The sequence below is a fragment of the Enterobacter quasimori genome (genome assembly GCF_018597345.1).
Lineage (GTDB): Bacteria > Pseudomonadota > Gammaproteobacteria > Enterobacterales > Enterobacteriaceae > Enterobacter > Enterobacter mori.
Genome location: NZ_JAHEVU010000004.1, coordinates 342816 through 458158, shown reverse-complemented (window position 1 = coordinate 458158; position 115343 = coordinate 342816). Strand labels below are relative to the sequence as shown.

At 57.0% G+C, this 115343-nt stretch carries 108 protein-coding genes and 1 pseudogene (2 of these 109 cut by a window edge); 65 read left to right on the top strand and 44 right to left on the bottom strand.

Annotated elements, in window-relative coordinates; genetic code table 11:
* The 17 genes from hflC to rlmB form a co-directional block, all read left to right on the top strand.
* Positions 1-193, top strand: partial view of a protease modulator HflC gene (gene hflC, locus KK102_RS17800; RefSeq protein WP_010427498.1) — the 3' end only. It extends 812 nt beyond the left edge of the window; the window shows 193 of its 1005 coding nt (coding positions 813-1005); the start codon falls outside the window, past its left edge; the stop codon is at positions 191-193.
* A 71-nt stretch (positions 194-264) separates the two neighbouring features.
* Positions 265-462: a DUF2065 domain-containing protein gene (locus tag KK102_RS17795; RefSeq protein WP_003855996.1), complete on the top strand. Its 198-nt coding sequence runs from the start codon at positions 265-267 to the stop codon at positions 460-462.
* 104 nt (positions 463-566) lie between these two features.
* Positions 567-1865: an adenylosuccinate synthase gene (locus tag KK102_RS17790; RefSeq protein WP_006178975.1), complete on the top strand. Its 1299-nt coding sequence runs from the start codon at positions 567-569 to the stop codon at positions 1863-1865.
* A gap of 193 nt (positions 1866-2058) precedes the next feature.
* Positions 2059-2484 (top strand): nitric oxide-sensing transcriptional repressor NsrR, encoded by a 426-nt coding sequence (gene nsrR / locus KK102_RS17785; protein WP_112012003.1) that lies wholly within the window; start codon positions 2059-2061, stop codon positions 2482-2484.
* Between the two features lie 38 nt (positions 2485-2522).
* The gene (rnr, locus tag KK102_RS17780; protein ID WP_216358138.1) at positions 2523-4967 is read left to right on the top strand and encodes a ribonuclease R; all 2445 of its coding nucleotides are present in this window, start codon (positions 2523-2525) and stop codon (positions 4965-4967) included.
* 212 nt (positions 4968-5179) lie between these two features.
* Entirely contained in the window at positions 5180-6184 is a 1005-nt protein-coding gene (gene cuyA, locus KK102_RS17775; RefSeq protein WP_216358137.1) for a D-cysteate sulfo-lyase, read from the top strand.
* Positions 6177-6896 (top strand): cysteate racemase, encoded by a 720-nt coding sequence (gene cuyB / locus KK102_RS17770; protein ID WP_010427486.1) that lies wholly within the window; start codon positions 6177-6179, stop codon positions 6894-6896. The genes cuyA and cuyB overlap by 8 nt, the downstream gene beginning before the upstream one ends.
* A gap of 57 nt (positions 6897-6953) precedes the next feature.
* On the top strand, positions 6954-7961 hold the full coding sequence (locus KK102_RS17765; RefSeq protein WP_010427483.1) for a taurine ABC transporter substrate-binding protein: 1008 nt from the start codon (positions 6954-6956) through the stop codon (positions 7959-7961).
* Complete coding sequence (locus tag KK102_RS17760) at positions 7958-8728, top strand: ABC transporter permease (RefSeq protein WP_063144093.1); 771 nt, start codon at positions 7958-7960, stop codon at positions 8726-8728. The genes KK102_RS17765 and KK102_RS17760 overlap by 4 nt, the downstream gene beginning before the upstream one ends.
* The gene (locus tag KK102_RS17755) at positions 8728-9504 is read left to right on the top strand and encodes an ABC transporter ATP-binding protein (protein ID WP_126545649.1); all 777 of its coding nucleotides are present in this window, start codon (positions 8728-8730) and stop codon (positions 9502-9504) included. The genes KK102_RS17760 and KK102_RS17755 overlap by 1 nt, the downstream gene beginning before the upstream one ends.
* Positions 9505-9557: 53 nt before the next feature.
* The gene (locus KK102_RS17750; RefSeq protein ID WP_126545648.1) at positions 9558-10775 is read left to right on the top strand and encodes a M20 family metallopeptidase; all 1218 of its coding nucleotides are present in this window, start codon (positions 9558-9560) and stop codon (positions 10773-10775) included.
* A gap of 22 nt (positions 10776-10797) precedes the next feature.
* Positions 10798-12360, top strand: a complete 1563-nt coding sequence (locus KK102_RS17745) for an ABC transporter substrate-binding protein (protein ID WP_126545647.1) — start codon at positions 10798-10800, stop codon at positions 12358-12360.
* A 12-nt stretch (positions 12361-12372) separates the two neighbouring features.
* The gene (locus KK102_RS17740; RefSeq protein ID WP_126545646.1) at positions 12373-13329 is read left to right on the top strand and encodes an ABC transporter permease; all 957 of its coding nucleotides are present in this window, start codon (positions 12373-12375) and stop codon (positions 13327-13329) included.
* The gene (locus KK102_RS17735) at positions 13326-14186 is read left to right on the top strand and encodes an ABC transporter permease (protein WP_216358136.1); all 861 of its coding nucleotides are present in this window, start codon (positions 13326-13328) and stop codon (positions 14184-14186) included. The genes KK102_RS17740 and KK102_RS17735 overlap by 4 nt, the downstream gene beginning before the upstream one ends.
* Positions 14179-15168 (top strand): ABC transporter ATP-binding protein, encoded by a 990-nt coding sequence (locus KK102_RS17730; protein WP_235843727.1) that lies wholly within the window; start codon positions 14179-14181, stop codon positions 15166-15168. The genes KK102_RS17735 and KK102_RS17730 overlap by 8 nt, the downstream gene beginning before the upstream one ends.
* Positions 15165-15965: an ABC transporter ATP-binding protein gene (locus KK102_RS17725; protein WP_126545644.1), complete on the top strand. Its 801-nt coding sequence runs from the start codon at positions 15165-15167 to the stop codon at positions 15963-15965. Before KK102_RS17730 ends, KK102_RS17725 begins: the two co-directional genes overlap by 4 nt.
* A gap of 106 nt (positions 15966-16071) precedes the next feature.
* A complete protein-coding gene (gene rlmB, locus KK102_RS17720) occupies positions 16072-16803 on the top strand; it encodes a 23S rRNA (guanosine(2251)-2'-O)-methyltransferase RlmB (RefSeq protein WP_023334255.1) in 732 nt (243 codons plus the stop codon).
* A 91-nt stretch (positions 16804-16894) separates the two neighbouring features.
* On the opposite strand, the gene KK102_RS17715 is transcribed toward rlmB, so the two are convergent.
* Positions 16895-18169 carry an MFS transporter gene (locus KK102_RS17715; RefSeq protein ID WP_126545643.1) on the bottom strand — a complete coding sequence of 425 codons (1275 nt, stop codon included), beginning with the start codon at positions 18167-18169 and terminating at the stop codon, positions 16895-16897.
* A 193-nt stretch (positions 18170-18362) separates the two neighbouring features.
* On the opposite strand from KK102_RS17715, the gene KK102_RS17710 reads away from it, so the two are divergent.
* Complete coding sequence (locus KK102_RS17710; RefSeq protein ID WP_216358135.1) at positions 18363-19985, top strand: isovaleryl-CoA dehydrogenase; 1623 nt, start codon at positions 18363-18365, stop codon at positions 19983-19985.
* Here the strand turns inward: KK102_RS17710 and KK102_RS17705 are convergent.
* From KK102_RS17705 to bsmA, 3 genes are all read right to left on the bottom strand, one after another.
* Positions 19982-21913: a methyl-accepting chemotaxis protein gene (locus KK102_RS17705; RefSeq protein ID WP_216358134.1), complete on the bottom strand. Its 1932-nt coding sequence runs from the start codon at positions 21911-21913 to the stop codon at positions 19982-19984. The genes KK102_RS17710 and KK102_RS17705 overlap by 4 nt on opposite strands.
* A gap of 170 nt (positions 21914-22083) precedes the next feature.
* Positions 22084-22359, bottom strand: coding sequence for a DUF1471 family protease activator YjfN (gene yjfN, locus KK102_RS17700; protein ID WP_139157912.1), 276 nt, complete (start codon positions 22357-22359; stop codon positions 22084-22086).
* A gap of 148 nt (positions 22360-22507) precedes the next feature.
* On the bottom strand, positions 22508-22837 hold the full coding sequence (gene bsmA / locus KK102_RS17695; RefSeq protein WP_126545640.1) for a biofilm peroxide resistance protein BsmA: 330 nt from the start codon (positions 22835-22837) through the stop codon (positions 22508-22510).
* A 138-nt stretch (positions 22838-22975) separates the two neighbouring features.
* On the opposite strand from bsmA, the gene yjfP reads away from it, so the two are divergent.
* Complete coding sequence (yjfP, locus tag KK102_RS17690; protein ID WP_216358133.1) at positions 22976-23698, top strand: esterase; 723 nt, start codon at positions 22976-22978, stop codon at positions 23696-23698.
* Here yjfP and ulaR read toward each other — a convergent pair.
* Positions 23695-24450 carry an HTH-type transcriptional regulator UlaR gene (gene ulaR, locus KK102_RS17685; protein WP_216358132.1) on the bottom strand — a complete coding sequence of 252 codons (756 nt, stop codon included), beginning with the start codon at positions 24448-24450 and terminating at the stop codon, positions 23695-23697. The two genes, yjfP and ulaR, sit on opposite strands and share 4 nt — an antisense overlap.
* Positions 24451-24560: 110 nt before the next feature.
* A complete protein-coding gene (gene ulaG, locus KK102_RS17680; RefSeq protein ID WP_010427455.1) occupies positions 24561-25625 on the bottom strand; it encodes an L-ascorbate 6-phosphate lactonase in 1065 nt (354 codons plus the stop codon).
* Positions 25626-25983: 358 nt separating this feature from the next.
* Between ulaG and ulaA the strand changes: the two genes are divergently transcribed.
* From ulaA to KK102_RS17650, 6 genes are read left to right on the top strand one after another with little or no spacing between them, the layout of a single operon-like run.
* Positions 25984-27384, top strand: coding sequence for a PTS ascorbate transporter subunit IIC (gene ulaA / locus KK102_RS17675; RefSeq protein WP_216358131.1), 1401 nt, complete (start codon positions 25984-25986; stop codon positions 27382-27384).
* Between the two features lie 12 nt (positions 27385-27396).
* Entirely contained in the window at positions 27397-27702 is a 306-nt protein-coding gene (ulaB, locus tag KK102_RS17670) for a PTS ascorbate transporter subunit IIB (RefSeq protein ID WP_003856022.1), read from the top strand.
* A 9-nt stretch (positions 27703-27711) separates the two neighbouring features.
* Entirely contained in the window at positions 27712-28179 is a 468-nt protein-coding gene (gene ulaC, locus KK102_RS17665) for a PTS ascorbate transporter subunit IIA (protein WP_013095304.1), read from the top strand.
* Positions 28180-28191: 12 nt separating this feature from the next.
* Positions 28192-28842 carry a 3-keto-L-gulonate-6-phosphate decarboxylase UlaD gene (gene ulaD, locus KK102_RS17660; RefSeq protein WP_008502901.1) on the top strand — a complete coding sequence of 217 codons (651 nt, stop codon included), beginning with the start codon at positions 28192-28194 and terminating at the stop codon, positions 28840-28842.
* A gap of 9 nt (positions 28843-28851) precedes the next feature.
* On the top strand, positions 28852-29712 hold the full coding sequence (locus KK102_RS17655; protein WP_216358130.1) for an L-ribulose-5-phosphate 3-epimerase: 861 nt from the start codon (positions 28852-28854) through the stop codon (positions 29710-29712).
* Positions 29705-30391: an L-ribulose-5-phosphate 4-epimerase gene (locus KK102_RS17650; RefSeq protein WP_216358129.1), complete on the top strand. Its 687-nt coding sequence runs from the start codon at positions 29705-29707 to the stop codon at positions 30389-30391. Before KK102_RS17655 ends, KK102_RS17650 begins: the two co-directional genes overlap by 8 nt.
* A 140-nt stretch (positions 30392-30531) precedes the next feature.
* Here the strand turns inward: KK102_RS17650 and yjfY are convergent, their stop codons facing one another.
* A complete protein-coding gene (gene yjfY / locus KK102_RS17645) occupies positions 30532-30807 on the bottom strand; it encodes a DUF1471 family protein YjfY (RefSeq protein ID WP_126545633.1) in 276 nt (91 codons plus the stop codon).
* Between the two features lie 342 nt (positions 30808-31149).
* Here yjfY and rpsF point away from each other — a divergent pair, with 342 nt between their 5' ends.
* From rpsF to KK102_RS17620, 5 genes are all read left to right on the top strand, one after another.
* On the top strand, positions 31150-31545 hold the full coding sequence (rpsF, locus tag KK102_RS17640; protein ID WP_014068637.1) for a 30S ribosomal protein S6: 396 nt from the start codon (positions 31150-31152) through the stop codon (positions 31543-31545).
* Between the two features lie 6 nt (positions 31546-31551).
* On the top strand, positions 31552-31866 hold the full coding sequence (gene priB, locus KK102_RS17635; RefSeq protein ID WP_008502895.1) for a primosomal replication protein N: 315 nt from the start codon (positions 31552-31554) through the stop codon (positions 31864-31866).
* A 4-nt stretch (positions 31867-31870) separates the two neighbouring features.
* Positions 31871-32098: a 30S ribosomal protein S18 gene (rpsR, locus tag KK102_RS17630; protein ID WP_000135199.1), complete on the top strand. Its 228-nt coding sequence runs from the start codon at positions 31871-31873 to the stop codon at positions 32096-32098.
* A gap of 41 nt (positions 32099-32139) precedes the next feature.
* Positions 32140-32589, top strand: a complete 450-nt coding sequence (rplI, locus tag KK102_RS17625) for a 50S ribosomal protein L9 (RefSeq protein ID WP_003856039.1) — start codon at positions 32140-32142, stop codon at positions 32587-32589.
* A gap of 152 nt (positions 32590-32741) precedes the next feature.
* Positions 32742-33671, top strand: coding sequence for a DMT family transporter (locus tag KK102_RS17620; RefSeq protein WP_216358128.1), 930 nt, complete (start codon positions 32742-32744; stop codon positions 33669-33671).
* Between the two features lie 45 nt (positions 33672-33716).
* On the opposite strand, the gene KK102_RS17615 is transcribed toward KK102_RS17620, so the two are convergent.
* Positions 33717-34352 carry a LysM-like peptidoglycan-binding domain-containing protein gene (locus tag KK102_RS17615; RefSeq protein WP_216358127.1) on the bottom strand — a complete coding sequence of 212 codons (636 nt, stop codon included), beginning with the start codon at positions 34350-34352 and terminating at the stop codon, positions 33717-33719.
* Positions 34353-34584: 232 nt separating this feature from the next.
* Between KK102_RS17615 and fklB the strand changes: the two genes are divergently transcribed.
* A complete protein-coding gene (fklB, locus tag KK102_RS17610) occupies positions 34585-35205 on the top strand; it encodes a BamJ family beta-barrel-assembly machinery protein (protein ID WP_172411118.1) in 621 nt (206 codons plus the stop codon).
* A 311-nt stretch (positions 35206-35516) separates the two neighbouring features.
* Positions 35517-36926 carry a D-serine/D-alanine/glycine transporter gene (gene cycA / locus KK102_RS17605; protein WP_126545630.1) on the top strand — a complete coding sequence of 470 codons (1410 nt, stop codon included), beginning with the start codon at positions 35517-35519 and terminating at the stop codon, positions 36924-36926.
* 96 nt (positions 36927-37022) lie between these two features.
* On the opposite strand, the gene ytfE is transcribed toward cycA, so the two are convergent.
* Positions 37023-37685: an iron-sulfur cluster repair protein YtfE gene (gene ytfE / locus KK102_RS17600; protein ID WP_216358126.1), complete on the bottom strand. Its 663-nt coding sequence runs from the start codon at positions 37683-37685 to the stop codon at positions 37023-37025.
* A gap of 246 nt (positions 37686-37931) precedes the next feature.
* Here ytfE and KK102_RS17595 point away from each other — a divergent pair, with 246 nt between their 5' ends.
* Positions 37932-39581 (top strand): methyl-accepting chemotaxis protein, encoded by a 1650-nt coding sequence (locus KK102_RS17595; protein ID WP_216358125.1) that lies wholly within the window; start codon positions 37932-37934, stop codon positions 39579-39581.
* Positions 39582-39668: 87 nt separating this feature from the next.
* Here the strand turns inward: KK102_RS17595 and KK102_RS17590 are convergent, their stop codons facing one another.
* The 3 genes from KK102_RS17590 to KK102_RS17580 all read right to left on the bottom strand — a co-directional run bounded on the left by KK102_RS17590 (position 39669) and on the right by KK102_RS17580 (position 42464).
* Positions 39669-40634: a DMT family transporter gene (locus tag KK102_RS17590; protein WP_216358157.1), complete on the bottom strand. Its 966-nt coding sequence runs from the start codon at positions 40632-40634 to the stop codon at positions 39669-39671.
* Positions 40635-40709: 75 nt separating this feature from the next.
* Positions 40710-41534: an AraC family transcriptional regulator gene (locus KK102_RS17585; RefSeq protein WP_126545627.1), complete on the bottom strand. Its 825-nt coding sequence runs from the start codon at positions 41532-41534 to the stop codon at positions 40710-40712.
* An 81-nt stretch (positions 41535-41615) separates the two neighbouring features.
* Complete coding sequence (locus KK102_RS17580; RefSeq protein ID WP_216358124.1) at positions 41616-42464, bottom strand: SDR family oxidoreductase; 849 nt, start codon at positions 42462-42464, stop codon at positions 41616-41618.
* 84 nt (positions 42465-42548) lie between these two features.
* Between KK102_RS17580 and KK102_RS17575 the strand changes: the two genes are divergently transcribed.
* A complete protein-coding gene (locus tag KK102_RS17575; RefSeq protein ID WP_010427428.1) occupies positions 42549-42935 on the top strand; it encodes a winged helix-turn-helix transcriptional regulator in 387 nt (128 codons plus the stop codon).
* Between the two features lie 91 nt (positions 42936-43026).
* On the opposite strand, the gene KK102_RS17570 is transcribed toward KK102_RS17575, so the two are convergent.
* Positions 43027-44970 carry a bifunctional 2',3'-cyclic-nucleotide 2'-phosphodiesterase/3'-nucleotidase gene (locus KK102_RS17570; RefSeq protein WP_216358123.1) on the bottom strand — a complete coding sequence of 648 codons (1944 nt, stop codon included), beginning with the start codon at positions 44968-44970 and terminating at the stop codon, positions 43027-43029.
* Between the two features lie 190 nt (positions 44971-45160).
* On the opposite strand from KK102_RS17570, the gene cysQ reads away from it, so the two are divergent.
* Positions 45161-45901: a 3'(2'),5'-bisphosphate nucleotidase CysQ gene (cysQ, locus tag KK102_RS17565; RefSeq protein ID WP_010427426.1), complete on the top strand. Its 741-nt coding sequence runs from the start codon at positions 45161-45163 to the stop codon at positions 45899-45901.
* On the opposite strand, the gene KK102_RS17560 is transcribed toward cysQ, so the two are convergent.
* Entirely contained in the window at positions 45895-46452 is a 558-nt protein-coding gene (locus KK102_RS17560; protein WP_042714214.1) for a YtfJ family protein, read from the bottom strand. The two genes, cysQ and KK102_RS17560, sit on opposite strands and share 7 nt — an antisense overlap.
* A gap of 325 nt (positions 46453-46777) precedes the next feature.
* Here KK102_RS17560 and KK102_RS17555 point away from each other — a divergent pair, with 325 nt between their 5' ends.
* A complete protein-coding gene (locus tag KK102_RS17555; protein ID WP_003856054.1) occupies positions 46778-46984 on the top strand; it encodes a DUF1107 domain-containing protein in 207 nt (68 codons plus the stop codon).
* Positions 46985-47055: 71 nt separating this feature from the next.
* Here the strand turns inward: KK102_RS17555 and paeA are convergent, their stop codons facing one another.
* From paeA to KK102_RS17525, 6 genes are all read right to left on the bottom strand, one after another.
* A complete protein-coding gene (gene paeA / locus KK102_RS17550) occupies positions 47056-48393 on the bottom strand; it encodes a polyamine export protein PaeA (RefSeq protein ID WP_216358122.1) in 1338 nt (445 codons plus the stop codon).
* Between the two features lie 196 nt (positions 48394-48589).
* Positions 48590-50137, bottom strand: coding sequence for an MFS transporter (locus KK102_RS17545; protein ID WP_216358121.1), 1548 nt, complete (start codon positions 50135-50137; stop codon positions 48590-48592).
* Positions 50138-50216: 79 nt separating this feature from the next.
* Positions 50217-51239: a Gfo/Idh/MocA family protein gene (locus KK102_RS17540; RefSeq protein WP_216358120.1), complete on the bottom strand. Its 1023-nt coding sequence runs from the start codon at positions 51237-51239 to the stop codon at positions 50217-50219.
* 11 nt (positions 51240-51250) lie between these two features.
* Positions 51251-52318: a Gfo/Idh/MocA family protein gene (locus tag KK102_RS17535; RefSeq protein WP_216358119.1), complete on the bottom strand. Its 1068-nt coding sequence runs from the start codon at positions 52316-52318 to the stop codon at positions 51251-51253.
* 11 nt (positions 52319-52329) lie between these two features.
* On the bottom strand, positions 52330-53499 hold the full coding sequence (locus KK102_RS17530) for a Gfo/Idh/MocA family protein (RefSeq protein WP_216358118.1): 1170 nt from the start codon (positions 53497-53499) through the stop codon (positions 52330-52332).
* Between the two features lie 16 nt (positions 53500-53515).
* Positions 53516-54667, bottom strand: a complete 1152-nt coding sequence (locus tag KK102_RS17525; protein ID WP_216358117.1) for a Gfo/Idh/MocA family protein — start codon at positions 54665-54667, stop codon at positions 53516-53518.
* Positions 54668-54859: 192 nt separating this feature from the next.
* On the opposite strand from KK102_RS17525, the gene KK102_RS17520 reads away from it, so the two are divergent.
* Positions 54860-55918: a LacI family DNA-binding transcriptional regulator gene (locus KK102_RS17520; protein ID WP_126545617.1), complete on the top strand. Its 1059-nt coding sequence runs from the start codon at positions 54860-54862 to the stop codon at positions 55916-55918.
* Here the strand turns inward: KK102_RS17520 and msrA are convergent, their stop codons facing one another.
* Positions 55919-56560 carry a peptide-methionine (S)-S-oxide reductase MsrA gene (msrA, locus tag KK102_RS17515; RefSeq protein ID WP_010427407.1) on the bottom strand — a complete coding sequence of 214 codons (642 nt, stop codon included), beginning with the start codon at positions 56558-56560 and terminating at the stop codon, positions 55919-55921. It lies immediately after the preceding gene.
* 225 nt (positions 56561-56785) lie between these two features.
* On the opposite strand from msrA, the gene tamA reads away from it, so the two are divergent.
* From tamA to KK102_RS17500, 3 genes are read left to right on the top strand one after another with little or no spacing between them, the layout of a single operon-like run.
* A complete protein-coding gene (gene tamA / locus KK102_RS17510) occupies positions 56786-58519 on the top strand; it encodes an autotransporter assembly complex protein TamA (RefSeq protein ID WP_126545616.1) in 1734 nt (577 codons plus the stop codon).
* Positions 58516-62292, top strand: a complete 3777-nt coding sequence (tamB, locus tag KK102_RS17505) for an autotransporter assembly complex protein TamB (protein ID WP_216358116.1) — start codon at positions 58516-58518, stop codon at positions 62290-62292. Before tamA ends, tamB begins: the two co-directional genes overlap by 4 nt.
* 2 nt (positions 62293-62294) lie before the next feature.
* On the top strand, positions 62295-62639 hold the full coding sequence (locus tag KK102_RS17500) for a gamma-glutamylcyclotransferase family protein (RefSeq protein ID WP_010427401.1): 345 nt from the start codon (positions 62295-62297) through the stop codon (positions 62637-62639).
* A 134-nt stretch (positions 62640-62773) separates the two neighbouring features.
* On the opposite strand, the gene ppa is transcribed toward KK102_RS17500, so the two are convergent.
* On the bottom strand, positions 62774-63304 hold the full coding sequence (ppa, locus tag KK102_RS17495; protein WP_010427397.1) for an inorganic diphosphatase: 531 nt from the start codon (positions 63302-63304) through the stop codon (positions 62774-62776).
* A 309-nt stretch (positions 63305-63613) separates the two neighbouring features.
* Here ppa and ytfQ point away from each other — a divergent pair, with 309 nt between their 5' ends.
* The 5 genes from ytfQ (at position 63614) to KK102_RS17470 (ending at position 69894) form a co-directional block, all read left to right on the top strand.
* A complete protein-coding gene (gene ytfQ / locus KK102_RS17490; RefSeq protein ID WP_014882271.1) occupies positions 63614-64570 on the top strand; it encodes a galactofuranose ABC transporter substrate-binding protein YtfQ in 957 nt (318 codons plus the stop codon).
* A 132-nt stretch (positions 64571-64702) separates the two neighbouring features.
* Positions 64703-66205, top strand: a complete 1503-nt coding sequence (ytfR, locus tag KK102_RS17485; protein ID WP_216358115.1) for a galactofuranose ABC transporter, ATP-binding protein YtfR — start codon at positions 64703-64705, stop codon at positions 66203-66205.
* 10 nt (positions 66206-66215) lie between these two features.
* Positions 66216-67241: a galactofuranose ABC transporter, ATP-binding protein YtfT gene (gene ytfT / locus KK102_RS17480; RefSeq protein WP_172411126.1), complete on the top strand. Its 1026-nt coding sequence runs from the start codon at positions 66216-66218 to the stop codon at positions 67239-67241.
* Positions 67228-68229, top strand: coding sequence for a galactofuranose ABC transporter, permease protein YjfF (gene yjfF / locus KK102_RS17475; protein WP_126545613.1), 1002 nt, complete (start codon positions 67228-67230; stop codon positions 68227-68229). Before ytfT ends, yjfF begins: the two co-directional genes overlap by 14 nt.
* Before the next feature lie 93 nt (positions 68230-68322).
* On the top strand, positions 68323-69894 hold the full coding sequence (locus KK102_RS17470) for a methyl-accepting chemotaxis protein (RefSeq protein WP_216358114.1): 1572 nt from the start codon (positions 68323-68325) through the stop codon (positions 69892-69894).
* Here the strand turns inward: KK102_RS17470 and KK102_RS17465 are convergent.
* Together KK102_RS17465 and fbp are read right to left on the bottom strand one after the other, a co-directional pair.
* Positions 69866-70222, bottom strand: a complete 357-nt coding sequence (locus KK102_RS17465) for a helix-turn-helix domain-containing protein (protein WP_126545611.1) — start codon at positions 70220-70222, stop codon at positions 69866-69868. The genes KK102_RS17470 and KK102_RS17465 overlap by 29 nt on opposite strands.
* Before the next feature lie 148 nt (positions 70223-70370).
* Entirely contained in the window at positions 70371-71369 is a 999-nt protein-coding gene (fbp, locus tag KK102_RS17460) for a class 1 fructose-bisphosphatase (RefSeq protein WP_014882277.1), read from the bottom strand.
* 197 nt (positions 71370-71566) lie between these two features.
* Here fbp and mpl point away from each other — a divergent pair, with 197 nt between their 5' ends.
* Complete coding sequence (gene mpl, locus KK102_RS17455) at positions 71567-72946, top strand: UDP-N-acetylmuramate:L-alanyl-gamma-D-glutamyl-meso-diaminopimelate ligase (RefSeq protein ID WP_126545610.1); 1380 nt, start codon at positions 71567-71569, stop codon at positions 72944-72946.
* A gap of 88 nt (positions 72947-73034) precedes the next feature.
* Here the strand turns inward: mpl and yjgA are convergent, their stop codons facing one another.
* The gene (gene yjgA / locus KK102_RS17450) at positions 73035-73586 is read right to left on the bottom strand and encodes a ribosome biogenesis factor YjgA (RefSeq protein WP_126545609.1); all 552 of its coding nucleotides are present in this window, start codon (positions 73584-73586) and stop codon (positions 73035-73037) included.
* A 95-nt stretch (positions 73587-73681) separates the two neighbouring features.
* On the opposite strand from yjgA, the gene pmbA reads away from it, so the two are divergent.
* Together pmbA and cybC are read left to right on the top strand one after the other, a co-directional pair.
* Positions 73682-75034, top strand: a complete 1353-nt coding sequence (gene pmbA / locus KK102_RS17445) for a metalloprotease PmbA (RefSeq protein WP_042713465.1) — start codon at positions 73682-73684, stop codon at positions 75032-75034.
* Positions 75035-75072: 38 nt separating this feature from the next.
* On the top strand, positions 75073-75459 hold the full coding sequence (gene cybC, locus KK102_RS17440) for a cytochrome b562 (RefSeq protein WP_014830441.1): 387 nt from the start codon (positions 75073-75075) through the stop codon (positions 75457-75459).
* Positions 75460-75529: 70 nt separating this feature from the next.
* On the opposite strand, the gene KK102_RS17435 is transcribed toward cybC, so the two are convergent.
* The gene (locus KK102_RS17435; protein WP_126545608.1) at positions 75530-75685 is read right to left on the bottom strand and encodes a Hok/Gef family protein; all 156 of its coding nucleotides are present in this window, start codon (positions 75683-75685) and stop codon (positions 75530-75532) included.
* A 416-nt stretch (positions 75686-76101) separates the two neighbouring features.
* Between KK102_RS17435 and KK102_RS17430 the strand changes: the two genes are divergently transcribed.
* The 10 genes from KK102_RS17430 to KK102_RS17385 all read left to right on the top strand — a co-directional run bounded on the left by KK102_RS17430 (position 76102) and on the right by KK102_RS17385 (position 84774).
* Positions 76102-76440: a PRD domain-containing protein gene (locus KK102_RS17430; protein WP_126545607.1), complete on the top strand. Its 339-nt coding sequence runs from the start codon at positions 76102-76104 to the stop codon at positions 76438-76440.
* A 10-nt stretch (positions 76441-76450) separates the two neighbouring features.
* Complete coding sequence (locus tag KK102_RS17425) at positions 76451-76813, top strand: SFCGS family glycine-rich protein (RefSeq protein WP_023293430.1); 363 nt, start codon at positions 76451-76453, stop codon at positions 76811-76813.
* A 2-nt stretch (positions 76814-76815) separates the two neighbouring features.
* Complete coding sequence (locus tag KK102_RS17420; RefSeq protein ID WP_006810338.1) at positions 76816-77115, top strand: DUF4312 family protein; 300 nt, start codon at positions 76816-76818, stop codon at positions 77113-77115.
* Positions 77116-77137: 22 nt separating this feature from the next.
* A complete protein-coding gene (locus tag KK102_RS17415) occupies positions 77138-77914 on the top strand; it encodes a DUF4311 domain-containing protein (RefSeq protein ID WP_063144056.1) in 777 nt (258 codons plus the stop codon).
* Positions 77915-77927: 13 nt separating this feature from the next.
* Entirely contained in the window at positions 77928-78569 is a 642-nt protein-coding gene (locus KK102_RS17410) for a DUF4310 family protein (RefSeq protein WP_024907276.1), read from the top strand.
* Between the two features lie 42 nt (positions 78570-78611).
* Entirely contained in the window at positions 78612-79745 is a 1134-nt protein-coding gene (locus tag KK102_RS17405; RefSeq protein WP_216358113.1) for an amidohydrolase/deacetylase family metallohydrolase, read from the top strand.
* The gene (locus KK102_RS17400; protein ID WP_216358112.1) at positions 79729-80847 is read left to right on the top strand and encodes a DgaE family pyridoxal phosphate-dependent ammonia lyase; all 1119 of its coding nucleotides are present in this window, start codon (positions 79729-79731) and stop codon (positions 80845-80847) included. The genes KK102_RS17405 and KK102_RS17400 overlap by 17 nt, the downstream gene beginning before the upstream one ends.
* Positions 80844-81584: a 2-dehydro-3-deoxy-phosphogluconate aldolase gene (dagF, locus tag KK102_RS17395; RefSeq protein ID WP_024907273.1), complete on the top strand. Its 741-nt coding sequence runs from the start codon at positions 80844-80846 to the stop codon at positions 81582-81584. Before KK102_RS17400 ends, dagF begins: the two co-directional genes overlap by 4 nt.
* Positions 81585-81707: 123 nt before the next feature.
* A complete protein-coding gene (locus KK102_RS17390) occupies positions 81708-82844 on the top strand; it encodes a lactonase family protein (protein ID WP_216358111.1) in 1137 nt (378 codons plus the stop codon).
* A gap of 19 nt (positions 82845-82863) precedes the next feature.
* Positions 82864-84774: a BglG family transcription antiterminator gene (locus KK102_RS17385; protein ID WP_216358110.1), complete on the top strand. Its 1911-nt coding sequence runs from the start codon at positions 82864-82866 to the stop codon at positions 84772-84774.
* Positions 84775-84806: 32 nt separating this feature from the next.
* Here the strand turns inward: KK102_RS17385 and nrdG are convergent, their stop codons facing one another.
* From nrdG to KK102_RS17360, 5 genes are all read right to left on the bottom strand, one after another.
* On the bottom strand, positions 84807-85271 hold the full coding sequence (gene nrdG / locus KK102_RS17380) for an anaerobic ribonucleoside-triphosphate reductase-activating protein (protein ID WP_216358109.1): 465 nt from the start codon (positions 85269-85271) through the stop codon (positions 84807-84809).
* A 141-nt stretch (positions 85272-85412) separates the two neighbouring features.
* The gene (gene nrdD, locus KK102_RS17375) at positions 85413-87551 is read right to left on the bottom strand and encodes an anaerobic ribonucleoside-triphosphate reductase (protein ID WP_023334309.1); all 2139 of its coding nucleotides are present in this window, start codon (positions 87549-87551) and stop codon (positions 85413-85415) included.
* 368 nt (positions 87552-87919) lie between these two features.
* A complete protein-coding gene (locus KK102_RS17370) occupies positions 87920-88492 on the bottom strand; it encodes a fructose PTS transporter subunit IIA (protein WP_216358108.1) in 573 nt (190 codons plus the stop codon).
* Between the two features lies 1 nt (position 88493).
* Positions 88494-91091, bottom strand: a complete 2598-nt coding sequence (locus KK102_RS17365) for a glycoside hydrolase family 38 N-terminal domain-containing protein (protein WP_216358107.1) — start codon at positions 91089-91091, stop codon at positions 88494-88496.
* A 10-nt stretch (positions 91092-91101) separates the two neighbouring features.
* Positions 91102-92505 (bottom strand): PTS fructose transporter subunit IIC, encoded by a 1404-nt coding sequence (locus tag KK102_RS17360; RefSeq protein ID WP_126545593.1) that lies wholly within the window; start codon positions 92503-92505, stop codon positions 91102-91104.
* A gap of 179 nt (positions 92506-92684) precedes the next feature.
* On the opposite strand from KK102_RS17360, the gene KK102_RS17355 reads away from it, so the two are divergent.
* Positions 92685-93344: a MurR/RpiR family transcriptional regulator gene (locus KK102_RS17355; protein ID WP_126545592.1), complete on the top strand. Its 660-nt coding sequence runs from the start codon at positions 92685-92687 to the stop codon at positions 93342-93344.
* Between the two features lie 8 nt (positions 93345-93352).
* Here KK102_RS17355 and KK102_RS17350 read toward each other — a convergent pair whose 3' ends face one another.
* From KK102_RS17350 to treR, 4 genes are all read right to left on the bottom strand, one after another.
* Positions 93353-94099 (bottom strand): oligogalacturonate-specific porin KdgM family protein, encoded by a 747-nt coding sequence (locus KK102_RS17350; RefSeq protein ID WP_126545591.1) that lies wholly within the window; start codon positions 94097-94099, stop codon positions 93353-93355.
* A 135-nt stretch (positions 94100-94234) separates the two neighbouring features.
* Entirely contained in the window at positions 94235-95884 is a 1650-nt protein-coding gene (treC, locus tag KK102_RS17345) for an alpha,alpha-phosphotrehalase (protein WP_216358106.1), read from the bottom strand.
* Positions 95885-95935: 51 nt separating this feature from the next.
* The gene (treB, locus tag KK102_RS17340; RefSeq protein ID WP_216358156.1) at positions 95936-97354 is read right to left on the bottom strand and encodes a PTS trehalose transporter subunit IIBC; all 1419 of its coding nucleotides are present in this window, start codon (positions 97352-97354) and stop codon (positions 95936-95938) included.
* A gap of 127 nt (positions 97355-97481) precedes the next feature.
* Positions 97482-98429 (bottom strand): trehalose operon repressor TreR, encoded by a 948-nt coding sequence (gene treR / locus KK102_RS17335; RefSeq protein ID WP_032651468.1) that lies wholly within the window; start codon positions 98427-98429, stop codon positions 97482-97484.
* A gap of 391 nt (positions 98430-98820) precedes the next feature.
* Between treR and mgtA the strand changes: the two genes are divergently transcribed.
* Together mgtA and KK102_RS17325 are read left to right on the top strand one after the other, a co-directional pair.
* Complete coding sequence (gene mgtA, locus KK102_RS17330; RefSeq protein ID WP_216358105.1) at positions 98821-101529, top strand: magnesium-translocating P-type ATPase; 2709 nt, start codon at positions 98821-98823, stop codon at positions 101527-101529.
* Between the two features lie 222 nt (positions 101530-101751).
* Positions 101752-104136, top strand: coding sequence for a beta-N-acetylhexosaminidase (locus tag KK102_RS17325; protein WP_216358104.1), 2385 nt, complete (start codon positions 101752-101754; stop codon positions 104134-104136).
* Positions 104137-104186: 50 nt separating this feature from the next.
* Here the strand turns inward: KK102_RS17325 and ridA are convergent, their stop codons facing one another.
* The 4 genes from ridA to KK102_RS17305 all read right to left on the bottom strand — a co-directional run bounded on the left by ridA (position 104187) and on the right by KK102_RS17305 (position 106193).
* Positions 104187-104573 (bottom strand): 2-iminobutanoate/2-iminopropanoate deaminase, encoded by a 387-nt coding sequence (gene ridA / locus KK102_RS17320; RefSeq protein ID WP_014882305.1) that lies wholly within the window; start codon positions 104571-104573, stop codon positions 104187-104189.
* A gap of 74 nt (positions 104574-104647) precedes the next feature.
* The gene (gene pyrI, locus KK102_RS17315) at positions 104648-105109 is read right to left on the bottom strand and encodes an aspartate carbamoyltransferase regulatory subunit (RefSeq protein WP_023310197.1); all 462 of its coding nucleotides are present in this window, start codon (positions 105107-105109) and stop codon (positions 104648-104650) included.
* A 12-nt stretch (positions 105110-105121) separates the two neighbouring features.
* A complete protein-coding gene (gene pyrB, locus KK102_RS17310; RefSeq protein ID WP_024907262.1) occupies positions 105122-106054 on the bottom strand; it encodes an aspartate carbamoyltransferase in 933 nt (310 codons plus the stop codon).
* A 34-nt stretch (positions 106055-106088) separates the two neighbouring features.
* Complete coding sequence (locus KK102_RS17305; RefSeq protein WP_185805611.1) at positions 106089-106193, bottom strand: pyrBI operon leader peptide; 105 nt, start codon at positions 106191-106193, stop codon at positions 106089-106091.
* On the opposite strand from KK102_RS17305, the pseudogene KK102_RS17300 reads away from it, so the two are divergent.
* Positions 106173-106290, top strand: a pseudogene (locus KK102_RS17300) (hypothetical protein). The gene KK102_RS17305 and the pseudogene KK102_RS17300 sit on opposite strands and share 21 nt — an antisense overlap.
* A gap of 3 nt (positions 106291-106293) precedes the next feature.
* Here the strand turns inward: KK102_RS17300 and KK102_RS17295 are convergent.
* From KK102_RS17295 to arcA, 5 genes are all read right to left on the bottom strand, one after another.
* Complete coding sequence (locus KK102_RS17295) at positions 106294-106773, bottom strand: arginine repressor (RefSeq protein WP_028015317.1); 480 nt, start codon at positions 106771-106773, stop codon at positions 106294-106296.
* A gap of 80 nt (positions 106774-106853) precedes the next feature.
* On the bottom strand, positions 106854-108257 hold the full coding sequence (locus KK102_RS17290; protein ID WP_126545582.1) for a YfcC family protein: 1404 nt from the start codon (positions 108255-108257) through the stop codon (positions 106854-106856).
* A 46-nt stretch (positions 108258-108303) separates the two neighbouring features.
* Positions 108304-109308: an ornithine carbamoyltransferase gene (gene argF / locus KK102_RS17285; protein WP_032651476.1), complete on the bottom strand. Its 1005-nt coding sequence runs from the start codon at positions 109306-109308 to the stop codon at positions 108304-108306.
* Between the two features lie 134 nt (positions 109309-109442).
* Positions 109443-110354, bottom strand: a complete 912-nt coding sequence (gene arcC, locus KK102_RS17280) for a carbamate kinase (protein ID WP_216358103.1) — start codon at positions 110352-110354, stop codon at positions 109443-109445.
* 10 nt (positions 110355-110364) lie between these two features.
* Positions 110365-111585 carry an arginine deiminase gene (arcA, locus tag KK102_RS17275; RefSeq protein WP_216358102.1) on the bottom strand — a complete coding sequence of 407 codons (1221 nt, stop codon included), beginning with the start codon at positions 111583-111585 and terminating at the stop codon, positions 110365-110367.
* Between the two features lie 675 nt (positions 111586-112260).
* Here arcA and KK102_RS17270 point away from each other — a divergent pair.
* The 3 genes from KK102_RS17270 to yagF form a co-directional block, all read left to right on the top strand.
* The gene (locus tag KK102_RS17270) at positions 112261-112713 is read left to right on the top strand and encodes a YhcH/YjgK/YiaL family protein (RefSeq protein ID WP_216358101.1); all 453 of its coding nucleotides are present in this window, start codon (positions 112261-112263) and stop codon (positions 112711-112713) included.
* Positions 112714-112955: 242 nt separating this feature from the next.
* Positions 112956-113864: a 2-keto-3-deoxygluconate aldolase gene (gene yagE / locus KK102_RS17265; protein ID WP_032651481.1), complete on the top strand. Its 909-nt coding sequence runs from the start codon at positions 112956-112958 to the stop codon at positions 113862-113864.
* A 14-nt stretch (positions 113865-113878) separates the two neighbouring features.
* A protein-coding gene (yagF, locus tag KK102_RS17260; protein WP_216358100.1) for a xylonate dehydratase YagF crosses the window boundary here: on the top strand, positions 113879-115343 show its 5' portion. The gene runs 503 nt beyond the window's last position; 1465 of the gene's 1968 nt are visible here — the first part of the coding sequence; the start codon lies at positions 113879-113881; its stop codon lies off the right edge, out of view.

The following is a 115343-nucleotide window of genomic DNA, read 5'->3' as shown; positions in this document are numbered from 1 at the left end:
GCGCGGTGAAGGCGATGCCGAAGCGGCGAAGCTGTTTGCTGATGCCTTCAGTCAGGATCCAGACTTCTACGCCTTTATCCGTAGCCTGCGTGCTTACGAGAATAGCTTCCAGAGCAACCAGGATGTGATGGTGCTCAGCCCGGACAGCGATTTCTTCCGTTATATGAAGACGCCGACTAACGCAACGCGATAAACTCAGGCACGTTTGAGTATTCAAACCACCGCTCTCAACGGAGCGGTGGTTTTCTTTTATAAGGACTAAAAATGAATTCAACGATCTGGCTCGCGCTGGCCCTGGTTTTGGTGCTTGAAGGTCTTGGACCGATGCTCTATCCGCGCGCCTGGCGTCGAATGATCGCGACGATGAGCCAACTGCCGGATAATATTTTGCGTCGTTTTGGTGGCGGTCTTGTGGTTGCGGGCATCGTAATCTACTACATGTTGAGGAAAACGATTGGCTGATCAAAAAGTAGGCGCAATCGGCGTATTTTGAGGTCAAAAAGTGCTGTATATCTGAAAAAGCGATGGTAGAATCCATTTTTAAGCAAACGGTGATTTTGAAAAAAATGGGTAACAACGTCGTCGTACTGGGCACCCAATGGGGTGACGAAGGTAAAGGGAAGATTGTTGATCTTCTGACTGAACGGGCTAAATATGTTGTACGCTACCAGGGCGGTCACAACGCAGGCCATACTCTCGTAATCAACGGTGAAAAAACCGTCCTCCATCTTATTCCATCAGGCATTCTTCGCGAAAACGTCACCAGTATCATCGGTAACGGCGTTGTGCTGTCTCCGGCTGCGCTGATGAAAGAGATGAAAGGTCTGGAAGACCGTGGTATCCCGGTTCGCGAGCGTCTGCTGCTCTCCGAAGCCTGCCCGCTGATCCTGGACTATCACGTGGCGCTGGACGTTGCGCGTGAAAAAGCGCGCGGCGCGAAAGCGATCGGCACCACCGGTCGTGGTATCGGCCCGGCTTACGAAGATAAAGTTGCACGTCGCGGTCTGCGCGTGGGCGATCTCTTCGACAAAGCAACCTTCGCTGAAAAACTGAAAGAAGTGATGGAATATCACAACTTCCAGCTGGTGAACTTCTATAAAGCTGACGCTGTTGACTACCAGAAAGTGCTGGATGACGTCATGGCGATTGCAGACATTCTGACCGGTATGGTTGTTGATGTGTCCGATCTGCTGGACCAGGCGCGCAAGCGTGGCGATTTCGTCATGTTCGAAGGTGCACAGGGGACGCTGCTGGACATCGACCACGGTACCTATCCGTACGTCACTTCTTCTAACACCACCGCGGGTGGCGTGGCGACAGGCTCTGGCCTGGGTCCACGTTATGTGGATTACGTTCTGGGCATCATTAAAGCGTACTCCACTCGCGTGGGTGCGGGTCCATTCCCGACCGAACTGTTTGATGAAACCGGCGAGTTCCTGTGCAAGCAGGGTAACGAGTTTGGCGCGACCACCGGTCGTCGTCGTCGTACCGGCTGGCTGGACGCGGTTGCCGTGCGTCGTGCAGTGCAGATCAACTCCCTGTCTGGCTTCTGCCTGACCAAGCTGGACGTACTGGACGGCCTGAAAGAAGTGAAAATCTGCGTTGGCTACCGTATGCCAGACGGCCGCGAAGTGACCACCACGCCGCTGGCTGCTGACGACTGGGAAGGCATCGAGCCAATCTACGAAACCATGCCGGGCTGGTCTGAGACCACTTTCGGTGTGAAAGAGCGTAGCGGCCTGCCGCAGGCGGCGCTGGATTACATCAAGCGCATTGAAGAACTGACCGAAGTGCCGATCGATATTATTTCTACCGGCCCGGATCGTACTGAAACGATGATCCTGCGCGACCCGTTCGACGCATAATCTTCGTGACTGCTGGCCTGCGGGGAGACCCGTAGGCCGGATAAGCGTAGCGCCATCCGGCGACCGCTCCTGGATCTCCGCTTTTTCGCCCCGTCTGTCAAATAAATTAGCCCCTAACTATCTGGCTGGTTTATCATCATTAATGAATATCTCTGCGGTTTCACCGCGTTTTCCCTTTTTTCCTGAGGTTGATGTGCAGTTAACGAGTTTCACCGATTACGGCTTACGCGCCCTGATTTACATGGCGTCGTTACCCGATGGAAAGATGACCAGCATCTCTGAGGTTACAGAGGTCTACGGCGTATCCCGTAATCATATGGTCAAAATAATCAATCAACTTAGCCGTGCCGGATACGTTGCAGCCGTCCGCGGGAAGAATGGTGGGATCCGTCTCGGTAAACCGGCACAGAGTATTCGCGTTGGGGATGTGGTACGTGAACTGGAGCCGCTGTCTCTGGTGAACTGCAGCAGCGAGTTCTGCCACATTACCCCCGCTTGCCGCCTGAAACAGGCGCTTTCTCAGGCCGTGCAAAGTTTTCTCAAGGAACTGGATAACTACACGCTGGCCGATTTGGTTGAAGAGAATCAACCGCTTTATAAATTATTGCTGGTGGAATGAAGAAAATTTCCACCGGAGCTGACAACGGAGGAACCGACATGTCACACGATCCTTTCCAGGAACGCGAAGCCGAAAAATACGCGAATCCTATCCCTAGCCGCGAGTTCATCATTGAACACTTAACAAAACGCGAAAAACCCGCCAATCGTGAAGAACTTGCCGTTGAATTAAACATTGAAGGTGAAGAGCAAATTGAAGCCCTTCGCCGCCGCCTGCGCGCGATGGAGCGTGACGGGCAACTGGTCTTTACCCGCCGCCAGTGCTATGCGCTGCCTGAACGCCTCGATCTGCTGAAAGGGACCGTCATTGGTCACCGGGATGGCTTTGGCTTCCTGCGCGTGGAAGGCCGCAAAGACGATCTGTACCTTTCATCTGAGCAGATGAAGATGTGTATCCACGGCGATCAGATCCTGGCGCAGCCGCTGGGTGCGGACCGTAAAGGCCGCCGCGAAGCGCGCGTGGTGCGTGTGCTGGTGCCAAAAACCAGCCAGATTGTCGGTCGCTACTTTACCGACGCGGGCGTGGGCTTTGTGGTGCCGGACGACAGCCGCCTGAGCTTCGACATTCTGATCCCACCTGAAGAGGTGATGGGCGCACGCATGGGCTTTGTGGTGGTGGTAGAACTCACCCAGCGCCCAACCCGTCGCACCAAAGCCGTAGGTAAAATCGTCGAAGTGCTGGGCGATAACATGGGCACCACGATGGCCGTTGATATGGCGCTACGTACCCATGAGATCCCCTACGTCTGGCCGAAAGCGGTTGAAGATCAGATCGAAAGCCTGCGCGAAGAAGTGCCGGAAGAATCCAAAGCGGGCCGCGTGGATCTGCGCTCCCTGCCGCTGGTCACTATTGACGGTGAAGACGCCCGCGACTTTGATGACGCCGTCTACTGCGAGAAAAAACGCGGCGGCGGCTGGCGTCTGTGGGTTGCTATTGCTGACGTAAGTTATTATGTCCGTCCGCACACCCCGCTGGATAACGAAGCGCGCAGCCGCGGTACGTCGGTCTACTTCCCGTCTCAGGTTGTGCCGATGCTGCCGGAAGTGCTCTCTAACGGTCTGTGCTCCCTGAACCCGCAGGTTGACCGCCTCTGTATGGTGTGCGAGATGACCATCTCTACCAAAGGGCGCCTAACCGGCTACAAGTTCTACGAAGCGGTGATGAGCTCGCACGCGCGTCTGACCTACACCAAGGTCTGGCATATGCTGCAGGGTGATCAGGAGCTGCGCGAGCAGTACGCGCCGCTGGTCAAACACATCGAAGAGCTGCATAACCTCTACAAAACGCTGGAGCAGGCGCGCGAAGAGCGCGGCGGGATCTCGTTTGAGAGTGAAGAGGCGAAGTTTATCTTCAACGCCGAGCGCCGTATTGAGCGTATCGAGCAGACCCAGCGTAACGACGCGCACAAGCTGATTGAAGAGTGTATGATCCTGGCGAACATCTCGGCGGCACGCTTCGTTGAGAAAGCCAAAGAGCCGGCGCTGTTCCGTATTCACGATAAGCCGACCACGGAAGCCATTACCTCGTTCCGCTCCGTGCTGGCTGAACTGGGCCTGGAGCTGCCTGGCGGCAACAAGCCAGAGCCGCGCGATTACGCCGAGCTGCTGGAATCCATCAGCGATCGTCCTGATGCAGAAATGCTGCAGACCATGCTGCTGCGCTCCATGAAGCAGGCGATCTACGATCCGGAAAACCGCGGCCACTTCGGTCTGGCGCTGCAGTCTTACGCCCACTTTACGTCGCCGATCCGTCGTTACCCTGACCTTTCCCTGCACCGTGCGATCAAGTATCTGCTGGCGCAGGAGCAGGGCCACAAAGGGAACACCACCGAAACCGGCGGCTACCACTATTCGATGGAAGAGATGCTGCAGTTGGGCCAGCACTGCTCCATGACCGAACGCCGTGCCGATGAGGCCACCCGCGACGTGGCGGACTGGCTGAAGTGTGACTTTATGCTGGATCAGGTAGGCAACATCTTCAAAGGCGTGATTGCCAGCGTGACCGGTTTTGGCTTCTTCGTTCGTCTGGACGAACTGTTTATCGACGGTCTGGTGCACGTCTCCAGCCTGGATAACGACTACTACCGCTTCGACCAGGTCGGTCAGCGCCTGATTGGCGAGTCTGGCGGCCAGACCTACCGTCTGGGCGACCGTGTGGAAGTGAAGGTTGAAGCCGTGAATATGGACGACCGTAAAATCGACTTCAGCCTGATCTCCAGCGAGCGCGCGCCGCGTAACGTCGGGAAAACCGAGCGTGAAAGGGCGAAAAAAGGCGGTAACGGTAAACCGGGCGGCGGTAAACGTCGTCAGGCGGGCAAGAAGGTAAACTTCGAGCCGGACAGCGCGTTCCGCGGCGAGAAGAAACAGAAGCCGAAGGCGGCGAAGAAAGAAGCCCGCTCAGCGAAAAAACCGTCCGCTAAAACGCAGAAAATAGCTGCCGCGACCAAAGCGAAGCGTGCAGCGAAAAAAAATACCGCGCAGTAATTTCGTCCCCATAACCCCTTTCCAACGAAAGGGGTTATTCTTTTTTGCCGTAAGACATTCCAGAACTGAATAGATAGCGGCCTTATCAACCCGTTTTTCCTGCTTATTCATTTTCCGGTAATCGTTATTTATTATTTTTGATTAGCCGTGTTATTCAGATGTGTATAGTGAATTTCACTTTTATAAAGCCCCCTTTTTAGCAAGGAGCGTTTATGCATCTGGCCCGTTTTCCCCGAATTTCACTCGGTCATTTTCCTACACCACTGGAACCGTTAAATAATTTAACCCAATTATTAGGCGGGCCAAAAATATGGATAAAACGCGACGATGCAACGGGCCTTGCAAGCGGCGGGAATAAAACCCGCAAGCTGGAATTTCTGTTGGCGGATGCGCTGCAGCAAAAAGCCGATGTCATCGTGACGCAGGGCGCAACCCAGTCTAACCACGTACGTCAAACGATCGCCGGTGCCGCACGCCTTGGCCTGCAGGCAAAAGCGCTGCTGGAAAAACGCGTGACTGATTTTGGTGAGGATTATCAGCGCTCGGGTAACGTGCTGCTGGATAACCTTCTGGGCGGCGAGATTGTCGCACATCTGCCAGGCGGTACCGATATGCAAAAGGCGATGGAAGAGTACGCCGCAACGCTTCGCGAACAAGGCCACCGTCCGTACGTTATTCCTGGCGGAGGTTCGAACCCCATCGGAGCGCTGGGCTACGTCGCCTGTGCGGAGGAGCTGCTTTACCAATCATCAGAGCGTCGTTTGCGCATCGATCACGTTGTCCATGCGACGGGCAGTACCGGTACGCAGGCGGGGCTGGTTGCGGGGTTCACCGCCACCAACAGCCACATTCCGGTGCTCGGCATCAGCGTGCGGGCACCCAAAGATAAACAGGAAGAGAACGTCTGGAATCTGGCATCCAGAACGCTGGATCTGTTGGGCGTACCGGGGGAACTGTCGCGGCATGCGGTCGTCGCTAACAGCGATTATGTCGGTGACGGATACGGTTTGCCGACGGAGGGCACGCTTGAAGCTCTGCGGCTGCTGGCCCGCCATGAAGGTATCCTGCTCGATCCGGTTTACTCCGCAAAAGGGATGGCAGGGCTTATCGATCTGATCCGCAAAGGACACTTCCGCCAGGATGAAAATATTGTCTTTATCCACACGGGTGGATCAGCAGGACTATTTGGCTATCGTCAGGTGCTGGAGCATGGCTAAGCCTTTTCTGCTTGGCGTGCTGGGTGGTATGGGCCCCCTTGCGACGCTGGATTTTCTGCGTCGCCTGCTGGAGGCTACGCCTGCGCAGAGCGACCAACAGCAGATCCCAATGGTCGTCTGGAATGTACCGCAAATTGCCGATCGTCAGAACGCGCTGGCGGGTACGGGCCCGTCGCCCTTGCCGCAGCTTCTTCACGCTGTCGAGAAACTTAACCAGGCGGGGGCAAGCCATATCGCAATCCCCTGTAATACGGCTCACCACTGGTACGACGCGCTGAGTGAAGCCAGTAGCGCCCCTATTCTGCATATCGTTGATGCGACGCTGGATGCCCTGTCGCAGGCTGATGAAAAACCTCAGCGGGTTGGCGTCATTGCCACTAAAGGCACGCTGGACGCGGGCTGGTATCAGGAACGACTGGCCGCGCAGGCTATTGAGGTCGTCGTGCCGACGCCCGAGGAGCTGGCCGAATGGTTTGTACCGGGCTGCTACGCGGTAAAGCGTGGCGCGCTGGTTGACGGTGGCGAACTGCTGGTGTTGCAGGCCAACGCATTGTTTGCCCGTGGTGCACAAAAACTGGTGCTGGCCTGTACCGAAGTGCCTGTTGCGCTGGAGGCTGCCAGGGCTCCGTTTCGTCATCTCACCTGGGATCCGGCTCAGGCACTGGCAGAACGATGTTCGCAGTTATGGCAAACCAGCAGACCATTTAATTAGCGCACCGTCCGGTACGATAACGGACATTATATTCAGACCAATCACAGGATAAATAAAATGAAAAAAAGTCTCTGCTTATTAATTGCAGCGGGCGGGCTATGGGCAAATATGAGTTTTGCCGATTCACCTGCTGAAGTTCGTGTGGCATATAGCGGCGGTTCTCAGGTATTAATGCTAGCAAAAGCCGATGGCTCTCTTGATAAAGCGTTAAACAGTAAAGTGAAGTGGGTGCAATTTGCATCGGGTGCCGATGCGCTTAATTATTTTGCCAGCAACGCGATTGATATTGCCAATTTTGGATCCAGTCCAGCGACGGCAGGCATTGTCCGCAAATTGCCGGTCGAAATTATTGGCGTATCGGGCGTGATAGCCAGCTATGAACGCCTGATCGGCAAAGATGGCATTGTGAAAATTAATGATATCGAAGGGAAGCGTGTCGCCTACCCACCCAACTCAACGGCTCAGTATGCTCTCGAAGCCGCGATCAGCGTGAACAAACTGGATCGCAGCAAAATCACGTTATTGCCGCTGCGTCCTGCAGAAATGGTCGCAGCATGGAAGCGTGGTGACATTGATGCTGGCTATGTCTGGGCACCGTTCGCGCAGGAACTGGAGGCGTCGGGTGGGCACCAGGTCTTTGCCACCAAGGATCTGCAGAAAGATGGCTATCTTATCTACAACAACTATGTGGTACGGAAAGCCTTTGCTGAGCAGTACCCTGAAGCGGTCACTGCGTTTCTTCGCGTGCATCAGCAGAAGGTGGATGAGTTTAAGAAAGACCCGGAGCGTGCTGCAGGCATCGTGGCTAAAGAAGTTGGGGCACCGGTTACCACGGCGGCAAATACGCTGGGTGGACTGGAGTATCCAACGCTTGCCCAGCAGGGTACTGCGGACTGGCTGGGTAATGGCACGCAGACCACCGACAGCGGTATCGGCAAGGCCTTAACCAAAACCTCCAGCTTCCTCGCCGGTATTGGCGAAATCCGCAAGCGCGATATCCCTGCAAGCTGGGATACCGCCATTGATTCTCGCTATATCCGTGATGCGGCGGTGGCGGCGCAATGAGATTGAGTCAGCATATCGCCATCAGCGTCGTGTCGGTGGCGGTTTTCTTTATTGTCTGGCAGGTGGCGGCAACGCAGCAGTGGGTCGATCCGCTGCTGTTACCGTCGCTAACGGACATTGGTTTGACGACCGAAGAGCTGCTTGCCGATGGCTATCGTCAGGTACCGCTCTGGGAACACATTGCGGTGAGCCTCGCGCGAGCGCTGAGCGCATTTACCGTGGCGATTATCATTGGTATTCCGCTGGGGTTACTGATGGGGCTGTCTGACGGCCTGGCGGCGGTACTTAATCCTTTCGTTCAGTTTCTGCGTCCTTTACCAAAAATTGCCCTCATCCCCCTGGCCGTCGTGTGGCTTGGGATTGGCGAGGCCTCCAAATTCTTCCTGATCTTCATTGCCACGTTTTTAAGCGTGGTCGTGGGGGCGTCGGCTGCAGTTGAACGCATTGGTCGTTCACGTATTCGCGTGGCGCAGACCCTGGGAGCTTCCCGCAGACAAATCTTCATGCGCGTCGTCCTCCCGGACGCGCTGCCGGACCTTTTCACCACCGTCAGGCTCTCCATTGGTATTGGCTGGACATCGTTGATTGCCGCGGAGATGGTCGCAGCCAGTTCCGGCCTGGGCTGGATGGTCATCAACGCCAGCTCTTATTTGCGTACTGATATCGTCATGCTCGGCATTTTGCTGCTGGGCGGCATTGGCTACCTTCTGGATTTATTACTGCTGGGGCTACAGCGGCTGACAGTGCCATGGGCGGGGAAAGAATAATGAGTGCTATCACCCTGGAAAACGTATCGCTCTCTTTCGCGGCGAAACCCCAACCGTTTACGGTGCTGGAAGATATCAATCTGAGCCTGAACAGCGGGGAGTTTGTGGTCCTGCTTGGTCCGTCTGGCTGCGGCAAATCCACCATTCTGAACCTTGTTGCCGGGTTTAATAAGCCGGACCGGGGGCGGGTGGCTGCAGGCGGGAAAGAGATCGGCAGGCCTGGTCCCGATCGCGGAATGATATTCCAGCAACCCAACCTGTTCCCGTGGCTCTCGGTGCTGGAAAACGTCACGTTTGGCCCACGTCTGGGCAAATACCGTAAGGACGAAACCAATGCCCTGGCGCAGACGTGGCTTGAGCGCGTGGGTCTGAAAGGTTTTGAACATCATGCGCCCTGGCAGCTTTCTGGCGGTATGAAGCAGCGCGTGGCGCTCGCTCGCGCCTGGCTCCCCGGCCCGGAAGTGCTGCTGCTGGATGAACCGTTCGGCGCGCTGGATGCGCAAACCCGACTGATGATGCAGGAGTTGCTGCGTGAGGCATGGCTCTCCACCGGCACCACGCTGCTCTTCGTCACGCACGATGTGGAAGAGGCGCTTTTTTTGGCTGACCGCATTCTGATCATGTCGGCAAAACCGGGAAAAATCGTTGATGAGATCGTTCTGCCCTTTGGGCGGGAGCGAGACATCGAAACGCTGGCGGAACACCCTTCCTATAGCGAGATCAAGCATCACGTCCTGCATCGGGTACGCCAGGAGGCGAAGCGGCACTTACGTTAACCACAATTCCCGGTGTCGGGAATGAATCAACTGTCATGACTGAGGTGGAAGCAATGAGCAATAGCGAATTACGAGACCGTCTTGAAACAAGTATTCAACAGCACCGGGATGAGTATGTGGCGATAGCCAAAGATATTCACGCCCACCCTGAAACCGGCAATAACGAGTATTACGCCAGCAGCAAACTGACACCGCTGCTGGAAAAACAAGGCTTTGCCGTCACGCTTAATGTCGCCGGTCATGAAACGGCTTTTTATGCGGTGAAGGAGAGCGGCAGGCCCGGACCAACCATCGCGTTCCTGGCGGAATACGATGCGCTTATTGATATCGGGCACGCCTGTGGTCACAACATCATTGGGGTTACCAGTATTGCTGCAGCGATTGCGCTTAGCGAAACGCTGGACACGACTGGCGGCAAGGTCGTGGTACTCGGTACGCCTGCAGAAGAGGGCGGGCTGCGTGGAAAAGGCGGTCCAAACGGTAATGTGAAAGCCCGCTTCGTGGAGCATGGCTTCCTTAACGATGTCGATGTGGCATTGATGGTCCACCCCGCGGGGAAAACGCGATTGTCCGGCCCGTCACTGGCGAATAACCATCTCTACTTCCATTTCTATGGCAAACCTTCCCACGCGGGCAGCTCACCGCATAAAGGGGTGAACGCGCTGGATGCGCTGGTGTTGCTCTATAACGGTATCAGCGTTCTACGTCAGCAACTGCCGGATGGCATCCGCGTTCACGGCATTATCACCAACGGCGGTCAGGCTCCGAATGTGATCCCGGAGTATGCGTCGGCGCACTATTACATTCGTGCCCATACCCGTGAAGAGGTGGTTGCGCTGGAGCCTCGCATTCGCGCCATTGCGGAAGGCGTCGCGCTGGCAACCGGTACCACGGTTAAGATTGAGCATCAGATTGGGCCGCGTGATTTCAACATCAACCACACGCTGAACAGTGTACTGCTGGAAGAGCTCACCGCTGCAGGGGAGACGGTCGAGCTGAAGGAAAAAGAGGGGTTGGGCTCAACCGATGCTGGCGATATCAGCCATGCGGTACCGACAGCGCATCCTTACATCAAGATTGGCCCCGATGAACTGATTGGTCACACCGTGGCATTCCGCGAGGCCGCTAACTCAGTACAGGGCTATGACGCGCTGGTGACAGGCGCGCAGGTGCTGGCTCGAACCGGGCTGCGACTGTTAACCGATACAGCGTTGCTGCAGGAAGTGAAAGACGAATTTGCCGGGCAAACCGCCGCCACGCAAGCTGCATGACCTTAACCGGAGCACTATAACAATGAAAATGCTGTTTTCTGCCGCCGCACTCATGCTGGCGGTGGTTTTACCCCAGGGAAGTGTACAGGCCGAGAGTATCGATCGTAACGCCGTGCTGAATATTGCCTATGGAAACCGGCCTGGAACGCTGGACCCTTATCTGACGACCAATAACGCCACCTCAGACGTGGACAGGCATATTTTCGAAACGTTGTTCACCATCAACGCCAAATTTGAGCCCGTACCGGAGCTGGTGGAAAGTTACACGCTGAGTGACGATCGCAAGACCTACACCTTTGTGTTGCGTGACGGGATCCATTTTCATGACGGACAACCGCTGACTGCGGATGACGTTGTGGCTTCAATGAATCGCTGGCTGGCAGTTTCTACGCAGGGGAAAGCGAATTTGCCCGGCGTGCAGTTCAGTAAGGTGGATGATAAAACCGTCACCTTTACGCTTCCTTCCCCGTCACTGATTACGCTCAACGTGCTGGCAGACGTGAAGAACATCGCCGCTATTATGCCGAAACGCATTATTGATGAGGCCAACAGCAGCAAGAAGCCCGTGACCGAGCTCATTGGCACCGGACCTTACAAACTGGCTGATTTCAAACCCGGTGATTTTCTGCACTTAACCCGTTATGACCAATATCAGTCCCGCACGGAGCCTGCAAGCGGCCTATCGGGTCAGAAGAAAGCGGACGTTAAGGACATCTGGTTCCGCTACATTACCGATGAATCCACTCGCCTGGCCGGGGCGATGACCGGGGAATACGATCTGGTATTCCAGCTGCCGAAGGACAATATAGACACGCTCAGCAGCGTACCGGATCTGTCGCTCTTCCAGCCCAAAAGCGGCGGCTCGCTCATCACCTACCTGTTCAATAAAAACCAGGGGCCGTTTGCCAATGTGAAGCTGCGCCAGGCATTCAACCTTGCGCTTAATGTCCATCAAACGCTGCTGGCGGGCTACAGCGATCCGCGTTTCTTTAAGGAAGATCCGTCACTGGGCTTCCCTGAACAGGTGGACTGGTACAGCGAGGCCGGTAAACCTTTCTGGAATCAACATCGGCTCGACGAGGCGCGCGCGCTGGTGAAAGCCTCGGGCTACAACGGTGAAGAAGTGGTAATCATCGCCACGAAAGAATATGCAGAGTTGTATAACCTGGCGATAGTGGCTCAGCAGGTGCTGAAGCAGATTGGGGTAAAGTCACGTCTTGACGTCTACGACTGGCCGACCGTTCTGCAGCGCCGCCAGGATCCGAAAAACTTCGACCTCTGTGCGCTAGAGTTCTCCATGCGTCAGGTGCTACATCAATATCCATTCCTCGATTCTCGTGCGAAGTTTCCCGGGCTGAGTAACAACCCGGAGATCGATAACGTGCTGGATGAAATCAAGCAGGCGCCTTCATTGAAAGAGGCGAAACCGCTGGTGGATCAGCTGAACAGGTTGAGTTGGCAATATCTGCCGGTCATTGTGCTTGGCCGCACGACGCCGGATGCGGTGGCGCTAAAAGGCAATGTGAAAGGCTATCAGGATCTGATTGGCCCTATTTTATGGAACGTCAGCGTGACGAAACCCTGACGGGAGAAGGCGATGAGAAGATACCTTTTTCACCGCCTGCTGGCACTTCTGCCGGTGCTGCTGGTGGTGTCGGTAGTGGTGTTTTGCTTGATTCATCTCGCACCGGGCGATCCGGCGCTGGTGATCCTGGGGAATGATGCCAGTCCTCAGGATATTGCTGCGCTGCGCCAGCAGATGGGGCTGGATCGGCCCCTGCTGGTGCAGTTCTTCAGCTGGTTTGGCGAGATCCTGACCGGTGATTTGGGACATTCCCTGTTTTTAAATATCAGCGTTATGTCGCTATTTTTACAGCACCTGACGCCGACGCTGGCGCTGACATTCTATGCTCAGCTGATTGCGCTCATTCTGGGGCTGGCGGGGGGCGTGATAAGCGCCTGGCAACATGGCGGCATCACGGATCGCATCATTCGTATGCTGGCGACTTTTGGCATGTCGGTTCCGGGGTTTTTGCTCGGCCTCGTCCTCATCTTCTTCTTTGCCGTTCAGCTGCGCTGGTTTCCGGTGGTGGGGTATCGCTCTACCAACGATGATTTCTGGCTGAACGTCTGGTACCTAACCCTACCTGCTATCGCGCTGGGGTTGCGCATCGCCGCACTGATTGCCCGCATGACCCGTGCCGTGATGCTGGATGTATTGCAAGAGCCTTTTATCAACACTGCACGAGCAAAAGGGGTCCCGGAGTGGCTTGTGCTTTTACGGCACACGCTCAAAAACAGCCTGATCCCCATTCTGACCATCTGCGGTGAGTCCTTCGCGTCGCTGATAACCGGCACGATAGTGATCGAAAGCGTGTTCGGTATTCCCGGCGTGGGATCGCTCATTGTCGATTCGATCGAGCGGCGTGACGTGACGGTGATCCAGGGCGTGGTGCTGCTGATCACCGTTTGCTACGTGTTGATCAACCTGGCAGTGGATCTTCTGAACTATCTTGCCGATCCGCGCCTGTCCGTCGACGGAGGGGAAAAATGATTACCTACAGAAATCCGGGGCTTTTAATTTGGCCCGCCGTGCTGAGTGCCATTGTGCTGCTGTCATTTTTTGCAAGCATGATAAGCCCTTACGATCCCTACAGCCTCGATCCGTTAAGCCGATTGACCCCTCCCTCTACGGAACACTGGTTCGGCACCGATAACTTCGGGCGGGATCTCTTTGTCCGTGTGGCGCTGGCGGTGCGCGTGTCGCTTTCGGTGGGCGCAGCGGTAGCGGTGATAGCTGGTGTGACGGGGATGATCGTCGGGCTACTGTGCGCCTGGTATCGTCCGGTAGACAGGATCCTGATGCGCGTCTGTGATGGTCTTTTTGCCTTTCCGTCTTTGCTACTGGCGATCGCCATTGTCGGCGTGCTCGGACCGAATATTGCCAATGTGGTGCTGGCGCTATCGTTGGTATACGTGCCGTCGGTTGCGCGGGTGATCCGAGGTGCGGCCATGGTGGTTAAAGAGAAGAACTTTATTGAAGCCCTGCGCGCGCAGGGGGCAGGTGCCTCGCGCATTATCTGGCTGCACCTTTTGCCTAACGTGATCTCGCCATTTATCGTGCAGGTCAGTTGGGTGTTTTCGGTGGCCATTCTTACCGAAGCAGCGTTGAGCTTTCTCGGTTCTGGCGTGCCAGCCCCGATGCCAAGCCTGGGCAACTTATTACTCGAAGGAAAGGCCGTGATCTTCACCGCCTGGTGGATGACCTTCTTTCCGGGGATTGCCATTGTGTTGCTGATCCTCGGATTAAATATTATTGGCGATGACCTGCGAGACAGTGCTGACCCGGGCCTTAAACCACTGCCTCGCCGCGTGTTGCGTCTGCTTAAACAAGGAGGACGCCATGGCTGAAGCCTTACTTGAGGTTAATAACCTTGAGGTTACATTCGCGACGAGAATGGGCGTTGTCTCTCCGGTGCGCGGCGTTTCTTTTCGGGTAAACACCCATGAAACTCTCGGCATCATCGGGGAATCAGGCTGCGGCAAGAGTGTGACTGCTCAGGCGTTAATGGGACTGCTTTCATCCCGCACCAGCCGGGTCAAGGGTGAGGTCATTCTGGGGGGGAAGGCGCTGCACTCGCTGTCGGCAAAAGTACGTCGTCAACGGAGTGGACGAGAGATGGCGATGATTTTTCAGGATCCGCTCGCCAGCCTTAATCCGGTGATGACCATTGGTGCTCAAATTGATGAAAGCCTGCGGCTGCATACCTATTTGAAACGCGCCCAGCGTCAGCAGAAAACGATCGGCTTGTTGGCCCAGGTTGGTATTACCGATCCTGCCCGCTGCGCCAATGCCTGGCCGCATGAGCTTTCAGGCGGAATGCGTCAGCGCGTGATGATCGCCATGGCGATTGCGACCTCTCCTTCGCTGCTGATTGCTGACGAACCGACTACAGCGCTGGATGCCACCATTCAGGCGCAGATCCTCGATTTACTCGACGGACTTAAGCAGCAAACGGGCATGGGGATTGTCATCATTACCCACGATTTAAGCGTCGTGGCGCGGCTTTGCCAGCGCGTTGTCGTACTGTATGCCGGACAGGTTGTGGAAGAGACTGATGTTCATACGCTCTTTGCACAACCGCGCCATCCTTATACCCGTGCGCTGCTGGCTGCTCGTCCTTCGGCGGATCATCCTCCCAAAACACCGCTGGCCGAAATCAGTGGTCAGGTACCTTCATTGCATGCATTTCCTTCAGGATGTAGCTACGCCGATCGCTGCCCGCTGGCGCAACCTCGCTGCCGCACGCAGGCCCCCGAGCTGCAGACGGTGGGATACAAGGCACAGCAGGTTCGCTGCTGGCGGGCCGAGGAGACAGGAGCGGCTGGATGACGATACCCTTATTAAGCGTGAACAATTTGTCGAAAATATTCCATCACCGTGGGCAGAAGGTGCATGCGGTGGATAACGTCAGCTTTACCCTGAACGCAGGTGAAACCTGGGCGCTGGTCGGTGAGTCCGGCAGCGGTAAGAGCACCATCGGCCGTCTTGTGCTGGGGCTAACCTCAGCCAATGCAGGCGACGTCGCGTTTGAAGGCCGATCGCTGACAGGACTGAATACCGCAGGATGGCGTAGCGTGCGCCGCGACATGCAGATGATTTTTCAGGATCCCCTCTCGTCGCTCGACCCTAAACGCACCGTGGGTTATAGCCTTGAAGAGCCGCTGACGATTCACGGCATAGGCAATCGAAAAGCGCAGGTTGCTCATATACTCGAGCAGGTTGGCCTGCGCCCCCAGGATGCCGCCCGTTATCCGCATGAGTTTTCTGGCGGCCAGCGTCAACGGATCGGTATTGCCCGGGCGCTGATACTGAAGCCAAAACTGATTGTTTGCGATGAGCCGGTTTCAGCGCTTGATGTCTCCATTCAGTCACAGATCCTGAATTTGCTTATGCAGTTACAGAAGGAGCATGGGCTGGCATATCTCTTTATTTCCCACGATCTCAACGTTGTCAGGCACATAGCGGACAGGGTCGGGGTGATGTACCGGGGATCGCTGGTTGAACAGGGCGAGACGGCGCAGCTTTTTAGTGCGCCTCAGCATGAGTATACGCGCTATCTTCTGGATGCCATTTTGCCCGCTCATCCCGTAAAGGAGGAGGAAACGCGCGTGGTGGCCAATGGGTAAAACTGTCAGGGTCGATTTGAACGCCGGGTCGGTTATAATAGGCGCAAGCGATTTCTATCACGACCCAATTTAACCCGGCGCACACCGCCTAAAATGAGTAAGTTCAATGAGTGAAATGATTTACGGCATCCACGCGGTGCAGGCCCTTCTCGAGCGCGCACCGGAGCGTTTTCAGGAAGTCTTTATTCTGAAAGGGCGTGAAGATAAGCGTCTGATGCCGCTGATCCACGCGCTGGAAGCGCAGGGCGTGGTGATCCAGCTGGCGAACCGCCAGTTCCTGGATGAGAAAAGTGAAGGTGCGGTGCACCAGGGCATTATTGCGCGCGTGAAGCCGGGCCGTCAGTATCAGGAAAACGATCTGCCGGATCTGATTGCCGAACTGGATAACCCGTTCTTCCTGATCCTCGATGGCGTTACCGATCCGCACAACCTCGGTGCCTGCCTGCGTAGCGCCGATGCGGCGGGCGTACACGCGGTGATTGTGCCGAAAGATCGCTCCGCACAGCTGAACGCGACGGCGAAGAAAGTGGCCTGCGGCGCGGCGGAAAACGTTCCGCTGATCCGCGTGACCAACCTGGCGCGCACCATGCGTCTGCTGCAGGAAGAGAACATCTGGATCGTCGGTACCGCCGGTGAAGCGGATCACACTCTGTACCAGAGCAAAATGACCGGCCGTCTGGCGCTGGTGATGGGGGCGGAAGGCGAAGGTATGCGTCGTCTGACCCGCGAGCACTGCGACGAGCTGATCAGCATCCCGATGGCGGGCAGCGTGTCGTCCCTGAACGTGTCCGTTGCGACGGGCATCTGCCTGTTTGAAGCGGTGCGTCAGCGAGGGTAGCCTGTTGTGCCGGGTGGCGGCTTCGCCTTACCCGGCCTACAAAGGCACGGTACCGTAGGCCCGGTAAGCGCAGCGCCACCGGGCATTAACCTCACTCCTCCAGCGACCGTAAATGGTCATCCTTTCTCAGCGTCATCAGCGCAAAGATACTCACCACCGCCGTTGCCATCACGTAATACGCCGGAATATCCAGGTTGCCCGTCTGCTTAATCAGCCCGGTAATAATCAGCCCTGCACATCCCGAGAAAATCGCGTTCGACAAAGAGTAGGCCAGCCCCAGCCCCGTATAGCGCACGCGCGTTGGGAACATCTCTGAAAGCATCGCCGGGCCTGGTCCTGCCAGCATCCCGACCAGACCACCCGCAATCAGTACCACAACGGCCTTCACCGCCAGCGTGCTGGACTCCGCCTGCAGGATTTTCAGCAGCGGCAGGGCGAGGATCAGCAAAAGCGCGGTGGCGATAATCATCACCGTGCGGCGCCCGATCCGGTCGCTCAGGATCCCCGACGGAATAATGGTCAGCGCAAACCCAACGTTCGAAATCACCGCGATCAACAGCGCCTGGTTAAACCCGGTGTGCAGCGCCGACTGCAGATAGGTCGGCATAATCACCAGGTAGGTATACCCCGCTGCAGACCAGACCATCACGCGGCCAATCCCCATCACGATGGCCCGGAGCGTGGCGGCTGTGTCCGCCTGAGCGACAGCCGGTTTATCCTGCTGCTGCACAAAGCTGGGCGTCTCTTCCATACTGACACGAAGCCACAGCGCAACGACGCCCATAGGCAGCGCCAGGAAGAAAGGAATGCGCCAGCCCCAGTCGTGGAGGGCTTCCGGCGTGAGGAGGGCGGAGAGCAGCGCCACGATGCCTGCGCCTGCCAGCAATCCCAGCGCTACGGTGAAGGATTGCCACGCGCCGTACAGGCCGCGCTTGCCGCGCGGGGCGAACTCCGTCATCAGCGAGACCGCACCGCCGTACTCGCCCCCCGCGAACAGCCCCTGCAGGATGCGAAGCAGCGTAATAATGAGCGGCGCGGCAATACCGATGCTGGCGTAGACCGGCACAATGCCGATGGCGGCGGTAGCGAGCGTCATCAGCACCAGCACAATGATTAGCGTCGGCTTACGGCCAATCCGGTCGCCGATGCGGCCAAACACCACCGCACCCAGCGGGCGGAAGAAGAAGGCGATAGCAAACGAGGCATAGGTGAGGATCAGGCTGGTAAGCCCCGCTTCTCCTTCAAGCTGGAAGAAGTTTTTCGCAATGACGGTCGCCAGAAAACCGTAGACCGCAAACTCATACCACTCGATAAAGTTGCCAATGGAGCCTGCAATTAATGCACGCTTGTGCGCGTCCCGTTGCATAACGATCCTCACTGAAAGGGATAAGAATAAATTATTCAACAAAAGCGAAGTGATGAAATAGTTTATTCTTATGTTATGTGAGCTATTTCACGAATGATATCAGCGGGATCGTGAACGTGTGATTCCCCTCCCATGCAGCGTGCGCGCGGTCTGTCCATACTTATCGTCATTGCCACTGAAGGAGGGAGACAGCATGCACTGGCAGACCCACACCGTTTTCAATCAACCGGCACCGCTTTCCAACAGCAACCTTTTCCTCTCGGACTGCGCCCTGCGCGATGCGGTTACGCGTGAAGGCGCCGAGTGGGATATCGAACTCCTCGCCAGCATTGGCCAGCAGCTGGGTACGGCGGAATCACTGGAGCTGGGCAGGCTGGCAAACGTCAACCCGCCCGAGCTGTTACGCTATGACGCCTCGGGGGAGCGGCTGGACGACGTGCGTTTTCATCCTGCATGGCATCTGCTGATGCAGGGGCTGTGCGCCAACCGCGTGCATAACCTGGCGTGGGAAGAGGAGGCGCGTAAAGGGTCGTTTGTCGCTCGGGCCGCGCGCTTTGTGCTGCATGCTCAGGTGGAGGCGGGCACGCTGTGCCCTGTCACCATGACGTTCGCCGCTACGCCGCTGCTGCAGCAGGCGCTCCCCAAACCCTTTCACGACTGGCTCACGCCGCTGCTCAGCGATCGCTACGATCCGCATCTTGCCCCCGGCGCGCAAAAGCGCGGCCTGCTGATCGGTATGGGGATGACGGAAAAGCAGGGCGGCTCAGACGTGCTGAGCAACACCACCAAAGCGGAAAAATGCAGCGACGGCAGCTACCGGCTGGTGGGGCATAAATGGTTTTTCTCCGTGCCGCAAAGCGATGCACATCTGGTGCTGGCCCAGGCTAAGGGCGGGCTATCCTGCTTTTTTGTGCCGCGCTTTTTACCCGACGGACAACGCAACGCCGTCCGCCTGGAACGCCTCAAGGACAAGCTCGGGAACCGCTCTAACGCCAGCAGCGAGGCGGAATTCCTCGATGCCTCCGGCTGGTTGTTGGGGGAAGAAGGTGAAGGGGTACGGCAGATACTCAAAATGGGCGGTCTGACGCGCTTCGACTGCGCGCTGGGCAGCCACGGACTCATGCGCCGGGCGCTGTCCGTGGCGCTTTATCATGCCCATCAGCGGCAAACCTTCGGTAAAAATCTTATCGACCAGCCGATAATGCGTGAGGTGTTAAGCCGGATGGCGCTGGTGCTGGAGGGGCACACGGCGCTGCTGTTCCGCCTGGCCCGCGCGTGGGACAAGCGTGCCGATCCGCAAGAAGCTGCCTGGGCGCGGCTCTTCACTCCGGCGGCGAAATTTAGCGTGTGCAAAGCGGGCATCCCGTTTGTCGCGGAGGCGATGGAAGTGCTGGGTGGGATCGGATATTGCGAAGAGAGCGAACTTCCCCGTCTGTACCGTGAAATGCCGGTCAACAGCATCTGGGAAGGGTCAGGCAATATTATGTGCCTGGACGTGCTGCGCGTGCTGGTGAAGCAGCCGGGTATCCACGACCTGCTTGCCGATGAGTTTGCGCAGGTAAAAGGGCAGGACAGACACTTCGACCGCAGCTGGCGACAGCTGCAGCAAAAACTGCGTAAGCCGCAGGAGGCGCAGGGCAGGGAGATTGCTCAACAGCTCTTTTTACTGGGTGCCGGAAGCCAGATGCTGCGACACGCCTCACCGCCCGTGGCGCAGGCGTGGTGCCGCATGATGCTGGATACCCGTGGCGGAACGCTAATGAGCGAGCAGGTGCAAAATGACCTGCTGCTGCGCGCCACGGGCAGAGTCGGTTAGCCTTTTAGCTGGAACAGGCTGACCAGTTGGGTGAGGTGTGAGCCTTTCTCGCGCAGCGTGTGTGCGGTCTGCTCGCTGCGCGAGACGCGGTCGGCGTTGATGTGCGACGCTTCGCCAATGTGCGTCATGGCAAGATTCACCTGCCCAATCCCTGCTGATTGTTCGCGGGAAGCGTGGTTGATCTCGGTAACCAGCTGGCTGATGTTATCGATATGAACAATGATGGCGTCCATAGCCAGACGCGTCTTTTCTGACAGCGCGTGGCCTTCGCTTACCTTGTTCAGCGTATCGCCAATCAGGTGTTCAATCTCCTTCACCGCGTTGGCACTGCGTGCCGCCAGGGCGCGAACCTCCTGCGCCACCACGGCGAAGCCTTTGCCATGTTCGCCCGCGCGAGCCGCTTCGACCGCCGCATTCAGCGCCAGGATATTGGTCTGGAACGCGATGGACTCAATCACGCGGGTAATGTCCTCAATGCGTTTAGAGGCATCGCGGATGTCGTCCATGGTCGACACCGCGTGGGTGACCGTTTCGCCGCCCTGATGAACCGCGAGCGAGGTTTCACCCACCAGCTGCTGCGTTTGCTCCATGTTGGCGGCATTTTGCTGCACGGTGGCGGCCAGCTGCTCCATGCTGGCGGAAGTCTCTTCCACGCTGCTGGCCTGCTTGTTGATCTGCTCCGAGATTTCTCCGGTGTCAGAAGCCAGCGCATTGGTGCCCAAATGGATCTCGCCCGCGGCCTCACGCACCTGCAGGACAATTTTTTGCAGCCCATCGCCAATACCGTTGATGGCATCAACCAGCTGGCCGACCTCATCCTGACGCGTTACGGGCAGGCTGGCGCGCAGATCGCCTGCGGCATACTGGCGGGCCAGCTCGATCACGTTACGCAGCGGGCGGGTCAGCATCCGGCGAATGAGCATCACAAACAGGCCCGCGAAGAGCACGGAAATCACCACGCCCGCCAGCAGGAACCGGTCACGCATGGCGTTGACGCTTGCGAGAAGGACCGATTTATCCACTTCACCCACGATGGTCCAGTTCCAGCCCGGCAGCGGCGTATAGGCCATTTTCAGCGTGCGGCCGTCGTCGCTTACGCGTTCCAGCGTGCCGGAGGCATCGCTCAGCAGCTGCTGTTGGGTGGCGCTGTCCCACTTCGGCAGTTGCCCCTCTTCACTGCCGTGAAACAGGAACTGCCCGCGCGTTTTACCGTTGCTGCGATCCAGCACATAGAAGTGCCCGCTCTCGCCCAGCCGACGGTTGAGGATTTTCTCTCGCATAACGTTCCATGAGTGTGTGATATCTACCCCAACAAAGATGATCCCAATAACCTGGCCTTCACCATTCTTAACCGGCTGGTACTGGGTGATATAGCGTTTACCAAACAGCAGCGCCAGGCCACGGTAAACCTCGCCCCTGGTAACGGCAGCAAACGCCGGGCTGGTGGTATCCAGAAGGGTTCCCATCGCCCGGTCGCCATTCTCCTTGCGCAGAGAGGTGGCAACGCGAATAAAGTCGTTACCGCTGCGCACGAACAGCGTGGAGATTGCGCCCGTACGGTTCAGAAAGTCGTCAGAAAAAGCATTGTTTTCATGCAGTTCAGATTCACCGCCTTTCAGCAAAGGCACATTGATCCCGCTAATGGTACGGGTCTGACTCGTATCGACCGTAAATGGCTGAGGCAGGAAAGTGGTAAACAGTCGGGTATAGCTTTCGACCTCTTCGCTCAGACTGGTATTAAACATCTGCACCATATCGACCATGCCGGTGGACTGGTTATGCAAATCTTCGACGGCAAGATCTTCAAGCTGCTGGCTGGCTTTATGGCTGAGCAGAAAAGTGAAAAGCAGAAACAGAATGGCGACACTCATACCGGTCAGCAGCGATAGCTTAGTGCCCAGACCCGCACGGCGGAAAGAATTGATCATAAATTGCTCATCATTGAAAAGGTATGCCTGTTCAACGGCAGAGCAGCGATAACATTTATGCTATTAATGTAACAAAATGTTATTTGTTTGTTTTTGGGTGGTTTTGAAAAAGATAAAAGATTTGCAAAAACGAAAAGCCACTAAAATTAAGTGGCTTTTATCAGGAGGGGCTAAACATAGAGGATGGCTTGTACCCGCCAATGATCGACATGGTTATCTTCCTGCATCTGGATGATGCGATACCAGGAAGCGCCTTGTTCATCGGCTTTTAATGCAACGACACGTTCAACGTCTTGCGGGCTCCCCGAAATGTTATTCACGGAGATTTGGCCTATTTCATTCAGACCAGTCACGCAATCAGCACTGGCGAATTCAGCTGATTGTGCGGTTGTGCTCACAAGGCCTGCTGAGAGCAACAGTGTGGTCAAGGCAAGAGTTCGTTTCATCGTCAGCTCCATTTCACATGTCTCCGGTATCCGCCGGGCAATCCTTCGCAAATAAACTCACTTCCATTGGTGCAGGCATGGAGTTTATTGTGGACAGGAAAATGTCTATGGACGCAAAGCAGTGTAAATGTCGTTCAAACGATCGCCATTATTTACGGTACAAAATCGCCTGAGAGTACCACTGTCCCGTAATGATGGTTTCGTCGATCATAATGATGACGTAATAATCTGCTTTGGCGGCGGCGGCTTGTGCTTCAATAGAGGCTTCCGCGTCATCCGGGGAACCGCGCACCAACGCAGAGACAGTGCCCATTCGCTGTAATCCTTCCGTCTGATTACGACGAATCTCCTGTGGGTGATCGGTGACCGGCGGAGCGGGTTGCGGTGTTCCCTGCAGCGCGCTACAGCCACTGAGCAGAAACACAAACAATAAAGCAGCAAACCTGCGCATAACCATATCTCGTTTCCTGATAGCCATAGTGTAGTTGCCTGTCAGTTTAGTTTTGGGGGAATGTTCCCGAAGTGTTATCTGAGGCGAAGATTTCGAATGAAAATATCCAGAAACCGTAATCCAGCTCTCAAACATTATGAATCATTCATCAGTACAGGACCGACAATGATTGAACTCGAAACGCGGCGCCTTGGCGATTGCGAAATATTACATGCTTTCCCTACCGGAAAAAGTGAGCAGCCACTGCCCGTTGTGGTTTTTTATCATGGGTTTACCTCGTCAAAACTGGTTTATAGCTATTTTGCCGTGGCGCTGGCGCAGGCTGGATTCCGCGTTGTTATGCCGGATGCTCCGGATCATGGCGCGCGATTTTCGGGCAACGAGCAGGCGCGGCTCGGCCAGTTCTGGCAAATCTTGCACGGTAGCCTGACGGAATTCGCAGGGCTGCGCGATGCGCTGTTTGAAGCCGGGCTGGTGGAGAAGGATCGCCTGGCGGTCGCTGGGGCTTCAATGGGGGGGATGACGGCGCTGGGGATCATGACGCATCATCCGGAGGTGAAATCCGTCGCTTGTCTGATGGGATCGGGCTACTTCACTTCGCTCTCGAAGACGCTGTTTCCCTCGCAGAACCCAGAAGATATCGAAGCGGCGCTGGCGGAGTGGGACGTCACCCATGCGTTACCGCACCTGGCCAATCGCCCGCTGCTGCTGTGGCACGGCGATGCGGATGATGTGGTTCCGCCTGAAGGAACTTTCCGTTTACAGCAGTCGTTAAAGAATGAAGGGCTGGACGGCAATTTAACCTGCCTTTGGGAGGCGGGGGTTCGTCACCGTATTACGCCGACGGCGCTGGATGCCACGGTGAGCTTTTTCCGCCAGCACCTTTAAACCCGAAGAATTTTGACCCCTTGATCTTCCAGCTTCTGGAGGATCTCCGGGTTGGCATTTTTACCGGTGATCACCATGTCGATTTGCTCGGCACGGCTGAACAGCATGCCTGCGCGCTCGCCCACTTTGCTGCTGTCGACCAGCACAACAAGCTTGCCTACCACGTTAAGCATGTTTTGCTCCGCCATGGCGGTCAGCATATCGGTTTTATACAGCCCATCCGTGGTCAGGCCTTTACCGCTGGTGAACATCCAGTGTCCGGCGTAGAGGCTATTTTCACTGTCCTGTGGGCTGAGCGTAATGGACTGGCTCTTATTATACTGACCGCCCATAATCACTACGCTTTCATGCTCCTGGTCAATAAGATAGTTGGCCAGCGGCAAATAGTTAGTGATGATTTGCACCGGTTTACCGCACATCTCCCGCCCCAGTAAAAACGCCGTGGAGCCGCAGTTGATCACGACGCTTTCGCCAGGGTTGACCAGCTGTGATGCTGTTCTGGCAATCCGCACTTTTTCATCGTGGTTCTGCGCCTGATGAATGTTCATCGGCGTCCAGCGCTGACGCTGCTGGCTAATGGCTTCCGCACCGTTACGGACTTTTTTCAGCTTGCCGCTTTCATCCAGCTTGTTGATGTCCCGTCGGGCGGTCGCCGGAGAAATACCTAATCGTTCGATCACTTTCTCAACGGTGATAAACCCGGTTTGCGCCAGGAGTTCCAGTAAAATTTGATGTCGTTGCGCTTCCGTCATGAGCTATTCCGATAAGAATTGATTTGAAAAGATGATATTTGAAATAGCGTGAAATTACTAAAATAAATATGACATCGCCAGACACAAGGTCTGGCGATTTGACTTCACAATCAGAGGAAGGACTTGAACGGCAGGTCAGGCTCAATGGTGAAGCAATCATCGAAACCACGTGGGTAGTGATATTCAAGATTGTCCTTGTCCAGTGGCCAGGTGAACTTACCGCCGACCTGCCAGATGAACGGCTTGAAGCCATACTTCAGGCGGTCTTTTTTCATTTCCCACAGCACGCGGATTTCCTGCGGGTCTGCCTGGAAGTTTGACCAGATATCATGGTGGAACGGAATCACCACTTTGGTGTTCAGCGCTTCCGCCATGCGCAGCATATCGGCGCTGGTCATTTTGTCGGTGATGCCGCGCGGGTTCTCACCGTAGGAGCCCAGCGCGACGTCGATCTGGTGCTCGTTACCGTGCTTCGCATAGTAGTTGGAGTAGTGGGAGTCACCGCTGTGGTACAGAGAACCGCCAGGGGTTTTGAACAGGTAGTTTACCGCACGCTCGTCCATACCATCTGGCAGTACGCCTGCAGCTTTCTGATCGGCAGGCAGGGTGATCAATGCTGTACGGTCAAAGGCGTCCAGCGCGTGGATTTCAATGTCTTTAATTTTCACTACGTCGCCAGGCTTCATCACGATGCAGCGCTCTTTCGGCACGCCCCAGCCGATCCACAGATCCACGCAGGTCTGCGGCCCAATGAACGGCACATCGTCCGCGCAGTTTTGCATCACCGCTGCCGCCACGTTCACGTCAATATGATCGTTGTGATCGTGGGTAGAGAGCACGGCGTCGATCTGGCGAATGGCAAACGGATCGAGCACAAACGGCGTGGTACGCAGGTTCGGCTGCAGTTTTTCCACGCCCGCCATGCGCTGCATCTGGTGGCCCTTTTTCATCAATGGGTTGCCGTGGCTCTGCTTGCCGGTGCCGCACCAGAAATCGACGCAGATATTGGCACCGCCTTCTGATTTCAGCCAGATACCGGTGCAGCCCAGCCACCACATCGCAAAGGTACCAGGAGCAACCTGTTCCTGCTCGATCTCTTCATTCAGCCAGCTGCCCCATTCCGGGAAGGTGCTCAGAATCCATGACTCACGGGTGATGGTGTTCACTTTACTCATCGTTTTGACTCCTGGTTTAATCAAAAGTAATCACAATGTGATTTGTTGTGATTAATGCTGGCATCATTTGATGCGTTTTGCAATGGCGAAAATGCGGAATTTTATCCGTTCAACTTCACATACTCTCCGCTTCTTACTTGTTATAGTAGTACGCATAACTCATTAATTTGATGAATTATAAGGATTAATTTGTTTCCATGGTGCGGTAGTGAAAATCATTATTAACTGCATGGAAATAAATTGCGTGATACGTCACAAATAATCAAATGCAATCTTGTGGTGATTATTTGTGATTAATAGAGTGATGGCACCAACCGCACAGGGATTACCCCTCGTGTTCTCATTTTTGGAGAGAGTTATGGAGATCCTCTACAACGTCTTTACCGTGTTCTTTAATCAGGTAATGACCAACGCCCCGCTGCTGCTGGGTATCGTGACGTGTCTGGGCTATATCCTGCTGCGCAAAAGCGTCAGCGTGATTATTAAAGGCACCATCAAAACCATTATCGGTTTCATGCTGTTACAGGCGGGGTCTGGCATTCTGACCAGCACCTTTAAGCCGGTCGTCGCCAAAATGTCGGAAGTGTATGGCATTAACGGCGCTATCTCTGATACCTACGCATCCATGATGGCGACCATTGAACGCATGGGTGATGCCTATAGCTGGGTGGGGTATGCAGTGCTGCTCGCCCTGGCGCTGAACATCATCTACGTTCTCCTGCGCCGCATTACCGGCATTCGCACCATCATGCTCACCGGACACATCATGTTCCAGCAGGCGGGGCTGATCGCGGTTTCTCTCTATATCTTCGGTTACCCAATGTGGACCACGATTATCTGCACCGCGGTGCTGGTCTCGCTCTACTGGGGTATCACCTCCAACATGATGTACAAGCCGACTCAGGAAGTGACGGACGGCTGCGGTTTCTCCATCGGCCATCAGCAGCAGTTTGCCTCCTGGATTGCCTATAAAGTTGCGCCGTACCTGGGCAAAAAAGAAGAGAGCGTTGAAGACCTCAAGCTGCCTGGCTGGCTGAATATCTTCCACGACAACATCGTTTCTACCGCGATTGTGATGACCATCTTCTTCGGCGCCATTTTGCTCTCCTTCGGCATTGACGTCGTTCAGGCGATGGCGGGTAAAACCCACTGGACGGTCTATATCCTGCAGACCGGCTTCTCCTTCGCGGTGGCCATTTTCATCATCACTCAGGGCGTGCGTATGTTTGTCGCCGAACTGTCGGAAGCCTTCAACGGTATTTCCCAGCGCCTGATCCCAGGCGCGGTGCTGGCGATTGACTGTGCGGCCATCTACAGCTTCGCGCCAAACGCGGTGGTCTGGGGCTTTATGTGGGGCACCATCGGCCAGCTGATTGCGGTAGGCATCCTGGTCGGCTGCGGCTCCTCAATCCTGATTATTCCTGGCTTTATCCCGATGTTCTTCTCCAACGCCACCATCGGCGTCTTCGCTAACCACTTCGGCGGCTGGCGCGCGGCGCTCAAGATCTGCCTGGTCATGGGCATGGTGGAAATCTTTGGCTGCGTGTGGGCGGTGAAGCTCACCGGTATGAGCGCCTGGATGGGCATGGCGGACTGGTCAATTCTGGCACCGCCGATGATGCAGGGCTTTGCCTCCGTCGGACTGGTCTTTATGGCCGTCATCATCCTGATTGCTCTGGCTTATATGTTCTTCGCTGGCCGTTCGCTGCGAACCGAAGAAGATGCGGAAAAACAAACAGCAGAAGTCTCTGCTCATTAAGGAGTTTCGATTATGACCGTACGTATCCTGGCTGTGTGTGGTAATGGGCAAGGCAGCTCCATGATCATGAAGATGAAAGTGGACCAGTTTTTAACCCAGTCCAACATCGACCACACGGTGAACAGCTGCGCAGTGGGTGAATACAAAAGTGAGCTGAACGGCGCCGACATCATCATCGCCTCTACTCATATCGCCGGCGAAATCAGCGTGTCGGGCAATAAATACGTGGTGGGCGTGCGCAACATGCTTTCGCCTGCGGATTTCGGACCAAAACTGCTGGAAGTGATCAAAGAGCACTTCCCTCAAGACGTGAAGTAAGGACGAAACATGAAACTACGTGATTCGCTGGCAGAGAATAACTCCATCCTTTTACAGGCTGAGGCCAGCACCTGGCAGGAGGCGGTGAAGCTGAGCGTGGATCTGCTGGTTAAGGCTGACGTTGTCGAGCCGCGTTACTACCAGGCCATTCTTGATGGCGTGGCGCAGCACGGCCCTTACTTTGTGATTGCGCCAGGCCTGGCCATGCCGCACGGCCGCCCTGAAGAGGGCGTCAAGAAAACCGGCTTTGCCCTTGTGACGCTGAAAACGCCGCTGGTGTTTAACCATGAAGATAACGACCCGGTCGACATCCTGATCACCATGGCCGCCGTGGATGCCAACACCCACCAGGAGGTGGGCATCATGCAGATCGTCAATCTGTTTGATGATGAAGCCAATTTTGACCGTTTACGCGCCTGCCGTACCGAGCAGGAAGTGCTGGATTTAATTGATAACGCCACTGCGGCGGCAGTCTAAGAGGAATTGAATATGTCATTACCAATGTTGCAGGTTGCGCTGGATAACCAAACGTTGTCCCACGCTTACGAAACTACCCGTCTGATCGCGGAAGAAGTGGACATCATCGAAGTGGGCACTATTCTGTGCGTGGGTGAGGGCGTTCGCGCCGTTCGCGACCTGAAGGCCCTATATCCGCATAAAATCGTGCTGGCGGATGCCAAGATCGCCGATGCAGGCAAAATTCTTTCCCGCATGTGCTTCGAAGCGAATGCTGACTGGGTCACCGTGATCTGCTGTGCAGATATCAACACCGCGAAAGGCGCGCTGGACGTGGCAAAAGAGTTTAACGGCGACGTGCAGATTGAACTGACCGGCTTCTGGACCTGGGAGCAGGCGCAGGAGTGGCGTGACGCGGGCATTCAGCAGGTGGTTTACCATCGCAGCCGTGATGCGCAGGCTGCAGGCGTGGCGTGGGGTGAAGCGGATATCAGCGCGATCAAACGTCTGGCGGATATGGGCTTCAAAGTCACCGTCACCGGCGGTCTGGCGCTGGAAGATCTGCCGCTGTTCAAGGGCATTCCGATTCACGTCTTTATTGCCGGTCGCAGCATTCGTGATGCGGCGTCTCCGGTGGAAGCGGCGCGTCAGTTCAAACGCTCAATCGCTCAGCTTTGGGGCTAAGGAGCGGGTATGTTGTCCAAACAGGTCCCGCTTGGCATCTATGAAAAAGCACTCCCTGCGGGGGAGTGCTGGCTGGAGCGGTTACAGCTGGCAAAACAGCTGGGCTTCGATTTTGTCGAAATGTCCGTGGATGAAACAGACGAGCGCCTCTCTCGTCTCGACTGGAGCCGTGAACAGCGGCTCGCACTGGTGAGCGCCATTGCTGAAACGGGCGTGCGCGTGCCGTCGATGTGCCTGAGCGCCCACCGCCGGTTCCCTCTCGGCAGTGAAGACGATGCTGTGCGCGCTCAGGGGCTGGAGATCATGCGTAAAGCCATTCGCTTTGCGCAGGACGTGGGTATCCGCGTGATCCAGCTGGCGGGATATGACGTTTACTATCAGGAAGCCAATGACGAAACGCGTCGCCGCTTCCGTGACGGCCTGAAAGAGAGCGTTGAGATGGCAAGCCGTGCACAGGTCACGCTGGCGATGGAGATCATGGACTACCCCCTGATGAACTCCATCAGTAAGGCGCTGGGCTACGCGCACTATCTCAATAATCCATGGTTCCAGCTTTATCCCGATATCGGCAATCTGTCGGCATGGGATAACGACGTGCAGATGGAGCTGCAGGCGGGCATCGGTCATATCGTGGCGGTGCACGTCAAAGATACCCGTCCAGGCGTATTCAAAAATGTTCCGTTCGGCACCGGGGTGGTGGATTTCGAACGGTGCTTTGAAACGCTCAAAAAGACTGGCTATTGCGGGCCTTACCTGATTGAGATGTGGAGCGAAACGTCAGCCGACCCGGCTGCCGAAGTCGTGAAAGCGCGGGACTGGGTGCGCGAACGTATGGCGCGGGCGGGATTGCTGGAGGCTGAACATGCTTAAGCTTAAACAGCAGGTCTTTGAAGCCAACATGGATCTGCCGCGCTATGGTCTGGTCACGTTTACCTGGGGCAACGTGAGCGCTATCGATCGCGAGCAAGGTCTGGTCGTGATCAAGCCGAGCGGTGTGGCGTATGACACCATGAAAGCAGACGATATGGTGGTGGTGGATCTCGACGGAAACGTCGTGGAGGGAAAATGGCGTCCCTCTTCTGATACGGCCACGCATCTGGCGCTGTATCGGCGTTATCCGTCCCTTGGCGGCGTGGTGCATACCCACTCCACGCACGCGACTGCCTGGGCACAGGCGGGGCTGCCCATACCGGCACTTGGAACGACGCATGCGGACTACTTCTTTGGCGACATTCCCTGCACGCGCGCATTAATGCAGGTTGAAGTGGAAGGCGAGTACGAGCTCAACACTGGGAAGGTCATCATCGAAACGTTGGGCGAAAGTGAACCGCTGCATACGCCGGGGATTGTGGTGTACCAGCACGGTCCGTTCGCCTGGGGTAAAGATGCTCACGACGCGGTACATAATGCCGTGGTGATGGAAGAGGTGGCCAAAATGGCGTGGATTGCCCGCGACATCAATCCACAGCTTCAGGGCATTGATGATTACCTGATGAACAAGCATTTTATGCGTAAGCACGGCCCGAATGCCTACTACGGGCAGAAGTGAATAAGTGCTCTGGAATACCAAAAACAGTTGTAACCGGTGGTATTCCGGAGCCATTCACAAAAAAAAGCCCCCGGGCAGGGGGCAAGTCAAACTATGGCTATGTTCTCTTTGTTGGCTTTCCTGGTGCTAGCGTTAAAGCGTTATCGGTAAATATCTGCACTGGCGTGCATGTTGCCGTTGCTGCCGGGCTCACGGGTTAACATCACGTGATAATAGGTTGCACCCTGGGCATCGGTTTCTTCATTGAGTGCCTGATCTGCTTCACTTTCCGTGGCGAAATTATGATTGATATAGATTACGCCTAAGCTTTGCACATCATCCATATTTCTGGCCTGTCGGCCGTCTATCTTGATGGCTGCCATTGCGTTTGCACTGAGCAAAAGCGCAGCCAGTACGGTAATTGCGATTTTTTTCATGATATGCGCTCCACGACTGCGTGCTGTGTGACGGTTTGTCCTTCTCCTTCAGTGTTGGATGGGCTCTGATTAAAGTGTAATCGCTTATCGCTGCGCGATGAGTGACCATTTCTGATGGTGTTGTTCAAAAAAACAACGCTTCTCGGTGTGATGAATTTTAAATCACCGACTTAGACCCGCTTCGCGCTTTGTGCGAATTATTTGTGCAATCAGCTTGAGTTTCCAGGGGCGCGCAAGTATTATGACGCGTCAATTTTTCAGCCGACCTTTAACACGTTCCTTGCCTCCCCGGGCCTCGGCTGACCCAGACAGGAGGCTGAATAATCCGTAAGGAGCAATTCGATGCGTCATTACGAAATCGTTTTTATGGTCCATCCTGACCAGAGCGAACAGGTTCCGGGTATGATCGAGCGTTACTCTGCTGCCATCACTGGTGCAGAAGGTACGATCCACCGTCTGGAAGACTGGGGCCGCCGTCAGCTGGCTTACCCGATCAACAAACTGCACAAAGCACACTACGTTCTGATGAACGTTGAAGCGCCGCAGGAAGTGATCGATGAGCTGGAAACTACCTTCCGCTTCAACGATGCCGTTATCCGCAGCATGGTTATGCGTACCAAAAACGCAGTTACCGAAGCATCTCCGATGGTTAAAGCGAAAGACGAGCGCCGTGAGCGTCGCGATGATTTCGCAAACGAAACCGCAGATGATTCTGATGCTGGGGATTCTGAAGAGTAATTTCTGATGACCAACCGTCTGGCGTTGTCCGGCATCGTATGCAGGGCTCCCCTTCGAAAGGTCAGTCCATCAGGAATTCCGCATTGCCAGTTCGTGCTTGAGCATCGTTCTGTGCAAGAGGAAGCCGGGTTTCACCGGCAGGCGTGGTGCCAAATGCCCGTTATTATTAGCGGACACGAAAACCAGGCCATTACTCACAGTTTAACGGTCGGTAGCGCAGTAATCGTTCAGGGGTTCATCTCTTGCCACAAGGCAAAGAACGGCCTGAGCAAAATGGTTCTGCATGCCGAGCAGATTGATTTGATAGATTCTGGAGACTAGCCATATGGCACGTTATTTCCGTCGTCGCAAGTTCTGCCGTTTCACCGCGGAAGGCGTTCAAGAGATCGACTATAAAGATATCGCAACGCTGAAAAACTACATCACCGAAAGCGGTAAGATTGTCCCAAGCCGTATCACCGGTACTCGTGCAAAATACCAGCGTCAGCTGGCTCGCGCTATCAAACGCGCTCGCTACCTGTCCCTGCTGCCGTACACTGATCGTCATCAGTAATCGGGCACGGTCCATTAATACGACTTTAAGAGGATAAGGTAATGCAAGTTATTCTGCTTGATAAAGTAGCAAACCTGGGCAGCCTGGGTGATCAGGTTAACGTTAAAGCGGGTTACGCACGTAACTTCCTGGTTCCACAGGGTAAAGCTGTTCCAGCTACTAAGAAAAACGTTGAGTTTTTCGAAGCACGTCGCGCTGAACTGGAAGCCAAACTGGCTGACGTTCTGGCGGCTGCTAACGCTCGCGCTGAAGCAATCAACGCACTGGGCACTGTTACCATCGCGTCTAAAGCTGGCGACGAAGGTAAACTGTTCGGTTCCATCGGTACCCGCGATATCGCTGATGCAGTAACTGCTGCAGGCGTTAAAGTGGCTAAGAGCGAAGTTCGTCTGCCGAACGGCGTTCTGCGTACCACTGGTGAGCACGAAGTTGACTTCCAGGTTCACAGCGAAGTGTTCGCTAAACTGGTTGTTAACGTAGTAGCTGAGTAATTTTTTACTCTGCTCACGTCGAAGCGCCGGCCTTGTGCCGGCGTTTTGCTTTTCTGGGGGACCAGAATTCATCATTTCTTCTTGTATGGTAGCTATTCCTGTCGCATTCTCTGATAATAAATTGAAACGCAATTTTATTTATGAGATTTGTCATGGATACCGCTCTGCCCACGCCTGTCTTTGCTCGCCGAAATGTGGCCTATGCCTGCGCCACGCTCTGCTGTCTGCTCTGGGGTAGCTCCTACCCGGCCATTAAAAGTGGTTATGAGCTTTTCCAGATTGCAACCGATGATATTCCATCGAAAGTGGTGTTTGCCGGATACCGGTTCCTGTTTGCCGGTGTGTTGCTGCTGCTGTTTGCATTGGCCCAGCGAAAACCGATTGGCAGGCTTACGCCCACGCAGTTTGGCCAGCTCACCATCCTCGGTCTGACCCAGACGACTATCCAGTACACTTTCTTCTATATAGGCCTGGCCTACACGACGGGGGTGAATGGTTCCATCATGAACGCCACAGGAACCTTCTTCAGCGTGCTGTTGGCGCACTTTATCTACCACAACGACAAGCTGAGCTATAACAAAACGCTGGGCTGTATTCTCGGGTTTGCCGGGGTGATGTTGGTGAACTTCCACAGCGGGTTAAGCGATTTTCAGTTTGTCTGGAATGGTGACGGATTTGTGGTGCTGGCTGCTTTTATTCTCTCCGCTGCCACGCTTTACGGAAAACGCATCTCCCAGTCCGTCGATCCCACGGTGATGACCGGCTGGCAGCTGGCTATCGGTGGACTGGTATTGGTGGGGGGAGGGTATGCAACAGGCGGAACGCTGGAAGTGCACAGTATGAAGGCTCTCGCCGTGCTGGGGTATCTGACGCTGCTCTCATCCGTCGCCTTTGCGCTGTGGAGCGTGCTGCTGAAAGTTAACCGCGTCAGTATGATTGCGCCGTTTAACTTCGTTGTGCCGGTGGCAGGCACAGTCTTATCCGCCATTTTCCTCGGGGAAAATATTCTGGATATCAAATATGCGATTGCGCTGGTATTGGTCTGTTCGGGGATCTGGTGGGTGAATAAGCGGAGTGCCTGAGAACAGTGTGCCGGGTGGCGGCTACGCCTTACCCGGCCTACAGAACTAGCGTGCGCGAATAAAACTGCCGTCGGTCTGACGGGTAAACAGCACCTGCTGGCCATTACCGGTATCGATCGTCAGGCCGGTCACCACGCCGCTGGCGTTCTGGCGGATCTGCACCATCTGTCCATTTTGCAGGTTGCTCAGCGGCTTGCCTGCGCCCTCCACCTGCGCCATAGCATAGACATCCGTAGCAGGCAGGTTGTGGTCGCGGAACAGCTGCGCGAGCGTTTTACCCGGCTCAACGCGATAGGAACGCCACTGCTGCTCAATGCCTGTCGGTTGCTGAACCTGTGGCGCAGCGGCCTGCTGCTGCGGTTGTTCTTCCTGAACGGGTTCAGGCTCTACAGGTGCGACCTGGCCCGGATCGTTGGATGGCGTCACCAGCTGCGTCTGCATGGGCTGTGCGTCCGGCTGCGGTCGCGTTTGCGACTGGATATCCAGCTGCGCATTGCGGGTCACCGGCGCGGTATCAACGTCGTCGCCGCCAGAAGGAAGCAGGAAGCCCACGATCACCAGCAGCGCGCCAATGATAATGCCTCTGCGGTGCATAGGGGGCAGCGGGTCCATAATGCGAAAATTGTCTGGCGCCTGCCAGATTTTCGCCAGGGTAGGTTTCAGTTCAAATCGCCCGGGCATGGCTCTCCTCCTGCTCCGCGTCTTTTTTATCCTGTCCTGAGAAGTGTAGTTTGCTAACTGCCTGATGGGCGTAACAAAGCCAGCTTTCGTGACACATATTTGGGAAAATCCTGACTGGCTCTATTGTTTCTGTTTCGCCGCAGTTTGTCACCTTTACTTAAGACAAAGTTTTACCCATAAGGGCATGGCTGATATGCTGCCCGCTACTTTAAATGTGATGGAAGGAAAACCCATGACCACCCCGACTTTTGACACTATCGAAGCGCAGGCAAGCTACGGCATCGGCTTGCAGGTAGGACAGCAGCTGAGCGAATCCGGCCTGGAAGGTCTGTTACCGGAAGCGCTGGTGGCGGGTATCGCTGACGCGCTGGAAGGCAATCATCCGGCTGTTCCGGTTGACGTGGTGCACCGCGCGCTGCGTGAAATTCACGAACGTGCTGACGCCGTGCGTCGCGCGCGCTTCGAAGAGATGGCAGCAGAAGGCGTGAAATACCTGGAAGAGAACCGCGAGCGCGAAGGCGTGAACAGCACCGAATCGGGCCTGCAGTTCCGCGTGATCAACCAGGGTGACGGCGCGATCCCGGCACGCACCGACCACGTTCGCGTTCACTACACCGGTAAACTGATTGACGGTACCGTGTTCGACAGCTCTGTTGCGCGCGGCGAACCGGCTGAATTCCCGGTTAACGGCGTTATCGCGGGCTGGATCGAAGCGCTGACCCTGATGCCAGTTGGCTCCAAATGGGAACTGACCATTCCTCAGAACCTGGCCTATGGCGAGCGTGGCGCGGGTGCGTCCATTCCGCCATTCAGCACCCTGGTCTTTGAAGTCGAGCTGCTGGAAATCCTGTAATCGGCTTTTCTTATTTCCTCTCTCCGTCCGGGGAGAGGAAAATAGTGATAAAACCTATAGTTACGACGTAATCAACATTTTATCTTGCAAACGAAACTGTTGCGTGTATTTTTGTGAGCTGTTTCGCGCTGTATGAGTGATATGACACTCACTTTCAACATATTATTAACATAATATTCAAATCATAGTATTCATCCCGCCGATTCTTACCTAATATCGATTAGCCCTTACAAGGGACCGTCATTCTTTGACGTATTTAAAGGCCAGAAGAGCCTTAACAACACAGACAGGCATAAACAGGAAAATATCACATGGTAGATCAGGTCAAAGTCGTCGCCGACGAAGAGGCGTCGTCTGAACAGTCGCTACGGCGCAATCTCACAAACCGTCATATTCAGCTTATCGCTATCGGGGGGGCCATCGGTACCGGGCTGTTTATGGGGTCAGGCAAAACCATCAGTCTTGCCGGGCCGTCGATCATCTTCGTTTATATGATCATCGGTTTTATGCTTTTCTTCGTGATGCGCGCAATGGGTGAATTGCTGCTCTCGAATCTCGAATACAAATCTTTCAGCGACTTTGCTTCCGACCTTCTGGGGCCATGGGCGGGCTATTTTACCGGCTGGACCTACTGGTTCTGCTGGGTTGTCACCGGTATGGCTGACGTTGTGGCCATCACGGCGTACGCGCAATTCTGGTTCCCCGGCCTCTCGGACTGGGTGGCTTCGCTGGCGGTGATTGTCCTGCTGCTGAGCCTGAACCTCGCGACCGTGAAAATGTTCGGCGAGATGGAGTTCTGGTTCGCGATGATCAAAATCGTCGCTATCGTGGGGCTGATTGTTGTGGGCCTGGTGATGGTGCTGACGCACTTCCAGTCGCCAACCGGCGTTCAGGCATCATTTACCCATCTGTGGAATGACGGCGGCTGGTTCCCGAAAGGCCTTAGCGGCTTCTTTGCGGGCTTCCAGATAGCGGTGTTTGCGTTTGTCGGGATTGAGCTGGTGGGTACCACGGCTGCGGAAACCAAAGATCCGGAGAAATCCCTGCCGCGCGCCATTAACTCCATTCCGGTGCGTATCATCATGTTCTACGTCTTCGCGCTGATCGTGATTATGTCCGTGACGCCGTGGAGTTCGGTGGTGCCAACCAAGAGCCCGTTCGTTGAGCTGTTCGTGCTGGTGGGTCTGCCTGCTGCTGCGAGCCTGATTAACTTCGTGGTGCTGACCTCAGCGGCTTCATCTGCAAACAGCGGCGTGTTCTCCACCAGCCGTATGCTGTTTGGTCTGGCGCAGGAGGGCGTTGCCCCGAGCGCGTTTGCCAGGCTGTCTAAACGTGCAGTACCGGCGAAAGGGCTGACCTTCTCCTGCATCTGCCTGCTGGGCGGTGTGGTGATGCTGTACGTCAACCCGAGCGTGATTGGCGCGTTCACCATGATTACCACGGTCTCTGCGATCCTGTTTATGTTCGTCTGGACCATCATCCTGTGCTCGTACCTGGCGTACCGCAAACAGCGTCCACACCTGCATGAGAAATCGATCTACAAGATGCCGCTGGGCAAGCTGATGTGCTGGGTATGCATGGCGTTCTTCGTCTTCGTGCTGGTGTTGCTGACGCTGGAAGATGATACCCGTCAGGCGCTGATCGTCACGCCGCTGTGGTTTATCGCGCTGGGGCTGGGCTGGATGTTTATCGGTAAGAAACGGATGGCTGGCGTAAGGTAAAAGCAAAACGGCAACTTCGGTTGCCGTTTTTAGTTTTTGCACCCTCTCCCCATGGGAGAGGGCCGGGGTGAGGGCGTCAGGCCGCAGCGGCCTTTTTTATTCCCCGGCCAACGCCCGCGGGAACAGCACGTTATTCTCAAGACTGATGTGTTCCATCAGGTCGTCGATCATCTCGTTAATGCCGTTGTACATCGCTTTCCAGGTCGTACACGCTTCTGGCGGCGGCGTGACGTTGTGGGTGGTGTGCTTGATCACGTCCAGCAGTTCGCCCGCGTCATCATGCTCGCTTTCCATCACGCTGATAGGCCCCATCGCCTGGCTGCCCATGCCCTGTTTAATCATCGGGAAGAGGATCTGCTCTTCTTTCAACATGTGGCTGGACAGCTCTTCGTGCAGCATGGTCAGGTATTTTGCCAGACCGCGCGGTACGGAAGGTTTATCGGCATGAACGCGTTCAACTTTGGTCGCCTGTAAAATCAGCTCCGGCAGCTGCTCGCGGTGACGATCGTGGTAACGCACAATGATATGGTCGATGATTTCCGCGAGCGGTGCGGTGCGCCAGTCTTTATCGATGGGCTGCTCGGCCAGCTGTGCCAGCTCGGCTTCAATCTCTTCGACATCCAGCTCTTTACGCGACGCTGCGCGCGCCAGCGTTTGCTTACCGCCGCAGCAGTAATCCATATCGTATTTACGAAACAGCGCAGAAGCGCGAGGGATGGAGAGCGCCAGCTCGCCCAGGGGTTGGTCGCGGAAGGCCATAGCAGTTACCTCGTCATGAATAATATAAGATGCATATTAAATGCATCTTTATGGAGAGGCTATAACCCTTTAGAGGGAAGGGAGAGAATGAGATGTGGATCACAAAAAAAATGTCTCTTTTAACTCCCTGAATGAACATAAGAAAGTGCTTTAGAAAGTTTTTAAAGGTGTAGAAACAGTAAACAACGCGCCGAGCCTGCCGATAGATACACGTCAGACAATACCTGCATATAAAAAAGGCAACGCATGTTTAAACGTATAAAAGTCATTACCCTTCTGATTTCGGTGCTGCTTGTGCTCGGCATCATGCAGCTGATCTCTGCCGGCATTTTCATCAATGCGCTGAATAATGATAAAGAGAACTTCACCGTTTCTCAGCTTTCCAGCCAAAACGTCGCGGAATTTACCGATGCCTGGATCAGCCTGAACCAGGCGCGCGTGACGCTGAACCGCGGCATGCTGCGCCTGCAAAGCAGCATGGCGTCGCAGATTAACGGCGGTCAGCTGAACGAACTGGTGAACACCGCGAAAAACCTGCTGGCCGATGCCCAGGCGCATTACGATAAATACTACGCGCTGCCGGAAACCCCGGGTCTGGATGAGAAACTGGCCGATCGGCTGGAGGAGCAGTACCGCATATATTCCGCCACGCTGACACAAATGAACGTTTTGCTGGGCCAGGGCAATCTGGAAGATATGTTTAAACAGAACGCCGAGCAGAAGCAGACGGCGATGCAAAAGGTCTACCGCGAGTGGCGTGAGGCGCAGGCCGCGCTCACTAATAAAGGCATTCAGGATAACGAAAGCGACTATAAGCGCATCCTGTGGATCCTTTCTGCCGTCATGATTCTCGTCATTGCGGTGATTATCTCCAGCTGGATTGCGATGCGTCGCGTGCTGCTGCTGCCTCTGGAGGACGTCATCAACCATATCCGCGCCATTGCTGCGGGGGATTTGACCCAACCGATTCAGGCTGACGGTAAAAATGAGATGGCGATCCTGGCCCGCAACGTACAGGAGATGCAAACGTCGCTGGCGAACACCGTGGGCGTGGTGCGTGAAGGCGCAGACACCATTTACACCGGCGCGGGCGAAATCTCTGCGGGCAGCAACGATCTCTCTTCCCGTACCGAGCAGCAGGCCGCGTCTCTGGAAGAGACCGCTGCCAGCATGGAACAGCTGACCGCCACCGTGAAGCAGAACGCCGATAACGCGCGTCAGGCTTCCCGGCTGGCGCTGGATGCCTCCTCAACCGCGAAGAAGGGCGGTAACGTGGTGGAAGGCGTGGTGCGTACGATGGACGAGATCGCCACCAGCTCAAGCAAAATTGCGCAAATTACTAACGTGATCGACGGTATTGCCTTCCAGACCAACATTCTGGCGCTGAACGCGGCGGTGGAAGCGGCCCGTGCAGGCGAGCAGGGCCGTGGCTTTGCGGTGGTGGCAGGGGAAGTGCGTACCCTTGCCCAGCGCAGCGCTCAGGCGGCGAAAGAGATTAAGGCGCTGATCGACGATTCCGGCGAGCGCGTAAATGCGGGTTCTCAGCTGGTGAACGAAGCGGGCGCGACGATGGCAGAGATCGTCAATGCGGTTACCCGCGTCACCGACATCATGGGCGAAATTGCCTCGGCCTCTGACGAGCAGAGCCGCGGTATCGATCAGGTCGGTCAGGCGGTGGCGGAGATGGACCGCGTCACCCAGCAGAACGCCTCGCTGGTGGAAGAGTCTGCGGCGGCCGCGGCGGCGCTGGAAGATCAGGCCGCGCGCCTGAACGACGCGGTGGCGGTGTTTAAAATTACCCGCAATCAGGCGGTCAAAGCCGCGCCGGTAAAGAGCTATGTACCAAAAGCGCAGCCGGTAGCGGCTGCGTCTGAAGCGAACTGGGAAACGTTTTAACATCATGCCGGGTGGCGCTGGCGCTTACCCGGCCTACGAAACGGCTCCTTGTAGGCCGGGTAAGGCGGAGCCGCCACCCGGCAAATATCACCCCTCCGACGCCGGAACGACCCTCGGTTTTTCCGGCTTCGCTCTCACCGCAATCACCACCCCAACGACCAGCAGCGCGATCCCGCAGGCCGTTAGCAGCGGCGGCACGCTCTGACGCATCAGGAAGGTATAGAGCAGCCCTGCCAGCGTCTCAAAGACAATCAGCGGCCCCAGTATCACCGTCGGCAGCTTCTGGCTGGCAATGTTCCAGCACAGCGCGCCCACCCACGAACAGAGCACGGCAATGGCGACCATTAACCCGACGAATACCCACGGGCGCGGTCCGAAGGGCAGGGTAAATGCCGGTTGCTGGCTACCCAGCCAGACACACGCGCCCACATAGCCTAGCAACGAGACAGGGAGGGTGACCAGCGCCTGCGCCGTCGCCCACATCATCGGATGTTTATCCGGGTTTTCCCGCAGCCAGCGTGCGTTGCGCAGGGCATACCAGGCCCAACAGACAACCGAGATAAACGCCAGAAAGATCCCTGAACCGTAACGCCACAAGCTGAAGTTTTCGAGGCCGTGGCGAAGCTCGGCAATATTCACGCACACCAGGCCCACGGCAATGCAGACCAGCGCCGGCGCCATTTTTGACCACGCCAGTTTGCCGTCACGCTGGCTGTAAAGCAGGTTCGCGAAAACCGGGATGACCACCGGCAGCGTGCCGATAATCATGGTCGACACCGGCGCACCGGTGCGCTGAATGGCGCTCGCCAGACAGACGTAGTAGATCAGATTACCCATCATGGTCAGCGCCAGCGCGGTGAGCCAGTCCTGGCGGCCCAGCTGACGCAGACGCGCACGCCCCAGCCACGCCAGCGGCACGGCAATCAGCCCCAGCGCCAGATAACGCCCCGTGGACTGCAGTATCGCCGGGTATTCCGGCACTATCAGCGGGCCGACAAAAATCAGCCCCCACATCAAACCTGCAAGCAGGGCATACAACACGCCGCTAATCATTTTTCCATCCACATTGATTTACTTTGCACTCAGTGTAGGAGGGCAAAATACGTGCGTATTGTATGAGATTGCGCATTAGCGCTGCGCAACCTGCTTTTGATAGCGCACCGGCGTAATGCCGTAGCGGCGTGTAAAGGCGCGGGTCAGATGCGACTGGTCGGTCAGCCCGGTTGCGGCAGCCACTTCGGCGGCAGGCATGCCGTGGGTGAGAAACGCCTTGGCGCGCCAGAGGCGGATCGCCATCAGCATTTGATGCGGCGTGATGTGAAAATGGGCCTTGAACTGGCGCTGGAAATGGTACGGACTGAGCGAGACAACGTTTGCCAGCTCGTCCAGCGTCAGAGGGTGCATATAGTTATCGTGCAGATACTCGCGAACGCGTTCGAACCGGTGTGCGCCTTCCTGAATCACCGGCGCGTGATGGGCTAACGGTCGGAACGTCTCAATCAGATCCAGCAGCATTCCTTTTTGTGCCAGCGGGTCGTTCGTATGCCACAGGCCGTAAATCAGCTGGCCGATTTGCAGCGAGCGCTGCGGGTCGTAGCGGGTGACGTCGCTAAACCACCAGTGGCGCAGGCCGGTGACTTCTTCCAGCAGATCGGGTTCGATATAGACCATCCGGTAGCGCCAGCCGCCCTCGGTGGCGGATTCGCCGGTGTGGATCTCGTCCGGGTTCATGGTAACGACGGATTTCTCCGCCGCGAGATGCTGGCTGCCGCGATAGCGAAAGCGTTCGGCGCCCGTTTCAATGGTGCCAATGCCGAAGGCTTCGTGCGTGTGAGGCTCAAAGGCGTAGTCAGAGATATGTGCGTGATAGAGTTCCAGGCCCGGCAGCTGCGCCAGATGGCGAAAGCGCGCGCTGTCTCTCTCATCAATGAACTGTTCCGGTACGCCTTGCACGGTGAGCCTCCTAGTGGGTCATCGCTTCATTATCAGAGATGACCCGAAGGGATGCCACAAAAAATAACCAACCCGTAACATTTACAGGATGGATTTGACGCTCTCCGCCAGCGTCGTCGTTGGGCGACCAATCAGCTTGCTCAGGGTACGGCTGTCGTCGAACAGGCCGCCTTTGGACGCGCCGGTGTCTGAATCCGCCAGCATATCCGCCAGCCCGGCAGGCAGGCCAACGCCCTTCAGCGCAGCGGCAAAATCGGCTTCGCTCAGGTTCTGATACGCCACCGGCTTACCGCTCTGCTTGCTCAGTTCAGCCGCCAGTTCGCTCAGCGTCCACGCGCTGTCGCCCGCCAGTTCATACACCTTCCCTGCGTGACCGTCCTCAGAAACGACTTTGGCTGCAGCCGCCGCGTAATCTGCACGGGTCGCAGAGGCGATTTTGCCTTCGCCTGCAGCACCAATAAACACGCCATGCTCCAGCGCCGGCGGTGCGCTCGCCAGATAGTTTTCGGTATACCAGCCGTTGCGCAGCAGGGCATAGGGCACGCCAGACTCTGCCAGCGCTTTTTCGGTTTCGACGTGTTCAACGTGAAGGCCGAGCGGCGATGTGTCCGCATGCAGCAGGCTGGTGTAGGCGATAAACTTCACGCCTGCCGCTTTGGCGGCGTTAATGACGTTCTGGTGCTGCGCGGCGCGCTGGCCCACTTCGCTGGAGGAGATCAGCAGCAGTTTATCCACGCCGTTCAGCGCAGTCGTGAACGCCGGCAGGTCGGTGTAATCCCCCTGACGAACCACAATCCCCTGGTTTCTCAACGCTTCAGCTTTCGCGGGGTTACGCACAATAGCCACGATCTGGCTGGCTGGAACGGTTTTCAGCAGTTCTTCAATAACGAGCTGGCCAAGCTGGCCGGTAGCGCCGGTAATCGCGATCATGATGAATCTCCTTCGTGTTTGTCTGGTGTTGTGGCACACTAACATTGGAGCTAACTTTTAGTAAGTACGTACAAAAAGGTAAGTATGAAAAAGACCATTCCGACACTCAGCGAGCAAATGCGCGATGGCAATCTCTTCGCGGAACAGTGCCCTTCAAGAGACGTGCTTAAGCACGTCACCAGCCGCTGGGGCGTGCTGATCCTGGTGGCGTTACGCGAGGGTACGCATCGCTTTAGCGACCTGCGCCGCAAAATGGGGGGCGTGAGCGAGAAGATGCTGGCCCAGTCGCTTCAGGCGCTGGAGCAGGACGGGTTTGTCGATCGCGTGTCATATCCGGTTGTGCCGCCGCACGTAGAGTATAGTCTGACGCCGCTGGGCGTTGAGGTGAGCGAGAAAGTGGCCGCGCTGGCGGACTGGATTGAGGTAAATACGCCGAAGGTGATGGCGAATCGGGACGATCGCGCGGCGTAAAAGCCGGGTGGCGGCTTCGCCTTACCCGGCCTACCCGTACTCTTTCATCCCGTAGGCCGGGTAAGCGAAGCGCCACCCGGCACAATCGCCGCTACTTGCTCAAATCCACCTGATAAATCGCGAACCCAATATCATCCGTCGCGACCTGTTTCATCGGATACTGCGCCTTCTCCTTGATAAACGCGGCTGCCTTGTCGGACGGTGACGTTTCAAAACGGATATCCAGCGGCGTCTCGCTGTGGATCGGCGCCAGACGCCAGTTGTTGTCGACTGCCGGATGAATTTCGCCCGCCTTTTTCGACTCCGCGCTGATCCACGCCGCCAGCACCGAGCGGTTCTCGTCCGGTGAAGCAAAAGCGATGTGGCTGTCACCCGTTCCGGCAAACTTACCGCCGTAGGCGCGGTAGTTATTGGTCACCACCAGGAAGGTGGCATTCGGGTCGATTGCTTTGCCGTTGAAGGTCAGGTTTTTGATACGTTCAGCCTGCGGATTAAGAGTCTGGCACTCGCCGTCGTATCTGGCTGGCTGAGTAACATCAATCTGATACTTCACGCCGTCGATCACGTCGAAGTTGTAGGTGCGGAACCCGTCCCAGTTAATCAGCGACTGCGGCTTGCTGCTGTTCGGGTCAATCTGGTTGAACTGCCCGGCGGAGCATTCCAGCCACTCTTTCACCTCTTTCCCCGTCGCTTTGACGACGACCAGCGTATTCGGATAAAGATAGAGATCGGCGGCGTTACGGAACGTCAGTTGGCCTTTTTCGACTTCCACGTAGCTTGCCGGATCGTTCTTGCGTCCGCCTACCTTGAACGGTGCAGCGGCTGAAAGCACCGGCAGTTTTGCCAGATCCGGATCGCCCTGAACAACGTGTTCGGCATAGGCTTTTTGCGCCATATTGACCACCTGAACGGTTGGGTCATCCTGCACCAGCGCCAGGAAGCTGTACATGTTGTCGGCGGATTTCCCAATCGGCTTGCCGACGAATTCACGGGTCGCATCGTGGTCATGCTTCAGCACGTCGACCAGCTTTTTATCTTCAGCTGCCAGAGATTTTTTAGCCGCAGCGTCATAAATCGGGCGCGCTTCGGCTTTTGACTGCGTCACCTTCCAGCTGCCGCCGTCGTTGTTCAGCACCAGATCCACCACGCCGAGATGGTCGCCCCACATGCCCGGCATCACCGACGGCACGCCGTTGAGCGTCCCTTTCTCGATATCCGCGCCTTTGATGCTGGCGAAATCTTTACCCGGGAAGACCGCGTGAGCGTGGCCGAACAGGATCGCGTCCACGCCCGGCACTTCGCTCAGGTAGTAAACCGAGTTCTCCGCCATCACCTGGTACGGATCGGCCGAGAGGCCAGAGTGGGCGACAACGACCACAACATCCGCCCCTTTCTCACGCATCTCCGGTACGTATTTACGCGCCGTTTCGGTGATATCGTTAACGGTCACTTTCCCGTCGAGGTTGGCTTTATCCCACGTCATGATCTGCGGCGGCACAAAGCCGATATAGCCAATCTTCAGCGTCTGCTTTTTACCGTCCTGATCAACTACCTCAGTCTCTTTAATCAAATAAGGGGTAAAAAGCGGTTTTTTGGTCTTAACGTCGATGATATTGGCGTTAACGTACGGGAATTTTGCGCCGGCCAGCGCATCGTGCAGGTATGTCAGACCGTAGTTAAATTCGTGGTTGCCGAGGTTGCCGACGGTATAGTCCAGGGTATTCATCGCCTTATAAACCGGATGGATTTCGCCCTTTTTCAGCCCTTTCGCGGCCATGTAATCGCCCAATGGGCTACCCTGAATTAAATCCCCGTTATCGACCAGCACGCTGTTTTTCACTTCACCGCGGGCGGCGTGAATCAAACTTGCTGTGCGTACCAGTCCGAATTTTTCGCCAGGCGTATCTTTGTAGTAATCGAAGTCCATCATGTTACTGTGAAGATCGGTCGTTTCCAGGATACGAAGATCCACCGTTGCCGCCTGAACGCTGGCGGCCACCAACGTCGCCAGGAGCGTTGCGCTAAACTTAATCATCAGAAGAGTCCTTTTTTCGATCCAAGCCACAAAAGATTATGTATGTATATCGCGTTGCTTACAGAAGTGTGAATCCTGCCAGAAATAAGGGTAGTGAAACCGGAATTGCTTCACAGATAGCAGAATTGTTCACATTACGATATAAATAAAACAACGAGTTATGACCACTGCGTTAACGAAGAGGTGGAGAATGTTAGATAAAATTTGTCAGCTCGCACGGGATGCGGGTGATGCCATTATGCAAGTGTACGACGGCGAGAAGCCGATGGACGTTGTCAGCAAAGCGGATGACTCCCCGGTCACGGCGGCGGATATCGCGGCGCATGGCGTGATCCTGAAAGGTTTGCAGGCGTTAACGCCGGATATTCCCGTCCTGTCAGAAGAAGCGCCGCAGGGCTGGGACGAGCGCCAGCACTGGCAGCGTTACTGGCTGGTGGATCCGCTGGACGGAACGAAAGAGTTCATCAAACGCAACGGTGAGTTTACCGTCAACATCGCCCTGATTGAGAAAGGAAAAGCGGTGCTCGGCGTGGTCTACGCGCCGGTAATGAAAGTCATGTACAGCGCAGCGGAAGGTAAAGCCTGGAAGGAAGAGTGCGGCGTGCGTAAGCAGATTCAGGTGCGTGATGCGCGTCCACCGCTGGTGGTGATCAGCCGTTCCCACAGCGACAGCGAACTGCAGGAGTATTTGCAGCAGCTGGGTGAACACCAGACGACGTCGATTGGTTCATCGCTCAAGTTCTGCCTGGTGGCGGAAGGACACGCGCAGCTCTACCCGCGATTTGGGCCAACCAACGTCTGGGACACGGCGGCAGGGCACGCGGTAGCGGCGGCGGCCGGTGCGCATGTTCATGACTGGCAGGGTAAGCCGCTGGACTATACCCCGCGCGAATCGTTCCTCAACCCTGGCTTCCGGGTTTCAATTTACTGAGCCAGCAGCTTGTGCAGCAGAGCAACCACCTGCTGCACTTCCTCTTGTGTTAATCCGCCGTCCTTCACCCACTGCACGCGTCCCTCTTTATCGAGCACCACAATCGCAGAGCTCTCTTCGTCAAGCTGCCACGCCTTACGCGTCACGCCATTGCTGTCGACGATAAATTGCGACCACGGGTAGAGCTTTTTGTTGCTCTCCAGGCTCGAGCGCACAAACATGCCGGAGCCGGGGATGGCATCGTCGGTGTTCACAATGGTGGTGGTCTGATAGCGATCGTGCGGGAATTTTGCGGCCTTGATCGCTTCCACCAGAGTAGCGTTTTTCTCTTTCGCGGATGTACGACCGGCAATATGTTGTACAACTCTCACTTTGCCCGCAAGCTGCGCGCTATTCCAGGCTTTGTAGCTAAACTTATCATTGTCGAGAATCAATTCTCCCCGGTCAGCAATGCCGACTGGCGGTACGCGTTGTCCTTTTTCAATCGTGTGAGCGCAAGCCCACAGGGGCAGCAGCAGGCAGGCTGCTGCAAGGATATTACGTAGGGTCATGGTGTTTCCTTTTTTGTTAGCAGGTGATCCGACCACTTGGTCTTACGCTTTTAATCATAAGTGCGATCAATGGGGTTTTCCCGCAATCCCGATGCCAGTTTGCGGGTGAACGCACATATCCATGAAAAAACGACGGCTTATACTGCCCTGAGTCACGGTTTGCAAAGATTATTCTGAATAATTGTAATCAAACGGTAAATAAACTTATGCACACTGGGTAACAACGTAGTTCTGGTCTATAGTCATTGGGCAATAAAATTTGCGCTCAGGACAGTCGGGCCGATTGTGGCACCGCAAGAGCGTATGATTCGCAGGAGATACAAGAATGAAAATTTTCCAACGCTACAACCCGCTTCAGGTGGCGAAGTACGTGAAGATCCTGTTCCGTGGACGGTTGTACATCAAGGATGTTGGCGCTTTTGAGTTTGATAAGGGCAAGATCCTTATCCCGAAAGTGAAGGACAAACAGCACCTGTCTGTGATGTCCGAAGTCAACCGTCAGGTTATGCGTCTGCAGACTGAGATGGCTTAACCAACGTGCTATGCAGTAGTTAAAAAGACGGCTCCCGATGGGAGCCGTTGATGTTTGTGGAGTCAGGGACTTTACGCCGACACCTTCTCTTCGGCATCCGGCAGCTTCGGCACCAGTACGGTCGGTTTGTTATCGATGCGCGTCACCAGCAGCTGGTCGATGCGGTAGTTATCAATATCCACCACTTCAAACTTGTAGCCGGAGAACTTCACCGAGTCGGTACGTTTCGGGATCTTACGCAGCATAAACATCATAAAGCCGCCGATGGTCTCGTAGTTGCCGGACTGCGGGAACTCGTCGATGTCCAGCACGCGCATCACGTCTTCAATCGGCGTACCGCCGTCGATCAGCCATGAGTTATCGTCACGCTGAACAATCTGCTCCTCCAGCCCCTGGCCAACCAGATCGCCCATCAGCGTGGTCATGACGTCGTTGAGGGTGATAATACCCACCACCAGCGCGTATTCGTTCATGATCACCGCGAAGTCTTCCCCGGCGGTTTTGAAACTTTCCAGCGCTTCTGAGAGCGTCAGGGTGTCCGGCACAATCAGGGTATTGCGGATCTGCACGCCGCTGTTCAGCGCCAGGCTCTGGTTTGCCAGCACGCGGTTCAGCAGGTCTTTAGAGTCGACGTAACCGATGATGTGGTCGATATCTTCATTACAGACCAGGAACTTAGAGTGCGGATGCTGCGCCACTTTGTTCTTCAGGCTCTGCTCATCTTCATGCAAATCGAACCAGATAATGTTCTCACGGCCCGTCATGGAAGACGGCACGGTACGGGATTCAAGTTCGAATACGTTCTCAATCAGCTCGTGCTCCTGCTTGCGCAGCACCCCGGCCAGCGCCCCGGCTTCCACGACCGCATAAATGTCGTCAGAGGTGATGTCATCTTTACGCACCATCGGCAGCTTAAAGATGCGGAAAATCACGTTTGCCAGGCCGTTGAAGAACCACACCAGCGGGCGGAACACGTACAGGCAGAAGCGCATCGGGTTGATGATACGCAAAGCCACGGCTTCTGGCGCAATCATACCGATGCGTTTCGGGGTCAGGTCTGCAAAGAGGATGAACAGGCCGGTCACCAGCGAGAAGGAGAGGATAAAGCTCAGCTGTTCGGCCAGCTCGGCGGACATGTACTGCACAAACAGGCTATAAAACGCCGGGGAAAACGCCGCATCACCCACGATACCGCCGAGAATAGCGACCGCGTTAAGGCCAATTTGCACCACGGTGAAGAACATGCCCGGGTTTTCCTGCATTTTCAGGATGCGCGTGGCGTTGATGTTGCCTTCATCGGCAAGCAGCTTAAGTTTGATTTTACGGGACGCGGCCAGCGAGATCTCGGATATCGAGAAAAATGCACTGACGGCAATAAGGCAAAGTATTACTAAAATACTGTTTAACATAGTTTATCCGGCTTCTCGCCAGATCCTCAGAAGGGGAGTTGATACCATTTGTGTGAAGACACATTGAACGTCAGCTCGTAGCGTTGAGCCGATTATTTCAGCGGGTAGTATAGCGTAAAGAGATGTAAATCTGCCAGAGGTCACATTTTGGGCAAAAAAAGGCCGGGCAGGTGGGGAGCCAGCCCGGCATATGTCGCTATTTGACGGTCGACAGCGGGGCGTTACCCACTGCACGGCGCGTTGCATCACCTCCCCACACCTGATCATACTCGTAGCCCGTCAGCTGCTTGATCACCACACGGGTTTTCTCGTCGCAGTCGCGATAATCACCGCCCAGCTTGCGGCGGGCAATTTCTTTGAGCAGTACCTTGTGTGTCTCACGGGTCAGCTTGAATTGGTATGTCGTAAAGAAGCTGACGGCCAGCAGGGCTGCCGTGGCGAAAATCATCAGCCCGATAATGGCACCCAGCGCGCTTTCAGGCTGGGCACCGCTGCCCTTCACGAAACCGGACTCCTGCAGCACCAGGCCGATTATCATGATGGCAATCGCCACGGTGCTTTTGCGGGTCAGAACCATCACCCCGGCAAAAATTCCTTCGCGGCGCTGCTGCGTGACCATCTCGTCAATGTCCGGAATAAAGCTGTAAATATTCCAGGGGATGTAATACAGGCCGGAACGTGCCGCTCCCAACAGGATAAAGACCGCTGAGAAGAGCAGCGTCGGCACCTGCGTTTTGGTGAGGTAGACCGTAAACAGGAACACCAGCACCAGGAAGATGCAGCCGTACGAGAGCCGCAGGGCGGCAGAAGGCGTCATGTTCAGGCGGTTCAACAGCAGCATAAATCCATAGGTGCCCGGTACCGAGGCAAAGGCCGCAATGCTTAGCCAGCCGGAAACCGCAGAGGCATCCTGGCTCAGGCAATAAACTACGTAATAGGTAAAGACCGATCCGAATACATCCATTGCGGTAAAAGAAAAAATATAGATGAGAATATGCAGGCGGAACGCGCGGATGCGGAATGATGAAAAGAGATCGAGCACCAGATATTTTAAGTGATTCCCCAGCCCGCCTTTACGCTGATTATCCACCTTGAAGTTCGATTCCTGATGGACATCTTTTGCTTCCCAGGTGGTGTACCAGGTAATAAATACCGCCAGGCAGAACACGCAGGAAAATATCAGTCCGGTGAGGGTATAGGTAAACGGGTTATCTTTGCCCGTAAACTGCATAATCACACCGGGGACCGAAACCGCAAGAAAACCCCCCAGCTGTGAGCAGATCATCCGCACGCCCGAAAGACGGCTGCGCTCTTCGTAGCGGTTGGTCATTTCCGCCGCCAGCGTTTCCCAGGGCACCAGCACCATTGCCGACAGCAGCTCAATAGACAGATAGGTGCCCAGGTAGTACCAGTATCCCATGTCCGTCATCCACAGCAGGGCGTACAGAAACATTAACGGGGAGCTAAGTAATAAAAAGAAGCGGCGACGACCAAATTTTCGTCCAAGCCAGGTATCCCCGAAATTATCGGTGATATAACCCATAATCGGACTTAATAACGCATCAATGACGCGGGCAATGGCAAATATTGAGCCCGCTTCAATCACGGAGAGTCCGCAATAGGTGGTGTAAAAAAATAACAGCCAGGTGCCGATAATGGCGAAAGCGCCTCCGCCAAACAGATCGGTTATGCCGTAGCCAAGCGCCACGCCATAACCAACTCTACGTTCAGTTGGTTTGACCATAATAATATCCAGTGTAGGGTAATGTTTAACCTGTATTTCAGGTCGTGTTTTTATTAACGTCTGGATTGCACATTACGTTCTAGTTATTGATCTCTATCCATTGTCGTAATTGAGATGAGCGATAAATGGCCTCCACAAGGGTGAGTGATTTGCCGGCTTCATGGATATCGGTGTAATCCCTGTTTTCCGGATGAATAAGAGCGTGATAAAAGCGATGGATAGCCTGTTGATGACCCAGACCCCAGTAGCTTTTGACCGAGCCGTCGGGGGAGTCGTCGCTTGCCAGTTGAAGGCGTTCGCCCGGCGTGACGCGCCAGAGAATATTGTTCTCCAGCAGCAGCGAGCCGTGTTCACAGCGAATCTCCAGCAGGAGAGGGGAATCCGTGGTGTGGCAGTTAGTGGCATAAAACAGCCCGCGCGCGCCGTTGGCGAAGTGAAGCGTCGCCATCGCGCTGTCTTCGCCTTCGGTCACGTCCGCCAGCTCGCCGCTATCAACCACGCCTTTCAGCCGCGTGACGCCGCCACCAAACCACTGCATCAGGTCGAGAGTGTGGATCGCCTGGTTGATCAGCAGGCTGCCGCCTTCGGTCGCCAGTCGCCCACGCCAGGGGCTGTCGGTGTAGTAGGTGCCGAAGCGTGACCAGGTTAGCACCGCCTTGATGCTGATCATCTTACCCATCCCGCCATGAGCTAGCTCCTGACGAATGCGCAGGCTGGTGGGGTTGAGTCGGTTCTGGTAGCAGACGCCAAACTGTCCCTTCGCCTGCTCAACGGCGCGGGCGATATCGACAAGCTCGCTGCCGTTCATGCCCACCGGCTTTTCACAGAAAACGTGCTTCCCGGCGGCCAGCGCCGCCAGGATCATGCTTTTATGTTCAAAGTGAGGCGTGCAGATATGCACCACGTCGATGCTGTCATCCAGCAGCATTTCCCGGTAATCCTGATAAAAGCGGCACTGATAGCCCATCGCCAGCTTCAACCCTTTGACGCTGTCGATATCCACCAGCGCGCGTAGCGCCACGTTAGGAATTTGGCGGAGAGCATTCACATGGCAACGGTGGATCGCGCCGCCGCCAATAATTGCCGTGTTCAGGATCGTCATCGTCGTTCCCCTTATCCGGCTGCGTTGGCCAGCATTTGAGCCTTCACGCACAGTTCGGCAGCTTTGAAAGCGTGTGTCTGCGTCATGGCGTTTTCAGTGCGGTGCAGGCAGTCGAGGATCAGCTCGCCAAAGAACGGGAACCCGACCTGCCCGGCCACCGGATAGCGGAACTCCCCCTCTTTATTGACGAGGTAGACCACGTCCTGCTCGCCGCGGGTGAGGTCGACATACTTGCGGATTTCGATATATCCGTCGGTCCCAAGTAGCGTCAGGCGGCCGTCGCCCCAGGTGGAGAGTCCGTCCGGCGTGAACCAGTCGCAGCGGAAATAGCCGCTGGCCCCGTTTTCGCCTTTGATCATCGCATCGCCGAAATCTTCAAACGCCGGATACTGAGGGTGGTTGACATTGCGGGCCTGGCTGGCGACGACGCATGCCTCACTGTTGCCGGTGTAAAACAGGAACTGCTCTATCTGGTGACTGCCGATATCGCACAGGATCCCACCGAAGTAGCGACGATCGTAGAACCAGTCCGGACGGCTCGTGCCTTCCCGGTGCGGCCCAGTACCCAGGGTTTGCACCACGCGGCCAATCGCCCCCTGCTGCACCAGCTGCCCGGCAAAAACCGCGCTCTCGACGTGAAGACGCTCGCTGTAGTACACCGCGTATTTCCGCCCGGTTTTTTCCACCATCGCTTTGGCGTCCGCCAGCTGTTCAAGGGTGGTGAGCGGCGCTTTGTCGGTGAAGTAATCTTTTCCCGCCGCCATCGCTTTCAGCCCCAGCGCGCAGCGCTCGGAAGGAATTGCTGCTCCCGCAACCAGACGCACCTCGTCGTCGTTGAGGATCACCTCCAGCGACTCTGCCACTTTTGCCTGCGGGTACTGCTGGATAAATTTATCCACTTTGGCCGGATCGGGGTCGTACACCCACTTCAGCGTGGCTCCGGCTTCTATCAGGCCGTTACTCATCCCGTAGATATGGCCGTGGTCGAGCGCGGCGGCGGCGAAGACAAATTCACCCTCTCGGACAACCGGCTGCGGTTTGCCCACCGGGGCGTAGTTCATACCGTCATTCTTGTTCATGGTGTCACTCCTTAATCCAGATCTTTGCCGAGGGGAATCGCACCCACTTCGCTGAAGTTGGCGACGCTTGCGGATTTTTCATAAAAACGGGGGGCGAGGGCGTTGGTCCCGCCGGTACGGTAAAACGGATCGTCGCGGCCAATCGGCAATGAGACGACACCGCGAGTGATGGCTGATTTATAAATGGCGGTAATCAGCTCCAGCGAGCGTTTGCCCTGCACGCCGTCTACCAGCGGCGCCGTGCCGTGCTCAATGGCATAAAGCAGGTCATTTATCTGCCCGGTGTGCAGCGTCCACTCGAGCTTTGGCGTCTCCTGAAAAACGGCGTTGAGCTGCGCTTCTCGCTGCTGGTCGTGGGTTTCCTGCGGGAAGCCGTTATCGGCGCTGACGCTGGCAAAGGCCTGCCACGGCGCGGAGATGCGCGCCTTATCGCCCTGAATAATGATTTTCTGATCTTCGCCGTGGTGCACCACCGAAGCGGTCAACTGCGTGAGCGCGCCGCTGGGGTATTTGAAGATCGCGGCGCTGAGGTCTTCGACTTCAGCGTTGTCATGCGCCACGTTGGTCATCATCGCCACCACCTCGGACGGGAAGCCGAGCATCCACTGAATGGCGTCGATGTGGTGCACCGCGTGGTTAAGGGTGCAGCCGCCCCCCTCTTTTTCCCAGGTGCCGCGCCACCACAGGTCGTAGTAGCAGTGCCCGCGCCACCAGAAGGAGTCCACCTGCGCGTGGCAGACTTTCCCGGCAAGGCCGGAGTCCAGCGCCGCTTTTAAGCGCCAGAAGGCATCGGTGAAGCGGTTCTGGGCAATGATGGAGAGCGTTTTACCGCTGGCCCGTTGCGCGGCAATCATCGCGTCGCACTCCTCCAGCGAGGCGGCCATCGGTTTTTCGCACAGCACGTGGCAACCGGCGTTGAGCGCATCGATACTGATCTCTGCGTGGACGTAGGGCGGCGTGCAGACGTCGACGATGTCGACATTTGGCTCAGATTCCAGCATCTGCCGGTGGCTTTCATACACGCGGGCATCTGCCAGGCCGTAGCGCGCTTTTTTCTCTTCCGCTTTTTCCGGGTAGATATCCACCAGCGCAACGATCCGGCAGCGCTGACCAAACTGCAAATAGCCCTGAATATGGTTATGCGAGATATTCCCCGTTCCCACAATGGCGACATTTAACATCGTTTCTTCTCCGGAGTTACCAGGTTCCAGAGGCATCCAGCGTGACGCTGGCTGTCTCTTTAGCCACTGAGGTGCTGATGCGTTGCTGAAGCAGGCGCAGATACTGTTTTTCGTTGAGCGGCAGCTCGACCCAGTCGTCCGTCCAGGTGGAAAGGTGCATGGCGTTAGAGAGCGTGAGCCCATGGATCCCTTCCAGACCCGGCGCAATCAGCGGTTCGCTGCGCAGGATGGCCGCACAGAAGTTGGCGGTAATGACGTGATGTTCGCTGTATTCAGGGGCGACGGGGATCGAGACTTCCCAGCACTCAGGCTCCCCAAAGCCGTTCTCCCAGCGGGCGTTAAAGGCGGTTTCGGATTCGCGCAGTCGCCAGTAGCGCAGTTTCCCCTCCTCGACAACCACTTTGCCGCGATCGCCCGCTATTTCCAGGCGGTTGGTGCCCGGCGTTTCGGCGACGGTGGTGATAAACACCCCGGTGGCGCCGTTGGCATACTCGGCGTAGGCGGTGACCTCGTCTTCCACTTCGATATCGCGATGCTTGCCGAACTGGCAGAACGCGCGCAGGCGGACCGGCATGCCGACCAGCCACTGCCAGAGATCGAGCTGATGCGGGTCCTGGTTGAGCAGCACGCCGCCGCCTTCACCTTTCCAGGTGGCGCGCCAGCCGCCGGAGTTGTAGTAGCTCTGCGAGCGATACCAGTTGGTGATGATCCAGTTGGAGCGGCGGATTTCACCCAGCTCGCCGCTGTCGATCAGATCTTTCACCTTCTGGTAGAGCGGGTTCGGGCGCTGGTTGTACATGATGCCGAACACCACGTCGCACGCCTGGGCACAGGCGTTCATCTCCTGCACCTGCGCCGTGTACACGCCCGCCGGTTTTTCACACAGGGTATGGATGCCGTTGCGCATCGCCAGCATCGACAGGCGCGGGTGCTCATAGTGCGGCGTGGCGATAATGACCGCATCGATAAGCCCGCTCTGGAGCATCTCCTGCGCATCGCTAAACAGTGGGAGAGTGCCGACCATCTGACGAATGGCGGGATGCTTTTCCAGCGCGTTATCGCAAACTGCCGCCAGGCAGGCGTCGCTGACGGTACCTGCCAGTAAATAGCGCGCGTGGACCGTGCCGATATTACCTATACCAATAATGCCAAAACGTACCTTCTCCATGTCTCACCTTAATTTCAGTCGAAAAGAGTGATGACCGGAAAATAGGAAAGCTCACGCGCAGCGACAATGTGTTTTTGTGAGAATACTCGCAAGGTCAATAAGTAAACTCTAACCATTTTGAAATTTAGTTTTAAAATCAATGCGCTGTTTCTGCAAATATTTGCAAAAACTGATTGGGAGCGAGGTCACACTATGGCGGGTAAGTTAAAAATGGAGGAAATCTCCTCCCTGACGGGCTATTCCGTTAGCACTGTCTCAAGGGTGCTAAGCGGGAAGTCGTATACCAGCGATAAGGCCCGGGAAGCGATTGTTCGCACCGCGCGGGAATTAGGTGTCCTTGAATCCATGGCAAGCGGGAGGCTATTAATTAACGGTATCGCTGTTTTTGCGCCGGAAAGAACCTTTCAGGGCCGCGGCGATATTTTTTATCTGGAAGTGACGAAAGGAATTGCTGAAGCCTGCGCGCGGCATAATGTGTGGGTCACGTGTTGTGGTTTAGAAGAGCAGCACGCCGATGTGAAAGTCTTTATGGAAAAGGCCAGTCATAAGAATATCAACGCGATAATTATTATTGGCACGGATGATTCCACCATATTTAAACTGGCCAGCACGCTCAATAAACCCTGCGTTTTAATTAATTCCGTCGACAGGGATCGGGTGCTGGATTCCGTTTCGCCCGACCATCGGGCCATTGGTTTTACCGCCATGCAGCACCTTTTTGAGCAGGGACACCGCCGGGTGCTGACCTTAACGTGTCTGCGGCGGGATACGCTCTATGCTCGCCTGGATGGGATCAAAGAGGCGTACCGCCATTTTCACATTGCCTTTGAGCCACGACGTGATTTGTTAGTGACGGAGTGGTTTACCGCGGAGGAGGCCGAACAGGCGCTGGATGAGTGGCTGTCGAGTCATGATAAGGCGCAGTGGCCGGAGGTGATTTTCCCCAACAGTACCAGCATGGTGGAGGGGGTGATCAGAGCGTTGACGCGCCACGGGCTCCGTATTCCGGAAGACATTTCACTCATCACCACCGATTTTGCCTGGAATTTAGCGCACCGCCTGGAAAAACCGGTCACCGGCGTTACGGTGCCCTGTCGTGAACTGGGGATAGAAGCGGTGCATTTGCTGCAAACGCGGCTCAACCGACCCCAGGCGCCGGTTTATAATTTGCTGTTGCAGGGGAAGGTGATGGATTTTGGTTCGGTGAGTAATGCGACGCGCCACGCGGCTCGCGTGGCGCTAGACCAGTGATCAGGCCAGCTGTGGCGGCAGGCAGACGCCGATGCCTCCGATTCCGCAGTAGCCATACGGGTTTTTATGCAGATATTGCTGGTGGTCGTCCTCGGCATAATAGAACGGCTTCGCGGTGGTGATTTCCGTGGTCACCTCGCGCGTATCGCCCGCGTCATGCATGGCTTTCTGGAAACGCTCCAGGCTGGCGCGCGCGGCGGCATCCTGCTCAGGCGTGAGCGGATAGATAGCCGAGCGGTACTGGGTGCCGTGATCGTTACCCTGACGCATGCCCTGCGCCGGGTCGTGATTTTCCCAGAACACCTGCAGCAGTTGTTCGTAGCTGATGATGGCCGGGTCATACACCACGCGAACTGCTTCCGCGTGACCGGTATCGCCGGAGCACACTTCGCGGTAGGTTGGGTTTGGCGTGTAACCGCCGGTATAGCCTGCTGCGGTACTGTAAACGCCGGGCAGTTGCCAGAACAAACGTTCAACTCCCCAGAAGCAGCCCATGGCGAACAGGGCGATCTCCATTCCATCAGGAACGTTTGTCATTGAATGGTTGTTTACGGCATGTAAGGTTGCCACTGGCATAGGGGTGTTGCGTCCCGGTAATGCATCTGCTTGTGAAACCAGATGCTTTTTGTCGAATAAACTCACGATGGTGCCTCCCGGGTAGCGATGTTTCGGTTAAGGTTGTCACGAAGCGTTTAATTGAACACAATAAATGCGCTGAATGAGTCTAGATTTAATCATAAGAAATATTTGGGTGTTACACCCATTTTCAACCCACGATTTGGGTTTTTGGCTAACAGGCCGTTTTTTTGCCGCAGAGCGGCATTTCATTTGCTTCCAGGGTGGAAACAGGGATATTCAGGAGAAAACGTGACAAAAATCCGCCAGTTATGTTTGGTCAGTGTATTGCTGACAAGCGGGGTTGCCAGCGCGGCGAATGTCCGTTTGCAGGTTGAGGGGTTATCCGGGGCGCTGGAAAAAAACGTGCGCGCGCAGTTATCGACGATCCAGAGTGACGAAGTGACGCCGGACCGGCGTTTTCGCGCGCGCGTGGATGATGCGATCCGCGAAGGACTGAAAGCGCTGGGGTATTACGAACCCACCATTGATTTCGACCTCCGCCCGCCGCCAAAGAAGGGGCGTCAGGTGCTGATTGCCCGCGTCTCAGCGGGTGAGCCGGTACTGATTGGCGGTACCAACGTGGTGCTGCGCGGCGGCGCGCGTACGGATCGGGATTACCTGGATCTGCTGAGTACCCGCCCTAAAGTTGGCACCGTTCTGAATCACGGCGACTACGATCATTTTAAAAAATCCTTAACCAACGTCGCGCTACGCAAAGGCTATTTCGACAGCCAGTTTAATAAAAGCCAGCTTGGCGTCGCGCTGGAGAGGCGTCAGGCCTTCTGGGACATCGACTACGACAGCGGTGAACGCTATCGTTTTGGCGATGTGACGTTCGAAGGATCGCAGATCCGCGAGGAGTACCTGCAAAACCTGGTGCCGTTTAAAAAAGGCGACTATTACCTGTCGAGCGATCTGGGCGAACTCAACCGCCGTTTGTCGGCAACCGGCTGGTTTAACTCGGTGATTGTCGCGCCGGAATTTGAAAAGTCCCGTAAAACGAAAGTCTTGCCGCTGCACGGCGTGGTCTCTCCGCGCACCGAGAACACCATTGAAACCGGTGTCGGCTACTCCACGGACGTTGGCCCGCGCGTGAGAGCCTCGTGGAAAAAACCGTGGATGAACTCCTACGGCCACAGCCTGACCACCAGCGTTAGCCTTTCCGCCCCAGAGCAGCAGCTGGATTTCAGCTACAAAATGCCGCTGCTGAAAAATCCGCTTGAGCAGTATTACCTTTTACAGGGCGGTTTTAAGCGCACCGACCTGAACGACACCGAGCAGGACTCGACGACGCTTGCGGTATCACGCTTCTGGGATCTCTCCAGCGGCTGGCAGCGCGCCATTAACCTGCGCTGGAGCCTGGACCACTTTACCCAGGCAAACGTCACCAACACCACCATGCTGCTGTATCCGGGCGTGATGATCAGCCGCACCCGCTCGCGCGGCGGCCTGATGCCGACCTGGGGCGACTCGCAGCGCTACTCCATCGATTATTCCAACACCGCCTGGGGCTCCGACGTCGATTTCTCCGTCGTGCAGGCGCAAAACGTCTGGATCCGTACGCTGTATGACAAACACCGCTTTGTGATGCGCGGTAATCTCGGCTGGATTGAAACGGGCGATTTCGAACGCGTGCCGCCCGATCTGCGCTTCTTCGCCGGGGGCGACCGCAGCATTCGCGGGTATAAGTACAAGTCGATCTCACCTGAAAACGAAAAAGGCCAGCTGACCGGGGCATCCAAACTGGCGACCGGCTCGCTGGAGTATCAGTACAACGTCAGTGGCAAGTGGTGGGGCGCCATGTTCGTGGACGGCGGTGAGGCGGTGAACGATATCCGCCGCAGCGATTTCAAAACCGGCGCGGGCGTCGGCGTACGCTGGCAGTCTCCCGTCGGACCCATCAAGCTCGATTTCGCCGTGCCCGTGGGCGACAAAGACGAACACGGTTTACAGTTTTACATCGGTCTGGGGCCTGAATTATGAGTTTATGGAAGAAGATAAGCCTCGGCGTACTGATTTTTATCGTGCTGTTGCTTGGGACGGTGGCGTTTCTGGTAGGAACGACGACCGGGCTGCATCTGCTGTTTAACGCGGCTAACCGCTGGGTGCCGGGGCTGGAAATTGGCCAGGTGACGGGCGGCTGGCGCGACCTGCGCCTGAAGAACATCCGCTATGAGCAGCCGGGCGTGGCCGTTAATGCAGGCGAATTCCATCTGGCCGTGAAGCTGGGCTGCCTGCGCGACAGTAAGCTCTGCGTCAACGATCTGTCGCTAAAAGACGTCAACGTAGCGATAGACTCGAAGAAAATGCCGAAGTCTGCGCCGGTTGAAGAAGAAGACAGCGGCCCGCTGAATCTCTCCACGCCGTACCCGATCGCGCTCTATCGGGTGGCGCTGGATAACGTCAATATCAAAATCGACGACACCACCGTGTCCGTGATGGATTTCACCTCCGGCCTGCGCTGGCAGGAGAAAAACCTCACCCTGACGCCAACGTCTCTGCAGGGGCTGCTGATTGCGCTACCGAAAGTGGCCGACGTGGCGCAGGAAGAGATTGTCGAGCCGAAGATCCAGAACCCGCAGCCGGAAGAAAAGCCGCTGGGCGAAACGCTGAAGGACCTCTTCTCGAAGCCAGTGCTGCCGGAAATGACCGACGTTCATCTGCCGCTGAACCTTAACATCGAGGAATTCAAAGGCGAACAGCTGCGTCTGACGGGCGATACCGACCTGACGGTCTATAACATGCTGCTGAAAGTCAGCAGCATTGACGGCAACATGAAGCTCGACGCGCTGGATATCGACACCAATCAGGGCTCTGTCAATGCGTCAGGGAATGCCCTGCTGCGGGACAACTGGCCGGTGGATATTACGCTGAACAGCGCGCTTAACATCGATCCGCTGAAAGGCGAAAAGGTGAAGGTCAAAGTAGGCGGCGCGCTGCGCGAGAAGCTGGAATTCGGCGTTAACCTCTCCGGCCCGGTGGATATGGTGCTGCGTGGGCAAACCCAACTGGCAGAAGCCGGTTTACCGCTCAACCTGGAAATTGTCAGCAAGCAGCTTTACTGGCCGTTCACCGGCGAAAAGCAGTTCCAGGCCGATGACCTGAAGCTGAAGCTGAGCGGCAAGATGACCGATTACACGCTCTCGTTCCGCACCGCAGTGAAGGGGCAGGGCGTGCCGCCCGCGAACATTACGCTGGATGCAAAAGGCAACGAACAACAGGTTAACCTCGACAAGCTGACCGTCGCGGCGCTGGAAGGCAAAACCGAGCTGACCGCGCTGCTCGACTGGCAGCAGGCGATCAGCTGGCGCGGCGAGCTGAAGCTGACGGGCATTAACACCGCCAAAGAGGTGCCGGACTGGCCGTCGAAACTGGACGGTCTGATTAAAACCCGCGGCAGCCTGTACGGCGGCACCTGGCAGATGGACGTGCCGGAAATCAAGCTCACCGGGAACGTGAAGCAGAACAAGGTAAACGTTGAAGGCTCGTTGAAAGGCAACAGCTATCTGCAGTGGATCATCCCGGGGCTGCACGTGGCGCTGGGCCGCAACACGGCGGATATCAAAGGCGAGCTGGGCGTGAAGGATCTCAACCTGGATGCCACCATCGACGCGCCGAATCTGGATAACGCCCTGCCGGGTCTTGGCGGCACGGCGAAAGGACTGGTGAAGGTGCGCGGCACGGTAGACGCGCCGCAGCTGCTGGCGGATATCACCGCCAATAACCTGCGCTGGCAGGAGCTGAGCGTCGCCCGCGTTCGCGTTGAAGGGGATGTAAAATCCACCGATCAGATCGGCGGCAATCTGAACCTGCGCGTGGAGCGTATCTCCCAGCCGGATGTGAACATCAATCTGGTGACGCTGGAAGCCAAAGGCAACGAGAAGCAGCACGACCTCCAGCTGCGCGTGCAGGGCGAACCGGTATCCGGCCAGCTCCATCTGACGGGAAGCTTCGACCGCAAAGCGGAACGCTGGAAGGGGCAACTGGATAACACCCGCTTCAGCACGCCGGTTGGGCCGCTGGCGCTGTCGCGCTCCATTGCGCTGGACTACCGCAACGCTGAGCAGAAGATCAGCATCGGGCCGCACTGCTGGACCAACCCTAACGCAGAACTTTGCGTACCGCAGACTATTGATGCGGGGGCAGAAGGGCGCGCGCAGATTAACCTCAACCGCTTCGATCTGGCGATGCTAAAGCCGTTTATGCCGGACACGACCCAGGCCAGCGGCGTCTTTAGCGGTAAAGCGGATGTCGCATGGGACACCACCAAAGAGGGGCTGCCGCAGGGCAGCGTGACGCTCTCCGGGCGTAACGTGAAGGTGACGCAAGAAGTCAACGACGCGCCGCTGCCGGTGGCGTTCGACACCCTGAATCTGAGTGCCGATCTGCATAACAACCGTGCTGAGCTGGGATGGACGATCCGCCTGACCAATAACGGTCAGCTAGACGGGCAGGTGCAGATCACCGATCCGCAAGGGCGGCGTAATCTCGGCGGTAACGTGAATATCCGCAATTTCAACCTGGCGATGGTGAACCCCATTTTCGCGCGCGGGGAAAAAGCCGAGGGACTGCTCAATGCCAATCTGCGTCTGGCTGGCAACGCGGAAAGCCCGCAGCTGTTTGGTCAGATGCGGCTCAGCGGGCTCGATATTGACGGCAACTTTATGCCGTTCGACATGCAGCCGAGCCAGATTGCACTGAACTTCAACGGCATGAGTTCGACGCTGAACGGCTCGGTGCTGACCCAGCAGGGGCAAATTAATCTGAGCGGTGATGCTGACTGGAGCCAGCTTGATAACTGGCGCGCACGCATTGCGGCGAAGGGGAGCCGGGTACGCATCACCGTACCGCCTATGGTGCGTCTGGATGTCTCACCTGACGTCGTCTTTGAGGCGACACCGAGCCTGTTCACGCTGGACGGTCGCGTCGACGTGCCGTGGGCGCGTATCGTGGTTCACGAGGTACCGGAAAGTGCAGTCGGCGTCTCCAGTGATGAAGTTATGCTCAGTGAAAATCTGAAACCTGTTGAACAACAGAGCGCAGGCATACCAATCAATAGTAATCTTATCGTGCACGTGGGGAATAACGTGCGGTTGGATGCGTTTGGGCTGAAGGCGAGACTCACGGGCGATCTGAAAGTGGCGCAGGACAGTCAAGGATTGGGCCTCAACGGGCAAATCAATATTCCTGATGGGCGTTTCCACGCCTACGGTCAGGATCTGATTGTGCGTAAAGGCGAGCTGTTGTTCTCCGGTCCACCGGATCAGCCGCTGCTCAATATCGAAGCCATTCGCAACCCTGAAGCGACGGAAGACGATGTCATTGCTGGCGTGCGTGTCACCGGCTCTGCCGACGAACCCAAAGCGGAGATCTTCTCCGACCCGGCCATGTCGCAGCAAGAAGCGCTTTCTTATCTCCTGCGTGGACAGGGACTGGATAGCGCACAGGGCGATGGTGCGGCGATGACATCAATGTTAGTGGGTCTGGGGGTTGCACAAAGTGGTCAGGTTGTGGGTAAAATCGGCGAGACGTTCGGCGTAAGCAATCTGGCGCTGGACACCCAGGGCGTGGGCGACTCCTCGCAGGTGGTGGTCAGCGGCTATGTACTGCCGGGTCTGCAGGTAAAATATGGTGTGGGGATCTTTGACTCACTGGCAACACTCACGCTACGCTATCGCCTGATGCCTAAGCTATATCTGGAAGCAGTGTCCGGCGTAGACCAGGCACTTGATCTGCTCTATCAGTTTGAGTTTTAGCAATGCGAATATTTGTGTACGGCAGTTTACGAACCAAGCAAGGCAACAGTCACTGGATGACCAATGCCCTGCTGCTGGGGAATTACAATATCGAGAACTACCAGTTGTACAGTCTGGGCCACTATCCAGGCGCGGTTCCGGGGGAAGGAACAGTACAAGGTGAAGTTTATCGTATTGACAATGCTACGCTTGCCGAACTTGATGCCTTGCGCACCAGGGGCGGTGAATACGCTCGCCAGTTGATCCAGACGCCATACGGAAGTGCGTGGATGTACGTTTATCAGCGTCCCGTTGATGGGCTAACGCGGATTGAAAGCGGTAACTGGTTAGACAGAGACCAGTACTGAAAAAAAACAACGCCACCGTGAGGTGGCGTTGTTTTTTTGCGCCTTTTTCCGGGTGGCGCTGCGTTTGCACGGGCGAAACTCTCCAGCCACAAAAAAGCCCCGACCAGCGGGGCTTTATCGACAGGCAGTAAGAATTACTTCTTAGCCGCGCGCTCGAAAGAGGCGATGATTTCTGCTTTCGCCGCTTCAGCGTTGTCCCAGCCGTCAACCTTAACCCACTTGCCTTTTTCGAGGTCTTTGTAGTGCTCGAAGAAGTGAGTGATCTGCGCTTTCAGCAGCTCTGGCAGGTCGTTCACATCTTTGATGTGATCGTACTCTTTGCTCAGCTTGGTATGCGGTACCGCAACCAGCTTCGCATCTTCACCGGATTCGTCGGTCATTTTCAGCACGCCAACTGGACGGCAGCGAATGACGGAGCCTGGCTCCAGTGGGTATGGCGTTGGGACCAGCACGTCAACCGGGTCACCGTCCAGAGACAGGGTGTGGTTGATGTAACCGTAGTTGCACGGATAGAACATCGCGGTAGACATGAAACGGTCTACGAACAGGGCGCCGCTCTCTTTGTCCACTTCGTATTTGATCGGATCTGCGTTAGCCGGGATTTCGATAACTACGTAGATGTCTTCTGGCAGTTCTTTACCCGCTGGGACGTTGAGTAAGCTCATGTCGGTGTCCTTTAAAATGGATGGTAAACAAGTGGCAGGTATTATAGCCAACTCGCGCTGAATGTCTCCGCCTGTTTTCGCCATCTTCCTTCGTTGACCCCACTTTTCAGACCGTTTCCATGACAGGAAAATCCATAAACTCAGTCGCATTTTTAATGGTGAAATGAAAGCGATTACAAACTTGTGATTAACGTTTTATTCACTTTTCTGAAGTGTGATGTAACGCAATTCGTTACATATTTCATTGGCTATAGTCATTTCGCAGAACATCTTTTAACCAACAATAACTCACCCTACGAGGACGTTCATATGTGGAAGCGCTTACTTCTTGTCACAGCAGTTTCGGCAGCCATGTCGTCTATGGCGATGGCCGCACCTTTAACCGTAGGTTTTTCGCAAGTCGGCTCTGAATCCGGCTGGCGCGCGGCAGAAACCAACGTAGCGAAAAGCGAGGCCCAGAAACGCGGGATCACGCTGAAAATCGCCGATGGTCAGCAAAAACAAGAGAACCAGATCAAAGCCGTACGCTCCTTTATCGCCCAGGGCGTGGATGCCATCTTTATTGCGCCCGTCGTGGCGACCGGCTGGGAGCCCGTGCTGAAGGAAGCGAAAGACGCGGAGATCCCGGTCTTCTTGCTCGATCGTTCCATTGATGTAAAAGACAAATCTCTCTATATGACCACCGTGACGGCCAATAACGTGCTTGAAGGACAGTTAATTGGTGACTGGCTGGTGAAACAGGTCGACGGCAAGCCGTGTAACGTCGTTGAGCTGCAGGGCACCGTCGGTGCGAGCGTGGCCATCGACCGTAAGAAAGGCTTTGCTGAAGCCATCGCTAAAGCGCCAAACATCAAAATTATCCGTTCTCAGTCCGGTGACTTTACCCGCAGTAAGGGCAAAGAGGTCATGGAGAGCTTCATCAAGGCTGAAAACAACGGCAAGAACATCTGCATGGTTTACGCCCACAACGATGACATGGTAATCGGTGCGATTCAGGCGATTAAAGAAGCGGGTCTGAAACCGGGCAAAGATATCCTCACCGGCTCTATCGACGGCGTGCCGGACATCTACAAAGCGATGATCGACGGTGAAGCCAACGCCAGCGTGGAGCTGACGCCAAACATGGCGGGCCCGGCATTCGACGCGCTGGAGAAATTCAAGAAAGACGGCACGATGCCTGAGAAGGTGACGGTCACTAAGTCCACGCTCTATCTGCCGGACACGGCAAAAGAAGAGTTAGAGAAGAAGAAAAATATGGGCTATTAAGACCCGCGCCCCTCACCCCAGCCCTCTCCCCGGAGGGGAGAGGGAGAAAGGAAGGGCGGAGCTGGATATTAACAATTGGCACGATCAATCCCCTCTCCCCTCCGGGGAGAGGGTCAGGGTGAGGGGGAAACTATGACCACTGAACAACACCAGGAAATCCTCCGCACAGAGGGCTTGAGTAAATTCTTCCCCGGCGTAAAGGCGCTGGATAACGTCGATTTCAGCCTGCGTCGCGGTGAGATCATGGCGCTGCTGGGCGAGAACGGCGCGGGGAAATCGACGCTGATCAAAGCGCTGACCGGCGTGTATCACGCCGATCGCGGCACCATCTGGCTGGAAGGTAATGCCATTTCGCCAAAAAATACCGCCCATGCCCAACAGTTTGGGATTGGGACGGTGTATCAGGAAGTCAACCTGCTGCCGAACATGTCGGTGGCGGATAACCTGTTTATTGGCCGTGAGCCACGCCGTTTTGGCCTGCTGCGCCGCAAAGAGATGGAAGCTCGGGCGACAAAACTGATGGGATCCTACGGCTTCTCCCTCGACGTCCGCGAGCCGCTGAACCGCTTTTCCGTGGCGATGCAGCAGATCGTCGCCATTTGTCGCGCGATCGATCTCTCGGCAAAGGTGCTGATCCTCGACGAGCCTACCGCCAGCCTCGATACCCAGGAGGTGGAAATGCTCTTCACCCTGATGCGCCAGCTGCGCGATCAGGGCGTCAGCCTGATCTTCGTTACGCACTTCCTCGATCAGGTGTATGAAGTGAGCGATCGTATCACGGTGCTGCGCAACGGCAGCTTTGTCGGCTGCCGCGAGACCCGCGAGCTACCGCAGATTGAGCTGGTGAAAATGATGCTGGGCCGAGAGCTGGAAACCAACGCCCTTCAGCGCGCAGGCCGCACGCTGCTGAGCGAAAAACCGGTCGCCGCGTTCAGCGATTACGGCAAAAAAGGGGTGATCTCGCCGTTTAACCTTGAGGTTCGCCCCGGTGAGATTGTTGGTCTGGCGGGCCTGCTGGGCTCGGGCCGGACCGAAACCGCCGAGGTGATCTTCGGGATCAAGCCTGCCGACAGCGGCAGCGCGCTGATCAAGGGCAAACCGCAGACCCTGCGATCGCCGCATCAGGCCTCCTGTCTGGGCGTCGGCTTCTGCCCGGAAGACCGGAAAACGGACGGCATTATTGCCGCGGCCTCGGTGCGGGAAAATATCATTCTTGCGCTACAGGCGCAGCGCGGGTGGCTGCGCCCCATTCCGCGTAAAGAACAAAACGCCATTGCCGAGCGCTTTATCCGCCAGCTCGGCATCCGCACCCCGAGCGCGGAACAGCCTATTGAATTTCTCTCCGGCGGTAACCAGCAGAAGGTTCTCCTCTCGCGCTGGCTGCTGACCAAACCGCAGTTCCTGATCCTCGACGAGCCGACGCGCGGCATTGATGTAGGCGCGCACGCTGAAATTATTCGTCTGATCGAAACGCTGTGCGCGGACGGTCTGGCCCTGCTGGTCATTTCGTCCGAGCTGGAAGAGCTGGTGGGCTACGCCGATCGCGTCATTATCATGCGCGATCGCAAACAGGTGGCAGAGATCCCGCTGGATAAGCTGTCCGTTCCGGCAATCATGAATGCCATCGCGGCGTAAGGAGTGAATCGTGATGCCCCGTTCACTTTCGCAAACCGGTGAGTCAAAGCGCCGCTTCAGCTGGCCGACCGGCACGCCGCAAATCGCGGCGCTGCTGGTGGTACTGCTGGTGGATAGCCTGGTCGCGCCGCATTTCTTCCAGATCATCGTGCAGGATGGCCGCCTGTTTGGCAGCCCGATTGACATCCTGAACCGTGCCGCGCCCGTCGCGCTGCTGGCGATTGGTATGACGCTGGTGATCGCCACCGGCGGGATTGACCTCTCCGTCGGCGCGGTGATGGCTATCGCCGGGGCCACGGCCGCCTCCATGACCGTGGCCGGGCACAGCCTGCCGGTGGTGCTGCTGGCCGCACTGGGCTCCGGGGTATTAGCCGGGCTCTGGAACGGCATTCTGGTGGCGGTTCTCAAAATTCAGCCCTTTGTCGCCACCCTGATCCTGATGGTGGCCGGGCGCGGCGTGGCGCAGCTGATTACGTCCGGGCAGATCGTCACCTTTAACTCCCCGAGCCTGGCGTGGCTCGGTAGCGGCAACCTTCTGTTCTTCCCGACGCCGGTGATTATTGCCCTCGTGACGCTGGTTATCTTTTGGCTCTTTACCCGCAAAACGGCGCTCGGCATGTTTATTGAAGCGGTGGGGATCAACATCCGCGCCGCGCGAAACGCTGGGGTCAACACCCGCCTGATGGTGATGCTGACCTACGTGCTGAGCGGCGTCTGCGCCGCCATTGCCGGGGTCATCGTCGCGGCGGATATTCGCGGGGCCGATGCCAACAACGCCGGGCTATGGCTGGAGCTGGACGCGATCCTCGCGGTGGTGATCGGCGGCGGGTCGCTGATGGGCGGGCGCTTTAACCTGCTGCTCTCGGTCGTGGGGGCGCTGATCATTCAGGGCATGAACACCGGGATCCTGCTCTCGGGATTCCAGCCGGAACTCAACCAGGTGGTGAAGGCGGTGGTCGTGCTCTGCGTGCTGATCGTCCAGTCGCCGCGCTTTGTCAGCATCATTAAGGGGATCCGTGGCCATGATAAAACGTAATTTACCGCTAATGATCACGCTGGGCGTGTTTGTGCTGGGGTATCTCTATTGTCTCACCCAGTTTCCCGGTTTCGCCTCCACGCGCGTGATCTGTAATATTCTGACCGATAACGCCTTTTTAGGCATCATCGCCGTCGGGATGACCTTTGTGATCCTCTCCGGCGGGATCGATCTCTCCGTCGGCTCGGTGATCGCGTTTACGGGCGTGTTCCTCGCGAAAGCCATTGGGTTCTGGGGCATCTCTCCGCTGGTGGCATTCCCGATGGTGCTGGCGATGGGCTGCGCGTTTGGCGCCTTTATGGGGTTGCTGATCGACGCGCTGAAAATTCCTGCCTTTATCATCACCCTCGCCGGGATGTTCTTCCTGCGCGGCGTGAGCTATCTGGTGTCGGAGGAGTCGATCCCGATTAACCACCCCATCTACGACACGCTCTCCAGCCTGGCGTGGAAGATCCCCGGCGGCGGCCGCCTGAGCGCGATGGGGCTGCTGATGCTGGGCGTGGTGGTGATTGGCATCTTCCTCGCCCACCGCACCCGGTTTGGCAATCAGGTTTACGCCATCGGCGGCAACGCCACGTCGGCCAACCTGATGGGGATCTCTACCCGCAGCACCACCATCCGCATCTATATGCTCTCGACCGGCCTGGCGACGCTGGCGGGTATCGTTTTCTCGGTATACACCCAGGCGGGCTATGCCCTCGCAGGCGTGGGCGTTGAGCTGGATGCGATTGCTTCTGTGGTCATCGGCGGTACGCTGCTCAGCGGCGGGGTCGGCACGGTGCTGGGGACGCTGTTCGGCGTGGCGATCCAGGGGCTTATTCAGACCTACATCAACTTTGACGGCACGCTCAGCTCCTGGTGGACGAAGATCGCCATTGGCATTCTGCTGTTTATTTTTATTGCCCTGCAGCGGGGACTGACGGTGCTTTGGGAGAACCGTCAAAGCTCGCCTGTTACCCGTGTAAACACATCGGTAACAGAGCGATAACACGCTGAATTTGCTTAAAGTCTAAACATTTTCCGGTAGCGGCCGATACTCTTTTTTTATGCCCAGAAGTATCTCGCTACCGGAAATAATATCATGCTTAAAACGCTATCGATTCGTACCGGCTTGCTCTCTTTACTGGCCGTTATGACCCTTCTGCTGCTGATCGTCAGCGGCATTGGCATTTATGCCCTCACACAGAGTTCTTCTTCGCTGCAGCGCATTAATCACCTTCAGGGTGAGCAGATGGTGCAGCTTAATTCTGGCTATACGCTGATCCTGCGCGCGCGCAATGAGGCGGGCCAGGCCGTCCGAATGATGGAAATTGGTCTGCTGGACGATGCATCCAAATCGGTAAAAAACATCAATCAGGAAATTGCCCAGGCGCAGAAAACGCTGAAAGCCGTGATCGACGGCGGGGTGGCTGACGAGCAGGGGCAAAAGCTGCTGGATAACGTGGCGGCAAGCCTGGCGGCGTATACCCGGCAGGGCATCAACCCGATGCTGAAAGCCCTGAACGACCAGAGCGCGGACGGTTATTACGACCTGATTGAGAACGCGCTGATTCCGGTGGCAAACAAGTTTGATAACGATATGCAGGCTTTCCAGGCGTGGAGCGAAGCGCGTGGCAAAGCGGAAGTCAGCGCCGTGCAGTCGAGCAAAACCCGCGTACTGATCCTGATCGTTGTCGCCGCGCTGCTGACGGCAGGCATCATCGTCCTCGCCTGGCTGGTGCTGCGCCATATGCTGCTGAAGCCGCTCTCGGCATCGATTGCTCAGCTTGAACATGTCGCGGCAGGCGATTTAACCCATACCCTGGATCCAACGGCCAGCCAGGAGTTTAACCGGCTCAACGCGGCCATTGAAGCGATGCGTCAGTCGCTGATGGGATCGGTTCTGCGGGTGCGCGATGCCAGTTCGCAAATTGATACCGGCAGCCGGGAGCTGACGGCGGGGAACATGAACCTTGCCCAGCGCACGGAATCTACCGCCACCTCACTTGAGCAAACGGCGGCCAGCATGGAAGAGATCACCGCCACGGTGAAACTCAACGCCGACAACGCCGAGCAGGCGCACCAGTTGGCGAAGTCGGTCTCCGACACGGCCGATCACGGCAGCGAAATGGTCTGCTACGTGATTGAAAAAATGCGCGATATCTCCGGCAGCTCGGCGCGCATCGCCGATATCCTGAGCGTGATTGACGGTATTGCCTTCCAGACCAACATTCTGGCGCTGAACGCCTCCGTGGAAGCGGCGCGCGCGGGCGAGCAGGGACGGGGTTTTGCCGTTGTCGCGGGCGAAGTGCGAAACCTGGCCAGCCGCAGTGCCGACGCGGCGAAAGAGATCCGATCGCTTATCAGCGATTCACAAACTCATGTGAATGAGGGGAGCGAACTGGCACAGCAGGCCGGTGAAACGATGGACGAGATCGCAACAGAAGTGCTGCGGATGACCAGGCTGATGCGTGAAATTGCGACCGCGTCTCAGGAACAGAGTCGCGGCATTGAGCAGGTGAACATCGCGGTGAACCAGATGGACGAAACGGCGCAGCAAAATGCGGCGCTGGTACAGCAGTCATCCGCCGCGACGCGCTCGCTGGAAGAGCAGTCGCGCGAACTGATGGAAGCCATGTCCTCGTTTAAGCTGACGGCCCAGACTGCTGCATAATCATATTCATCCCTGGTACGTGCTGTGCCAGGGTTTTATTTGACGATGAATTTAACGCATTAATATTATCGTGAATATTCCCCATTAATATTTCCAGCGCGCTGGTTAACGCTAACGCTTTTTCTGTGGGTTCAAGATATAAACCTTTACGGTAAAACAGTGGCTCATCAAAAAGTTGATTAAAGCGCTTCAGCGCCAGGCTTACCGCCGGGCGGGACATGTCGAGGCGCACGGAGGCTTTCGCCATGCTGCCGCAGCGAACAATTTCAATAAAGACAGGAATGAGATTTAAATCGATGCCGGTATTGGCACGAGAATAGTTTTTCATCACGAATATGCTCCAGGAAATAATTGTCAAACTGTTATGGAAATAATGCAGGAGCAGGGATGAAGATTAAAGCGTCTTTTTTATAAACACTTATACGGTAAAATATATAAATGACCGGGAAGCCTGGCGGCTTCCCAGAATAAAGGGGTTACGCGTCCGGGTACTCGCGGATGAAACGCTCAACGTCTTCAACCATGTGGTTGTTGCCGACGAAGAACGAACGGCGCTGGTGCAGGCTTTCCGGCACGATATCCAGAATACGCTCTTTACCGTCGCTCGCCTTGCCGCCCGCCTGTTCGGCGAGGAACGCCATCGGGTTGCATTCGTACAGCAGACGCAGCTTCCCGTCCGGGTGGCTGGCAGTGCTTGGGTAGAGGTAAATGCCGCCTTTCAGCAGGTTGCGGTGGAAGTCAGCGACCAGAGAACCGATATAGCGGGACGTGTACGGGCGCTGGGTGGCTTTATCTTCTTCCTGGCAGAATTTGATGTACTTCTTCACGCCGTTCGGGAAGCGGATGTAGTTACCTTCGTTGATGGAGTAGGTATTGCCCTTCTCCGGGAAGCGCATACGTTCCTGGCTCAGGCAGAACACGCCCAGGGAAGGATCGTAAGTAAAGGCGTGAACGCCGCAGCCGGTGGTGTACACCAGCATGGTGGACGAACCATACACCACATAGCCCGCAGCAACCTGATTGCTGCCCGGCTGGAGGAAATCTTCTTCGGTGACCGGCGTGCCAACAGGCGTGACGCGACGGTAGATTGAGAAAATGGTACCGACAGAAACGTTAACGTCGATGTTGGAGGAGCCGTCGAGCGGATCCATCAGGACAACGTATTTCGCGTGTTCGCATCCTTCGAAAACAACAATTTCATCTTCTTCTTCGGAGGCGATACCCGCAACGATGTCGCGCGCGCGCAGTGCAGCTTTCAGTTTTTCATTTGCGAACAGATCGAGTTTCTGTTGAACCTCGCCCTGAACGTTCTCGGCACCGCTGGCACCCAGGATATCGACCAGACCGGCCTTGTTGATATCGCGGTGGATGATCTTAGCGCCCAGCTTTATTGCCGACAGCAAAGCAGTGAGTTCACCGGTAGCATGAGAAAACTCGTGCTGCTTTTCGACAATAAATTCACCTAACGTTTTCATAACACTTTCCCTGCATCTTTTGTGAGTAGAGCGATTGTATGTTCACCAAAACGACTAAAGCCCAACAATCTTAACAAATATTCAAATAGTAGCGCACTGGTGAATCGCGCCAGCAAATACGGATTTACCTGAAATGCGTTTCACACCCGCTAACATGTGAGTAAAATGTGCGCCACATTGAAGAAGGATAGTGACGTATGCGCATTCATATATTGGGGATTTGTGGCACTTTCATGGGCGGACTGGCAATGCTGGCGCGCTCACTGGGCCATGAAGTTACAGGTTCGGACGCCAATGTGTATCCGCCGATGAGCACGCTTCTGGAGAAGCAGGGCATCTCTCTGATTCAGGGCTACGATGCCAGCCAGCTGGATCCTGAACCGGATCTGGTGATCATTGGCAACGCCATGACCCGTGGTAACCCATGCGTTGAAGCGGTGCTGGAACGCAATATTCCGTTTATGTCTGGCCCCCAGTGGCTGCATGATTTTGTGCTGCGCGACCGCTGGGTTGTTGCCGTTGCCGGTACCCACGGCAAAACCACCACCGCCGGAATGGCGACCTGGATCCTCGAAGCCTGCGGCTATAAGCCTGGCTTTGTCATTGGCGGCGTACCGGGCAACTTTGACGTTTCTGCACGTCTGGGCGACAGCCCGTTCTTTGTGATCGAAGCCGACGAATACGACTGCGCGTTCTTCGACAAGCGTTCCAAGTTTGTGCATTACTGCCCGCGCACGCTGATCCTCAACAACCTTGAGTTCGATCACGCGGATATCTTTGACGACCTGAAAGCGATCCAGAAACAGTTCCACCACCTGGTGCGCATTGTTCCGGGTCAGGGCCGCATCATCCTGCCGGAGAACGACATCAACCTGAAGCAAACCATGGCGATGGGCTGCTGGAGCGAGCAGGAGCTGGTGGGCGAGCAGGGTCACTGGCAGGCGAAAAAGCTCAACGCCGATGCCTCCGAGTGGGAAGTGCTGCTCGACGGTGAAAAAGTGGGTGAGGTGAAGTGGGGCCTGGTGGGCGAGCACAACATGCACAACGGCCTGATGGCCATTGCTGCGGCGCGTCACGTGGGCGTGCTGCCTGCGGATGCCGCCAATGCGCTGGGCTCGTTTATCAATGCCCGCCGCCGTCTGGAGCTGCGCGGTGAAGCCCACGGCGTCACCGTGTATGATGATTTCGCGCACCACCCAACGGCCATTCTGGCCACGCTTGCCGCCCTGCGTGGCAAGGTCGGCGGTACCGCGCGCATTCTGGCGGTGCTGGAACCGCGCTCGAACACCATGAAGATGGGTATCTGCAAAGACGATCTCGCGCCGTCGTTAGGACGTGCCGATGAAGTCTTCCTGCTGCAGCCGCAGCATATTCCGTGGCAGGTGGCCGAAGTGGCCGATGCCTGCATTCAGCCTGCGCACTGGAGCGCGGATGTGGATGCGCTCGCGGATATGGTGGTGAAAGCCGCTCAGCCTGGCGACCATATTCTGGTGATGAGCAACGGCGGTTTTGGGGGGATCCATCAGAAGCTGCTGGACGGTCTTACGAAGAAAGCGGAAGCGGCCGCCGACGCGTAAAAAAAAGCCCGGTGGCGCTTGCGCTTACCGGGCCTACATTCTTTTCTCCCTCGCCCCTCCGGGGAGAGGGCTGGGGTGAGGGGAATGATTACTCGTCGTTCTCAGACAGCTCGCGCAGATACTGGAAAATCAGGCGCGCGGACTTCGGCGGCTTATTCCCTTCTTTCTCTTTCTTCGCGTTGCGGATCAAAGAACGCAGCTGCTGGCGGTCGGCATCCGGCCACAGGTTCAGCACTTCCGGTACGGCGTCATCACCCTGTTCAATCAGGCGATCGCGGATTTGCTCCAGCTTGTGGAACAGCGCAACCTGCTGGTTGTGGCGGTTTTTCAGCTTGTCCAGCGCCTGGCGGATCGGATCGACGTCGCGCTGACGCAGCATTTTCCCGATAAGCTGAAGCTGGCGACGACGGCCTTCTTTTTTGATTTTCTGTGCCAGTTCAATGGCATCGCGCAGATCCTGGTCGAGCGGGATCTTATCCAGCGCGTTTTTACCCAGTTCTACCATTTCCGCGCCAAGCTGTTTTAACTCTTCGGCGTCACGTTTAATTTCACTTTTACTGACCCAGATGATCTCATCATCTTCGTCTTCGATGTCATCACCGGGAACGTCGTCGAGCCAGTCTTCGGGCTGCTTAGTCATGTCAGGCTCCTTAAAAAAAGAGGCTAATGTTACCAGTTAAGACGCGCACTGAAAAACGGTTCTCTGTTACACTTCAGTTAACTCTCTCCTACAGTATGGCATTTGCGATGAAAGTAACCTCACAAGTTGAAGCGCAGCGTAAGATCCTGGAAGAAGCCGTCTCCACCGCGCTGATGCTTGCTTCAGAAAAATCAGATGGCGCCGAAGTGGCTGTCAGCAAAACCACCGGCATCAGCGTAAGCACCCGCTATGGTGAAGTGGAGAATGTCGAATTCAACAGCGATGGTGCGCTGGGGATCACGGTGTATCACCAGAATCGCAAAGGCAGCGCGTCATCCACCGATCTCAGCCCGGATGCCATTGCCCGTACGGTGCAGGCGGCGCTCGATATCGCCCGTTATACCTCTCCGGATCCTTACGCAGGCGTGGCGGATAAAGAGCTGCTGGCGTTTGACGCGCCGGATCTCGATCTGTTCCATCCGGCGGAAGTGACCCCGGATGAAGCCATTGAACTGGCCGCGCGCGCCGAGCAGGCTTCCCTGCAGGCGGATAAACGCATCACCAATACCGAAGGCGGCAGCTTCAACAGCCACTACGGCATCAAAGTCTTCGGCAACAGCCACGGTATGCTGCAGGGCTACTGCTCCACCCGTCATTCGCTCTCCAGCTGCGTCATCGCCGAAGAGAACGGAGACATGGAGCGCGACTACGCCTACACCATTGGCCGCGCGCTGGGGGACTTGCAGTCTCCTGAGTGGGTAGGTAAAGCGTGTGCCGAACGCACGCTGTCTCGCCTGTCGCCGCGTAAACTCTCCACCATGAAGGCCCCGGTTATTTTTGCTAACGAAGTGGCAACCGGTCTGTTTGGCCATCTGGTGGGCGCGATTGCGGGCGGCTCGGTTTACCGTAAATCGACCTTCCTGCTCGACTCGCTGGGCAAGCAGATCCTGCCGGAATGGCTGACCATCGAAGAGCATCCGCACCTGCTGAAAGGGCTGGCCTCCACGCCGTTCGACAGCGAGGGCGTGCGCACCGAACGTCGCGATATCATCAAAGACGGTATTCTGACCCAGTGGCTGCTGACCAACTACTCCGCGCGCAAGCTGGGGCTCAAAAGCACCGGTCATGCGGGCGGGATCCACAACTGGCGCATTGCCGGTCAGGGCCTGAGCTTTGAGCAGATGCTGAAAGAGATGGGCACCGGCCTGGTCGTCACGGAACTGATGGGCCAGGGCGTAAGCGGCATCACCGGCGACTACTCGCGCGGCGCTGCGGGCTTCTGGGTCGAAAACGGCGAAATTCAGTATCCGGTGAGCGAAATCACCATCGCCGGCAATCTGAAGGACATGTGGCGCAACATCGTTACGGTCGGTAACGATATTGAAACGCGTAGCAATATACAGTGTGGTTCTGTATTACTCCCGGAAATGAAAATCGCCGGACAATAGAGATAGCGTTTTGTTAATAATAAAAAAGGAAGTGAGCAATGCGTAAACATCTGTTAGCGATCGTCGCGGCTTCAACGCTGGTTCTTGGCTCGTCTGCGTTTGCTGCCGATCTTGAAGACAATATGGACATCCTCAGTGAAAACCTGAAGGTGGTGCAGAAAACGGACAATGCGGCGGAAATGAAAGGCGCGCTGACCAAAATGCGTGAAGCGGCACTGGACGCACAGAAAGCGACCCCGCCGAAGCTGGAAAGCAAAGCGGCAGACAGCGCAGAGATGAAAGACTATCGCCACGGCTTTGACGTGCTGGTCGGCCAGATCGACGGCGCGCTGAAGCTGGCTAACGAAGGTAAAGTGAAGGAAGCCCAGGCGGCGGCTGACCAGTTCGTGGCTACGCGCAACACGTACCACAAAAAGTATCGTTAATTGGGTGCCTGAGCTGTACGTCCATTCCCCGTATGCGGAGGCGCATGACGCGCCCCCGCATCTTTGCTCCCTACTTGCCGGAGCGACACTCCATCCGCGCGGTCACTTCAAGCGAGCCGTTTCGAAAACGGATCTCGCACAGTGTTTTCCTCGTCACCAGCGTTAAGATGATTATTGTCAAAGCAACAATCATCAAAACCCGGATAATTGGGGATTGGCGTTTCATGGATGCCTCCTTGCTGTAAAGCGGGCGAGGTAGCGAACTCCACGGTCCGACGTGTCGTTTCGAGCCCCCGCCCTGATTTTCTATCAGGCGGGGCTTTCCACTTTCCGTCCCATGCCTGAGACGGTCAGTCTCAAGCACCCGTCGCCACTCTAACGGATCCCCATAAGAAAACCTTATCCACGTCACATTTCTACGAGGCCGCTCGTAATCTTTTCCGCTTTGCTTGCCCCGTTTTTGCCGCGTAATAGCGTGATATTCATCACGTAAATACAGCGGTTTATCCAGATTCAGCGCATTTATGTGGCACAGATCACTGCTGCTGCTCGCCTTTCCACTTCGAAGTGGAAAACAACTCGCTACAAACAATTCCCCTGCAACGTTAGTTTTAGCCCAGAGCCATTAACGGGGTAAGACCAGTGATTAACGGAGCGGTAATGAACGACGTTGGGGAACAGGCGGAGCAGACAGAGCAGCTCGCGAACACCATGCTGCAGCAGGTTTATGCCCTGCTGGCCCGGCACAACATCATCCCCAATGCGGTACAGGAGCAGATGCTCACCTCCCACGTTCGCGCGATGGCGCACCGGTCCGTGACCGGCGAGCCGCTGCCGGAGGTTGAAGCGGAGCTGTTCGACGAAATTTCACCAGATTCAATGCAACTTGCCCGTGAAGTGGTAGCGCAGTTTGGCAACCTTCCTGATGAAGAAGCCTGGCTGCTCTCCGTTCACTTCGAAGTCGCGAAAGACAACCTTTAAGGAGCAACACATGGAACAGATTACAGTCGTGATTGGCGATCGCCTGGGCAAAGGTCAGAAAGTGGCTGCCGGTGTGGAAAAAGCGGGCGGACGCGCGGTTGTCGTACCGGGCATGGCCGCGGACATGAAGCTTGGCGACGTGATGAAAGCGGAAAACGCCACCTTCGGCATCTCCTTCTGCGGCAGCGGCGGCGCGGGGGCCATCACGGCGCAGACCAAATATGGCTACAAGGCTAAATACGGCATGCGTTCCGTGGAAGAGGGCGTGACCGCCATCAACGAAGGCTGCAACGTGCTGGGCTTCGGCTTTATGGATAAAGAAGAGCTGGGCGAGCGTCTTGTACAGGCGTGGCAGAAGAAATACGGCGCATAAGCATGAAAGAACAGTTCACAACCACGGTGAGAGTGAAGGGGAAGGGCGACGCCAAAGCGCGCGCCTTTGCCGACGCGCTCAACCACGTTCAGGCCGCGGTGATGAAAGCCTCACCGCATATCTTACTGCGTATTGAGCCACAGGATGTGCAGGTCGTTCAGGCGCAAGAAGCGGTGCGTAAAGAAGCGTTTCTGTTCTTCTTTCTGCGCCGGGAAAGACGCACCTACAGCGTGGAGCTGGATGTGACCGTCAACGTGACCGCTATCAATCTTGACCAGGTGGATTTCGTCACGCAACGCTGATTATTCATAAAAGGGCAGACTGATGTTCTTAATTATATTAATAAAATCGCTCATCATTGGCGGCCTGGTTGGCGTCGGTGTGGGCGCCGGGGCTGCACGCATGTTTCATGCGCCTACCACTCAGGGTATGGGCGCGTTTCGTACGTTGGGGGAACTGAACTCCTGTGAAGGGGATCCGGCGTCCCACTTCTCCTTTGGGTTAGGTTTCTTCTTTAACGCCTGGGCCTCTTCCGTGGCCGCAGGTGCCTTCACGCAGGACGTTGACCACCGCATCATCCCGAACTGGGGTGCTGCTGCACTGATGATCAAAAACCGTAACGTCGGCGAAACGCTGCACGACCCGCGCAAAATGGCGATTGCCTGCGGCGCGATCGGCATGATCGTCGTGACCTTCCTGAACCTGACCGCCTCCTCCGTTCCGGCAGCGCTTCAGGTCACCGCCGTGAAGGTACTGGTGCCTGCTGCAAACCTGCTGGTGAACACCGTGATGCCGGTGATCTTCTGGCTGGCAGCCATCGACGCGGGTAAAAAATCGGGCTTCTGGGCCACCATTTTCGGCGGCGCGGCGCAGCTGATTATGGGCAACGCCGTACCGGGCCTGGTGCTGGGGATCCTGATCGGGAAAGGTGTAGAAGAGAGCGGCTGGAACCACGTCACCAAAGTGATGATGGCGGCGATCGTCCTGCTCTTCGTGCTGAGCGGCTTCTTCCGCGGCTTCGACATGAAGATGATCGAATCCTTCCATCTGACCGTGCCGAACTGGCTCGACATGATCCACAACTCGCTCAGCGGTAAATAACAGGAGCCTCTAAATGGAACAGAATAAAGGTTTTTGGTATGCCGACTGGTCGTTCCCGATCTTTGTTGGCCTGCTCTCCTCCGGCGTCTTCGCCGGGACGCACATGTACTACCTCTACGGCATCGGCGCGTTTAACGAAGTGGCCTTCGTGGCGATGCTGAAGGCGGGTATTGATACCGGCGTCTACGGCGCGGTGGCGGCGTTCGGCGCAAGCTTCCTGTTCGCCCGTATTATCGAAGGGTCGCTGGTCGGTATTCTCGACATCGGCGGCGCCATCCAGACCGGCGTGGGCCTCGGGGTTCCGGCACTGCTGCTGGGCGCAGGGATCATGTTCCCGGTGACCAACTTCATTGCTTCGCTGATCACCGGCCTGGTGATTGGTCTGGCAATTGGCTACGTCATCATCCTGGCGCGTAAGTTCACCATCAACCAGAGCAACTCCACCTACGGCGCAGACGTGATGATGGGCGCAGGTAACGCCTCCGGCCGCTTCCTCGGGCCGTTGATTATCCTGAGCGCCATGACCGCCTCCATTCCTATCGGCGTCGGTTCCCTGCTCGGTGCGCTGGTGTTCTACATCTGGCAGAAGCCGATCACCGGTGGCGCGATCCTCGGCGCAATGCTGTTGGGCTGGCTGTTCCCGGTCGCCCTTTAATACCCGCGGGCGCTCCGGCGCCCGCCCTATCAGGAGATCCTCATGTTTGATTTACTCCTGCGCCGTGCGCGCCTTGCCGACGATACCCTGACCGATATCGCCATTCAGGACGGGAAGATCGCGGCGCTGGGCGACATTGACGCCCCCGCGCATAAAAAGGTTGAGCTGAACGGCGACGTATTCGTCAGCGCAGGCTGGATTGACTCCCACGTTCACTGCTACCCGAACTCCCCGATTTACCACGACGAGCCCGACAGCGTCGGCATTGCCACCGGCGTCACCACCGTGGTGGACGCGGGCAGTACCGGTGCCGACGACGTGGACGATTTCTACGACATCACCCGCAGGGCCTCCACCGAGGTGTTTGCCCTGCTGAACATCTCCCGCGTGGGGCTGATCGCCCAGAACGAGCTGGCCAATATGGCCAACATCGACGCCGACGCGGTGAAGCAGGCGGTGAAGCGCCACCCTGATTTTATCGTCGGCCTGAAGGCGCGCATGAGCAGCAGCGTGGTCGGTGAAAACGGCATTACGCCGCTGGAGCGCGCCAAAGCCATTCAGAAAGAGAACGGCGACCTGCCGTTGATGGTGCACATCGGCAACAACCCGCCGAACCTCGACGAAATTGCCGAACTGCTGAGCTCGGGCGACATCATCACCCACTGTTACAACGGCAAGCCTAACCGCATTCTGACGCCCTCCGGCGAGCTGCGCGCCTCCATCGCCTCCGCCCTGAAGCGCGGCGTGCGTCTGGACGTCGGCCACGGTACGGCGAGCTTCAGCTTTGAGGTGGCGAAACGCGCCATCGCGATGGGCATTCTGCCGCACACCATCAGCTCGGATATCTACTGCCGCAACCGCATCAACGGCCCGGTCGGCTCGCTGGCAAGCGTGATGTCGAAATTCCTCGCCATCGGCATGTCATTGCCGCAGGTGATTGACTGCGTCACGGCGAACGCCGCCGATGGCCTGCGCCTGACGCGTAAAGGCCGCATTCAGCCGGGTCTCGATGCCGACCTGACGCTGTTCACCCTTAAACGTCAGCCGACGGTGCTGACGGATGCCGAAAACGACAGCCTGCAGGCTGAACACATTCTGGTGCCGCTTGCCGCGATCCGCGCGGGCAAGGGCTACATGACCGAACAAGGGAGCACGGAACATGCCTTCGATTTATGAGAAGTACAACTTAAAGCAGGTGATCAACACCTCCGGCCGCATGACGGCGCTGGGCGTCTCCACGCCGCGCCCGGAAGTGGTGCAGGCGGCGATGGACGGGATGAATCACTATTTTGAGATGAAGGATCTGGTCAACAAAACCGGGGAATACATCGCGAAGCTGCTGGATGTGGAAGGCGCGACGGTAGTTTCCTGCGCGTCGGCGGGCATTGCCCAGTCCGTGGCGGCGGTGCTGGTCAAAGACAGCGACTGGCTGCTGGAAAACCTGCACGTGACCCCGATTGGGAACAACGAAATCGTCCTGCCGAAAGGCCACAACGTGAACTTTGGCGCGCCGGTGGGCACCATGGTGGCGCTGGGCGGCGGCAAGCTGGTGGAGGCGGGCTACGCCAACGAATGCTCCGCCGATCAGCTGGCGGCGGCGATCACCCCGCGCACGGCGGCGATCCTCTATATCAAATCGCACCACTGCGTGCAGAAAAGCATGCTCAGCGTCGAGCAGGCGGCAGTCGTGGCGCGCAAGCACGATCTCCCGCTGATCGTCGACGCGGCAGCGGAAGAAGATCTGCATGCCTACTACCGATCCGGCGCCGATCTGGTGATCTACAGCGGCGCGAAGGCGATTGAAGGGCCAACCAGCGGGCTGGTGATCGGCAAAACTCAATATGTTGAATGGGTGAAGCGTCAGACCGCGGGCATTGGCCGCGCCATGAAGGTGGGCAAAGAGGGCATTCTTGGCCTGACCTGCGCCATCGAACTCTACCTGACGGCCACCAAAGAGAGCGGCGCCGAGATGGTGGCGAAAATGACGCCGTTTATCGAGGCGCTCAACACCCTGAACGGTGTGACCGCGCGCGTGGTCTGGGACAGCGCCGGACGCGACATCGCCCGCACCGAGATTAAGTTCGACGAAGCCGCAACGGGCGTCAGCACGGGTGACCTGGTGGCGAAGCTCAAGCAGGGCGAATACGCCATTTACTTCCGTGGCTACAAGGCCAACGAAGGGATTATCGAAGCGGACGTGCGCAGCGTGAATGCTGACCAGCTGAACATCGTGTACCGCCGTATTAGCGAAGTATTAGGACAGGAGAAAAAAGCATGAAACTGACCCCCAACTTTTACCGTGACCGCGTCTGTCTGAACGTGCTGGCAGGCTCCAAAGCCAACGCCAGCGCCATTTACGAGGCGGCGGAAGGTCACGTGCTGGTGGGCGTGCTCTCCAAAAATTACCCGGACGTGGCGAGCGCCGTCGCCGATATGCGCGAATACGCCGCCCTGATTGATAACGCGCTCTCCGTTGGCCTGGGCGCGGGCGACCCGAACCAGTCGGCAATGGTGAGTGAAATCTCCCGCCAGGTGCAGCCGCAGCATGTTAACCAGGTCTTTACCGGAGTGGCTACCAGCCGCGCGCTGCTGGGGCAGAATGAATCCGTGGTCAACGGTCTGGTCTCTCCGACCGGCACCGTCGGCATGGTCAAAATCTCCACCGGACCGCTGAGCAGCGCGGCCCCGGACGGCATCGTGCCGGTTGAAACAGCAATTGCCCTGCTGAAAGATTTCGGCGGCAGCTCAATCAAATACTTCCCGATGGGCGGCCTGAAGTGCCGTGACGAGTACAAGGCGGTGGCGGAAGCCTGCGCCCGTCACGACTTCTGGCTGGAGCCAACCGGAGGTATCGATCTGGAAAACTATGAGGAGATCCTGCAGATCGCCCTCGACGCGGGCGTGAGCAAAATCATCCCGCATATCTACAGCTCGATTATCGACAAAGCCAGCGGCGATACGCGTCCGGAAGACGTGCGTACGCTGCTGGCGATGACGAAGAAGCTGGTGAAGTAATAAAAACAACACCCCTCACCCCAGCCCTCTCCCCAAAGGGGAGAGGGTGTAATCGTCCCCTCTCCCCTTTGGGGAGAGGGTTAGGGTGAGGGGGGAACTCCGCACATACCCAAAGGAGCCACCATGCACACCCGTACCCTGCTTGTCGCTTCACTTTCTTTACTGACCACTTCCGCGATCGCCCAGACGCAATACGCCTGGGTGGGCACCTACAACCCCAACGGCGAAGGGCTGTACCGCTTTGCCGTTGACCCGCAAACCGGCGCGCTGAACGATAAAACGCTGGTGAGCAAACTGCCGAATGCGGCGCAGTTGACCCTTTCACACGACGGCAAAACGCTGTATCTGGCAAGCGAAGTGGAGCAGGGCGTGGTGCAGGCGCTGCGGGTGGGGGATAACGGCGCGCTGAGCGAGCTCAATCAGGTGGCGTCCGGCGGCGCGGGGCCGGTGTACCTGTCGCTGACGCCGAACGGTCGCCATCTGCTGGTGGCCAACTACGTCAGCGGGTCGATTGCCGTTTTGCCGATCAAGGCAGACGGCAGCCTGGGTGAAGCCACGGACACACATCAGGACAAGGGCGAACCGGGCGCGGCGAAGCCCGAAGCCGCTGCGGAGGGCAGTTTCGCGATCAGCGATCATAATGGCCCCCACGCGCACATGATCGCCGCCGATCCGAGCGGGAAATACGTTTTTTCCACCGATCTGGGGCTGGATCGCCTCTACCAGTACCGTATTGACGATCGAACCGGGAAGCTGACGCCGAACGATCCGCCGTTTATCAGCGCCTCCTCGAAAGGCGCTGGGCCGCGCCACTTTGTCTTTACGCCAAAAGGCGATGCCCTGTGGCTGATTAACGAAGAGGCGTCTACGCTCACCCATTATACCGTGAACGCCAACGGCACCTTGAAAGAGGGCAAAACGCTTTCAGCCTTGCCGGACGGCTACAAAGGCACCAGCTTTGCTGCCGGGCTGGCATTAAGCGCCGACGGTAAACAGCTGTATGTGGCTAACCGTTTGCATAACAGCATCGGGCACTTTACCGTAACAGCGGAGGGCACGCTGACCCATCAGGACGACGTGTGGACGCGGGGTGACTATCCCCGCACCCTGACGCTCGATAAACAGGGTCGCTGGCTGTACGTCATGAACCAGCGCAGCGACAACATTACCCGTTTCCGCGTCGGTCAGGACGGCAAGCTAAGCTTTGAGCCAGACTATACCCCGGTCGGCAGCCCATCCCAGATGGTTATTTCACCTTAAGCCGTAAGAGGACAAACCCGTGCGATTTCCGAACCAACGTTTAGCGCAACTTTTCGATCTGTTGCAAAACGAGACGCTGCCGCAGGACGAGCTGGCGCAGCGGCTGTCGGTTTCCACGCGAACCGTCCGTGCCGATATCACCGCCCTGAACGCGCTGCTGGCAGGCCACGGCGCGCAGTTTGTTCTGAGCCGTGGAAATGGCTATCAGCTCAAAATTGACGATGCGGAACGTTATCAGCAGCTGCAGGCATCCCACCCGCGCGCGCTGCGTATTCCCCGGACCGGACCCGAGCGCGTGCACTATCTGGTGGCACGTTTTCTCACCTCAGCGTTCTCCCTCAAGCTGGAAGATCTGGCCGACGAGTGGTTCGTTAGCCGCGCCACGCTGCAAAGCGACATGGTGGAAGTGCGCGAGTGGTTCCACCGCTACAACCTGACGCTGGAAACGCGTCCACGCCACGGCATGAAGCTGTTTGGCAGCGAGATGTCCACCCGCGCCTGCCTGACCGATCTGCTCTGGGAGCTGGCGCAGCAGGACAGCCTTAACCCGCTGGTGACCGAAGTTGCTCTCAACGCGGGGGTACCGGAGCAGATGGTGGCCGTACTGCATGATGCGTTGACGCGACATCACATCCGCCTGACCGACGAAGGCGAGCTGTTCCTGCGTCTTTACTGTGCGGTGTCGGTACGTCGCATCAGCGAGGGTTTCCCGCTTCCGGAATTCCACGCCGAAGACGTGGAGGAGAACGTCCGGGAGGCGGCGAAAGATATCGCGGTCTCTATCCAGCAGCTGGCGGGCAAAGCGCTTTCGCCTTCGGAGGAGAGCTGGCTGTGCGTGCACATTGCGGCGCGGCAGATTCAGGAGATTGCCCCGAGCGCAATTAACGCCGATGACGACGAAGCGCTGGTCAACTACATCCTGCGCTACATCAACACCCACTATAACTACAACCTGCTCAGCGACGCGCAGCTGCATGCGGACCTGCTCACGCATATCAAAACCATGATCACCCGCGTGCGGTATCAAATCATGATCCCCAATCCGCTGCTGGATAACATCAAGCAGCACTACCCGATGGCGTGGGATATGACCCTGGCGGCGGTGTCGAGCTGGGGCAAATACACGCCGTATGCGATCAGCGAAAACGAGATTGGTTTCCTGGTGTTGCATATTGGCGTCGGGCTGGAGCGTCACTACAACATCGGCTACCAGCGCCAGCCGCGCGTGCTGCTGGTATGCGACGCCGGTAATGCCATGGTCCGCATGATTGAGGCGGTGCTGCAGCGTAAATATCCGCAGATTGAGGTGACGCGCACGCTCACCCTGCGCGAGTACGAGCTGGCGGAAACGATTGGCGAAGACTTCGTGATTTCCACCGCGCGCGTCAGCGAAAAGTCGAAACCGGTGGTGACGATAGCCCCGTTCCCGACCGACTATCAGTTAGAGCAGATTGGCAAGCTAGTGCTGGTGGACCGCACCCGCCCGTGGATGCTGGATAAATACTTCGACGCGGCCCATTTCCGCATTATCGACAAGCCGATCGATCAGCAGACGCTGTTCCGCGAGCTGTGTGAACAGCTTGAGGCAGAAGGCTTTGTTGGCGCGGAGTTTCTGGATTCGGTTGTTGAGCGTGAAGCTATCGTCAGCACCATGCTCGGCGACGGCATCGCGCTGCCGCACTCCCTCGGCCTGCTGGCGCAGAAAACGGTGGTCTACACCGTGCTGGCCCCGCACGGCGTGCAGTGGGGCGACGAAACCGCGCACGTCATCTTCCTGCTTGCCATCAGCAAAAGCGAGTACGAAGAGGCGATGGCGATTTACGATATCTTCGTCACCTTCCTGCGCGAGCGGGCGATGTCACGGCTCTGTAGCTGCGGAGATTTTGCCGGGTTTAAGGCGGTGGCGATGGAGAGTTTGAGTCGTTTTTGAGATAAGAGCGGATGGATAACATCCGCCTTTGATCAACGCAAATGATGTACAACCTGGTTGCTGCTGCCGCGCCAGATGAGCGCCGGGTCTTTTAAATCCTGCATGAACTTGCCGTCGACCAGGACGTTAATCAGATCCACCACTTCCATTTGCTGCGCGTTCAGCTCATCCAGCCTGTAGCCCGTCCAGACCCAGATATCTTTTCCCGTACACTCTGCCCGAATGCGCTTCACCAGATTCAGGATATCCGGCACGTTTTGCGGGTGCAGGGGGTCGCCACCGGAAAGTGAGATCCCCTGGCGGTGAATGCGCGTGTCGTTCAGGTCGCTGATGATTTTATCTTCCATCTCAGCGGTAAACGGCACGCCGGAGTTCAGACGCCAGGTGCTTTTGTTGTAGCAGCCGGGGCATTCGTGGACGCAGCCTGAAACGAACAGGGTGCAGCGGGTGCCGGGGCCGTTGACGATGTCGACGGGGTAGTACTGGTGATAGTTCATAGCGTTAACCTGATGCCCTCACCCCAGCCCTCTCCCACAGGGAGAGGGAGAAAACCGGAGTCAGGCTTAGCAATGTGCTCGATCGGTTCCCTCTCCCTTGAGGGAGAGGGGTAGGGTGAGGGGGAGAACCCTGCGCAGAACTTACCCGATCTGCCCATTCCCCAGATGCTTCACGCGGCGCTTCACCTCTTCCTGCTTGCCGGCGTTAAACGGACGCGCGTCCGGGCTGCCGAGGTAGCCGCACACGCGACGGGTCACGGAGACGCGGGCCGCGTCGTGATTGCCGCATTTCGGGCAGGTAAAGCCTTTGCTCGTACACTCGAATTCGCCGGTAAAACCGCACTCGTAGCACTCGTCGATAGGCGTGTTGGTCCCGTAATACGGCACGTGCTGGTAGCTATAGTCCCACACGTCCTCCAGCGCCTTCAGGTTGTGCTGAATGTTCGGGTACTCGCCGTAGCAGATGAAGCCGCCGCTGGCGATCGGTGGATACGCTGCTTCGAAGTCGATCTTGTCGTACGGGTTCACCTTTTTCTCGACGTCGAGGTGGAAGCTGTTGGTGTAGTACCCTTTGTCGGTCACGCCTTCTACAATCCCGAACTCGGCGGTGTCCAGACGGCAGAAGCGGTCGCACAGGTTCTCGCTCGGCGTGCTGTAGAGGCTAAACCCGTAGCCGGTTTCCTCTTTCCACTGGTCTACCGCGTCGCGCAGGCGCTGAACGATGGCGATGCCTTTCTCACGCAGGGCTTCGCTGTCGTACATGTGCGTATCGCCAAACAGCGCGTTGATGGTTTCGTGAATGCCGATATAGCCCAGCGAAATTGACGCGCGGCCGTTTTTGAAGATCTCCGAAACGTCATCGTCCGCCTTCAGGCGCACGCCGCAGGCTCCTTCCATATAGAGGATCGGCGCGACGCGGGCTTTGACTCCTTCCAGACGCGCAATGCGGGTCATCAGCGCCTTACGCGCCAGCTGCAGGCGTTCATCCAGCAGTGTCCAGAATTCAGCTTCATTACCTTTGGCCTCCAGCGCGATGCGCGGCAGGTTGAGGCTGATGACGCCCAGGTTGTTGCGCCCGTCGTGGATCTGCTCGCCGTTTTCATCCTCGTACACGCCGAGGAAGCTGCGGCAGCCCATTGGCGTTTTAAACGAACCGGTCACTTTGACGACCTGATCGTAGTTCAGGATGTCCGGATACATGCGCTTGCTCGCGCACTCCAGCGCCAGCTGTTTGATGTCGTAGTTCGGATCGCCAAACTTGTGGTTGAGGCCGTCGCGAATCGCGAACACCAGTTTCGGGAACACGGCGGTTTTGCGGTTTTTGCCAAGGCCGGAAATACGGTTGCGCAGGATGGACTGCTGGATCAGGCGCGATTCCCAGCTGGTGCCCAGGCCAAAGCCGAAGGTCACAAACGGCGTCTGGCCGTTGGCGGTGTGCAGCGTGTTTACTTCATATTCCAGCGACTGGAACGCGTCGTAGCACTCTTTCTCGGTGCGGGAATGGGCGTAGCCGTCCGCGTCAGGGATCTGCCACTCTTCGGCGGTTTTACGGTGCTTGTTGAAGCTCGCCGTCACGAACGGGGCCAGCACTTCGTCAATGCGGTTAATGGTGGTGCCGCCGTAAATGTGGCTGGCGACCTGGGCGATAATCTGCGCCGTGACCGCGGTAGCCGTGGAGATCGACTTAGGTGGTTCAATCTCGGCGTTACCCATTTTAAAGCCGTGGGTCAGCATGCCTTTCAGATCGATCAGCATGCAGTTGAACATCGGGAAGAACGGTGAATAGTCAAGATCGTGGTAGTGAATTTCGCCGCGCTCGTGCGCAGACACCACGTCGCGCGGCAGCAGATGCTGGCGGGCATAGTGTTTGGCGACGATACCGGCCAGCAGGTCGCGCTGGGTCGGGATCACTTTACTGTCTTTGTTGGCGTTTTCATTGAGCAGGGCGGAGTTGGTCTGCTCGACCAGGCCACGGATCTCCTGGTTCAGGCGACCGCGCTTCTCGCGCTGCACGTCTCGATCGTGGCGGTACTCAATGTAGGCGCGCGCCAGCTGCTTGTAGGGCCCAGCCATCAGCTGGTTTTCAACCGCGGTCTGGATCTCGTTGATATCGACCTGGCTGCGTTCATTCATCTGGCTGCTAACGACTTCTGCGACGGTGGCGCAGTAATCTGCGTCATCGACTCCCGCTGCTTTAGCTGCACGCAGAATGGCTTCCTGGATGCGCTCTGATTTAAACGGCACTTTACAGCCATCGCGTTTCATCACATGCGGTGTCATGATCACTCCATTTTTGAAAACAGGTTATCCACAGAGGTGGAGAAGTAGTCACCGGGCGTATTTCCCGCCGGGCCAAAGACTTCCCGCGTTCCCAGCTCGTGTTATCCACAATTCCGGCCAGCGTAAGCGCCGTCTTGTTGTTGGAATAGTAGACGATAAATACAAGATATTGGGTTGGTGTGCATTTTAAGTGCTACATATAGTGATTTGCATCAAACATGTTTGCGATTTATTTGATGCAGAACAAAGTAAAAAGACGAGAGTACAAACGGCGGGCGCTTCAGCGATTGTAAAGGCGCACGAGAAAAATCTGATTAATTATTCAACAAAAACAAGCGCTCAGCACAGCCTGTGCTGAGCACTGCTCGTTAACTCACGCTACAGACCCAGCTCAATCCTGCCTGCAAAAAGGCTGCGGTAGCGATACTACCCAGCACCACCGGGATGAGAAGGGAGCGTTCAGGGGGATCGTCCTGTTTTTGAGGTTCTTCAGCGCTCAGGGCGGACAGCGCCTCTTCCCTGGATCGCGCCGCCAGCAGCCGCTCACGCACCCGATCTTCCGTCAATAAACAGGTCAGCGTCGTCAGCAGCTGCATATGGGTACTGCCTGCTTCCGCTGGCGGAATGGCGAGCAGGAAAACCATTCTGACCTCTTCATCACCGTCCAGCCCCGGCCAGCGTATCGGGTCGTCAAAGAGCGCCAGACAAAACGCCGGCTGATGCACCGCCTCGGTTTTACCGTGTGGGACGGCGAGCGCTTCACCCAGCGCGGTTGGGCCTTCACTTTCGCGTTGTAACACGCTCTGAATAAACGTTTCTTCATCACTGATGATTTTTCGCCTTGCGAGCGGTTCGGCGAGCCAGCGTATCAGCGCTTCAGGCGAACGGTGCGGCGGGTTGATAAAAACCAGATCGGGGTGCGTCAATGCAAGCAAGTTCATATTAAGCCTCCAGCAAAAAATCGCAGGTTGCGAAAGGGGGGATCGCCGTTACCGGCTGTACGGGCTCTTCGAGATAGTTGATCTGACGGAGCGCTGCCAGACTTTCCGGGACGGGAACCGGCTGCGTGCCGGCGTTAAACACCCGCACGACGGTGCCATGCAGCTGCTGCGCATGGGGCAGAGCGGAAAGGATGAGCGGCTCCGGCAGGGTCAATAGCGAGAATTCTGCCGGGAGCCTGCGTTCAGGCAGACGCAACGAAAAGCGGTCAAGACGGTGATCGAGCGTGTGCAGCATCTGACGTTGATAGGTGAAGGGCTGTCCGGCCGCCTGATTTTCCAGCTGGCGAAGCGTGAGATGTCCGGCGTTGTCGGCCAGCGCGACGGTGAATGAAAAGCACAGCGGTTTCAGCAACTGGGCATCAGGGGTCTCAACCACCGTATTATTAATGCCGGACGCCCGACCGGGTCGCCAATCGAGATCGTTGCGCCCGAGCACGCCCGTCGCTTTAAACAACGTCAGAGCAATAGTCGCCGGTTCGCTGCCGATGATCTGAAACTCCTTCATGCCGCGGCTATTCACCACCAGCGCTTTGCCCGCTTCCGCGATAGCAATAATGCCCTCGCTGGTTTCGATATCCACGGGCATCTCGCGATAGTGCTCCTGCCAGTCTTGAGCGTTACACCCCGTTTCGCGCTCGATGATCGCGAATGGCTGCGAGGCGATGGCGTGGCGGGTGTGAATATCGCTGCCGATCAGTAAACGTAGCCGGTGATCGCAGTGGCTGTTTTCCAACGTACTCTCAACATACAGGTTTGGATCGTCATGGCGTAGTTCGCATACCAGACGAATGGATAACGGCGTTCGGGTATTTTCCTGACGGCCTGCGAGATCCGGCGGAAGAAGCAGGGTGGCCCCGACGACCAGCTTTTCGACAAGCGGCGTTTTCAGGCGGTCGACGAGCGTGAAATGCGAACAGCGCGTCGGCGCGTCGCCCGCAAGCGGTGAGAAATCATAGCTGTCACCCGCATCCGCGCAGTCTTCGAGGGTAAAGAAAGAGGGAATGCATCTGCCGCTGCGTTTGTCGTGCAGGGTGAGCGTTCCGTCGTTCAGCGTTAATCGATAATGCGCATTCTCTATCTCGCTGCCTTTTGTCTGTTCAGGTTCCCGGAATGGTGCAGGGTTATCTTCAACATTAATACTAAGATAGCCGACTGACGGTAAAACAGGGGTTTGCAAAGCAACCTGCCAGCGAAAATAAGGGGGAAGGGGCGTTTCACATTCACCGTCAGCGGTAAGGGAGATCGCCGTTCCGCCAGGCAGAATATCTCTTTTCAGGACGTAGAAGGGGATGGGCTGGCCCTGATACGTCATCGTGATATTTTCAGCGCGGCTATAGAGAGTGGTTTTCACCACGCGCTGCGTTGGGGTAGCCAGCGGGTTGAAAATCAGCAGGTTGCCTTCCTTAGCGCAGGCGGCGGCCAGGGTTTTTACCACCAGGTTCCACAGGCTGTGGCACAGCTGTTCGGTTTGCTCCAGCCGATGCAGTATGTCGCGGTTGGTGGCATCACTGTTACAGCCGCCGATGGAGTCATGGGCGTGGCTTCGCAACAGTTTCTTCCAGAGCGTATCGACCACTGAGAGGTTGACCGGGATACCCTGATGACGCGCCATTGCGATTGTCGGTTCCAGCTGCCGCAGGATGAACTGCTCAACCTCATCATTTTTCTTTTTGATGTCGTAGCGCACGGAGCCGATCGTTTTATGAATGCGGGTGTAACGCGGTGATTTCAGTTCTCCTTCCCATAGGTCGAACTGTTCACGCTGCTCGCGCAGAATGTTGACGTAGTGCTCCAGCGAACTGATGAGGTAACGATCCTGCTCCGGGGACTGTGCGCTGGCGATCGTCAGGATTTTCGGCAGCGCCGGGTCGATGCTGACCTGATCGCCGCCGCAGGGCAGAAGCAGGTCGTTTATACCCGATCGTGAACGCAGAAGATTGACCATCGGGTAGATTTTACCCTGCAGGTGGCAGGCTTCCGAACGCATGTTTTTCGCCGCGCCATAACCGAACGCCATCGCGCAGGCGATAACGGTCGCCCCTGACGGCGCGCGCCAGAGGAACTGGCTGCTTTTGGCGTGCCTGTCATGATCGATACCGCGCCAGAATACGATATTGTCGATATTGCAGCCCTGCAAAATCATGGGCATTTGCGCATTGTGGCCGAAGGTATCCGGAAGATACCCGACCTGCATGGCATGCCCCAGCGTACGGGCAGCGAAGATGCCGTATTTGAGGTTGCGAATGATCGATTCGCCATGCACGTTGTAGGTGTCCGTCTGGGTATACCACGGCCCCACAAATATCCTTTTTTCTCTGACCAGTGCTTCCAGCCTGACGCGATAATCGGGATTCATGGCGAGAAAGTCATCCACCACCGCCATCTGCCCGTCAAGGTGATAGCAACAATAAGCCGGGTCCTGCTCCAGCGTGTCGATGACGTCCGCAAAGTTATACGACGCCAGCACCATGCTGTCCTGACGGGTGAAATACCACTCCTGGTCCCAGTGCGTATGGGCAATGACGTGGATCTGATTCATGACGCTTCCCTCACCTGGCGTTCTTTGGGCTGACATAGAGCACGCCCAGGGCGCAAATCAGTGCGCCAATAAAGACGCTCGCCAGATAGCCCGCCACATTGGTAGCCAGCGGCCAGCCCCAGATGGCCGGCAGCGGCAGCGTCTGCTTCACGCCAAGGGCAATCGCAACCAGCGCGCCGGCGACGGCACCGGTCATGAATACCGGGATCAGTCGTGGATTTTTCAGGATGAACGGGATCGCACCTTCCGAGATCCCGATAACGCCCAGCAATAACGAGGTGCTGCCAACGGTTTTCTCTTCCCGGCTGAAGACATCCGGTAGCCCAAATCGGCCGTTAAGGAATGCGGCAAAGCCGACGCCAATGGAGGGGATCACGATGGAAAGTTCGCGGGCGGTTAAATCAAACGTCTCGCTGATGCCATTCAGACCAAGCGCGACCGAGCCCGCGGCCTTGTTGACCGGCCCACCCAGGTCGAACGCGGTGCCCGCGGCGATCATCGCAGAATAGAACCCGCGTCCGGTGTCACCTGCCGAGGTAAAAAAGACCACCATCAGCTGGTTAAGGGAGCCAAAAATGGGGTTAATCAGGTATTCCATGACCATTACCAGCGTAATGCCGGTGATGAGCGGGACGACCAGCATGGTTTTAATGGTGGTGAGCTGCTGACGGACGTGAATCGAATCATTAAGCCAGCGCACCAGATAGCCCACAAAAAAGCCGATGCCGATCGCGCCGAAAAAGCCGGACGGCATAAAGCCTTCGATATCAAAGAAGCGCTTATAGACTTCGTCGGACATGATGCCGCCGATAAGCCCGGGGATCAGCGCCGGTTTACCGGCAATGGAAAATGCCAGATACATGGCGAAGACCGGGTACATGAACTTGATGGTCATAAAGCCCACTTTATCCAGTACGCTGAATGGTGAATGTTCAATGTTAATAAACTGCCCGGTAATTTTGGCCGTCGCCATCATTAGCCCGCCCATGACTACCACCGGCAGCATGTAGCTGATGGCCGCCATGATATGGCCGATAAAGACCTGGTAAGCCGAACGTTGATGATCGTCTTCGTCTGCTACGCAGGCGGCAGTGACGTTTTTTTCCATTGCCAGCGCCTGACGCAGATAGCGATCGGTATGTTTGATCAGCTCTTGCGTGCGGGTCTGAAGGTGGGGAATGTTTTCAAAACGCTCGGCATCCTGAATGGGAACGTCGGTTGCCAGAATAATGGCCGTGGCGGAGGCGATATCCTGTTTTGTTAAGCGGTTTTTAACCCCGTCGCTGCCCTGCGTTTCGACCTTGACCTCGATATTGTGCTCTTTAGCCCATGCAATAATTTTATTCGCCGCCATAAAGGTGTGTGCGATGCCTGTCGGGCAGGCCGTTACCGCGACAACTTTTTGTTTCGTCATTGTCATAATTCCCTGGATGTGAAAACAGGGAAAGTATAAAGAGAACCTAAATCAGTTTTTAATGTTTGCTAATACTAATTACGTATCGTGATACGCGTAAATGCAATGTGTGAAGCGCCTTCCAGAGACTATTTTTCCAATGTGTTAATATCATGCCGGGATTAAACAGGGCGTAATTTATGAATTCATTCCAGGGAAGTGAACGTTTGATATTTGAATACATTCAGCATCACGCGTGTAATATTTCTAATATATCGGCAAAAGAGATTGCCCGGGATACCTTTACAACGACCACATCCGTTAATCGTGTGTGTAAAAAAATGGGGTATAAAAGTTATACCGAGCTTCGGTATCGTTTTTTGCGCGATCATTTTACACCTGCGCCCGTAGAGCCTGACGTGGGGCCGCAGGCGGATGATATTGTGACAGAGGTGTCCAGGTTGCTTATGCAATCCAGCCATATCTATCTTTACGCACGCGGTGCCTCGCTCACCAGCCTCAACTACCTGTCGCGCTTTTTATCGCTGGCGAGCCTGCCGCACCTTATTTTGAATGACATGCACCAGCTGACACGGGTATCGAAGGGGACGCTGGTGTTGATCAGTAAATCTGGGGAGACGCAGTCGCTGATTGAAATGGCGCGTAACGCGCTGCGCAAAGGGCTAAAGATTATTGCGATTACCCGCGATGAGTCGACACTGGCGGCAATTTCAACGTTATGCTGGCCGTTATTGATCGACATTAACGCGGTATCGTTGTATCAGCGGGAAGGGCAGCTTGAACTGTTAAGCGCCGTGGACCGTATCGGCTGCAGGCTACTGCAGCACGATACGGTGTAGTCAGGTCATCAGAGCTGCTTCACTATTCCAAGACGTACGGCATAATCATTTTCATGATTGCCATCAGCAGTGATGTACGTTTTATCCAGCGAAACCAGTTCGACGTAAGGCGTCCAGCCATCGTCGAGCTTGTAGTTGAATGCGACGGTATGTTCCCAGTAGGTATCATCCCCGGTTCCCTGATCGACATTATCCTGCCAGCGGAAGCGTGGATTATAGGACATACCGAATTTGCCAATGTTATACGCGAACCAAATGTCGAACTGGTGTGACTGGCGGCGGGTGTAGCCGCTGCCGTCTAGCTCTTTGTCGCTGTGCGCGTCATTGACGGTGTTGTAACGGTAACGCGCGGAGAGATTCAGGCCGTTATCAAACGCTTTCCAGCCCTGAATGAAGGGGCGGTAATGGGTATTGCTGGTGGTGAAAACCGTCACCATACCAGGCGCAACGGCGAAGCCATTGCCCAGATCGAAGCGCCAGCGCGTTTCGATCTCCTGCGCCGCTTCCGTTAACCCCTTGTCGTCTGGATTATATCGGTCGGTATCACCAAAAAAGGTATCGTTGTGGTTTTGTGCGGCTTCAACGGAGAAGTAAAAACCGTTATTCGCCTGATGCATGACCTTAATACGTGAATCATTGACGTCTGAGCGCGTATTATGACCAAAGCGAAGGTCGACAGACGTATTTCCGCACCATCCCTGCGTGCTTAATAATAATGTGCTAATACACGTTGCTTTAATAATTGTCTTTTTCATAATGTCCTGCCGAGGTTATTTAAATGGCAGGGCTATTTTTATTTTGGGTACACCACGATGTAAAAGTTATCGTCGTACATTTAGCGTATCGCTAAACATAAAAAAGGAGATACAGCATGCTGTATCTCCTGATATTTATTCCTGCACCCACCAGATGGCTTCAAACGGGCGCAATAGCCGCGTATCGGGGCGGGAGGGAACGTCCTCATAGTTGCTGAGTGCAACCCGCCATGCTCCCGGTGCGGGCTGCCACTGCTGGCGCTCGTGGCTCAGGTTTGCCGCAACAATCAGCGTCTGCCCCTGCCACTGGCGACGGTAGCACCACAGAGAAGGGTGTTCCGGCAGGAGATCCTCATAATCCCCCCACGTCAGCACCGGCAGGGTTTTGCGCAGGCTAATCAGCGACTGATAGGTATAGAAGACGGAATCCGCATCGTCCAGCGCCGCGCGGGCGTTCACGGTTTCGTAGTTGTCGCAGACGCCAATCCACGGTTCGCCCTCGCTAAAGCCCGCGTTGTGAGACGCGTCCCACTGCATTGGCGTGCGGCCATTATCCCGGGACTTACTCGCCAGAATCGCCAGTAATTCATCCGGATCGCGGCCGTTGGCGCGCAGTTCGGCGAACATGTTCAGGCTTTCCACATCGCGGTAATCGGTGATGCGGCTGAAGTGCGGGTTCGTCATCCCCAGCTCTTCACCCTGGTAGATATACGGCGTGCCCTGCATGCCGTGCAGCACCATCCCGAGCATCTTCGCGGCGTGAACGCGGTATTCTCCTTCGTCACCGAAGCGCGACACGATGCGCGGCTGGTCGTGGTTACACCAGAACAGCGCGTTCCAGGCTTTGTTATGCATCCCCTGCTGCCAGTGGCGGAAGAGGGTTTTCAGCGCCACGAAGTCCGGCTTCGCCTTCGTCCACTTTTCGCCGCCGGGGTAGTCCACCTTCAGGTGGTGGAAGTTAAAGGTCATCGACAGCTCGCTTCCGTCGAGCGACGCGTACTGCTGGCAGTTCTCCAGCGAGGTCGAGGACATCTCGCCTACCGTCATCAGGTTGCGCGGGGTAAAGACGTCGCGGCTCATCTCCTGCAGATATTCATGAACGCGCGGCCCGTCGGTATAGAAGCGGCGGCCGTCGCCGATGTTGTCGTCCGGGAAATCCTGATCTTTCGAAATCAGGTTAATGACATCGAGGCGCAAGCCGTCGACGCCGCGGTCGGCCCAGAACGCGCACACTTTTTTCAGCTCGGCGCGCACTTCAGGGTTCTCCCAGTTGAGGTCCGCCTGCTCCGGCGCGAACAGGTGCAGATAATACTGCTCGCTCTCCGCGTGCCAGCGCCAGGCGTTGCCGCCAAACTTGGAGCGCCAGTTGTTGGGCAACTGCTCAGGCGTGCCGTCGCGCCAGATGTAGAACTGGCGGTACGGGCTCTCTTTGTTCAGCGATTCCCGGAACCAGGGGTGCTGGGTTGAGGTGTGGTTGAACACCATATCCAGCACGATGCGAATGCCGCGCTGGTGCGCCTCGGCGACCAGTTCGTCGAAATCATCCAGCGTGCCGTACGCCGGGTCGATGGCGGTGTAATTCGCCACGTCGTAGCCGTTATCCACCTGCGGGGAGATATAAAACGGCGTCAGCCAGATGGCGTCGATGCCGAGGGTTTTCAGGTAGTCCAGACGCTGCGTCACGCCGCGTAAATCGCCTGTGCCGCTGCCGGTGGTGTCCTGGAAACTCTTGGGGTAAATCTGGTAGATAACGCCGTTTTGCCACCAGTGAGGAAGGGTATTCATAGTGTGTTCCTGCAAATGCGAAGGGGCGCAACTGCGCCCCGAAAGAGAGAGTTAAACAATCTGCAGCGAGCCCTGACGGAACTTACGCTGGTAAACCACGGTAGTCAGCGCCATTGGGACGATAATCGCGATGGCCATTGCCAGGGCGAACACCTGCCAGTAAGCGGGCTGGATGGAGAGGATGCCCGGCAGGCCGCCGACGCCAATCCCGTTTGCCATTACGCCGTTCAGTCCGCACACCAGGCCCGCCAGACCGGAACCGATCATCGCGCAGAGCATCGGGAAGCGGTATTTCAGGTTGATACCGTACATCGCCGGTTCGGTGACGCCGAGGTAGGCGGAGATGGCCGCCGGAACGGAGATCTCGCGTTCGTTGTGCTTGCGGCTGACGATGATGATGCCGGTCACCGCGGACGCCTGAGCAATGTTAGACAGGGCGATAATCGGCCAGACCGGCGTGCCGCCGAGGCTCTGGATCATCTGCATATCAATCGCCAGCGTGGTCTGGTGCACGCCGGTGATCACCAGCGGGGCGTACAGGAAGCCAAACAGCGCGGCGCCAATCGGGGCGAAGCTGCCGGTCATCAGGTGACGCACCGCGAAGGCCACGCCGTCGCCAATCATGCGGCCAAACGGACCGATAAAGGCATGCGCCAGGAACACCGCCAGAATCAGCGAGCAGACCGGCACCACCACCAGATAGAGGTAATCCGGCACGATGCGCTTCAGTCGGGTTTCAATAAAGCCCAGCGCCAGGCCCGCCAGCAGGGCCGGAATGACCTGCGCCTGATAGCCCACTTTGGCGATGGTAAACAGGCCGAAGTTCCACACCTCCGGCACCTGCTGCCCAAGTAAGTAAGCGTTCATTAACTGTGGAGAGACCAGCGTGACGCCCAGCACGATACCCAGAATCGGCGTGCCGCCCATTTTGCGTACCGCCGACCAGCAGATCCCCACCGGCAGGTAGAAGAAGATCGCTTCGCCAATCAGCCACAGGAAGTCATAGATGCTTTGCAGCGCCGGGTACATCTGCGCCAGGGTTTTGCCGTCGCTCATCGGCACATCGCCGATGACGTTACGGAAGCCTAAGATTAAGCCCCCGCTGATCAGCGCCGGCAGCAGCGGGAAGAAGATCTCCGCGAAGTGGGAAATCAGCTGTTCGTGCCACTTCATATTCTGGCGCGCGGCCTTCTTCGCCTGCTCTTTATCGGCGGAGGAGTGCCCGGTCGTTGCCAGCAGAGCCTGATAGTAATCGCCCACTTCGGTACCAATCACCACCTGGAACTGACCGGCGTTGGTGAAGCAGCCTTTAACCATGGAAAGTTCTTCAATGGCCTTCGGATTGGCTTTGGCCGGATCGTTCAGCACGAAGCGCAGGCGGGTAATGCAATGGCTGACGGTAGCGATGTTTTCGCGGCCGCCGACCAGGACGATCAACTGATCGATATCTGCTTGTTTGACTTTACTCATCATGAAACCTCATGACAGATGTTGAGGGGGTAATGACCTGAGCGCAAGCCTACTCCTTCAGCGTGACGGCGAAAATGGGAACGTTCCCGAAATCGGGCGAAGATCACAATAAACCGTTGAGCGGGGGTTAAGAAAGGTGGGCAGGAATAACGATCTGACGCGGCTCAGCGCGCCCGTTGATCTGCTCGATCAACTGCGCGGCGGCCTGTCTGCCGGACTCGGCGTAGCCCGGGTCGACGGTAATAATTTCCGGGTGCAAAAACTTCATCAGCGGCGTGCTGCCGACGCTCGCCACCTGCAGGTTATCGATACGCTGCTCCTGCAGATATTTACTCGCGCCCAGCGCCAGGGTATCCGTGGCGCACACCAGCGCGGTGGTTTGCGGCGTCAGGACGCTGGCGACCTGCTCGTAGCCCTGCTTCATGCCCAGCCCCGGCAGGGAGGCCACGGCGGAGAGGTTGTGCTTTTTGCAAAAGGCCAGATAGGCCTCATGGCGGCGCTTGCCGGTGGTGACGTCCGCGTGCGGTACGCCGAGGAAGCTGATGTGGCGATGGCCTTCGTCAAACAGGCGCTGCATCAGGGTGATAATCGCGCCCTCGTCGTCATAGCAGACGGAGGCAAAACCGTGGGCATCGCGCGCCAGCAGCACCAGCGACGGCTGCCAGGGTTTTAGCATCTCGTCTTTGATGCCGGTAAAGCCGAACAGCACCACGCCGTCAATGTTGCGCCGCTGGAGCATACCCAGGTGCTCTTCCACCAGCTGCGGCGAGAACTGGCTCTCCATCATGATCGGGTCATATCCCTGCTCGTAGAAGGCGGGCAGCATGGTCTGCACGGCGAGGTTTTCAGACAGAGAGTCCAGACGCGAGACAATGATGGCGACCACTTTGTCACTCTGCCCGCGCATGGCGCGCGCGGAGCGGGATGGGGAAAAGCCGTGCTGGTTCATGACCGCCTCAACGCGCTCGCGGGTGCGTTCGCTGACGCCGCTTTCGTTGTTCAGCACGCGTGAGACGGTTGATTTCCCCACGCCGCTTAAACGCGCGATGTCTTTAATCGTAAGGCGGTTCTGCATGCTGTATTCCCTGTAACAACGACAAAATGGTCAATTGAGCCTAATGCTATAGCGCGATTTCGCTATGGGCAAAGTCTGGTTTACGTTCGGTTTATTTGCGTGGAGTTATAATACCGCCCGATTAGCCACAAACGGTATGGTTAAATCCTTATACTGCGCGGCGACACCCTGATTTTTACTTACCGGAGGCTTCATGGATCCCGATCCCACACCTCTCCTGAACGGGAGAATGCGTTCTTTCCGGTAAGCCAGCCTGTTGCTGACTCACCGGTGATGTGAGGCAGCAACGTCCCAAACGTTCCTGCTTGAAAAATTGAGTGCCTCTCAGGTACGGCCTTGCCACGCCTGAAGGAAATGCTGCGTCCGCATTCGCGGGTGCGGAGGAATGACTATGTTTAAAAATATCACCCGGCAGCTGCAGGCCCTGCTGAGCCGCCACCTGCCACACCGTCTTGTCCAGCGCGACCCGCTGCCAAACGCCAAAAGCATGGCGGGAGCGGCGATCCCCGCGTCCCTGACCGAACGCTGCCTGAACGTGGCGGCGATGGATGAAAACGAAGTCTGGCGCGCTTTTGGTGGGCACCCGGAAGGGCTGAACGCGGCAGAAGTGGAAAAAATCCGCGCCGTGCATGGCGATAACCTCATTCCGGCGCAAAAGCCGTCTCCGTGGTGGGTGCATCTGTGGCTCTGCTACCGCAACCCGTTTAACCTGCTGCTGACCGTGCTCGGCCTCATCTCCTATGCGACGGAAGATCTGTTTGCTGCAGGGGTGATTGCCCTGATGGTAGGCATCTCCACGCTGCTGAACTTTATTCAGGAGGCCCGCTCCACCAAAGCGGCGGACGCCCTGAAGGCGATGGTCAGCAACACCGCGACCGTCTCGCGCGTGATCAACGATCTCGGCGAAAACGCCTGGGTGGAATTGCCTATCGACCAGCTGGTGCCGGGCGATCTGGTAAAGCTGGCCGCGGGGGACATGATCCCGGCGGATTTACGCATCATCCAGGCACGCGATCTCTTCGTCGCGCAGGCCTCCCTGACCGGGGAATCCCTGCCCGTTGAAAAGGTGGCGCGCAGCCGCGACCCGCAGCAGATGAACCCGCTCGAGTGCGACACCCTGTGCTTTATGGGGACCACGGTGGTCAGCGGCACCGCGCAGGCAATTGTCACCGCCACCGGGGGCAACACCTGGTTTGGTCAGCTTGCCGGGCGCGTCAGCGAGCAGGAGAGCGAGCCGAACGCCTTCCAGAAAGGCATTGGCCGCGTCAGCATGCTGCTGATCCGCTTTATGATGGTGATGACGCCGATCGTGCTGCTGATCAACGGCTACACCAAGGGCGACTGGTGGGAAGCGGCGCTGTTCGCGCTCTCCGTGGCCGTCGGCCTGACGCCGGAAATGCTGCCGATGATCGTCACCTCCACGCTGGCGCGCGGGGCGGTGAAGCTCTCTAAACAGAAGGTGATCGTCAAACACCTCGACGCCATTCAAAACTTTGGCGCGATGGACATTCTCTGCACCGATAAAACCGGCACCCTGACGCAGGACAAAATCGTGCTGGAGAACCACACGGATATCGCCGGCAAAACCAGCGAGCGCGTGCTGCACAGCGCGTGGCTGAACAGCCATTATCAGACCGGGCTGAAAAACCTGCTCGACGTCGCGGTGCTGGAAGGGGTAGATGAAGAGTCCGCCCGCACGCTCTCCGGCCGCTGGCAGAAGGTGGATGAGATCCCGTTCGACTTCGAGCGCCGTCGCATGTCGGTGGTGGTGAGCGAGCAGCAGGACGTCCACCAGCTGATCTGCAAAGGGGCGCTGCAGGAGATCCTCAACGTGTCGACGCAGGTTCGCCATAACGGCGAGATCGTGCCGCTGGACGACACCATGCTGCGCCGCATCAAGCGCGTCACCGACAACCTGAACCGTCAGGGGCTGCGCGTGGTGGCGGTGGCGAGCAAGTTCCTGCCCGCGCGTGAGGGGGACTATCAGCGCATCGACGAATCCGATCTGATCCTCGAGGGTTACATCGCTTTCCTCGATCCGCCGAAAGAGACCACCGCACCGGCGCTGAAGGCGCTGAAGGCGAGCGGTATTACCGTCAAAATTCTCACCGGAGACAGCGAGCTGGTGGCGGCCAAAGTGTGCCATGAGGTGGGGCTGGACGCGGGTGACGTGGTGGTGGGAAGCGATATTGAACATCTCTCCGACGACGAGCTGGCGCAGCTTGCCCAGCGCACCACGCTGTTTGCCCGCCTGACGCCGATGCACAAAGAGCGCATCGTCACGCTGCTGCGTCGCGAAGGGCACGTGGTGGGCTTTATGGGCGACGGCATCAACGACGCGCCCGCGCTGCGTGCGGCGGATATTGGTATCTCCGTGGACGGCGCGGTGGACATTGCCCGCGAAGCGGCGGATATCATCCTGCTGGAAAAGAGCCTGATGGTGCTGGAGGAGGGCGTGATCGAAGGGCGCCGTACCTTTGCCAATATGCTCAAGTACATCAAGATGACCGCCAGCTCCAACTTCGGTAACGTCTTCAGCGTGCTGGTGGCGAGCGCGTTTCTGCCGTTCCTGCCGATGCTGCCGCTGCACCTGCTGATCCAGAACCTGATGTACGACGTGTCTCAGGTGGCGATCCCGTTTGATAACGTGGACGACGAGCAGATCCAGAAGCCGCAGCGCTGGAATCCGTCAGATCTTGGTCGTTTCATGCTGTTCTTTGGCCCGATCAGCTCCATCTTCGACATTCTTACCTTCTGCCTGATGTGGTTTGTGTTCCACGCCAACACTCCGGAACACCAGACGCTGTTCCAGTCCGGCTGGTTCGTGGTAGGGCTGCTGTCGCAGACGCTGATTGTGCATATGATCCGCACGCGCCGCATTCCGTTCATCCAGAGCCGCGCCGCATGGCCGCTGATTGTGATGACGGGGATTGTGATGGCGCTCGGCATCGCGCTGCCGTTCTCACCGCTGGCGAGCTACCTGCAGCTGCAGGCGCTGCCGCTGAGCTACTTCCCGTGGCTAGTGGCGATCCTCGCAGGCTATATGGTGCTGACCCAGATGGTGAAAGGGTTCTATGCGCGTCGGTATGGGTGGCAGTAAAAACATATCCTCACCCTAACCCTCTCCCTGAAAGGGAGAGGGGACCGCTCGGTGCTGCCTTTCACCCTCGCCCCTGTGGGGAGAGGGCCGGGGTGAGGGGACTGGCTTTCCTCTCAAATTCAACAACCTGTGATCTCCGTCGGCGCAATCGCTTGACGACAAATTGAGCGCATGTTAACAGAATGTTTTGCCTGTATTTGGCCCGTCAGATAAGGAACATTCATGTTACGGTACAGTCTCTTAACCGCCGGGCTGATGCTCGGCGCCTCTGCCTTTGCCGCCCCGGCAGGGGATCTCCCCTTAATGCCCTGGCCTGCGAAGGTCGAACGCCCGACGACCCAGGGCGCGCTGGTGCTTAACGATAAAATCTCTGTCAGCGTTAGCGGCGACGATCTGGGCGACGCCGTCAACCGCCTGCGCCAGCGCATCGCCCTGCAAACCGGCTGGACGCTGCAGCCTCAGGCTGAAAAGCCAGACAAACCGACTATCCGCATTGCCATCGCTAAAAAGGTAAAGCCGCAGCCGCTGCCGGACAGCGATGAAAGCTATAAGCTCACGGTGGATGCTAACGGCGTGACTATCTCCGCCAACACCCGTTTCGGTGCCTTGCGCGCCATGGAAACCCTGCTCCAGCTGATGCAGAACGGCGCGGAAAACACCTCGCTGCCGTGGGTCACCATTGAAGATTCACCGCGCTTCCCGTGGCGCGGGCTGCTGCTGGACTCGGCGCGTCACTTTATTCCGCTGCCGGATATCAAACGCCAGATCGACGGCATGGCCGCGGCGAAGCTCAACGTCCTGCACTGGCATTTGACCGACGATCAGGGCTGGCGCTTCAGCTCGAAGCGCTACCCTAAGCTGACGCAGCTTGCCAGCGACGGGCTGTTCTACACGCCTGAACAGATGCGCGAGGTGGTGCGTTACGCCGCCGAGCGCGGCATTCGCGTGGTGCCGGAGATCGACATGCCGGGCCACGCCTCGGCGATTGCCGTGGCCTACCCGGAGCTGATGAGCGCGCCGGGACCGTACGCCATGGAACGCCACTGGGGCGTGCTGAAGCCGGTGCTGGATCCGACAAAAGACGCAACCTATACCTTTGCCGACGCGATGATCAGCGAACTGGCGGCGATCTTCCCCGATCCGTATCTGCACATCGGCGGCGACGAGGTGGACGACAGCCAGTGGAAAGCGAACCCGGCTATCCAGCAGTTTATGCGCGACAAAAAGCTGGCGGACAGCCACGCGCTGCAGGCTTACTTCAACCGCAAGCTGGAAACGCTCCTCGAGAAGCATCACCGCCAGATGGTCGGCTGGGATGAGATCTACCATCCTGACCTGCCGAAAAGCATTCTGATCCAGTCCTGGCAGGGGCAGGACGCGCTGGGGCAGGTGGCGCAGAGCGGTTACAAGGGCATTCTGTCGACCGGCTTTTATCTCGACCAGCCCCAGTCCACCGCCTATCACTACCGCAACGAGATCGTCCCGCAGGGCTTAAACGGCGTGGACGTGATAGCGGACACCGACAGCGCCCAGAGCTGGGCCTTCTCCATGCCGCGCCTGAAGGGCAAGCCGGTGGAGGGGAGCTTCACGCTGGTGAAAGGGGATGCGGGCTGGCGCGGGTTTATTGATTTTGCCGGGAAATCCCGTCGCGCGGTGCAGAACATTGAGTGGCGGGATGACAGCCAGGTGACGTTTACCGTCGATACGTGGATGGGCGAAACGCGCCCGGTCGTCACCGTCGATAACGACAAACTCTCCGGCTATTTCCTTGTCGGGAATACGCGCTACCCAATCAGCGGCACGCGTCTGGAGGACGTGCCGAAAGGCGTTCCGCCGGTCGTGCCGGACGTGGCGAATCAGGCCAACCTGCTCGGCGGTGAAGCGGCGCTGTGGGCGGAAAACGTGGTGGCGCCGGTGCTGGATATCCGCCTGTGGCCGCGTACGTTTGCGGTGGCAGAGCGGCTGTGGTCGGCGCAGGACGTCAACGATGTCGACAACATGTACACCCGCCTGCAGGCGATGGACAGCTGGTCGACGGTGTCGGTCGGGCTACAGCAGCATACCCAGCAGCAGGTGCAGTTCACGCGCCTCGCCGGTAATGCCGACACCCTGCCGCTGCAGATCCTCGCGCAGGCGGTAGAGCCCGCGCAGTATTACACCCGTCAGCACCTGAAGTTCCAGGCCGGAAACTATCATCAGTTCGAGCCCCTCAACCGCTTTGCGGATGCGCTGAACGCCGAAAGCGCCACCGTGCGCCAGATGCACAAATGGGCGGACCGTCTGGTGAGCGATGCGGAAGACACGGAAAGCGCCGACGCCCTGCGCCACGTCTTTAACCGCTGGCAGAGCAACACCAGCGACGCGCTGGCCTTAAGCGAAAACAGCTATCAGCTGAAGGCGATGAAGCCGGTGATCCAGGAGGTGGATAAGCTGGCCTCAATTGGCCTGCGGCTGACGGATCTGGTGGCGCGCCAGGGCACGCTGGATGATCAAGAGATCGCCTCGATTCAGAGCGAACTGGATAACGCGGCGAAGGTGCAGGACGAAGTGGTGATTGCGGCGGTCTATCCGCTTGAGACGCTGCTTCGCGCCACGCGGAATCCGTAGCGGGCCATAAAAAAGGCAGCCCCAGGCTGCCTTATCGTCGACAAAGCAAATTAGCGACGTACGGCAATCGCTTCGATTTCAATTTTCACGTCTTTTGGCAGACGCGCCACTTCCACGCAGGAGCGCGCCGGGAAGGTGGCGTTGTGCTCGGTGAAGAACGCTTCGTAGGTAGCGTTAACGGTCGCGAAATCGTTCAGATCCTTCACGAAAACGGTGGTTTTGACGATATCGCCTACTTTCAGACCGGCAGATTCAACGATAGCCTGCACGTTTTCCAGCGACTGGCGCGCCTGAGCCGCCACGTCGGCCGGGACTTCACCGGTTTTTGGGTTCACCGGGATCTGGCCCGAAGTGATGATCATGCTGCCCAGATCAACGCCCTGAACGTATGGGCCGATAGCCGCTGGTGCATTTTCCGTCGCGAGTACTTTGGTCATGATTTCTCCAGAATAACAGCTGATTTAAGAGTCCCGGCCATTATAGGGAGGCCGGGATCCTTTACCAACCTCAATTAGTTGGCCAGCACCACATAATGAGAAAACTCTTTTTCACAGTATTTGCATTTGAGCGCGATGTCATCGGCGCGTTTTTTCACTGCAAAGCTGGAGGAAACCGGCTCAGCATGGCTGATGCAGTTGCTGTTCGGGCAGACCAGCACGCTTTCGATGCGATCCGGCAGGCTCGGGCGGGATTTACCGACCACTTCATACTCGTCGATGCGGTTGACGGTGGCGTCCGGCGCGTACAGCGACAGCTGGTTAACCTGCTCGTCGGTCAGGAAGGTATTCTCGATTTTAATCAGGTCCTTGCGGCCCATTTCACCTGACGGCAGGTTCAGGCCGATGGTGATGCGCTGGTCGGTTTCGGTCAGTTTGAACAGCGTCAGCAGCTTAAAGCCCACCTGCGCAGGGATGTGGTCAATCACGGTGCCACGCTTGATGGCTTCAACCTGGAGTTTGTTATCGTGTGTCATGGTCGTTTCCCCTTACAGTGCCAATTCGCGATTCAGAACCAGTGCCAGTAACGCCTGGCGGGCGAAGATGCCGTTTCCGGCCTGCTGGAAGTACCAGGCGTGCGGCGTTTTATCCACGTCTGTGGTGATCTCATCGATGCGCGGCAGCGGATGCAGCACCTTCATGTTGTCGCGCGCGCCCTCGAGGTCGCTGGCGCGCAGCACGAACTGCGCCTTCACGTTGGCGTATTCGGACGGATCCAGACGCTCTTTCTGCACGCGGGTCATGTACAGAATATCCACGTGGCTCATCACCTCTTCGATGCTGGCGTGCAGGCTCCACTGAATGCCTTTCTCGTCCAGCATGTCGAGAATGTACTGCGGCATCGCCAGCGCGTCCGGCGCGATGAAGTAGAAGCGGTTGCCGTTAAATTTCGCCAGCGCCTGGGTCAGGGAGTGGACGGTGCGGCCATATTTCAGGTCGCCGACCATGGCGATATTCAGGTTCTCGAGCTTGCCCTGGGTCTCCTGAATGGTGAACAGATCCAGCAGGGTCTGCGTCGGATGCTGGTTGGCACCGTCACCGGCGTTCAGTACCGGAATGCCGCCGGAGAACTCGGTCGCCAGGCGCGCCGCGCCCTCCTGCGGATGACGCATCACAATCGCGTCGACGTAGGTGCTAATCACTGAAATGGTATCCGCCAGGGTCTCGCCTTTTTTACCCAGCGACGTGTTGCTGCTGTCCGAGAAGCCCACCACGCTCGCCCCCAGGCGGTGCATGGAGGTCTCAAAGGAGAGGCGGGTGCGGGTCGAGGCTTCAAAGAAGCAGCTCGCAATCACCTTGTGCTTCAGCAGCTCCGGTTGCGGATTGGCCTTCAGTTTTGCCGCGGTTTCCAGAACCAGTTCCAGCTCTTCGCGGCTGAGGTCGTTTATGGAAATGATGTGTTTTTGATAAAGCGGATTCATGTTTATCTCCTGACGCCGGGCAAAAAAAAGCCCCTCAAACTAGGGGCTCTGGGAATAGGTTTAGCAACGGGAAGAAAAACGGCAGGCCAGCGTCTGATTTCAGACGCGGTAAGACGTTATGTCGTACACGCTTGACCATGCTTCCTCCCGGCAAATTGTCGGGCATTATACGCAGCTCGTTTTGCGGATCAAGCGATTTAATGCACGCTTTACTCAATGCAAACGGTTCTTTATGAATATTAATGCATTCTAAGCAAATAATTAATTTGCTTATGTACCAGCGCGGTGCGCTTCACGACCCGGGGGGCGACCCAGACGATACTGCTTCCGGCCACCACGCCTAAAATCTCCGGTAACTGGTGATAATCCAGAATACGCGCCACCGCGCGGCCATATCCGGCAACGGTATGGATAAGGATAAATTCGCTATTGTGCTCCACGCTCACCACCATTTCGGAGACGGTGCGCGCGGCGTCGGGGGCCGGGCGCAGCTGAGGATTCAGCGAATAAATCTTTAGCCCTTTGGCATTTCTAATTTTTATGACGCCGAGCAATTTAAGCAGACGTGAAACGGTGGACTGGCTGATGGTCTCAAAACCACGCTCCTGCAAATCGCGGCGGATCTCCTCCTGGGAGAGATAGCTCTTTTCTGCGATCAGGCGCTGGCAGACCGTCAGCTGTAGTTGCTCTTTGGGAGAGTACTCTTCGTAATCCATCATAGTTCCCATATCAGTTCCCGAAATAACCGGTGGCACCGCACCGATCCGTAGGCCGGATAAGCGCAGCGCCATCCGGCAAATCACAACAAGGCACCCAGGCTCAACGCCACCATGATCACTACCGTTAATATCCCCAGCAGCGGCGCAACCCATTTCAGATAGCGCACGTAGGGCACGCGGGCGATCGCCAGCCCGCCCATCACGACGGCTGAGGTGGGAGTGACCAGGTTAACGATGCCGGACGCCGACTGGTAGGCCGTGACCACCAGGTCGCGGTTGACGTTAGCGAAATCGGCAAGGGGCGCCATGATCGGCATCGTCAGAACGGCCAGGCCGGACGAAGAAGGCACAAGAAACGACAGCACCACTTCCAGCCAGTACATCACGTTGATGAACGCCACCGTCGATAACCCGGTAACCATCCCCTCGGCGCTGTGCAAAATGGTGTGGGTAATCATGCCCTTATCCATGATCACTACGATACCGCGCGCGATGCCGATAATCAGCGCGACGCCCAGCAAATCTCGCGCGCCGTTGATAAACGTCGAGGTCAGCTCCTCTTCGCTCATGCGGGCGATCAGGCCGACGATAATCGCGCTGGCGAGAAACACCGCCGAAATCTCCGCCATCCACCAGCCCAGCACCGCCACGCCGTAAATCATCACCGCGAAGGCGAGGGCAAAAATCACCAGGATGATTTTGCGCACCGGGGTGAACTCCAGCGACTGTTCGCCCTTGTTGCCGAGGAAATGGGCGCGGTTCTCTTCCTGTTTGTCTGCGACGATCGACAGCGACGGATCCTTGCGCACCTTGCGGGCGTAACGCATTACCCACGCCACGCAGATGATCCAGCCGATGACCAGCAGCGCCACGCGCAGGGCAATGCCGTTGGTGAAGGGGATCCCGGCGGCGTTGGCGGCGATCACCGTGGCAAACGGGTTGATGGTGGAACCTAGGGTGCCGATCCCCGCCCCGAGCAGCACGGTGGAGGCGGCGACAACCGGATCGAAACGCGCGGCCAGCATTACCGGCACCAGCAGGGTGTAAAACGGCAGAGACTCTTCGGCCATACCGTAAATCGTGCCGCCTGCGGCAAATAGCGCCATCAGGATCGGGATCATCCACTCCTCGCGTCCGCGCAGTCGGGTGGTCACACGCTCGATCCCGGCGTCAATTGCCCCGGTTTTGGTGACGATCCCGAGAAATCCCCCGATGATCAGAATAAACAGCGCAACGTCGATCGCCCCGGCCTGGCCGGATTCCGGATCGTACAGCCCGGCAATCGGCGCCATCAGGACGGAAACCAGCCCCTGCGGGTGCGCCGCCACGTGCGCGTAGGTTCCGGCAACCGGCACTTCTTTGCCGAGCGCCTCGTTCATTGCCATATGGTACTGCCCGGCCGGTACAACCCACGTCAGCACGGCTACAACGGCAATCAGAAAAAAGAGGATGGTGTAAGCGGAGGGAAACTTGAACTTGCCCATGATGTTCTCCTGAACCCGGCGCACCCCGCGGCGCGCCGGGCGGTGATTAGTCGCCGAGTGTCGCCACCATGACCGCTTTAATGGTGTGCATGCGGTTTTCTGCTTCGTCGAAGACGATGGAGTTCGGCGATTCGAAGACCTCTTCCGTCACCTCCAGCCCCTTCAGGCCGTACGCCATCTCGATCTCGCGGCCCACTTTGGTGTGTTCGTTGTGGAACGCCGGCAGGCAGTGCATGAATTTGACGTTCGGGTTGCCGGTGGCCTTCATCACCTGGGCGTTAATCTGATACGGCTTCATCAGGCTGACGCGCTCGGCCCAGGCTTCCTTCGGCTCGCCCATGGAGACCCACACGTCGGTGTAGAGGAAATCGGTCCCCCGCACGCCTTCTTCCACGTCGTCGGTGAGGGTGATGCGCGCGCCCGTCTCTTTGGCGATGGCGCGGCACTGCTCAACCAGCCCCGCTTCCGGCCAGAAGGATTTCGGCGCGACGAGGCGGATATCCATCCCCATCTTGGCCGCGCCCACCATCAGGGAGTTGCCCATGTTGTTGCGCGCGTCGCCGAGATAGGCAAAGCTCAGCTCCGGCAGGGTTTTGCCCGGCGCGTGCTCCAGCATGGTCATCAGGTCGGCGAGGATTTGGGTTGGGTGGAACTCGTCGGTCAGGCCGTTCCACACCGGCACGCCCGCGTACTCGCCCAGCTCTTCGACGATGGCCTGACCGTAGCCGCGGTATTCGATGCCGTCGTACATGCGGCCCAGCACGCGGGCGGTGTCTTTCATCGACTCTTTATGGCCGATCTGCGATCCGCTTGGGCCGAGGTAGGTGACCTGCGCGCCCTGGTCGAACGCGCCCACTTCAAAGGCGCAGCGGGTGCGGGTGGAGGTTTTTTCAAAGATCAGGGCGATGTTTTTCCCGACCAGGGTTTGCTTCTCGCGCCCGGCTTTTTTGGCGGCCTTCAGCTCGATGGCAAGGTCGATCAGGTACTGGATCTCCGCCGGGGTGTAGTCCAGCAGTTTGAGGAAGTTGCGGTTTTTCAGGTTGATGGTCATGGGTAAATCCTTTTTAAATTAATGTCTAAGACCTTACCCCTCACCCTAACCCTCTCCCCAGAGGGGCGAGGGGATGGTTTGCTCCCTCTCCCCTCTGGGGAGAGGGCAGGGGTGAGGGGCGAGGGCGAAGTTACTCAGTTACGAATCAGCGTGCCTTTCTCGCCCGCCAGGATCTCCGCGCCGTCATTCAGCGCGCCGATCCCGGCAATGCCGCCGCAGGCCTCAACAAACTCGCGGCAGGCGGCCACTTTCGGCCCCATCGATCCGGCGTCGAACTGCATGCCCCTGAGCAGCTCCGGCGTCACCTGTGCCAGCGGGCGCTGGGTCGGCTTGCCCCAGTCGAGGTACACCGCGTCGGCGTCGGTGAGTATCAGCAGGGCGTCGGCCTCGATCTGGCGTGCCAGCAGGGCGGCGGAGAGGTCTTTGTCGATCACCGCCTCAATCCCGCGATAGCCGTTGGCGTGTTCCACCACCGGCACGCCGCCGCCACCGTTGCAGATCACCAGGTGGTCGCGCTGGATCAGCGCCGTGATGGCGTCGCTCTCGACGATGCGCTTCGGCTGCGGCGACGGCACCACGCGGCGGACGTAGCTGCCGTCGGCCTTAAACACCCAGCCTTTCTCCGCGGCCAGCGTTTTTGCCTGGGCTTCGCTGTAGACCGGGCCGATGTACTTGGTCGGGTTGCTGAAGGCCGGGTCGGCGGCGTCCACTTCTACCTGGGTGAGCAGGACGCTCACCTCGCGCTGCGGCAGATTGTTTTTCAGCGCCTGCTGGAGCATGTAGCCGATCATTCCCTGGCTTTCCGCGCCGAGAACGTCCAGCGGGTAGGGCGTGACTTTGTCGTAGGCGCTGTTCTGCAGCGCCAGCAGCCCGACCTGCGGCCCGTTGCCGTGTACCAGCACCACGCGCCACTGTGCCGTCAGCCCGGCGATGGTGCGGGCGGCCTGCTCGATGTTCTGGCGCTGGATCTCCGCTTCCAGCGGCTCGCCGCGCTTGAGCAGCGCGTTGCCGCCCAGGGCCACAACCAGAGTGGGTTTTCGTTCCATGATGGCTCCTTTAAATTCCGTCGCGTTCCAGCGGGCAGCTCATGCAGCGCGCGCCGCCGCGGCCGCGTCCGAGTTCGTCGCCCGGGATGGGCAGCACGGTGATACCCGCTTTGTCGTACTTCTCGTTGGTCCAGACGTTGCGCTCGTAGCCGATCACCACGCCGGGGCGGATGGTCAGCACGTTATTGGCGTCGTTCCACTGTTCGCGTTCGGCCTCAAAGGCGTCGCCGCCGGTGGTGATCAGACGTACCTGGTTAATGCCGAGCGCTTTCTCGATGGCGTGCAGCAGGTCGGTTTCCTGCGTGCGCAGCAGGCCGCCGCGTCCGTCCGGGGTGAGCGTCCAGCACTGGGCGTCTTTGCGCACCACTTCCGGGTAGACGGAGAAGGTATCCACGTCGATGTGGGTCATGACGGTGTCGAGGTGCATGCAGGAGCGGTGTTTTGGCAGCTCAACGGCGATCACGCGCTCGGCCTGGCGGTGTTTGAACAGGCTGTTGGCGAGGAACTCCACGCCCTGCGGCGTCGTGCGTTCGGACATGCCGATCAGTACCGCGCCGCGGCCAATAACCAATACGTCGCCGCCTTCTAAGGTGGCGTGGTCGTAATTAATATTTTCGTCGCCGAAATACTTAATAAAATCGCCGTCGGCGAACGCCGGGTGCCAGCGATATATTGCCCTCAGGTTATTGGTTTCACGCTGACGGGCCGGTTTGGCCATTGGGTTAATAGAGACGCCGTTATAGATCCAGCAGGAGGTATCGCGGGTAAATAAATGGTTCGGCAGCGGCTTCATAATAAAATCATTCGCCGTGTGGGTATCCACCACCATATTTTTAATGGCCGCCGGAATTTCACCGTAGGTTAATCCGCCGCTTAATCTGCGCGCCAGTTCACGGTGCGGCATATCCGCCAGCCAGCCGCGCACGTCGCCGGCAAAGGTAGGGCCGAGGCGATAGTCAGAGATTTGCGTCTCCAGCAGCCAGGCTTTCGCCTCAGCAATATCAAGGGTTTGCGTCAGAAGGTTGGTCAATAGCAGGACTTCCACACCCTGCTCGCGCAGCGTGTTTGCGAAGATGTCATGCTCCTCACCCGCCCGCTCTACCGAGAGCACGTCATCGAAAAGCAGCTCCTGGCAATTCGATGGCGTTAAGCGTTTCAGACTTAAATTTGGGCGGTGCAACATAACGCTACGCAATTGACCAATTTCAGAACCGACGTAATGCTTTTCCATAATTATTCCTTTAACTGTTTTTCAGAATAAAAAGGGCATGCGCCATGTAACGTATTTAATTTCATGGCGGCTAAGCTCAATTGATTTCGTAATTCATACTAGGCAGTTAAATAATCCGTATTGTGATATTGCTCACGCGAAAATGGATATTAAGCAGTTTGTTTTCATTTGCATGATTCGCATCAGATAATGATTAATTTCATATTGGTGAGGGATGAATAGCTAAGCAGGATCCGGTGGCATTATTTGGGTTTGTTATTATTTTGTAGATTTTAATCTTTTGAAATATATTGTTATGTGACTGATTTTAAACGATAAGAGTCATGGGTGGGAATGGCTATGCAATTAACGTAATTAACTATTTGTGACTTAAGAAAAATCAATAAATAATTATGGTTTTTTAGAGCAAATTATCAAAACAGTAAAGTGTGAGGCGGCAACGGGTTTTGTTAATTAAAGAGAATGATCAAGAGGTTAGAGCAGCAGTGCGATAAGCGCCGATCGAGGTTATGCATAACCCCTGCATAAATGCCCGGGCAGGATTAACAGTGAATTAACACCTTTCCCGATAAACATGCGCTCGCGCAAACCTCGTCCAAAAAGGGCTGGTATGGCAGCCGGGATTCTCGTATAAAAGATAAAAATGAAACATTGTTTTATATTGAGGGTTGAAACATGATTATCGGCAACATCCACCATCTGCAGTCCTGGCTGCCTGACGATCTGCGTCAGGCCATTGAGCACGTCAAAGCCCACGTCACCGACGCCACGTCGCTCGGGAAACACGACATCAACGGCAACAGCCTGTTTTATCTGGTCTCTGAAGATACAACCCAGCCGTTCGCCGAGCGTCGCGCCGAGTACCACGCGCGCTATCTGGATATTCAGATCGTGATGAAGGGACAGGAAGGGATGACATTCAGCACCCTGCCGCCCGGCACGCCGGACACCGACTGGCTGGCGGACAAAGACATCGCGTTCCTGCCGGAAGGCGAGCAGGAGAAAACCGTGGTGTTGAGCGAAGGGGATTTCGTGGTGTTCTGGCCGGGCGAGGTGCATAAGCCGCTGTGCGCGGTGGGGGCACCTGCTAAGGTCAGGAAAGTTGTGGTGAAGATGCTGGTAGAGTAACCCTTACCCCTCACCCTAACCCTCTCCCCACAGGGGAGAGGGGACTGCTCCGAGCCGTCTTTTCCCCCTCGCCCCTTTGGGGAGAGGGCCGGGGTGAGGGGCAATATGTGATCCAGCTTAAATTTCCCGCACTCCCTCTCCATCTCTCATTTACCTGCGCTTTTCCTGCGTCATAGTATGATCGTTAAATTAATGAACGCTGTTCTATAATGTAGAACAAAATGATTCAGCAAGGAGATCTCATGCCGCAGTCCGCGTTGTTCACGGGAATCATTCCCCCTGTCTCCACCATCTTTACCGCCGATGGCCAGCTCGATAAGCAGGGCACCGCCGCGCTGATCGACGATCTGATCAAAGCAGGCGTTGACGGCCTGTTCTTCCTGGGCAGCGGCGGCGAGTTCTCCCAGCTCGGCGCCGAAGAGCGTAAAACCATTGCCCAGTTTGCGATCGATCATGTCGATCGTCGCGTGCCGGTCCTGATCGGCACCGGCGGCACCAACGCCCGGGAAACCATTGCGCTCAGCCAGCACGCGCAGCAGGCGGGGGCGGACGGCATCGTGGTGATCAACCCCTACTACTGGAAAGTGTCGGAAGCGAATCTGATCCGCTATTTCGAGCAGGTGGCGGACAGCGTCACGCTGCCGGTGATGCTCTATAACTTCCCGGCGCTGACCGGGCAGGATCTGACCCCGGCGCTGGTGAAAACCCTCGCCGATTCGCGCAGCAACATCGTCGGCATCAAAGACACCATCGACTCCGTCGCCCACCTGCGCAGCATGATCCATACCGTCAAAGCCGCTCACCCGCACTTCACCGTGCTGTGCGGCTACGACGATCATCTGTTTAATACCCTGCTGCTCGGCGGCGACGGGGCGATTTCGGCGAGCGGCAACTTTGCTCCGCAGGTGTCGGTGAATCTTCTGAAAGCCTGGCGGGATAAAGACGTGGCGAAAGCGGCTGAGTATCATCAGACCCTGCTGCAAATCCCGCAGATGTATCAGCTGGATACGCCGTTTGTGAACGTGATTAAAGAGGCGATTGTGCTCTGCGGCCGCCCGATCTCCACGCACGTGCTGCCGCCCGCGTCACCGCTGGACGCGCCGCGCAAGGCACAGCTGAAAACCCTGCTGCAACAGCTTAAGCTCTGCTGAGCCGGACGATAACCATGACCATCGAGAAGATTTTCACCCCACAGGACGATGCGTTTTATGCGGTGATCACCCACGCGGCGGGGCCGCAGGGCGCGCTGCCGCTGACCCCGCAGATGCTGATGGAATCCCCCAGCGGCAACCTGTTCGGCATGACGCAGAACGCCGGGATGGGCTGGGACGCCAACAGGCTGACCGGCAAAGAGGTGCTGATTATCGGCACCCAGGGCGGCATCCGCGCCGGGGACGGACGCCCGGTCGCGCTGGGCTACCACACCGGGCACTGGGAGATCGGCATGCAGATGCAGGCGGCGGCGAAGGAGATTACCCGCAACGGCGGGATCCCGTTTGCGGCCTTCGTCAGCGATCCGTGCGACGGCCGTTCTCAGGGCACGCACGGCATGTTCGACTCCCTGCCGTACCGCAACGACGCGGCGATCGTGTTTCGCCGCCTGATTCGTTCCCTCCCGACGCGTCGGGCGGTGATTGGCGTCGCCACCTGTGATAAAGGGCTGCCCGCCACCATGATTGCGCTGGCCGCGATGCACGACCTGCCGACCATTCTGGTGCCGGGCGGGGCGACGCTACCGCCGACCGTGGGGGAAGACGCGGGCAAGGTGCAGACTATCGGCGCGCGCTTTGCCAACCACGAACTCTCCCTGCAGGAGGCCGCCGAGCTGGGCTGTCGCGCCTGCGCGTCGCCGGGCGGCGGGTGTCAGTTCCTCGGCACGGCGGGCACCTCGCAGGTGGTCGCGGAAGCGCTGGGGCTGGCGCTGCCGCACTCCGCGCTGGCCCCGTCCGGGCAGGCGGTGTGGCTGGAGATCGCCCGCCAGTCGGCGCGTGCGGTCAGCGAGCTGGATAACCGCGGCATCACCACGCGCGATATCCTCACCGACAAAGCCATCGAAAACGCGATGGTGATCCACGCGGCGTTCGGCGGCTCGACCAATTTACTGCTGCACATTCCGGCCATCGCCCACGCGGCGGGCTGCACGATCCCGGACGTTGAACACTGGACGCGCGTTAACCGCAGGGTGCCGCGCCTGGTCAGCGTGCTGCCCAACGGCCCGGACTATCACCCGACCGTGCGCGCCTTCCTCGCCGGCGGCGTGCCGGAGGTGATGCTTCATCTGCGCGATCTCGGTCTGCTGCATCTGGACGCCATGACCGTCACCGGCCAGACGGTTGGCGAGAACCTCGACTGGTGGCAGGCGTCCGAGCGCCGGGCGCGCTTCCGCCAGTGCCTGCGCGAGCAGGACGGCGTGGATCCGGATGACGTGATCCTGCCGCCGGAGAAGGCAAAGTCGAGAGGGCTGACCTCGACGGTTTGCTTCCCGACGGGCAACATCGCGCCGGAAGGTTCGGTGATCAAGGCCACGGCGATCGACCCGTCGGTCGTCAGTGAAGATGGCGTTTACCGCCACACCGGCCGGGCGCGGGTGTTTGTCTCGGAAGCGCAGGCAATCAAGGCCATCAAGCGGG

Excerpts from the sequence above, each read along its gene's own strand:
- KK102_RS17795 (WP_003855996.1), top strand. The coding sequence starts at position 265 with ATGAATTCAACGATCTGGCTCGCGCTGGCCCTGGTTTTGGTGCTTGAA.
- KK102_RS17790 (WP_006178975.1), top strand. The coding sequence starts at position 567 with ATGGGTAACAACGTCGTCGTACTGGGCACCCAATGGGGTGACGAAGGT.
- rnr (WP_216358138.1), top strand. The coding sequence starts at position 2,523 with ATGTCACACGATCCTTTCCAGGAACGCGAAGCCGAAAAATACGCGAAT.
- cuyA (WP_216358137.1), top strand. The coding sequence starts at position 5,180 with ATGCATCTGGCCCGTTTTCCCCGAATTTCACTCGGTCATTTTCCTACA.
- cuyB (WP_010427486.1), top strand. The coding sequence starts at position 6,177 with ATGGCTAAGCCTTTTCTGCTTGGCGTGCTGGGTGGTATGGGCCCCCTT.
- KK102_RS17765 (WP_010427483.1), top strand. The coding sequence starts at position 6,954 with ATGAAAAAAAGTCTCTGCTTATTAATTGCAGCGGGCGGGCTATGGGCA.
- KK102_RS17760 (WP_063144093.1), top strand. The coding sequence starts at position 7,958 with ATGAGATTGAGTCAGCATATCGCCATCAGCGTCGTGTCGGTGGCGGTT.
- KK102_RS17755 (WP_126545649.1), top strand. The coding sequence starts at position 8,728 with ATGAGTGCTATCACCCTGGAAAACGTATCGCTCTCTTTCGCGGCGAAA.
- KK102_RS17750 (WP_126545648.1), top strand. The coding sequence starts at position 9,558 with ATGAGCAATAGCGAATTACGAGACCGTCTTGAAACAAGTATTCAACAG.
- KK102_RS17745 (WP_126545647.1), top strand. The coding sequence starts at position 10,798 with ATGAAAATGCTGTTTTCTGCCGCCGCACTCATGCTGGCGGTGGTTTTA.
- KK102_RS17740 (WP_126545646.1), top strand. The coding sequence starts at position 12,373 with ATGAGAAGATACCTTTTTCACCGCCTGCTGGCACTTCTGCCGGTGCTG.
- KK102_RS17735 (WP_216358136.1), top strand. The coding sequence starts at position 13,326 with ATGATTACCTACAGAAATCCGGGGCTTTTAATTTGGCCCGCCGTGCTG.
- KK102_RS17730 (WP_235843727.1), top strand. The coding sequence starts at position 14,179 with ATGGCTGAAGCCTTACTTGAGGTTAATAACCTTGAGGTTACATTCGCG.
- KK102_RS17725 (WP_126545644.1), top strand. The coding sequence starts at position 15,165 with ATGACGATACCCTTATTAAGCGTGAACAATTTGTCGAAAATATTCCAT.
- rlmB (WP_023334255.1), top strand. The coding sequence starts at position 16,072 with ATGAGTGAAATGATTTACGGCATCCACGCGGTGCAGGCCCTTCTCGAG.
- KK102_RS17715 (WP_126545643.1), bottom strand. The coding sequence starts at position 18,169 with ATGCAACGGGACGCGCACAAGCGTGCATTAATTGCAGGCTCCATTGGC.
- KK102_RS17710 (WP_216358135.1), top strand. The coding sequence starts at position 18,363 with ATGCACTGGCAGACCCACACCGTTTTCAATCAACCGGCACCGCTTTCC.
- KK102_RS17705 (WP_216358134.1), bottom strand. The coding sequence starts at position 21,913 with ATGATCAATTCTTTCCGCCGTGCGGGTCTGGGCACTAAGCTATCGCTG.
- yjfN (WP_139157912.1), bottom strand. The coding sequence starts at position 22,359 with ATGAAACGAACTCTTGCCTTGACCACACTGTTGCTCTCAGCAGGCCTT.
- bsmA (WP_126545640.1), bottom strand. The coding sequence starts at position 22,837 with ATGGCTATCAGGAAACGAGATATGGTTATGCGCAGGTTTGCTGCTTTA.
- yjfP (WP_216358133.1), top strand. The coding sequence starts at position 22,976 with ATGATTGAACTCGAAACGCGGCGCCTTGGCGATTGCGAAATATTACAT.
- ulaR (WP_216358132.1), bottom strand. The coding sequence starts at position 24,450 with ATGACGGAAGCGCAACGACATCAAATTTTACTGGAACTCCTGGCGCAA.
- ulaG (WP_010427455.1), bottom strand. The coding sequence starts at position 25,625 with ATGAGTAAAGTGAACACCATCACCCGTGAGTCATGGATTCTGAGCACC.
- ulaA (WP_216358131.1), top strand. The coding sequence starts at position 25,984 with ATGGAGATCCTCTACAACGTCTTTACCGTGTTCTTTAATCAGGTAATG.
- ulaB (WP_003856022.1), top strand. The coding sequence starts at position 27,397 with ATGACCGTACGTATCCTGGCTGTGTGTGGTAATGGGCAAGGCAGCTCC.
- ulaC (WP_013095304.1), top strand. The coding sequence starts at position 27,712 with ATGAAACTACGTGATTCGCTGGCAGAGAATAACTCCATCCTTTTACAG.
- ulaD (WP_008502901.1), top strand. The coding sequence starts at position 28,192 with ATGTCATTACCAATGTTGCAGGTTGCGCTGGATAACCAAACGTTGTCC.
- KK102_RS17655 (WP_216358130.1), top strand. The coding sequence starts at position 28,852 with ATGTTGTCCAAACAGGTCCCGCTTGGCATCTATGAAAAAGCACTCCCT.
- KK102_RS17650 (WP_216358129.1), top strand. The coding sequence starts at position 29,705 with ATGCTTAAGCTTAAACAGCAGGTCTTTGAAGCCAACATGGATCTGCCG.
- yjfY (WP_126545633.1), bottom strand. The coding sequence starts at position 30,807 with ATGAAAAAAATCGCAATTACCGTACTGGCTGCGCTTTTGCTCAGTGCA.
- rpsF (WP_014068637.1), top strand. The coding sequence starts at position 31,150 with ATGCGTCATTACGAAATCGTTTTTATGGTCCATCCTGACCAGAGCGAA.
- priB (WP_008502895.1), top strand. The coding sequence starts at position 31,552 with ATGACCAACCGTCTGGCGTTGTCCGGCATCGTATGCAGGGCTCCCCTT.
- rpsR (WP_000135199.1), top strand. The coding sequence starts at position 31,871 with ATGGCACGTTATTTCCGTCGTCGCAAGTTCTGCCGTTTCACCGCGGAA.
- rplI (WP_003856039.1), top strand. The coding sequence starts at position 32,140 with ATGCAAGTTATTCTGCTTGATAAAGTAGCAAACCTGGGCAGCCTGGGT.
- KK102_RS17620 (WP_216358128.1), top strand. The coding sequence starts at position 32,742 with ATGGATACCGCTCTGCCCACGCCTGTCTTTGCTCGCCGAAATGTGGCC.
- KK102_RS17615 (WP_216358127.1), bottom strand. The coding sequence starts at position 34,352 with ATGCCCGGGCGATTTGAACTGAAACCTACCCTGGCGAAAATCTGGCAG.
- fklB (WP_172411118.1), top strand. The coding sequence starts at position 34,585 with ATGACCACCCCGACTTTTGACACTATCGAAGCGCAGGCAAGCTACGGC.
- cycA (WP_126545630.1), top strand. The coding sequence starts at position 35,517 with ATGGTAGATCAGGTCAAAGTCGTCGCCGACGAAGAGGCGTCGTCTGAA.
- ytfE (WP_216358126.1), bottom strand. The coding sequence starts at position 37,685 with ATGGCCTTCCGCGACCAACCCCTGGGCGAGCTGGCGCTCTCCATCCCT.
- KK102_RS17595 (WP_216358125.1), top strand. The coding sequence starts at position 37,932 with ATGTTTAAACGTATAAAAGTCATTACCCTTCTGATTTCGGTGCTGCTT.
- KK102_RS17590 (WP_216358157.1), bottom strand. The coding sequence starts at position 40,634 with ATGATTAGCGGCGTGTTGTATGCCCTGCTTGCAGGTTTGATGTGGGGG.
- KK102_RS17580 (WP_216358124.1), bottom strand. The coding sequence starts at position 42,464 with ATGATCGCGATTACCGGCGCTACCGGCCAGCTTGGCCAGCTCGTTATT.
- KK102_RS17575 (WP_010427428.1), top strand. The coding sequence starts at position 42,549 with ATGAAAAAGACCATTCCGACACTCAGCGAGCAAATGCGCGATGGCAAT.
- KK102_RS17570 (WP_216358123.1), bottom strand. The coding sequence starts at position 44,970 with ATGATTAAGTTTAGCGCAACGCTCCTGGCGACGTTGGTGGCCGCCAGC.
- cysQ (WP_010427426.1), top strand. The coding sequence starts at position 45,161 with ATGTTAGATAAAATTTGTCAGCTCGCACGGGATGCGGGTGATGCCATT.
- KK102_RS17560 (WP_042714214.1), bottom strand. The coding sequence starts at position 46,452 with ATGACCCTACGTAATATCCTTGCAGCAGCCTGCCTGCTGCTGCCCCTG.
- KK102_RS17555 (WP_003856054.1), top strand. The coding sequence starts at position 46,778 with ATGAAAATTTTCCAACGCTACAACCCGCTTCAGGTGGCGAAGTACGTG.
- paeA (WP_216358122.1), bottom strand. The coding sequence starts at position 48,393 with ATGTTAAACAGTATTTTAGTAATACTTTGCCTTATTGCCGTCAGTGCA.
- KK102_RS17545 (WP_216358121.1), bottom strand. The coding sequence starts at position 50,137 with ATGGTCAAACCAACTGAACGTAGAGTTGGTTATGGCGTGGCGCTTGGC.
- KK102_RS17540 (WP_216358120.1), bottom strand. The coding sequence starts at position 51,239 with ATGACGATCCTGAACACGGCAATTATTGGCGGCGGCGCGATCCACCGT.
- KK102_RS17535 (WP_216358119.1), bottom strand. The coding sequence starts at position 52,318 with ATGAACAAGAATGACGGTATGAACTACGCCCCGGTGGGCAAACCGCAG.
- KK102_RS17530 (WP_216358118.1), bottom strand. The coding sequence starts at position 53,499 with ATGTTAAATGTCGCCATTGTGGGAACGGGGAATATCTCGCATAACCAT.
- KK102_RS17525 (WP_216358117.1), bottom strand. The coding sequence starts at position 54,667 with ATGGAGAAGGTACGTTTTGGCATTATTGGTATAGGTAATATCGGCACG.
- KK102_RS17520 (WP_126545617.1), top strand. The coding sequence starts at position 54,860 with ATGGCGGGTAAGTTAAAAATGGAGGAAATCTCCTCCCTGACGGGCTAT.
- tamB (WP_216358116.1), top strand. The coding sequence starts at position 58,516 with ATGAGTTTATGGAAGAAGATAAGCCTCGGCGTACTGATTTTTATCGTG.
- KK102_RS17500 (WP_010427401.1), top strand. The coding sequence starts at position 62,295 with ATGCGAATATTTGTGTACGGCAGTTTACGAACCAAGCAAGGCAACAGT.
- ppa (WP_010427397.1), bottom strand. The coding sequence starts at position 63,304 with ATGAGCTTACTCAACGTCCCAGCGGGTAAAGAACTGCCAGAAGACATC.
- ytfQ (WP_014882271.1), top strand. The coding sequence starts at position 63,614 with ATGTGGAAGCGCTTACTTCTTGTCACAGCAGTTTCGGCAGCCATGTCG.
- ytfR (WP_216358115.1), top strand. The coding sequence starts at position 64,703 with ATGACCACTGAACAACACCAGGAAATCCTCCGCACAGAGGGCTTGAGT.
- yjfF (WP_126545613.1), top strand. The coding sequence starts at position 67,228 with ATGATAAAACGTAATTTACCGCTAATGATCACGCTGGGCGTGTTTGTG.
- KK102_RS17470 (WP_216358114.1), top strand. The coding sequence starts at position 68,323 with ATGCTTAAAACGCTATCGATTCGTACCGGCTTGCTCTCTTTACTGGCC.
- KK102_RS17465 (WP_126545611.1), bottom strand. The coding sequence starts at position 70,222 with ATGAAAAACTATTCTCGTGCCAATACCGGCATCGATTTAAATCTCATT.
- fbp (WP_014882277.1), bottom strand. The coding sequence starts at position 71,369 with ATGAAAACGTTAGGTGAATTTATTGTCGAAAAGCAGCACGAGTTTTCT.
- mpl (WP_126545610.1), top strand. The coding sequence starts at position 71,567 with ATGCGCATTCATATATTGGGGATTTGTGGCACTTTCATGGGCGGACTG.
- yjgA (WP_126545609.1), bottom strand. The coding sequence starts at position 73,586 with ATGACTAAGCAGCCCGAAGACTGGCTCGACGACGTTCCCGGTGATGAC.
- pmbA (WP_042713465.1), top strand. The coding sequence starts at position 73,682 with ATGGCATTTGCGATGAAAGTAACCTCACAAGTTGAAGCGCAGCGTAAG.
- cybC (WP_014830441.1), top strand. The coding sequence starts at position 75,073 with ATGCGTAAACATCTGTTAGCGATCGTCGCGGCTTCAACGCTGGTTCTT.
- KK102_RS17435 (WP_126545608.1), bottom strand. The coding sequence starts at position 75,685 with ATGAAACGCCAATCCCCAATTATCCGGGTTTTGATGATTGTTGCTTTG.
- KK102_RS17425 (WP_023293430.1), top strand. The coding sequence starts at position 76,451 with ATGGAACAGATTACAGTCGTGATTGGCGATCGCCTGGGCAAAGGTCAG.
- KK102_RS17420 (WP_006810338.1), top strand. The coding sequence starts at position 76,816 with ATGAAAGAACAGTTCACAACCACGGTGAGAGTGAAGGGGAAGGGCGAC.
- KK102_RS17415 (WP_063144056.1), top strand. The coding sequence starts at position 77,138 with ATGTTCTTAATTATATTAATAAAATCGCTCATCATTGGCGGCCTGGTT.
- KK102_RS17410 (WP_024907276.1), top strand. The coding sequence starts at position 77,928 with ATGGAACAGAATAAAGGTTTTTGGTATGCCGACTGGTCGTTCCCGATC.
- KK102_RS17405 (WP_216358113.1), top strand. The coding sequence starts at position 78,612 with ATGTTTGATTTACTCCTGCGCCGTGCGCGCCTTGCCGACGATACCCTG.
- KK102_RS17400 (WP_216358112.1), top strand. The coding sequence starts at position 79,729 with ATGCCTTCGATTTATGAGAAGTACAACTTAAAGCAGGTGATCAACACC.
- dagF (WP_024907273.1), top strand. The coding sequence starts at position 80,844 with ATGAAACTGACCCCCAACTTTTACCGTGACCGCGTCTGTCTGAACGTG.
- KK102_RS17390 (WP_216358111.1), top strand. The coding sequence starts at position 81,708 with ATGCACACCCGTACCCTGCTTGTCGCTTCACTTTCTTTACTGACCACT.
- nrdG (WP_216358109.1), bottom strand. The coding sequence starts at position 85,271 with ATGAACTATCACCAGTACTACCCCGTCGACATCGTCAACGGCCCCGGC.
- nrdD (WP_023334309.1), bottom strand. The coding sequence starts at position 87,551 with ATGACACCGCATGTGATGAAACGCGATGGCTGTAAAGTGCCGTTTAAA.
- KK102_RS17370 (WP_216358108.1), bottom strand. The coding sequence starts at position 88,492 with ATGAACTTGCTTGCATTGACGCACCCCGATCTGGTTTTTATCAACCCG.
- KK102_RS17365 (WP_216358107.1), bottom strand. The coding sequence starts at position 91,091 with ATGAATCAGATCCACGTCATTGCCCATACGCACTGGGACCAGGAGTGG.
- KK102_RS17360 (WP_126545593.1), bottom strand. The coding sequence starts at position 92,505 with ATGACGAAACAAAAAGTTGTCGCGGTAACGGCCTGCCCGACAGGCATC.
- KK102_RS17355 (WP_126545592.1), top strand. The coding sequence starts at position 92,685 with ATGAATTCATTCCAGGGAAGTGAACGTTTGATATTTGAATACATTCAG.
- KK102_RS17350 (WP_126545591.1), bottom strand. The coding sequence starts at position 94,099 with ATGAAAAAGACAATTATTAAAGCAACGTGTATTAGCACATTATTATTA.
- treC (WP_216358106.1), bottom strand. The coding sequence starts at position 95,884 with ATGAATACCCTTCCTCACTGGTGGCAAAACGGCGTTATCTACCAGATT.
- treB (WP_216358156.1), bottom strand. The coding sequence starts at position 97,354 with ATGAGTAAAGTCAAACAAGCAGATATCGATCAGTTGATCGTCCTGGTC.
- treR (WP_032651468.1), bottom strand. The coding sequence starts at position 98,429 with ATGCAGAACCGCCTTACGATTAAAGACATCGCGCGTTTAAGCGGCGTG.
- mgtA (WP_216358105.1), top strand. The coding sequence starts at position 98,821 with ATGTTTAAAAATATCACCCGGCAGCTGCAGGCCCTGCTGAGCCGCCAC.
- KK102_RS17325 (WP_216358104.1), top strand. The coding sequence starts at position 101,752 with ATGTTACGGTACAGTCTCTTAACCGCCGGGCTGATGCTCGGCGCCTCT.
- ridA (WP_014882305.1), bottom strand. The coding sequence starts at position 104,573 with ATGACCAAAGTACTCGCGACGGAAAATGCACCAGCGGCTATCGGCCCA.
- pyrI (WP_023310197.1), bottom strand. The coding sequence starts at position 105,109 with ATGACACACGATAACAAACTCCAGGTTGAAGCCATCAAGCGTGGCACC.
- pyrB (WP_024907262.1), bottom strand. The coding sequence starts at position 106,054 with ATGAATCCGCTTTATCAAAAACACATCATTTCCATAAACGACCTCAGC.
- KK102_RS17305 (WP_185805611.1), bottom strand. The coding sequence starts at position 106,193 with ATGGTCAAGCGTGTACGACATAACGTCTTACCGCGTCTGAAATCAGAC.
- KK102_RS17295 (WP_028015317.1), bottom strand. The coding sequence starts at position 106,773 with ATGATGGATTACGAAGAGTACTCTCCCAAAGAGCAACTACAGCTGACG.
- KK102_RS17290 (WP_126545582.1), bottom strand. The coding sequence starts at position 108,257 with ATGGGCAAGTTCAAGTTTCCCTCCGCTTACACCATCCTCTTTTTTCTG.
- argF (WP_032651476.1), bottom strand. The coding sequence starts at position 109,308 with ATGACCATCAACCTGAAAAACCGCAACTTCCTCAAACTGCTGGACTAC.
- arcC (WP_216358103.1), bottom strand. The coding sequence starts at position 110,354 with ATGGAACGAAAACCCACTCTGGTTGTGGCCCTGGGCGGCAACGCGCTG.
- arcA (WP_216358102.1), bottom strand. The coding sequence starts at position 111,585 with ATGGAAAAGCATTACGTCGGTTCTGAAATTGGTCAATTGCGTAGCGTT.
- KK102_RS17270 (WP_216358101.1), top strand. The coding sequence starts at position 112,261 with ATGATTATCGGCAACATCCACCATCTGCAGTCCTGGCTGCCTGACGAT.
- yagE (WP_032651481.1), top strand. The coding sequence starts at position 112,956 with ATGCCGCAGTCCGCGTTGTTCACGGGAATCATTCCCCCTGTCTCCACC.